General features: G+C 66.0%; 109 protein-coding genes and 2 pseudogenes (2 of these 111 cut by a window edge). 43 read left to right on the top strand and 68 right to left on the bottom strand.

Annotation, left to right across the window (positions count from 1 at the left end; translation table 11 throughout):
* The 3 genes from C1930_RS10750 to C1930_RS10740 all read right to left on the bottom strand — a co-directional run.
* Positions 1-162: the 5' portion of a DUF3649 domain-containing protein gene (locus tag C1930_RS10750; protein WP_108771707.1), read on the bottom strand. It extends 138 nt beyond the left edge of the window; only the first 162 of its 300 coding nucleotides appear in the window; its start codon is at positions 160-162; the stop codon falls past the left edge of the window.
* 50 nt (positions 163-212) lie between these two features.
* Positions 213-2,402: a TonB-dependent siderophore receptor gene (locus C1930_RS10745; RefSeq protein WP_108771706.1), complete on the bottom strand. Its 2,190-nt coding sequence runs from the start codon at positions 2,400-2,402 to the stop codon at positions 213-215.
* 187 nt (positions 2,403-2,589) lie between these two features.
* A complete protein-coding gene (locus tag C1930_RS10740) occupies positions 2,590-3,441 on the bottom strand; it encodes an SIP domain-containing protein (RefSeq protein ID WP_108756262.1) in 852 nt (283 codons plus the stop codon).
* Between the two features lie 153 nt (positions 3,442-3,594).
* Between C1930_RS10740 and C1930_RS10735 the strand changes: the two genes are divergently transcribed.
* The gene (locus tag C1930_RS10735; protein ID WP_108756263.1) at positions 3,595-4,203 is read left to right on the top strand and encodes a TetR family transcriptional regulator; all 609 of its coding nucleotides are present in this window, start codon (positions 3,595-3,597) and stop codon (positions 4,201-4,203) included.
* On the opposite strand, the gene C1930_RS10730 is transcribed toward C1930_RS10735, so the two are convergent.
* The 16 genes from C1930_RS10730 to C1930_RS10655 form a co-directional block, all read right to left on the bottom strand.
* Positions 4,200-5,870, bottom strand: coding sequence for a tyrosinase family protein (locus tag C1930_RS10730; protein ID WP_108771705.1), 1,671 nt, complete (start codon positions 5,868-5,870; stop codon positions 4,200-4,202). The two genes, C1930_RS10735 and C1930_RS10730, sit on opposite strands and share 4 nt — an antisense overlap.
* A gap of 213 nt (positions 5,871-6,083) precedes the next feature.
* Complete coding sequence (locus C1930_RS10725; protein ID WP_234412641.1) at positions 6,084-6,629, bottom strand: AprI/Inh family metalloprotease inhibitor; 546 nt, start codon at positions 6,627-6,629, stop codon at positions 6,084-6,086.
* A 75-nt stretch (positions 6,630-6,704) separates the two neighbouring features.
* On the bottom strand, positions 6,705-9,503 hold the full coding sequence (locus tag C1930_RS10720; RefSeq protein ID WP_234412640.1) for a PAS domain-containing protein: 2,799 nt from the start codon (positions 9,501-9,503) through the stop codon (positions 6,705-6,707).
* A gap of 74 nt (positions 9,504-9,577) precedes the next feature.
* Positions 9,578-9,865, bottom strand: coding sequence for a hypothetical protein (locus C1930_RS10715; protein WP_108749726.1), 288 nt, complete (start codon positions 9,863-9,865; stop codon positions 9,578-9,580).
* A complete protein-coding gene (locus C1930_RS10710; RefSeq protein WP_108756266.1) occupies positions 9,862-11,220 on the bottom strand; it encodes a hypothetical protein in 1,359 nt (452 codons plus the stop codon). Before C1930_RS10710 ends, C1930_RS10715 begins: the two co-directional genes overlap by 4 nt.
* A gap of 21 nt (positions 11,221-11,241) precedes the next feature.
* Positions 11,242-12,381, bottom strand: a complete 1,140-nt coding sequence (locus C1930_RS10705; protein ID WP_108749724.1) for an SPFH domain-containing protein — start codon at positions 12,379-12,381, stop codon at positions 11,242-11,244.
* Positions 12,382-12,467: 86 nt separating this feature from the next.
* Positions 12,468-12,731, bottom strand: a complete 264-nt coding sequence (locus tag C1930_RS10700) for a CD225/dispanin family protein (protein ID WP_108753195.1) — start codon at positions 12,729-12,731, stop codon at positions 12,468-12,470.
* 73 nt (positions 12,732-12,804) lie between these two features.
* Positions 12,805-13,338: a lipocalin family protein gene (locus C1930_RS10695; protein WP_108771704.1), complete on the bottom strand. Its 534-nt coding sequence runs from the start codon at positions 13,336-13,338 to the stop codon at positions 12,805-12,807.
* Positions 13,339-13,350: 12 nt separating this feature from the next.
* The gene (locus C1930_RS10690; protein WP_108771703.1) at positions 13,351-14,427 is read right to left on the bottom strand and encodes a class I SAM-dependent methyltransferase; all 1,077 of its coding nucleotides are present in this window, start codon (positions 14,425-14,427) and stop codon (positions 13,351-13,353) included.
* Positions 14,424-15,209: a DUF1295 domain-containing protein gene (locus C1930_RS10685; protein ID WP_108756268.1), complete on the bottom strand. Its 786-nt coding sequence runs from the start codon at positions 15,207-15,209 to the stop codon at positions 14,424-14,426. Before C1930_RS10685 ends, C1930_RS10690 begins: the two co-directional genes overlap by 4 nt.
* Entirely contained in the window at positions 15,206-15,754 is a 549-nt protein-coding gene (locus tag C1930_RS10680) for a DUF2878 domain-containing protein (RefSeq protein ID WP_108756269.1), read from the bottom strand. The genes C1930_RS10685 and C1930_RS10680 overlap by 4 nt, the downstream gene beginning before the upstream one ends.
* Position 15,755: 1 nt before the next feature.
* Positions 15,756-17,015 carry a cyclopropane-fatty-acyl-phospholipid synthase family protein gene (locus C1930_RS10675; RefSeq protein WP_108771702.1) on the bottom strand — a complete coding sequence of 420 codons (1,260 nt, stop codon included), beginning with the start codon at positions 17,013-17,015 and terminating at the stop codon, positions 15,756-15,758.
* Positions 17,012-17,779 (bottom strand): DUF1365 domain-containing protein, encoded by a 768-nt coding sequence (locus tag C1930_RS10670; RefSeq protein WP_108756271.1) that lies wholly within the window; start codon positions 17,777-17,779, stop codon positions 17,012-17,014. Before C1930_RS10670 ends, C1930_RS10675 begins: the two co-directional genes overlap by 4 nt.
* Positions 17,776-19,053, bottom strand: a complete 1,278-nt coding sequence (locus tag C1930_RS10665) for an FAD-dependent oxidoreductase (RefSeq protein ID WP_108756272.1) — start codon at positions 19,051-19,053, stop codon at positions 17,776-17,778. Before C1930_RS10665 ends, C1930_RS10670 begins: the two co-directional genes overlap by 4 nt.
* Before the next feature lies 1 nt (position 19,054).
* On the bottom strand, positions 19,055-20,008 hold the full coding sequence (locus tag C1930_RS10660) for an acyl-CoA desaturase (RefSeq protein ID WP_108771701.1): 954 nt from the start codon (positions 20,006-20,008) through the stop codon (positions 19,055-19,057).
* 84 nt (positions 20,009-20,092) lie between these two features.
* A complete protein-coding gene (locus tag C1930_RS10655; protein WP_108771700.1) occupies positions 20,093-20,863 on the bottom strand; it encodes a hypothetical protein in 771 nt (256 codons plus the stop codon).
* A 132-nt stretch (positions 20,864-20,995) separates the two neighbouring features.
* On the opposite strand from C1930_RS10655, the gene C1930_RS10650 reads away from it, so the two are divergent.
* From C1930_RS10650 to C1930_RS10640, 3 genes are read left to right on the top strand one after another with little or no spacing between them, the layout of a single operon-like run.
* A complete protein-coding gene (locus C1930_RS10650) occupies positions 20,996-21,619 on the top strand; it encodes a sigma-70 family RNA polymerase sigma factor (protein ID WP_108756275.1) in 624 nt (207 codons plus the stop codon).
* A complete protein-coding gene (locus tag C1930_RS10645) occupies positions 21,616-22,296 on the top strand; it encodes a ChrR family anti-sigma-E factor (RefSeq protein ID WP_108756276.1) in 681 nt (226 codons plus the stop codon). The genes C1930_RS10650 and C1930_RS10645 overlap by 4 nt, the downstream gene beginning before the upstream one ends.
* A 19-nt stretch (positions 22,297-22,315) precedes the next feature.
* On the top strand, positions 22,316-23,002 hold the full coding sequence (locus C1930_RS10640) for an oxidoreductase (RefSeq protein WP_108771699.1): 687 nt from the start codon (positions 22,316-22,318) through the stop codon (positions 23,000-23,002).
* A 283-nt stretch (positions 23,003-23,285) separates the two neighbouring features.
* Here C1930_RS10640 and C1930_RS10635 read toward each other — a convergent pair whose 3' ends face one another.
* The 4 genes from C1930_RS10635 to C1930_RS10620 all read right to left on the bottom strand — a co-directional run bounded on the left by C1930_RS10635 (position 23,286) and on the right by C1930_RS10620 (position 29,095).
* A complete protein-coding gene (locus C1930_RS10635; RefSeq protein WP_108756278.1) occupies positions 23,286-25,676 on the bottom strand; it encodes a response regulator in 2,391 nt (796 codons plus the stop codon).
* A complete protein-coding gene (locus C1930_RS10630; RefSeq protein WP_108756279.1) occupies positions 25,669-26,139 on the bottom strand; it encodes a response regulator in 471 nt (156 codons plus the stop codon). The genes C1930_RS10635 and C1930_RS10630 overlap by 8 nt, the downstream gene beginning before the upstream one ends.
* Positions 26,136-28,376, bottom strand: coding sequence for an ATP-binding protein (locus tag C1930_RS10625; RefSeq protein ID WP_108771698.1), 2,241 nt, complete (start codon positions 28,374-28,376; stop codon positions 26,136-26,138). Before C1930_RS10625 ends, C1930_RS10630 begins: the two co-directional genes overlap by 4 nt.
* A 101-nt stretch (positions 28,377-28,477) precedes the next feature.
* Positions 28,478-29,095 (bottom strand): biliverdin-producing heme oxygenase, encoded by a 618-nt coding sequence (locus C1930_RS10620; protein ID WP_234412639.1) that lies wholly within the window; start codon positions 29,093-29,095, stop codon positions 28,478-28,480.
* Positions 29,096-29,221: 126 nt separating this feature from the next.
* Here C1930_RS10620 and C1930_RS10615 point away from each other — a divergent pair, with 126 nt between their 5' ends.
* The gene (locus C1930_RS10615) at positions 29,222-29,512 is read left to right on the top strand and encodes a hypothetical protein (protein WP_108756282.1); all 291 of its coding nucleotides are present in this window, start codon (positions 29,222-29,224) and stop codon (positions 29,510-29,512) included.
* Between the two features lie 15 nt (positions 29,513-29,527).
* Here C1930_RS10615 and C1930_RS10610 read toward each other — a convergent pair whose 3' ends face one another.
* Positions 29,528-31,696, bottom strand: coding sequence for a hypothetical protein (locus C1930_RS10610; protein ID WP_108771696.1), 2,169 nt, complete (start codon positions 31,694-31,696; stop codon positions 29,528-29,530).
* 116 nt (positions 31,697-31,812) lie between these two features.
* Between C1930_RS10610 and C1930_RS10605 the strand changes: the two genes are divergently transcribed.
* Positions 31,813-33,666, top strand: a complete 1,854-nt coding sequence (locus C1930_RS10605; RefSeq protein ID WP_108771695.1) for an XVIPCD domain-containing protein — start codon at positions 31,813-31,815, stop codon at positions 33,664-33,666.
* A 38-nt stretch (positions 33,667-33,704) separates the two neighbouring features.
* Here the strand turns inward: C1930_RS10605 and C1930_RS10600 are convergent, their stop codons facing one another.
* The gene (locus C1930_RS10600) at positions 33,705-33,983 is read right to left on the bottom strand and encodes a hypothetical protein (protein WP_108753175.1); all 279 of its coding nucleotides are present in this window, start codon (positions 33,981-33,983) and stop codon (positions 33,705-33,707) included.
* A gap of 223 nt (positions 33,984-34,206) precedes the next feature.
* Between C1930_RS10600 and C1930_RS10595 the strand changes: the two genes are divergently transcribed.
* A complete protein-coding gene (locus tag C1930_RS10595; protein ID WP_108771694.1) occupies positions 34,207-36,435 on the top strand; it encodes a TonB-dependent siderophore receptor in 2,229 nt (742 codons plus the stop codon).
* 56 nt (positions 36,436-36,491) lie between these two features.
* Here the strand turns inward: C1930_RS10595 and C1930_RS10590 are convergent, their stop codons facing one another.
* The gene (locus C1930_RS10590; RefSeq protein ID WP_108771693.1) at positions 36,492-37,187 is read right to left on the bottom strand and encodes an HAD family phosphatase; all 696 of its coding nucleotides are present in this window, start codon (positions 37,185-37,187) and stop codon (positions 36,492-36,494) included.
* A 204-nt stretch (positions 37,188-37,391) separates the two neighbouring features.
* Between C1930_RS10590 and C1930_RS10585 the strand changes: the two genes are divergently transcribed.
* Positions 37,392-37,808 carry a hypothetical protein gene (locus C1930_RS10585; RefSeq protein WP_108771692.1) on the top strand — a complete coding sequence of 139 codons (417 nt, stop codon included), beginning with the start codon at positions 37,392-37,394 and terminating at the stop codon, positions 37,806-37,808.
* Between the two features lie 272 nt (positions 37,809-38,080).
* Here the strand turns inward: C1930_RS10585 and C1930_RS10580 are convergent, their stop codons facing one another.
* Positions 38,081-38,821, bottom strand: a complete 741-nt coding sequence (locus C1930_RS10580) for a DNA/RNA non-specific endonuclease (protein ID WP_108771691.1) — start codon at positions 38,819-38,821, stop codon at positions 38,081-38,083.
* A gap of 480 nt (positions 38,822-39,301) precedes the next feature.
* Here C1930_RS10580 and C1930_RS10575 point away from each other — a divergent pair, with 480 nt between their 5' ends.
* Together C1930_RS10575 and C1930_RS20240 are read left to right on the top strand one after the other, a co-directional pair.
* Positions 39,302-40,237, top strand: a complete 936-nt coding sequence (locus C1930_RS10575; RefSeq protein WP_108771690.1) for a sel1 repeat family protein — start codon at positions 39,302-39,304, stop codon at positions 40,235-40,237.
* Positions 40,218-40,751 (top strand): hypothetical protein, encoded by a 534-nt coding sequence (locus C1930_RS20240; RefSeq protein WP_159093592.1) that lies wholly within the window; start codon positions 40,218-40,220, stop codon positions 40,749-40,751. The genes C1930_RS10575 and C1930_RS20240 overlap by 20 nt, the downstream gene beginning before the upstream one ends.
* A gap of 40 nt (positions 40,752-40,791) precedes the next feature.
* Here C1930_RS20240 and C1930_RS10565 read toward each other — a convergent pair whose 3' ends face one another.
* Genes C1930_RS10565 through C1930_RS10555 form a run of 3 tightly spaced genes read right to left on the bottom strand, consistent with a single transcriptional unit; the run spans position 40,792 to position 44,630 of the window.
* Positions 40,792-42,111 (bottom strand): cytochrome c, encoded by a 1,320-nt coding sequence (locus C1930_RS10565; RefSeq protein ID WP_108771688.1) that lies wholly within the window; start codon positions 42,109-42,111, stop codon positions 40,792-40,794.
* Between the two features lie 10 nt (positions 42,112-42,121).
* Complete coding sequence (locus tag C1930_RS10560; protein WP_108756293.1) at positions 42,122-43,897, bottom strand: GMC family oxidoreductase; 1,776 nt, start codon at positions 43,895-43,897, stop codon at positions 42,122-42,124.
* 4 nt (positions 43,898-43,901) lie between these two features.
* The gene (locus C1930_RS10555; RefSeq protein WP_108771687.1) at positions 43,902-44,630 is read right to left on the bottom strand and encodes a gluconate 2-dehydrogenase subunit 3 family protein; all 729 of its coding nucleotides are present in this window, start codon (positions 44,628-44,630) and stop codon (positions 43,902-43,904) included.
* Between the two features lie 190 nt (positions 44,631-44,820).
* Between C1930_RS10555 and C1930_RS10550 the strand changes: the two genes are divergently transcribed.
* Positions 44,821-45,735 carry a LysR family transcriptional regulator gene (locus tag C1930_RS10550; RefSeq protein WP_108753166.1) on the top strand — a complete coding sequence of 305 codons (915 nt, stop codon included), beginning with the start codon at positions 44,821-44,823 and terminating at the stop codon, positions 45,733-45,735.
* Here C1930_RS10550 and C1930_RS10545 read toward each other — a convergent pair.
* The gene (locus C1930_RS10545) at positions 45,732-46,667 is read right to left on the bottom strand and encodes a GAF domain-containing protein (RefSeq protein ID WP_108756296.1); all 936 of its coding nucleotides are present in this window, start codon (positions 46,665-46,667) and stop codon (positions 45,732-45,734) included. The two genes, C1930_RS10550 and C1930_RS10545, sit on opposite strands and share 4 nt — an antisense overlap.
* A gap of 224 nt (positions 46,668-46,891) precedes the next feature.
* Here C1930_RS10545 and C1930_RS10540 point away from each other — a divergent pair, with 224 nt between their 5' ends.
* The 4 genes from C1930_RS10540 to C1930_RS10525 all read left to right on the top strand — a co-directional run bounded on the left by C1930_RS10540 (position 46,892) and on the right by C1930_RS10525 (position 52,666).
* A complete protein-coding gene (locus C1930_RS10540) occupies positions 46,892-47,683 on the top strand; it encodes a DUF4198 domain-containing protein (protein WP_108772582.1) in 792 nt (263 codons plus the stop codon).
* Between the two features lie 30 nt (positions 47,684-47,713).
* The gene (locus C1930_RS10535) at positions 47,714-48,619 is read left to right on the top strand and encodes an EF-hand domain-containing protein (protein ID WP_108771686.1); all 906 of its coding nucleotides are present in this window, start codon (positions 47,714-47,716) and stop codon (positions 48,617-48,619) included.
* 69 nt (positions 48,620-48,688) lie between these two features.
* Positions 48,689-50,149, top strand: a complete 1,461-nt coding sequence (locus C1930_RS10530) for a DUF2271 domain-containing protein (RefSeq protein WP_108771685.1) — start codon at positions 48,689-48,691, stop codon at positions 50,147-50,149.
* 147 nt (positions 50,150-50,296) lie between these two features.
* A complete protein-coding gene (locus C1930_RS10525) occupies positions 50,297-52,666 on the top strand; it encodes a TonB-dependent hemoglobin/transferrin/lactoferrin family receptor (protein ID WP_108771684.1) in 2,370 nt (789 codons plus the stop codon).
* 301 nt (positions 52,667-52,967) lie between these two features.
* Here the strand turns inward: C1930_RS10525 and C1930_RS10520 are convergent, their stop codons facing one another.
* Positions 52,968-53,651 (bottom strand): type 1 glutamine amidotransferase domain-containing protein, encoded by a 684-nt coding sequence (locus C1930_RS10520; protein WP_108771683.1) that lies wholly within the window; start codon positions 53,649-53,651, stop codon positions 52,968-52,970.
* 137 nt (positions 53,652-53,788) lie between these two features.
* On the opposite strand from C1930_RS10520, the gene C1930_RS10515 reads away from it, so the two are divergent.
* The 4 genes from C1930_RS10515 (at position 53,789) to C1930_RS10500 (ending at position 56,130) form a co-directional block, all read left to right on the top strand.
* Positions 53,789-54,328: a DUF998 domain-containing protein gene (locus tag C1930_RS10515; protein ID WP_108771682.1), complete on the top strand. Its 540-nt coding sequence runs from the start codon at positions 53,789-53,791 to the stop codon at positions 54,326-54,328.
* Positions 54,329-54,625: 297 nt separating this feature from the next.
* On the top strand, positions 54,626-54,895 hold the full coding sequence (locus tag C1930_RS10510; protein WP_108749682.1) for a hypothetical protein: 270 nt from the start codon (positions 54,626-54,628) through the stop codon (positions 54,893-54,895).
* Between the two features lie 158 nt (positions 54,896-55,053).
* The gene (locus tag C1930_RS10505; protein ID WP_108772581.1) at positions 55,054-55,737 is read left to right on the top strand and encodes a hypothetical protein; all 684 of its coding nucleotides are present in this window, start codon (positions 55,054-55,056) and stop codon (positions 55,735-55,737) included.
* Positions 55,738-55,833: 96 nt separating this feature from the next.
* On the top strand, positions 55,834-56,130 hold the full coding sequence (locus C1930_RS10500) for a hypothetical protein (protein ID WP_108756256.1): 297 nt from the start codon (positions 55,834-55,836) through the stop codon (positions 56,128-56,130).
* On the opposite strand, the gene C1930_RS10495 is transcribed toward C1930_RS10500, so the two are convergent.
* From C1930_RS10495 to C1930_RS10480, 4 genes are read right to left on the bottom strand one after another with little or no spacing between them, the layout of a single operon-like run.
* Positions 56,123-56,698, bottom strand: coding sequence for a GNAT family N-acetyltransferase (locus C1930_RS10495; RefSeq protein ID WP_108771681.1), 576 nt, complete (start codon positions 56,696-56,698; stop codon positions 56,123-56,125). The two genes, C1930_RS10500 and C1930_RS10495, sit on opposite strands and share 8 nt — an antisense overlap.
* A gap of 4 nt (positions 56,699-56,702) precedes the next feature.
* Positions 56,703-57,236: a tail fiber protein gene (locus C1930_RS10490; RefSeq protein WP_108771680.1), complete on the bottom strand. Its 534-nt coding sequence runs from the start codon at positions 57,234-57,236 to the stop codon at positions 56,703-56,705.
* 31 nt (positions 57,237-57,267) lie between these two features.
* Complete coding sequence (locus C1930_RS10485) at positions 57,268-57,798, bottom strand: tail fiber protein (protein WP_108771679.1); 531 nt, start codon at positions 57,796-57,798, stop codon at positions 57,268-57,270.
* Positions 57,799-57,828: 30 nt separating this feature from the next.
* Positions 57,829-58,353: a tail fiber protein gene (locus C1930_RS10480; RefSeq protein ID WP_108756252.1), complete on the bottom strand. Its 525-nt coding sequence runs from the start codon at positions 58,351-58,353 to the stop codon at positions 57,829-57,831.
* Positions 58,354-58,650: 297 nt separating this feature from the next.
* Between C1930_RS10480 and C1930_RS10475 the strand changes: the two genes are divergently transcribed.
* Complete coding sequence (locus tag C1930_RS10475; protein WP_159093591.1) at positions 58,651-63,708, top strand: putative Ig domain-containing protein; 5,058 nt, start codon at positions 58,651-58,653, stop codon at positions 63,706-63,708.
* Between the two features lie 55 nt (positions 63,709-63,763).
* On the opposite strand, the gene C1930_RS10470 is transcribed toward C1930_RS10475, so the two are convergent.
* Complete coding sequence (locus C1930_RS10470; protein WP_159093590.1) at positions 63,764-64,378, bottom strand: energy transducer TonB; 615 nt, start codon at positions 64,376-64,378, stop codon at positions 63,764-63,766.
* A gap of 112 nt (positions 64,379-64,490) precedes the next feature.
* Between C1930_RS10470 and C1930_RS10465 the strand changes: the two genes are divergently transcribed.
* From C1930_RS10465 to C1930_RS10450, 6 genes and pseudogenes are all read left to right on the top strand, one after another.
* Positions 64,491-65,141 carry an NAD(P)H-binding protein gene (locus tag C1930_RS10465; RefSeq protein WP_108771677.1) on the top strand — a complete coding sequence of 217 codons (651 nt, stop codon included), beginning with the start codon at positions 64,491-64,493 and terminating at the stop codon, positions 65,139-65,141.
* Positions 65,142-65,283: 142 nt separating this feature from the next.
* Positions 65,284-66,327, top strand: coding sequence for an alpha/beta hydrolase (locus C1930_RS10460; RefSeq protein WP_234412638.1), 1,044 nt, complete (start codon positions 65,284-65,286; stop codon positions 66,325-66,327).
* A pseudogene (locus C1930_RS20535) lies at positions 66,324-66,812 on the top strand (cupin domain-containing protein); the annotation flags it as partial. The gene C1930_RS10460 and the pseudogene C1930_RS20535, both read left to right, overlap by 4 nt.
* A gap of 3 nt (positions 66,813-66,815) precedes the next feature.
* Positions 66,816-67,019 (top strand): annotated as a pseudogene (locus C1930_RS20625) (carboxymuconolactone decarboxylase family protein); the annotation flags it as partial.
* 18 nt (positions 67,020-67,037) lie between these two features.
* The gene (locus C1930_RS20620; protein WP_325051541.1) at positions 67,038-67,478 is read left to right on the top strand and encodes a carboxymuconolactone decarboxylase family protein; all 441 of its coding nucleotides are present in this window, start codon (positions 67,038-67,040) and stop codon (positions 67,476-67,478) included.
* 22 nt (positions 67,479-67,500) lie between these two features.
* Positions 67,501-68,655, top strand: a complete 1,155-nt coding sequence (locus C1930_RS10450; protein ID WP_108771675.1) for an aldo/keto reductase — start codon at positions 67,501-67,503, stop codon at positions 68,653-68,655.
* A 3-nt stretch (positions 68,656-68,658) separates the two neighbouring features.
* Here C1930_RS10450 and C1930_RS10445 read toward each other — a convergent pair whose 3' ends face one another.
* Positions 68,659-69,552, bottom strand: a complete 894-nt coding sequence (locus tag C1930_RS10445) for a LysR family transcriptional regulator (protein WP_108771674.1) — start codon at positions 69,550-69,552, stop codon at positions 68,659-68,661.
* 74 nt (positions 69,553-69,626) lie between these two features.
* Between C1930_RS10445 and C1930_RS10440 the strand changes: the two genes are divergently transcribed.
* The 4 genes from C1930_RS10440 to C1930_RS20235 all read left to right on the top strand — a co-directional run bounded on the left by C1930_RS10440 (position 69,627) and on the right by C1930_RS20235 (position 72,418).
* On the top strand, positions 69,627-70,214 hold the full coding sequence (locus tag C1930_RS10440) for a flavodoxin (RefSeq protein WP_108771673.1): 588 nt from the start codon (positions 69,627-69,629) through the stop codon (positions 70,212-70,214).
* A 14-nt stretch (positions 70,215-70,228) separates the two neighbouring features.
* Positions 70,229-71,221: an aldo/keto reductase gene (locus C1930_RS10435; protein ID WP_108772580.1), complete on the top strand. Its 993-nt coding sequence runs from the start codon at positions 70,229-70,231 to the stop codon at positions 71,219-71,221.
* 86 nt (positions 71,222-71,307) lie between these two features.
* Positions 71,308-72,051, top strand: a complete 744-nt coding sequence (locus C1930_RS10430; protein WP_234412637.1) for a hypothetical protein — start codon at positions 71,308-71,310, stop codon at positions 72,049-72,051.
* 4 nt (positions 72,052-72,055) lie between these two features.
* A complete protein-coding gene (locus C1930_RS20235) occupies positions 72,056-72,418 on the top strand; it encodes a hypothetical protein (RefSeq protein ID WP_159093589.1) in 363 nt (120 codons plus the stop codon).
* A gap of 60 nt (positions 72,419-72,478) precedes the next feature.
* On the opposite strand, the gene C1930_RS10425 is transcribed toward C1930_RS20235, so the two are convergent.
* The 5 genes from C1930_RS10425 to C1930_RS10405 form a co-directional block, all read right to left on the bottom strand.
* The gene (locus C1930_RS10425) at positions 72,479-72,721 is read right to left on the bottom strand and encodes a hypothetical protein (RefSeq protein WP_108756248.1); all 243 of its coding nucleotides are present in this window, start codon (positions 72,719-72,721) and stop codon (positions 72,479-72,481) included.
* 16 nt (positions 72,722-72,737) lie between these two features.
* On the bottom strand, positions 72,738-73,016 hold the full coding sequence (locus tag C1930_RS10420; RefSeq protein WP_108771672.1) for a hypothetical protein: 279 nt from the start codon (positions 73,014-73,016) through the stop codon (positions 72,738-72,740).
* Positions 73,017-73,042: 26 nt separating this feature from the next.
* Positions 73,043-73,543 (bottom strand): hypothetical protein, encoded by a 501-nt coding sequence (locus tag C1930_RS10415; protein WP_108756246.1) that lies wholly within the window; start codon positions 73,541-73,543, stop codon positions 73,043-73,045.
* Between the two features lie 20 nt (positions 73,544-73,563).
* The gene (locus tag C1930_RS10410; RefSeq protein ID WP_108756245.1) at positions 73,564-74,226 is read right to left on the bottom strand and encodes a hypothetical protein; all 663 of its coding nucleotides are present in this window, start codon (positions 74,224-74,226) and stop codon (positions 73,564-73,566) included.
* 83 nt (positions 74,227-74,309) lie between these two features.
* On the bottom strand, positions 74,310-75,833 hold the full coding sequence (locus tag C1930_RS10405; protein ID WP_159093588.1) for an EAL domain-containing protein: 1,524 nt from the start codon (positions 75,831-75,833) through the stop codon (positions 74,310-74,312).
* A 163-nt stretch (positions 75,834-75,996) separates the two neighbouring features.
* Between C1930_RS10405 and C1930_RS20530 the strand changes: the two genes are divergently transcribed.
* On the top strand, positions 75,997-76,404 hold the full coding sequence (locus tag C1930_RS20530; RefSeq protein ID WP_234412636.1) for a hypothetical protein: 408 nt from the start codon (positions 75,997-75,999) through the stop codon (positions 76,402-76,404).
* Between the two features lie 34 nt (positions 76,405-76,438).
* Here the strand turns inward: C1930_RS20530 and C1930_RS10395 are convergent, their stop codons facing one another.
* Both C1930_RS10395 and C1930_RS10390 read right to left on the bottom strand, forming a co-directional pair.
* On the bottom strand, positions 76,439-76,879 hold the full coding sequence (locus C1930_RS10395) for a hypothetical protein (protein ID WP_108756243.1): 441 nt from the start codon (positions 76,877-76,879) through the stop codon (positions 76,439-76,441).
* Positions 76,880-76,930: 51 nt separating this feature from the next.
* On the bottom strand, positions 76,931-77,713 hold the full coding sequence (locus C1930_RS10390) for a helix-turn-helix transcriptional regulator (RefSeq protein ID WP_108756242.1): 783 nt from the start codon (positions 77,711-77,713) through the stop codon (positions 76,931-76,933).
* A gap of 97 nt (positions 77,714-77,810) precedes the next feature.
* Between C1930_RS10390 and C1930_RS10385 the strand changes: the two genes are divergently transcribed.
* On the top strand, positions 77,811-78,719 hold the full coding sequence (locus C1930_RS10385) for a DMT family transporter (protein ID WP_108756241.1): 909 nt from the start codon (positions 77,811-77,813) through the stop codon (positions 78,717-78,719).
* 26 nt (positions 78,720-78,745) lie between these two features.
* Here the strand turns inward: C1930_RS10385 and C1930_RS10380 are convergent, their stop codons facing one another.
* From C1930_RS10380 to C1930_RS10360, 5 genes are read right to left on the bottom strand one after another with little or no spacing between them, the layout of a single operon-like run.
* On the bottom strand, positions 78,746-79,906 hold the full coding sequence (locus tag C1930_RS10380) for an NADH-dependent flavin oxidoreductase (protein ID WP_108771670.1): 1,161 nt from the start codon (positions 79,904-79,906) through the stop codon (positions 78,746-78,748).
* A gap of 16 nt (positions 79,907-79,922) precedes the next feature.
* Positions 79,923-80,561 (bottom strand): SDR family oxidoreductase, encoded by a 639-nt coding sequence (locus C1930_RS10375; RefSeq protein WP_108771669.1) that lies wholly within the window; start codon positions 80,559-80,561, stop codon positions 79,923-79,925.
* 18 nt (positions 80,562-80,579) lie between these two features.
* Complete coding sequence (locus C1930_RS10370) at positions 80,580-81,353, bottom strand: SDR family NAD(P)-dependent oxidoreductase (protein ID WP_108756238.1); 774 nt, start codon at positions 81,351-81,353, stop codon at positions 80,580-80,582.
* Positions 81,354-81,401: 48 nt separating this feature from the next.
* Positions 81,402-82,337 carry an alpha/beta hydrolase gene (locus C1930_RS10365; RefSeq protein WP_108771668.1) on the bottom strand — a complete coding sequence of 312 codons (936 nt, stop codon included), beginning with the start codon at positions 82,335-82,337 and terminating at the stop codon, positions 81,402-81,404.
* A 25-nt stretch (positions 82,338-82,362) separates the two neighbouring features.
* The gene (locus tag C1930_RS10360; protein WP_108771667.1) at positions 82,363-83,280 is read right to left on the bottom strand and encodes an alpha/beta hydrolase; all 918 of its coding nucleotides are present in this window, start codon (positions 83,278-83,280) and stop codon (positions 82,363-82,365) included.
* Between the two features lie 121 nt (positions 83,281-83,401).
* On the opposite strand from C1930_RS10360, the gene C1930_RS10355 reads away from it, so the two are divergent.
* A complete protein-coding gene (locus tag C1930_RS10355) occupies positions 83,402-84,397 on the top strand; it encodes a LysR family transcriptional regulator (protein ID WP_108771666.1) in 996 nt (331 codons plus the stop codon).
* Between the two features lie 47 nt (positions 84,398-84,444).
* Here the strand turns inward: C1930_RS10355 and C1930_RS10350 are convergent, their stop codons facing one another.
* The 10 genes from C1930_RS10350 to C1930_RS10305 all read right to left on the bottom strand — a co-directional run bounded on the left by C1930_RS10350 (position 84,445) and on the right by C1930_RS10305 (position 95,128).
* Entirely contained in the window at positions 84,445-85,065 is a 621-nt protein-coding gene (locus tag C1930_RS10350; RefSeq protein ID WP_108771665.1) for a hypothetical protein, read from the bottom strand.
* 15 nt (positions 85,066-85,080) lie between these two features.
* Positions 85,081-87,183 (bottom strand): peptidase domain-containing ABC transporter, encoded by a 2,103-nt coding sequence (locus tag C1930_RS10345; protein ID WP_159093587.1) that lies wholly within the window; start codon positions 87,181-87,183, stop codon positions 85,081-85,083.
* Between the two features lie 36 nt (positions 87,184-87,219).
* A complete protein-coding gene (locus C1930_RS10340) occupies positions 87,220-87,705 on the bottom strand; it encodes a hypothetical protein (protein WP_108771663.1) in 486 nt (161 codons plus the stop codon).
* Positions 87,706-87,729: 24 nt separating this feature from the next.
* Entirely contained in the window at positions 87,730-88,935 is a 1,206-nt protein-coding gene (locus C1930_RS10335; RefSeq protein WP_108756231.1) for an HEXXH motif-containing putative peptide modification protein, read from the bottom strand.
* Between the two features lie 17 nt (positions 88,936-88,952).
* Positions 88,953-90,176, bottom strand: coding sequence for a radical SAM protein (locus C1930_RS10330; protein ID WP_108756230.1), 1,224 nt, complete (start codon positions 90,174-90,176; stop codon positions 88,953-88,955).
* Between the two features lie 120 nt (positions 90,177-90,296).
* Complete coding sequence (locus C1930_RS10325; RefSeq protein ID WP_108756229.1) at positions 90,297-90,509, bottom strand: hypothetical protein; 213 nt, start codon at positions 90,507-90,509, stop codon at positions 90,297-90,299.
* A 161-nt stretch (positions 90,510-90,670) separates the two neighbouring features.
* On the bottom strand, positions 90,671-91,903 hold the full coding sequence (locus C1930_RS10320; protein ID WP_108771662.1) for an FtsX-like permease family protein: 1,233 nt from the start codon (positions 91,901-91,903) through the stop codon (positions 90,671-90,673).
* 4 nt (positions 91,904-91,907) lie between these two features.
* Positions 91,908-93,218 carry an ABC transporter permease gene (locus C1930_RS10315; protein ID WP_108772579.1) on the bottom strand — a complete coding sequence of 437 codons (1,311 nt, stop codon included), beginning with the start codon at positions 93,216-93,218 and terminating at the stop codon, positions 91,908-91,910.
* Between the two features lie 23 nt (positions 93,219-93,241).
* Positions 93,242-93,955, bottom strand: a complete 714-nt coding sequence (locus C1930_RS10310) for an ABC transporter ATP-binding protein (protein ID WP_108771661.1) — start codon at positions 93,953-93,955, stop codon at positions 93,242-93,244.
* Positions 93,956-94,237: 282 nt separating this feature from the next.
* Positions 94,238-95,128 carry an EamA family transporter gene (locus C1930_RS10305; protein WP_108771660.1) on the bottom strand — a complete coding sequence of 297 codons (891 nt, stop codon included), beginning with the start codon at positions 95,126-95,128 and terminating at the stop codon, positions 94,238-94,240.
* Positions 95,129-95,227: 99 nt separating this feature from the next.
* Between C1930_RS10305 and C1930_RS10300 the strand changes: the two genes are divergently transcribed.
* Together C1930_RS10300 and C1930_RS10295 are read left to right on the top strand one after the other, a co-directional pair.
* Entirely contained in the window at positions 95,228-95,692 is a 465-nt protein-coding gene (locus C1930_RS10300; RefSeq protein ID WP_108771659.1) for an Lrp/AsnC family transcriptional regulator, read from the top strand.
* Positions 95,693-95,819: 127 nt separating this feature from the next.
* Positions 95,820-96,332, top strand: coding sequence for a nucleoside 2-deoxyribosyltransferase domain-containing protein (locus C1930_RS10295; RefSeq protein WP_199912423.1), 513 nt, complete (start codon positions 95,820-95,822; stop codon positions 96,330-96,332).
* A gap of 24 nt (positions 96,333-96,356) precedes the next feature.
* Here C1930_RS10295 and C1930_RS10290 read toward each other — a convergent pair whose 3' ends face one another.
* Together C1930_RS10290 and C1930_RS10285 are read right to left on the bottom strand one after the other, a co-directional pair.
* Positions 96,357-98,216, bottom strand: a complete 1,860-nt coding sequence (locus C1930_RS10290; protein WP_199912422.1) for a TonB-dependent receptor — start codon at positions 98,214-98,216, stop codon at positions 96,357-96,359.
* Between the two features lie 189 nt (positions 98,217-98,405).
* A complete protein-coding gene (locus C1930_RS10285; RefSeq protein WP_108756223.1) occupies positions 98,406-98,816 on the bottom strand; it encodes a helix-turn-helix domain-containing protein in 411 nt (136 codons plus the stop codon).
* 158 nt (positions 98,817-98,974) lie between these two features.
* Here C1930_RS10285 and C1930_RS10280 point away from each other — a divergent pair, with 158 nt between their 5' ends.
* Positions 98,975-99,526, top strand: a complete 552-nt coding sequence (locus C1930_RS10280) for a cation transporter (protein ID WP_234412767.1) — start codon at positions 98,975-98,977, stop codon at positions 99,524-99,526.
* Between the two features lie 58 nt (positions 99,527-99,584).
* On the opposite strand, the gene C1930_RS10275 is transcribed toward C1930_RS10280, so the two are convergent.
* Together C1930_RS10275 and C1930_RS10270 are read right to left on the bottom strand one after the other, a co-directional pair.
* Positions 99,585-100,085: a hypothetical protein gene (locus tag C1930_RS10275; RefSeq protein WP_108771655.1), complete on the bottom strand. Its 501-nt coding sequence runs from the start codon at positions 100,083-100,085 to the stop codon at positions 99,585-99,587.
* 292 nt (positions 100,086-100,377) lie between these two features.
* A complete protein-coding gene (locus C1930_RS10270) occupies positions 100,378-101,271 on the bottom strand; it encodes a LysR family transcriptional regulator (RefSeq protein ID WP_108771654.1) in 894 nt (297 codons plus the stop codon).
* Between the two features lie 110 nt (positions 101,272-101,381).
* On the opposite strand from C1930_RS10270, the gene C1930_RS10265 reads away from it, so the two are divergent.
* From C1930_RS10265 to C1930_RS10245, 5 genes are all read left to right on the top strand, one after another.
* Positions 101,382-102,440 (top strand): alpha/beta hydrolase, encoded by a 1,059-nt coding sequence (locus C1930_RS10265; RefSeq protein WP_108771653.1) that lies wholly within the window; start codon positions 101,382-101,384, stop codon positions 102,438-102,440.
* On the top strand, positions 102,437-103,648 hold the full coding sequence (locus C1930_RS10260) for an MFS transporter (protein WP_108771652.1): 1,212 nt from the start codon (positions 102,437-102,439) through the stop codon (positions 103,646-103,648). Before C1930_RS10265 ends, C1930_RS10260 begins: the two co-directional genes overlap by 4 nt.
* 35 nt (positions 103,649-103,683) lie before the next feature.
* Positions 103,684-104,031, top strand: coding sequence for a cyclophilin-like fold protein (locus tag C1930_RS10255; protein WP_108771651.1), 348 nt, complete (start codon positions 103,684-103,686; stop codon positions 104,029-104,031).
* 117 nt (positions 104,032-104,148) lie between these two features.
* Positions 104,149-104,640, top strand: coding sequence for a cupin domain-containing protein (locus tag C1930_RS10250; RefSeq protein ID WP_108771650.1), 492 nt, complete (start codon positions 104,149-104,151; stop codon positions 104,638-104,640).
* Positions 104,641-104,737: 97 nt separating this feature from the next.
* A complete protein-coding gene (locus tag C1930_RS10245) occupies positions 104,738-105,385 on the top strand; it encodes a carboxymuconolactone decarboxylase family protein (protein WP_108771649.1) in 648 nt (215 codons plus the stop codon).
* A 25-nt stretch (positions 105,386-105,410) separates the two neighbouring features.
* Here the strand turns inward: C1930_RS10245 and C1930_RS10240 are convergent, their stop codons facing one another.
* The 4 genes from C1930_RS10240 to C1930_RS10225 form a co-directional block, all read right to left on the bottom strand.
* Positions 105,411-106,412 (bottom strand): alpha/beta fold hydrolase, encoded by a 1,002-nt coding sequence (locus C1930_RS10240; protein ID WP_234412777.1) that lies wholly within the window; start codon positions 106,410-106,412, stop codon positions 105,411-105,413.
* A 98-nt stretch (positions 106,413-106,510) separates the two neighbouring features.
* Positions 106,511-107,335, bottom strand: coding sequence for an AraC family transcriptional regulator (locus C1930_RS10235; protein WP_108771647.1), 825 nt, complete (start codon positions 107,333-107,335; stop codon positions 106,511-106,513).
* Between the two features lie 87 nt (positions 107,336-107,422).
* Positions 107,423-107,848: a GNAT family N-acetyltransferase gene (locus C1930_RS10230; protein ID WP_108771646.1), complete on the bottom strand. Its 426-nt coding sequence runs from the start codon at positions 107,846-107,848 to the stop codon at positions 107,423-107,425.
* A 227-nt stretch (positions 107,849-108,075) separates the two neighbouring features.
* Positions 108,076-108,636: a fasciclin domain-containing protein gene (locus C1930_RS10225; protein WP_108771645.1), complete on the bottom strand. Its 561-nt coding sequence runs from the start codon at positions 108,634-108,636 to the stop codon at positions 108,076-108,078.
* A gap of 343 nt (positions 108,637-108,979) precedes the next feature.
* Here C1930_RS10225 and C1930_RS10215 point away from each other — a divergent pair, with 343 nt between their 5' ends.
* Together C1930_RS10215 and C1930_RS10210 are read left to right on the top strand one after the other, a co-directional pair.
* Positions 108,980-110,005, top strand: a complete 1,026-nt coding sequence (locus C1930_RS10215) for an efflux transporter outer membrane subunit (RefSeq protein ID WP_234412766.1) — start codon at positions 108,980-108,982, stop codon at positions 110,003-110,005.
* An 857-nt stretch (positions 110,006-110,862) separates the two neighbouring features.
* Positions 110,863-111,848, top strand: the start of a protein-coding gene (locus tag C1930_RS10210) for an RHS repeat-associated core domain-containing protein (RefSeq protein WP_108771644.1). 3,730 nt of this gene lie beyond the right edge of the window; the window shows 986 of its 4,716 coding nt (coding positions 1-986); the start codon lies at positions 110,863-110,865; the stop codon falls past the right edge of the window.

Raw genomic sequence — 111,848 nt, 5'->3', positions numbered from 1 at the left:
GGCCAGCATGCCGGTGAACACCGCCTGCTGCGGGTCGATGGGCAGCGACAGCGCGGCCACGCTGCACAGCGCGGCCAGCAGATAGCCACCCAGCAGGGCGGCGACAATACGTGACAGCAGCGGCAGCCATGCGGCCAGCGCTGCCCAGCGGGAATCAATCACCGGAACAACCTCCAGGGCGCCACGCCGCGCGGACGTGGCGCGGGCAGGGATCAGAAATCAACCGTGGCTGAAAGCACGGCGGTGCGCGGTGCGCCCAACCCGGAACCGAGGCTGCCGGCCCAGTACGCCTTGTTGGTCAGGTTCTGCACGCTGGCGCGCAGCACCAGCGGCTTGCCTGCGGCATGGGTGGCATAGCGCGCGCCCAGGTCGTATACCGTGCGGCCGGGCACCCATTGGCTGTTGTCGGCGTTGATATAGCCCTTGGACAGGCTGATGGCATTGCCGGTGACGGTCAGGCCCGGCAGGCCGGCCACGTCCCATTCCAGGCCCAGCTTGCCCTGCCACTGCGGGGTGGCCGTGGCCAGGCGGCCCTGGTTGATGCCGCCCTGGGTGCGGGTCAGCTTGGGCTGCAGCCAGCCGATGCCACCGACCACCCGCAGCTGTTCGGTGGCCTGGCCGAACACGCTCCATTCCACGCCACGGTTGCGCTGCTGGCCCCCAAACGAAAACACATTGCTGGCCGGGTCGGTGTAGGAGGCCGGCTTGTTGATCTCATACACGCTCAGCGAGCTGGCCATGCGCCCCAGGTCCAGCTTGGCGCCGGCTTCGCGCTGGCGCGTTTTGTAGGGCGGGAACACTTCGCCGGCATTGGCGGCGGTGACCGGTGCAGTGCTGCCCTGGCTGAGGCCTTCGATGTAGTTGGCGTACAGCGACAGTCGTCCGCTGGCCTTGAACAGCAGGGCGGCGGCCGGCGTGTTGGCGCTGGCGTCATAGCGCGCCGTGCGCTTGCCGCTGCTGCCATCCAGGGTATCGCTGAGCACGTTCTGGCGGCGGATGCCCAGGGTCAGCTGCACGCGTTCGTCGGCGAATGACAGGGTGTCGGCAATGCCGACCGTGGTGGTGCGCACTTCGCCGGTCTTGGGCAGCGCAGCGTTGCTGTAGCTGCGGTCGATGGCCGGACCCCAGTGGGTATCGTAGATATTGGTGACCCAGTCACTGGCCAGCATGTTGCGCAGGAAACCGAAGCGGTACTCGTGGTGGTACCAGGCCGCGCTGACGGCCACCGCGTGGTCGACCGCGCCGGTGCGGAAGCGCGCCGTCAGGCCGGCTTCGGCGGTGTCCTTGCTGTACTTGAAGCGCTGGTGGGCGAAGTTGTTGCGGAAGTCGCCGGCGGCGTTGGTGATGAGCGTGGTACCGCTGGCGATGGAGTCGAAATCGGTATTGCCATGGCCATAGGCGGCGTGCGCGGACAGGTGGTCGTTGATCTCCATTTCCCAGCGCAGTGCGGCGCCCCAGTCCTTGACGTTGCTGAAGGTCCAGTCCGGTGCGAACAGGGTGTCGGCCTTCGGCGGGCGCGGTACGGCCAGGCCGCTGGCCAGCGAGACGCCGCGGTTCAGGCCATCCACGTGGTCACGGCTGGCGAACACATCCATTGACACGCGGCTGCGCTCACCGCGCCAGTCCAGGCCCAGCGAGGCCAACTGCGCGCGATGCTGCTGGTTGTCGGTGGCGGTGTCGCCAGAGCGATGCACGGCGTTCAGGCGCACGCCGAACTGCTTGTCCGCGCCGAAGCGACGGCCGATATCCAGATGGCCGCCCAGCTGTGCATCGCTGCCATAGCTGGCGGTGAAGCGGGTCAACGGCACATCGTCGGCGCGCTTGGGCACCAGGTTGATCGCCCCACCCACCGAACCGCCGGGCGGCATGCCGTTCAACAGCGCGGACGGCCCCTTCAGCACTTCCACCCGTTCGGCCAGCTCGGGCGAGACGCGGTAGTAGGGAATCAGGCCGTACAGACCGCCGAAACCGATGTCCGAGGAAGCAACGCTGAAACCGCGGATGCTGAAGTAGTCGGTGATGCCGCCGGTGGAGCCGCCGTTGTAGACGCTGGGATCGGTGGCGGCGATCACCCGCACCAGGTCCGGTGCCTGCAGGTTCTGGATGTAATCGGCGGTGTAGCTGATCGTGTTGAACGGGGTGTCCATGAAGTCCAGTTCACCCAGCAGGCCAGCGCGGCTGCCGCGGGCGACCTGGCCGCCGGCATAGACGCCGCTGTCGTCTGCCTTGTCGGCGCGCACGTTCACCGAGGGCAGCTCGGTGGCAGGGTCGGCGGCGCCGCCGGTGGGGCCTGCTTCGGCGTGCGCGGTGGCGGCCAGCAGCAGCGAGGGCAGCAGCGCCAGGCGTGCGGCGCGCACCAGCGGGCGCAGCGATGGCAAGGGAGAAACGATGACGCGGGACATGGCAATACTCGTCGAGGGGAGGGAGTGGGTTCGGCCAGGGCTACGCCGTCGCGGGCCTGTGCACAGGGCGACGTAGACGGCAAGGTGGCTGGCAGAACGCACGCCGTTCCTGCGGCGGGCAGGGGCGCGGACTGTGGCTGGGTGCAACGGTTCCGTACCCTGCACGGGCACGGAGCTGGAACAGGGGTCAGATGTCGTCGGCGAGGTCGTCGACATCCTGCAGGCCACCGCCCTGGTCCAGCACACGCTGGTAGTTCAGGCGACGGCGCTGGTCGGTTTCGGTGGTGGTTTCGCCGCGCTTCCAATAGCCGGCCACGGCCACGGTCTCGCGCGGCAGGCCAGCGTGCTGCAGGAAATGACGGCGCAGCTCACGCATTTCCTCGCGCTCACCGGCGGCCCAGACCACGCTGCGGCGGCTGTCGGCCACGCAGGCCTGGGCGGTGCGCAGCAACGGGGTGGGGTCGGTCGGCGTGGGGGCGTCCAGGCGGTGTACGTGCACGCCCTCGATGGCCGGCAGTTCGTCTACCGCCTGCGCGTCGTCGCTGGCGATCCAGAGATCGGCCCGCAGTGCGGTTGGCCATTGCTGCAGCAGGGCAGACACGGCCGGCACGGCACTGGCATCGGCAAACAGCAGCGCATGGCCGCCGGCCGCTTCGGGCACCTGCAGGTGCGGGCGCGGTCCGGTCAGCGCGAACACATCCCCCGGCTGCAGGGCACGCACCCAGGCCAGCATGGGGCCGGGGGCGGCATGCAGCACCACGTCGAACACGAACTGGCGCTGTGCGGTATCCACGCTGCGCACGGTGTAGATGCGCGAGACATCGTCGAACGCGGCGCCCAGCTGGATGCGTACGGCGGTGTTGGCGCGCAGCCAGGGCGCCAGCGGCGCATGTGCCGGCAGGCGGCAGGTGACCCGCAGCAGGCTGGGCGTGGCGTGGCTGGTGTGGACCACGGTGACCTGCAGCGCCTGCAGGCCACGATCGTGGTCGGCGCCGCGCAGCGTGCCCTGGACGGGCGCGGCGGTGGGAAGAACAGACATCGGCAATCCAATCCGGGTACGAATGCGAATTAGTTACATCATAGTAAACTAAATTCGCGGTACTGCAACGCGGCCGCTACCGCGCGCATTGACCTGCGCCCGCGCGGTGACCACCATGGCCGGGTTCCTGTCCACCAGCCGCACCGGAGTTCCATGGCTGCACCCCACACACCTGCCGCGCGCGGCCGACCGCCGTCGATCACCCGCGAGCGGATCGCCGATGCCGGCATTGCGATGACCCTGCCGAAGCTGAGCATCGTGGGCGTGGCCGGGCTGCTGGGCGTCAGCCATATCGGGCTGTACAAGCATGTGGCCAACCTGGCCGCGCTGCGCAGCCTGGTGGCCGAGGTCATCTTCGAGCGCTGGCAGCCACCGGCCGTAGACGCAGGGCGGGGCAGTACGCTGCAGGCCGACCTGCTGGCGTTCCATCGTTCGCTGCGCGCCCTGGTGGACCAGAATCCGGGGCTGGCCCCGTTCCTGGCCACCCACGGTGCCAAGACCGAACAGATGGTGCTGCGCATCCAGCAGCACCAGGCCGCGTTCGCCGCTGCACATGGTCTGTCGGTTGCGCAGGCGGCGTGGCTGCTGTCCACCGTGGCCTACCACTGTGTTGCGCTGGCCGATACGGTGTACTCGCGCCACCTGCCCATCGACACCGACCGCCGCCCCTACGATGCGGCGGCGGCCGAAGCCGAGTTCGAACGGGGCATGCAGGCCTTGATCGACGGCGCGGTGGCCATGCTGTCGCAGGTGGAACGCTAGCGCAGCGGCGCCACCAGGATCGCCGCGTCCAACACCGGCAATGCCTGCGGCGCCTGCCCCGAGGAGGCGACCAGGCGGATTTCCAGCGTGGTGCTGCCGCCCGCGGCGGCCGAAAGCCCGCTGAAGGCCGCCAGCTTCTGCGGCAAGGGCACCGCGAACGTGGTCGGATGGCTGTGGTCCATGCCCGGCATGCTGGGACCGAAGAACGACACCGTGCCGGCATAGTACGGGCTGTCCGCATCCACGCTGCGCACGCCGGCCGGGGCGTTCACCAGCACGTCGAATTCGCGCGCATTCTGCAGGCCCTGCGGGCGCTCCAGAGTGACTTCGGCAATCAGCTGGCGCGGTTCGGTGGCGGCCAGGTGTGCACGCACGGCCGCGCGCGGTACGGCCACACGCACCGCGTCCTGCGCACGGGTGCCGCGCACCAGGGTTGCTTCGGCGGCACCAGGAACAGCAGCGGCCGCCGCGCTGGCCACCGCGTTGGCACCGGCACCGTACGCGTAGTCGTAGTCGTAGTCGAAGGCCTGGGTGGTGAAGAAATCGCGCGCCGTCTTGTTGCCCACCGGGCGGCCCTGGGCATCGACGAAGAAGCGGAAGGGTTCGCGCATGAACTGTTCGCGGGTGGCCGGATCGGTGGGCATGATCGGGCGGCCGAAGCGTTGCTGCTGCTTGGTCCAGACATCCCACAGGCGGTCCATGTTGGCGTGGTGCAGGTAGAAGATCGGATCCAGCGGTGACAGGAAGTTGGTCATGTTGCCGTAAGGGCCGGGATCGACCGCGCCGACGCCGCCAATGCAGTTGTGCACCTTGTTGTGCGGGAAGCCTTCCAGCACCGAGAATTTCGTGGCGCCGTCGGGTTGCAGCACGTGCGAGGCGGTGCGCGAACTGGTGAAACTGCGGCTGATGTCGGGGTTGTTGAAGTCCTGCGGTGACAGGCCGGCGCGGATGGTATCGGGCGATACCGCCGAGGCGGTCTTCGGGTCCAGTTGCGGGTGGTCGTTCCACAGGTAACGGGCGCCGCAGGTGACCGCGTAGGCGGCATTGCCGGAAATGCCGGTCTGTTCCTTGGCGTTGTAGCCGGTCACATCGTTCCAGACATCGTCCATGCTGTTGTAGCCGCGCAGCGACAACTGCTTGCGCTGGTCCGGGTCCAGGGTGGCCCAGTAGCGCTGCAGAGCCGGTTTGATGAAATCGGTGAACACCGCCAGGTTGCGGGTGTAGCGCGAATAGGCCGCGTCGGTGGGGGTCAGCACGCCCTCGAACATCGACGGTGGGATCTTCGGCAGTTCGGTCCAGTCCCAGTACGGCATGGCGAATTGCGGATCGCCGCTGAGGCTGCGGATGGTCTGTTCGAAGTAACCCACATAGCCGCGGTGCCAGACGAAGAACCACCAGTTGCCGTGCGGGCAGTCCATCAGGTGCACGAAGGCATTGCGGAACCAGTTGCGTGGATCGTCGGGCGGCAATGCCAGCATGGCGCGGATGCCGCGCGCATAGCTGGCCAGCATGCGCTGGCCCTGTGGGCTGGTGACGCTGTAGCGCTGGAAGCGCGCCGCGCCGGCTGCGGCGGCTGCAGGGGCATCGTCGGCCAGTGCCGCCGGCGCCAGCGAGGCCAGCGATGCGCTGGCGGTGGTTGCGAGGAAATCACGTCGTGTGAGGCGCATGGCATCCTTCCTGGTGTGTGGTGGAACCGCATGGGGTCGCACAGCACGGCAGGGGCCGGCGGCGTGGCCGCGGGCCCAACGGATACATCCCGTCCGTTGCCTGCCCGTGGCGGTCGCGCAGCGGCAACCGGGGGCAGGCGGCCGTAGTATAGGCACCGCCTGCGGCCCGGTTCTGGGCAGCAGGGCACACTCGGAAAGACGCTGCGCCGGTGGTCAGCGCGATCCCTGGGGGTTCAGGTAGAGGCGGGCGCCATCGGCGTCCCGGCGCCCTGACCAGCGGCCGCTGCCGCTCTGGCGGAAGCGCGCGATCACCGTGTTGTTGGTATCGGTCAGCAGCAGGTCGTTGCCCGACAGCAGCCAGCGGTTCACCGAGAACACGCCGTCGGGGCAACCGGCCGGCACCCAGGCGCCGTAGCCACCGAACCAGGTGCTGTCCTTCAGTTCAATGGTGCAGCTGTTGCCGCCTTCCTGGCCCAGGGTCCACTGCCCGAACAGATCGCGTTCGTCCACATCGTCGCGCCGGTGGCGTGCGCCATGGCCCCGGCTCTCACCCCAGTCGTCGTCAGCGCCGTCGTCGATGCTGATGTCGATCTCGCTGCGGCTGCTGCGTGTCTGGGTAGTCTCGCTGGAGGTGGTCTGCGTGGTGGTGCTCTGTTCGCCCACCGGTGGCGGGGCGTCCTGCGCGGTGGCGGGCAGGGGGCCTGCCAGGGCCAGGCTGGACGACATCAACAGCAGCACGGAACGGGTGCGGATGACCATGGTCGGTGCCTCGAGGGGAGCGGCGGAAGGGCGCGCGCGCCCAGCCTGGCCCCGGCCCTGCATCGGAGGCGTGAACTAGCCGGTCTGCGCCAGTGCAACCCGCACCCGGGTGGCCAGCTCGTCGATGGTGAAGGGCTTGCCGATCAGCTGCACCCGGGCATCGAGCACACCGTCGTCCACCAGCGCATTGCGGCTGTTGCCCGTTGCGTACAGCACCTTCAACCCGGGATGCCGGGCCAGCGCCTGCTCGGCCAGCTGGCGACCGTTGACTTCAGGCATCACCACGTCGGTGAACAGCAGAGCGACGTTCGGATGGGCATCGAGCAGGGGCAGGGCGCTGGCGGCGCCATCTGCGGACAGTACGTCGTAGCCCAGCTCGGTCAGCGCATCGACCGAGAAGCGGCGCACCGCCTCGTCATCGTCCACCACCAGGATGCGCTCGGCGCCCCCGTCCGGCGGCGTGGCGGGGCTGCGTGAGGGCGGCCGCGCCGACGGCGCCGCTTCACCCAGCAGGCGCGGCAGGTAGACGCGCACGCAGGTGCCGTTGCCGGGGCTGGAGTCCAGCGCCACATGGCCCGCCGACTGCTGCACGAAGCCATAGACCTGCGACAGCCCCAGGCCCGTGCCCTGGCCGACGTCCTTGGTGGTGAAGAACGGATCGAAGGCGCGCGCCTGCACGTCCGGCGCCATGCCGGTGCCGGTGTCGCTGACCGCGATCAGCACGTAGTCGCCTGCAGGAATGCCGGGATGGGACGCCGCGTTGCCGATGTCGATGCGGCAGTTGCCGGTCTCCACCTTCAGGCGACCGCCGCCGGGCATGGCATCGCGGGCATTCACGGCCAGGTTCAGGATCACGTTTTCCAGCTGGTTGGCGTCGGCGTGGGTCCACCACAGATCGCGGCCCAGTACGGTTTCCAGCATGATGCTGCTGCCCAGCGAATGCACCAGCAGATCGCTCATGCCGGCCAGCAGGTGATTGCTGTCCAGGGCGACCGGTTGCAGCGGCTGCTGCCGCGAGAACGCCAGCAGGCGCTGGGTCAGCTGCGCGGCGCGCTGGGCGCCATCGAGCGCCATTTCAATGTAACGGTGGGCGCGGCTGTCGCCACTGTCGATACGCAGTGCCAGCAGATCCAGCGGGCCGATCACCGTGGCCAGCATGTTGTTGAAGTCATGTGCGATGCCGCCGGTCAACTGGCCCACCGCTTCCATCTTGCGGCTCTGGCGCAGGGCATCTTCCACCCGCAGGCGTTCGGCCACTTCGGCGTGCACGCGTGCTTCCAGCTGCTCGTTCAGTTCCTGCAGGCGCGCATCGGCGGCTTTGCGGCGGGTGATATCGATGGCCACGCCCAGCATGCGCACGCACTGGCCATGCTCGAAGATGCCGCGCCCCTTGGCGGCCACCCAGCGCAAGATGCCGTCTTCCTTGCCGACGGTGCGGTATTCCACATCGTAGCTGGCACGCCGGGCCGGATCTGCGGCCGCATCCAGCGCGGCCAGGGTGGCGTCGCGGTCGTCGGGGTGCAGGCCGGCGCGGAAGTCGTCCATGGTTACGTGTGCACCGGCGGAGATGCCGAACATGGCCTTGGTACGGGCCGGCCAGATCAGCAGGTCGCGCACCAGGTCCACATCCCAGAAGCCCTGTTCACTGGCGTCGGTGGCCAGGCGCAGGCGCTCCTCACTATCGGCCAGCGCGGCTTCGGCGGCCTTGCGCGCGGACAGGTCCAGCATGGCACCGATCATGCGCAGCGGCTGACCCTGTGCATCGCGCAGCACCGCGCCGCGGTCCAGTACATCGGCATAGCTGCCATCGGCGCGGCGGAAGCGGTACTCGTCCATCCAGGCGCTGCCCTGTCCGTCGATCACGGCGTGGATGCTGGCATCCACCCGTGCGCGGTCGTCAGGATGGATGTGGTCCAGCCACCACTGCGCCGTGGAGGTCTTCACCGCGTGGCCGAACAAGTGGTTGACCGCTTCGTTCCAGATCACGTGGCCATCGACGATGCGCCAATCCCAGATGGCATCGTTGGTGGCCTGCGCGGCCAGCCGGTAGCGCTCCTCGATATCCAGGCGCTCGGCTTCGGCGGCCTTGCGGTCGGTAATGTCCAGCGAGGTGCCGACCAGCCCGATGACGGTGCCATCGGCATCACGCAGTGGCGCCTTGGTGGACAGCCACCAGGCCTGCCGGCCATCGGCGTAGCTGATCTTCTCTTCCAGCTGTTCGGTGCGGCCACTGGCCATGATGCGTTCGTCGGTGGCCATCACTGCCGCGGCCTGCGCGGGGTCGCCCAGCAGTTCGGCGTCGGTCCGGCCCACGTACTGCTGCGGCGGCAGGCCGATCAGTTCGGTGGCGCCATGGTTGCCCATCAGCAGGCGGCCCTGGCGGTCCTTGGCGTACATCACACCGGGCGCGGCTTCCATGAACGAGCGCAGCAGCGCCTGTGCCTGGTCGCGTTCGGCCTGCACGCGCAGGCGCTCGTCAATGTCGATCAGCACGCCGGGGAAGCCGGTCGCGCGGCCGCTGGCATCGCGCTCGATGCGGCCGATGCCTTCCAGCCAGTGGTACTGCCCGTCCTCGCCACGCGCACGGTAAGGGTGGGCGAAGCGGTCGCCTTCGCGCACGGCGGCGTCGATGGCGGCGGTCAGCCCGGGCAGGTCGTCGGGGTGGATGGCGCCCAGCACGTCGTGCAGCTGCAGCTTCTGCCCGGCCAGTGCCGGGTCCAGGCCGAAGGCGCGGGCCAGGTAGGCATCCACGGTCAGCTGGTCGTTGGTTACGTCCCAGAACCAGGTGCCGACGATGGCGCCGGCGGCCAAGGCCATGTTCACGCTGGCCGCAGCGCGTGCCGCAGGGAAATCGTTCGGGGGTGCAGCGTTCACGGCGGTCTCGGCAGCTAAAGAGTGGGCCCCGGCCGCCAGCGGCGGGGGCGCCAGTCTAGATCAGCCGGGTGTGGTCAGGGCGTGGTGCCCGGTGGCCCGTTGCGGTCGGGATCGGGCGCGACCCGTGCCACCCGCTTGCGGTAGTCATGCACGTTGTCACCGCGCACGCGCCGTTCCTGGGTGCCGGTAATGCTGTCCACCCGCCGGTCCGAGCCGGTGACCGGCTTGGCGTCGATCTCGGTTTCGTGCTCGAACCCGTGCGACTTGTCGGTGTTGCGGTAGTAGCGGTACAGCGCCCAGTACAGCGCCGTGGCGCCTGCCGGGCCTGCGGCCAGCAACCAGAGACCAGCGTCATCACTCATGTCGTTGCCACCAGGAAGGCGATTGCGAGAGCTTCGATGATCGTGCCGGTGGTGAGCGCGGCCAGCAGCAGCTTCCACTGCTGCACCGGCACGCTGCCCATGGTTTCACCGGTGCGGCCGTTCACCGCGATGTAGTGCAGCATGCCGCCGTTGCGGCCGGGCTGGTGGTAGGAATACAGCCAGACCGGCAGGTACATCGCCACCCAGCGGGTACCGTGCACCTGCAGTTGTTCCTGTTCCCAGCGCACACCGCGGTCGTAACGGTTCACGCTGCGCTCCACCTGCGCGCGGGCAATGGACAGCAGCTGGTCTTCCAGCCGCGGCCGCAGCTTTTCCACGTCCAGGTCGCGCTTTTCCGAGGTGAAGCCGGCCAGGTAGGAGGCGTTCCACTTCACCGCGTTCTTGGTATCGAACGGCAGGATGGTGTTGATGATGTTGTTGGTGTTGGCGCGGGTGTCCAGATTGCCGCGGTCGGCCGAGGATTCCAGCGGCAGATCGTCTACGGTGAAATCCACCTGGCGTTCCACCTGGTAGATGTCGGCATCGTAGTAGGTCTGCTTGTTCTTTTCCGTGCCGCGGGTGTACTCGCGGGTCTTGATCTCGCCCTTGCCGGCCACTGCCGCGCTCACATTGCCGTCCACGATCATGTAGGGCAGGTACACGCCCACCACGTTTTCCGGGGTGAACTGGTCCTTGAACGCCTTCAGCGCGAACATGCGCCGCTTGTCCACGAACTGGCGGATGCGGGCGACGGCGTCGTCCTTGCGGATATGGAACGGCAGCACCGCGTCGGGCACCGCGCCGTTGGCAATCTGCTCGTTCACCCCGAACACGTGCCGGCACCAGTGGCAGCGGGCGGTCATGGTGCTTTCGGTATTGACCGTCACCTCGGCGCCACAGCCGGTGCACTTGAAGGTCATCAGTGCCGACAGGTCGGCATCGATGTCGCGCGCGCCGCTGGCGATCACCGTGCCGCGAAGCTCGCCGATGGCCTCGCCCAGGCCGAAGGCTTCCTCCACGCGGGCGCCGTGCCATTCGTGGCGGCAGAACTGGCAGACCAGGATGTCGGTGCCCAACCGTGGCCGGATATCGGTGGCGCCACACTTGGGACAGCGGTTCAGGCCGTCCTTCAGTTCGCTGGCCGCGGTGTCGATGGCCAGCGGGTCGGGCGCCTCGATCTCATCGCGGATCGCCTGCGGAAGTTTCGAGGTGTCCAGCGGGAAGCTGCCGGGCGGCGGCGGTACATCCTGCGGCGAGCCGGGTCCATCCAGCGCCGCCCCGGGCAGGGGCGGCGGCGTGGGTGCAGCGGGCGGCACGGGGGGCAGGGGCGGCGGGCTGTTGCGTGGATCGGACATGGTGGTGGTCGGTCCTGCCGGTTACAGCCCCAGCGCCTTGGCCTTCAGCGCGTCGTAGTCGCTCTGCGTGATCAGGCCCAGGTCCAGCATTTCCTTGGCCTTTTTCAGCTTGGCCACCGGGTCTTCCGCCGCCGGGGCGGTGGGCTGCTGCAGGTTGCCGGCACCGAACATGCCCGAGGCCATGCCCACGCCCACCAGGCCGGCCGCGCCGCCGTTCTCGCCGGCCGACTGGATGCCCTGGGCCACGCTGGCCTGCAGGTTGGAATTGCCGCGCGCACCGGACAGAGCGTCGGCGCGCTGCACGGTCTTCAGCAGTTCGCGGGTGTTGGCGTCGTACTCGATGGAGACGATGGCCGTCTTGACGATGGCCAGGCCGCGATCGCTCTGCCACTGGTAGGCCTGTTCCACCGCGGCCGACAGGCTCTGCGCGAAGCCGATCGAATCCTGCTGCAGCTTGGTGATGCGGTTGCCCTTGGCCGGGTCGTTGCTGTACAGGCTGAAGGCCGGCGCCAGCGAACCCACCACTTCATTGAACAGCTGGGTGGCGGCGGCATTGTCCATGTCGGTGAAATCGAACACCTGGCCGGGCTGCAGGTAGCTGGCCGGCACGAAGTTCTTCACGAACAGGATCGGGTCAACGATCTTCAGCGTGTACGAGCCACGGGTGACCGCACCAACCTGGGTATTGAGGAAGGCATCGTCCCAGTAGATTTCCGACTGGGTGCCGAAACGGTTGTCCGGCAGTTCCTTCAGCGAGACAAAGAACGCTGCCTGCTGCGAACCGGGCTGGCCGCCGAACTTGAAGCGTTCCCAGCTCTGCTTGATGAAGGTGCTGACCAGCCCATCGCCGGCGAAGATCGATTGCGAGTTCAGATCGTCCGAGCGCCATTCATAGCCACCGGGCTCGGCCACGAAGGCGGTGATGGCACCGTCCTGGAACAGCAGCAGGCCATAGCCTTCGGGCACGACGATCTTCGAGCCGTTGCTGATGATGTTGGACGAACCGCTGGTGTTGGAGCCGCGCCCGGCATTGGTGCCACGCGGCACCGCCGCGAACAGCGCCGCCGTGGACGGCAGGCCCGTCGGCACGGTGTAGAAATCCTTCCACTGGTCGGCCAGAACACCGCCTACCGCACCCTTGACCGCCTGTACCAGACCCATGACCTGCTCCGTGTGGTTGTCTGGGCAGACTATATATCAGCGCGGGCAGGGCGCGTTGGGGGTGGAAACCACCCCCGCTGCGGCGGTTACATCATGGCCCGGTTGATCAGGCCCCAGCCGATCAGCACCACCAGCAGGGCCGGCAGGGTCACAAACGAGGCGATCATCCAGCGCAGGGCCTTGCGCGAGGTGACGGCGGCCGGACCCATCTGCCCGGTCGCCTTCAGCGACGAGGTCTTGTTGGCGTAGACGGTGGCCACGATGCCGAAGGGCCAGAAGCCGCAGAAGATGCTCAGGATCGCGGCGAACAGGTAATCCTTGGGCGGATTGGCCGGTGCTGCATTCTCCATGAAAACGTTTCCTCCATTTTGGAGGCGCGATTATGGGGCAGCCCATGGGCCTTTGGAACGGCACGTTGCGCTTCTAGCGCACGGATTGAGGCACCCGTCGCAACTTGCTGATGTCATAGCCCATCGCCTGGATGCGGGCGACCGCCTGCTGGTACTGGGCCTCGCTCACCTGCGGGGTGCGGGCCATGTACCAGACGTAGTCGCGCTTGCTGCGGCCGACGATGGTCTGGCCGTAGTCCGTATCGACCCAGGCGATGATGTATTCGGCCTGGATGGGCCAGACGAACTGCATGCCCCAGACCGCGCCGGCGCCTTCCGGTTCCACCCGGCCAATGGGGTGCATGGTTTTCAGCGGCGCCTGGAAGCTGCCCTTGCGGTAGGTAAAGGTGGTCTGGATGCGGCCATCGGGGCGCGGTGCGTAGCTTTCCACTGCATCGAAGGCTTCGCGTTCGGGCCAGGACGGAATATGGGCGATCACGTACCAGTCGCCCATGAAACGCGGCACATCCACCGCCGCCGGGCGCGGCAGGGGGCGGGTGTCCTGGCTGCTGCAGCCGGTGCCGATCAGGGCCACGGCCAGCAGGGAAAACAGCGGCGGCATGCGCATGGTGGGCCTCGCTCAGCGGGGGCGGAACAGGTAGTGGGCAACCAGCCACTGCTGGCCGTCGTCGTAGCCGAACAGCTCGGCGCAGGCCATCCAGAACATGCGCCAGCGCTGCCACCACACGCGTGCGGCGGCGTCGCTGCCATAGGTCTGGGCCAGCAAGGGCAGCAGTTCTTCGCGCGCTGCATCCTGGTTGGCCAGCCAATGGTTGGCCGTGCGCTGGTAGTGGGTACCGTCCAGCAGCCAGCGCTGCTGCAGCTGCAGGTCGTGTTGGAAATGCAGCAGGGTATCGGCGGCTGGCATCAGGCCGCCGGTGAAGAAGTGACGACCCATCCAGTTGTCATCGCCTTCGGTTTCGAACGGGTACATCAGCGTGCGGTGCGCGAAGATGTGCACGAACAGCGCGCCGTCCGGGCGCAGCCAGCCGGCGATGCGGCCCAGCAGCTGCGCGTAATTGCGCACGTGCTCGAACATTTCCACCGACACGCAGCGGTCGAAGGCGTGCGCGGGCAGCTCCAGCAGATTCACGTCACGGGTGAGCACCTGCACGTTGCGCAGGCCGCGCGCTTCGCACTGCGCCATGATGTGTGCGCGCTGGCTGTGCGAGTTGGACACGGCGGTGATGCGCGCCGTGGGGTAGCGCTCGGCCATCCACAGGGTCAGCGAGCCCCAGCCGCAACCCAGTTCCAGGATGTCCTGGCCATCGGCCAGGCCGGCGCGCTCGCCATACAGTGCCAGCATCGCATCCTCGGCCTGGTCCAGGGTTTCGTGACCGGTGCGGTAATAGCAGCTGCTGTACTTCAGGCGGTGGCCCAGGCACGCCTGGAAGAACGCGGCCGGCACTTCATAGTGCTGGCGGTTGGCCGCATCCACGTGCAGTGCCAGCGGGCTGCTGGACAGTTCCTGCAGGCGCTGCTGGAACCGTTGCGACTGCGCCTGCAGGCCGCCGGCCTGTTCTTCGGCCAGGCGTTGCGCACACATGCGGCGGATGCCCAGGCGCAGCGCGCCATCGGGCAGCCAGCCGCGTTCGGCCCAGCCGGTCAGTCCGGTTTCAACCAAGGTGGGTGGGGGGAGCGAAGTGACCGCATTCATGGCGAGGGATCCTTGGGCGAGCGGGGGAACCACGGGAAGAACATCGGGGTGCTGCGCTGGTACTGGCGGTAGTCCTCGCCACGGCTGCGCAGCGCCTGTTTTTCGGTGAACGGAACACCGCTGAGGTAGCGCAGGAACACGTACATCAGCAGCGGGCCGGCCCAGGCCAGCCACCACAGCGGCGAGCCCACGGCCAGCAGCACGTAGGCGAACCAGTGCAGCCATTCGAAGAAATAGTTGGGGTGCCGCGAGTAGCGCCAGAGGCCGTCGCGGCAGGTGCGGCCCTTGTTGGCCGGGTTGGCGCGGAAACGCGCCAGTTGGCGGTCGGCCAGGCTTTCACCGCCCACGCTGAGCAGCCAGACTGCCACCGCCGCGGCGATCCAGCCCCCCATCTGCGTGCTGGTATTGGCGGCCACCGCAACGAACGGCAGGGCGAACAGCACTACCAGCAGCGCCTGCGCCATGAAGAAGCCGAAGATCTTGCCTTGGTGGCCGTGCCAGTGTTCACGCAGGTAGCGGTAGCGACCGTCTTCGTCTTCGTGGCGCACGCGCTGCCACAGGTGCAGGGCCAGCCGGGTGCCCCACAGCCCGCCCAGCACCGCCAGCGCGATACGCGGTGCCGGCACCCCCTCACCCAACCAGGCCAGCAGCAGCGCAGCGGCCGCCACGCCCTTGGCCCACAGCACATCGACCACGCCGATGTTGTCGTGGCGGCGCTGCCAGGCCCAACCCCAGCTCATCACCAGCGCGGCGTACAGCAGCACCCACAGCAGGCCGCTCATGGTCGCGCCCTCTGCAGCAGGGGCCGGCGCGGTGCGCGGGCGCCATGGCGGGCCATTCCGACCAGCAGCGGCAGTGCCACCGCCCAGCCCAGGCCCAGCAGCGCCAGGCCCTGCCAACGGGGTTCAGCGAAGGCGACCGCATCGAAACCGCGTGCGGCCGACAGGTAGGCCAGCGGCGCCAGCAGCAGGCCGAACAGGATCGGCAGCAGCCAATGCCGCTGCAGGAAGGCCATCGATGCGGTCAGGGTCATGGCGAAGGCGGCCCACAGCGCACAGATCCACGGCGGTGGTGCCCAGCCGAATGGGGCGGCGGCATAGCGCACGCTGCCGGTGGCGGCCACCACGCCGTCCACCAGCCACGCGCAGGCCAGGGCCAGCGCCAGCAGTTTCAGGTCCAGTCGGGGCTGTGGCGAGGTCATCAACTGGCTGCCGATATAGATCGTCGCGGCCAGCAGGGCCGGCCACTGCCAGCCGCGTGCGGCACCGGCCACGGCGCACAGCCAGACTGCCTGGTTGCCGAGCAGATTGACCCAGGTGCGGCGCATCTCACACCGCCTGCCCGGCATTGCCGGCGGGGCGGAAGCCGGGGCGCGCCAGCAACAGGTGCGACACGCCGATCGAACGTTCCAGGAAGCCGCCCTCGCAGTAGGCCAGATAGAACTCCCACAGGCGGCAGAAGCGCGCGTCGAAGCCTTGTGCCTGCACGGCGCTGCGCTGGGCCAGGAAGCGCTGCCGCCAGGCGCGCAGGGTCAGGGCATAGGAGTGCCCGAAGTCGTGCTGGGCCACCAGCTGCAGGTCGCTGCTGCGGGTCTTGGCGGCCATGATCGCGTTGATGGAGGGAATGAAGCTGCCGGGAAACACGAAGCGCTTGATGTAGTCCACGCTGCGGCGCGCCTGCTCGTAGCGATGGTCTTCGATGGTGATTGCCTGCAGCAGGGCTACACCATCGGGCTTCAGCAGGCGCTGCAGGGTGGCCAGGTAAGTGTCCAGGTATTCGGCGCCAACGGCTTCGATCATCTCGATCGAGACCAGCTTGTCGAACGGCCCCTGCAGGTCGCGATAGTCCTGGGTAAGCAGGACGATGCGGTCCTGCAGGCCGGCCTCGCGCACGCGTTGCTGCGCCAGCGCGTGCTGTTCGGCGGAAATGGTGGTGGTGGTCACATGGCAGCCGTAGTGCCGTGTGGCATGCAGGGCGAAGCCGCCCCAGCCGGTGCCGATTTCCACCACGCGGTCGCCCGGCTGCAACTGCAGCTGCCGGCAGATGCGGTCCAGCTTGCGCTGAGATGCGGCTTCCAATGTTTCCTGTTCGTTGGCGAACAGTGCCGAGGAATACATCAGGTCCGGCGACAGGAACAGGCTGAAGAAGTCGTTGCCCAGGTCGTAGTGGGCGGCGATGTTGCGCCGGCTGCCGGCGCGGCTGTTGCGGCGCAGGCGGTTCCAGCCGCGCAGCAGCCAGCCGCCCACGCGCGCCGGGCCGCGCTCCATGCCGTCTAGCAGGTCGCGGTTGCGAACCAGCAGCTGCACCAGCGCCACCAGGTCCTCACAGCGCCAATCACCGTCGATATAGCTCTCGCCCGCACCCACGCTGCCCTGCGCGGCTACCTTGCGATAGAACGCCGGGTCTTCGATGGTCACCGTGGCGTGCAGCTCGCCGCCGGGTTCCCCCAGCCGTTGTTCGCCAAAGGCATCGCGCACCAGCAGGCTGCCTTCGCGCAGCGGTGCCAGCTGGTCCAGCAGGCGGCGGCGCAGGAAGGCGTCCAGCGCGCCGGGCGGGGCCAGGGACACCGAGGGAGTGAGTTCGTTCATCGCGGTTTCTCGGCAAGGGAAGGGTGGTCGTGCACAGGGTTGCGCTTCAGCCACAGGCGCAGGGCCTGCCAATGAATGGCGGCCACCACCTGCACGGTCATCAGGGGGTAGGCGGCCAGCACCCGGGCCAGGCCGGGCCCATCCAGCGGCCGGCGCTGCATGTTCTGGGTGGCATCGAACTGGCGCACACCGTCGCGCCAGACCTGCATGTGCACGCGCAGTTGCTCGCCGGGCAGGTTGAAGCGCCAGTCGTAGTGGCAATCCATGGCCATGAACGGCGATACATGGAAGGCCTTGTCGAACTGCCAGCGCAGATCCTGGTTGCCATGCAGGGCACGCGCAACCGGCAGCACGTAGGCGTGGCGCTCTTTCCAGGGCGTATTGGTGATCTCGGCCACGATGCAGTCCAGGGTCTGGCCATCGGCGCGATAGCAGTAGTAGAAGCTGACCGGATTGAACACATGGCCGCCAAAGCGCAGGTGGGTGAGCAGCCGCACCGGGCCCTGTGGGCGATAGCCCAGCTCGCGGGCCGCATGGTCGCGCACGGCATCGGCCAGCGGCTGGTCCGGATCGCCGAAATAATCGCTGCGGCGGAACTCGGCCACGTTGCGGCGGTTCACCGACCACAGCCAGCGCCCGGCAAACACGCTGTCCAGTTCGTTCAGATCCAGCAGCAGCTGCGCGATCGGGTAGCGGAACGCATGCGCGTGCGGCTGGTGACGGCGGTGCAGCACATGGCCGAAGTAGAGGGCGCTGCCGCTCATGCCGGCACTTCCACATCGAAGGTGCTGCTGGCCTGGGCGGTACGCTCGCGCAGCGCATCCACCACCCGGCGGGCGCTGCGGATGCCGTCCTCGTGGAAGCCCCAGCCCCAGTAGGCGCCAGCAAACCACGTGTGGTGGCGACCCTGCACTTCACCCCAGCGCTGCTGTGCGCGTACGGCAGCGTGGTCGTGCACCGGGTGCGCGTACTGCAGGCGGCGCAGCACCTTGTCCGGATCGATGGCATCGCTGCGGTTCAGGGTGACTACCAGTGGCGTATCGCCGGGCAGGCCCTGCAGCAGATTCATGCAGTAGCTGACCGTGCAGGCCGCATCGGGCGCGCGCGGCACATGGGCATTCCATGCGGCCCAGGCCTTGCGGTTGCGCGGCAGCAGGGAGGCATCGGTGTGCAGCACGGCTTCATTGGGCTGGTAGCGGATCGCGCCCAACACCGCGCGTTCCACTGGGTCCACCTGCTGCAGCAGGGCCAGGGCCTGGTCGCTGTGGCAGGCCAGGATGACTTCATCAAAGCCTTCCACGCCGGCGGCACTGTGGATGCGTACGCCCCACGGCAGGCGTTCCACCGCGTGTACCGGGCACTCCAGGCGTTCGCGTACCTGCCAGCGCGCGCGCAGGGCATCCACGTAGCGCACCGAACCGCCGCGTACCACCCGCCACGGCTGGCGCCCGGTTATCTGCAGCATCTGGTGGTTGGCCATGAACTGCACCAGGTAGCGCGCCGGGAAGTCCAGCACCGTGGCCGTGGGCGACGACCACAGCGCCGAGGCCATCGGCAGCAGGTGCTCATCGACGAAGGCCTGGCCGTAGCCGTGCTGCTGCAGGTATTGGCCCAGGGTGGGGCCGTGTTCTTCCTGCAGCAGGGCCGGCGCCTGGCGATAGAAGCGGCGCAGGTCGGCCAGCATGCCCCAGAAGCGCGGCGAGACCAGGTTGCGGCGCTGGCAGAACAAGCCATCAAGCGAAGTGGCGTTGTACTCCACGCCGCTGCGCTCGCTGTGCATGGAAAAGCTCATGGTGGTGGGCTGCGAGGCCACGCCCAGCTCGTTGAACAGCCCGGTGAGCAGCGGGTAGTGCTGCTCGTTGAAGACGATGAAGCCGGTATCGACGGCGAGCGGGCGCCCATCCACGGTGACGTCATGGGTGTGGGTATGCCCACCCAGATAATCGTTGGCCTCGAACAGCGTGACTTCATGTTCGCCGTCCAGCCACCAGGCACTGGCCAGCCCTGCAATGCCCGATCCGATGATTGCGATGCGCATGTCAGTGCCTCGCCTTGGCCAGCACCCAGTCGGGTATGGGTTTGAGTCCTTTCACCAGGCCGACCGCCGCCATCGCACGCAGGCCGTACCAGGTCAGGTCGACTTCCCACCAGCGGAAACCCTGGCGCACCGTGCCGGGGAAGAAGTGATGGTTGTTGTGCCAGCCCTCGCCGAAGGTGAGCAGGGCCAGCCACAGGTTGTTGCGGCTGTCATCGCGCGTATCGAAGCGGCGGCTGCCGAAGCGATGGGCCAGCGAATTGATGGTGACCGTGGCGTGGAACAGCACCACGGTGGAGATGAAGAAGCCCCAGACCAGCAGCTGCGGGCCGCTGGTGTGCAGGCCCGGCGCGGTGTGCTGCAGCAGTTCGCCCAGCCCGAACAGGGCCGCGGCCAACAGCACCGGCACGGCGATGTCGAAGCGATCCAGCCAGCGCAGCTCGGGGTAGCGGGCCAGGTCCGGCACGCGGCTGAGATCGGTGCTGAAGGCTTCGCGGGTCAGGAACCAGCCCATGTGGCTGCGCCAGAAGCCGACTTCGTTCGGTGAATGCGGATCCTGCGGCTGGTCGGCATGGCGGTGGTGATGGCGGTGGTGCGCGGCCCACCACAGCGGCCCGCGCTGCACGCTGGCGGCGCCGATCACCGCGAACGCGAACTGCACCAGGCGCGAGGTCTGGAAGGTGCGGTGGGAAAAATAGCGGTGGTAGAAACCGGTGATGGCGAACATGCGCACGGCGTACAGTGCGGCCGCCACCGCAACGGCGGTCCAGGACACGCCTACCCAGATCACCCCCAGGCAGGCCACGTGCAGCAGCACGAAGGGCACCGCGCGCAGCCAGTCGATGCGCCCGGCCTGCGCTGCCGGCACATCGTTCGCAGTGCTGCCGGTGTCGAACCAGCGGCGCAGGGTACGCAGCAGGCGGGCGCGTCGGCGGGGCAGGGGCGCAGCTGCAGACATGTTCGGTTTCCGGAAGGCGCGTGTGTAGGTGCCTACGTTGCAACAGCGCGATTGGATGCAGTGCATTCGCATCCGTGCCGTAATTCACCTGGACGTAACACCACACCCGTTGACCAGCGGAATCTCCTGCTCGCGTTGCCACTGGCTGCGGCTGGCGGGCACAGGGGGATTCCTGAAGGCCACGCGCACCTGCGGGTAGCGTCCTTTGCCGTCACGCAGATTGCTGGTGCCGTTGAACTCAAGCAGGCGACGGTCGGTGTTGGCATAGACCAGGCTCAGGCCGGGTGCCACTGCGCCGTACCAGGCATCCAGGCGCACGGCAAAGGACTGCGCCGGCTGGCCCTGCCATTGCAGCGCGCCGCGGTACTGCACCTTCAGCGGGTAGAAGCGCTGCCGCCCCGGCACCAGGAAGGACAGGGTGACCGGCTGCCCACGCAGCAGGCTGTCCCAGTGCTGGCGCACGGCGGCATCGAAGCCGGCATCGATCACCGCGTCTGCCGGCAGCGCGACCCGTGCCTGTACTGGCGCCGCGTCGCCGGCTTCCCGCCACTGCACCTGCACGGCCGTTGCGGAAACATCCAGCGTGGCGGCCTGGCCGCTGCGCCGGTCCTGCAGGCTGTAGCCGCGCGCGGCGGGGCGGCCGGTGGCGGGCAGTTGCTTGCGGGCGAAGGGCTGGCCCGTTCTGCAGCGGTATTCCACCCAGCGCTGCGACCCTTCGTCCGGGCCCTGCTGCCAGTGCACCTCGCGGTAGGCCACGCGCCCGTCCGCGGTGGTGGCCACGCCTTCGCTGCGCAGCAGGGCGGGTTCGGCATGGGCGCAGACAGGCAACAGCAGCAGGTAGGCACAGGTGCGCATGGGCGGCTTTCCGTCGGGTCTGCCAGTCCTACGCGGCGGCGGGGCCAATGGATGCACCGGCCGCTGCATCCAATCGCCGCCTGCCTGCGTAGAGGCACAGGAACCACCTTCACCTGATTGCCGCCCCTGCCCATGTACGTTGAACGCCGCCCGCCCCGCAGCCCTTTCGACGCCGCCCGTCTCGTGTCCAGTGCCCAGCAGCCCAGCAGTGAGCCCACCAACTGGACCGGTGACATGGACGGTGTGGCCCGGCTGCGTGACCGCGCCTGCTTCCTGCGCATCTACGACCATTTCATGCCGCGCCTGTGCGTGTATCTGCGTGGCCTGGGGGCAACGCCGGCAATTGCCGAGGAGCTGGCTCAGGAGGCGTTGCTGCGCCTGTGGCTGCGTGCGGCCGATTTCGATGCCGCGCAGGGCGCGCTGAGCACCTGGCTGTTCCGCATTGCACGCAACCTGCATATCGACCGCGTGCGCCATGAACGTGGCTGGCTGCAGGCGCAGGCCGCGGTGGCCGATGCCGCCAGCTTCGACGTGGTCGAGCGCAGCAGTGCCGAACAGTACGCCGACCAGGTACGGCTGCGCCAGCGCATCAATGAATTGCCGGCGGTGCAGGCACGGCTGGTGCGCATGTCCTACTTCGAGGCGCGCAGCCACGGCGAGATCGCCGCCGCGCTGGGCATGCCGCTGGGCACGGTGAAGTCGCACCTGCGCCGGGCCTTCCTGCAGTTGCAGTCGAAGGTGGGAGGTGGCCAATGAGCCCGCGCCACCACCTGCACGAATCGACCTTGATCAGCTATGCCTCCGGCGGCCTGCCGACGGCGTTGAGCGTGGTCGCAGCCGCGCACCTGGAACAGTGCCCGGCCTGTCGCCAGCGCCTGCGCGATGCCGAGGCGATCGGCGCCGTGCTGCTGGACCAGACCCAGCCGGCCGTTGACGAGGCGCGGCATGCGCAGCTGCGCATGGCCATGCTGGCGCAGATGGACCAGGCCGAGGGCGGACTGGCTGCGCCCTGCGGGGCGGCCCGCGCGGTACCGAGCGAGCGGCCACAGGCGAACCCGGATCATTTGCCCGCCGCCCTGCATCCGTACTTCGGTGCGTCGCTGTCGCAGCTGCGTTGGCGCTGGATCGCGCCGGGGGTGTACTGCATCCGTGCGGCGCAGATGCCGTCGCTGATCATGCTGAAGATCGCCCCGGGCAAGTGCCTGCCCATGCACAGCCATGGCCAGAGTGAGCTGACCCAGATTCTGCGGGGCAGCTACAACGATGCGCTGGGCCTGTTCGCGCCGGGCGATGTGGCGGATCTGGATGAGGACGTCGAGCACCAGCCGGTGACCGCGCCGGGTGTGCCGTGCATCTGCGTGTCCGCGCTGGATGCGCCGTTGGTGTTCAGCGGCTGGCTGGCGCGCAAGATCCAGCGTTTTGTGAAACTCTAGCGCGCCGCAGGAGCTGTGCATGAGCGCTGACAACACGCAATCCATGAAGATTCTTCTGGTCGGCAGCGGCGGTCTGGTCGGGCAGGGAGTCGCGCTGGCCTGCGCGGGCTCTGGCCGGGTGCAGCACGTCACCGCGCTGGTGCGTCGCGAAGGCGCGTCCCCTGCGGGGTTCCAGGAAATGGTGCTGCCCGACTTCCTGCAGGCCGCGCACGCCGATCTGCCGTGGGCGGGATTCGATGCGTGTTTCTATTGCGCAGGTGCGCCGCCACTGGGCACGCCGGAGGCCGAATACCGGCAGGTGACGGTGGACGCCACGCTGGCCGTCGCCCGCGCGTGGGCCGCTGCCAATCCGCAGGGCTGCTTCCTGTATGTATCCGGCGCACACGCCAACCCGGCCAGCCGCATCATGCCGCTGCGGGTGAAGGGTGAGATCGAGCAGGCGCTGGCGCGACTGCCGGTGCGCACGGTGATGTTGCGGCCGGCAGGCGTGCAGCCGGTGGCGGGTACCGGGACCCGGCACACCCTGATGAAGCCGTTCTACTGGGTGGCCGCGCCGTTGATGGGGTTGGCCGGAAGCGTGCTGCCGTCGCTGACCGTCAGCAACCGGGCGATTGGTGAGGCGATGATCGCGCTGGCCGGCATGGCGCAGCCACCCGGTGTGGTGGAATGCGCGCAGATCCACCGTTTCGCGAGGGCGGAACGGTAGGGGCCAACCTTGGTTGGCCCGGATTACCTCGCCTTGGTAGGGGCCAACCTTGGTTGGCCCGAATTACCCCGCGTTGGTAGGGGCCAACCTTGGTTGGCCCGAATTACCCCGCGTTGGTAGGGGCCAACCTTGGTTGGCCCGCAGGGTGTGCCGACCAAGGTCGGCACCTACCAGAGCGCGGGCGTGTGCCGACCAAGGTCGGCACCTACCAGAGCGCGGGCGTGTGCCGACCAAGGTCGGCACCTACCAGGGCGCGGGCGCGTGCCGACCAAGGCCTTGGCGCTCAGGGCGCCAGCGCGTTGCGGACCGACTGCGCCAGGTCGCTGCGGGTGAAGGGTTTGGACAGCAGCGGTGCGCCGCGCCCGGGGCTGCCCACGGTGTCGTGGTCACGCGGGTAGCCCGAGGTGAACAGGACGGCGACCGAGGGCCAGCGCTCGCGCACCTGTCGGCCCAGCTCCCAGCCGGACATGCCCGGCATCACGATGTCCGAGAACAACAGATCGATCTGGGTGTCGGGCCGCTCCAGCAGGCGCAGCGCGGACGGCCCATCGTGTGCTTCCAGCACGCGGTAGCCCAGTTGCCGCAGCGCATCGACGGTGTACGCGCGCACATCGTCGTTGTCCTCGGCCACCAGGACGGATTCCTCGCGCGCCTCGTAGCTGGCCCAACCGGTCTGCGTCGGCGCCGCCTGGCTGGGCAGGGGCAGGGGTGAGCGCGGGAACATCATGGTGATGCTGGTGCCACCGCCGGGCACCGAATCGACCAGGACGTGGCCGCCGGACTGTTTCACGAAGCCGTGCACCATCGACAGCCCCAGACCGGTGCCGCGACCCACCTGCTTGGTGGTGAAGAACGGTTCGAACACCTTGGCCAGCGTGTCTGCCGACATGCCATGGCCGTTGTCGCGCACCCGCAGCATCACGTATTCGCCGGGCGTTGCATCGGGGAACAGGGCGGCGTAGTCATTGTCCAAGTGACTGTTGTCGATCTCGATCACCAGCTGGCCGCCGTGGTCCATGGCATCGCGTGCATTCACGGCGAGATTCAGCACCGAGACTTCCAGCTGGCTGACATCCAGCTCCACACACCAGATGTCGTCCGTGGCCTGGATATCCAGCTGCACCAACTCGCCCAGGGCGCGCTGCAGCATGTCCTGCATGCCGTGCACGGCGTCATTCAGATTCACCGCCTGGCTGTGCAACGGTTGCCGGCGGGCGAAGGCCAGCAGGCGCTGGGTCAGGCTGGCAGCGCGGTTGACGCCCTTCAGGGCGTTGTCCAGCGCCCGCGCGGTCATGCCGGCCGGTTCGCCATTGCGCTGGTTCAACAGCATGGCGTGTTCCACGTTGCCGGCGATCACGGTCAGGATGTTGTTGAAATCGTGGGCGATGCCGCCGGTGAGCTGGCCAACGGCTTCGATCTTCTGCGATTGCCGCAGCGCGTGTTCGGCCTGCACGCGCGCAGTGGTTTCCACCGCTTCACAGACCACCGCCGCCACATGGCCATCGGGGCCCAGCAGCGGCCGCAGCGAGAAATCGAAGCTGCGCTTGCCGGTGGGCAGTTCCAGTTCGAACGCATGCAGCGACGGGGTGCCTGCGGCGGCGTGCTGCACCGCTTCGGTGACGGTGCGCGCGGCCTGCGGGGTCGCCGCAAACCAGGCGGTGCTGGAAAAATGCGCGCCCACGACGTCAGGCTTGCCGGCCAGCACCGCTGCCAGCGAGGCCACGTTGGCATCGATCACCCGGCCGTCCAGATCCAGCAGCACCTGGTGCTGGAAGCTGGATTCAAAGATGGCCTGCAGGCGCCGCTTGCTGGCCTGCAGCTCGGCGGTGCGCGCCTGCACCTGCTGTTCCAGCGACTGATTGTCCTGGCGCAGCGCCAGCTCGGCGCGCTTCAGCCCGGACACATCACTGCCCAGGCAGGTGTAGCCGGTCACCGTGCCGTCGGCAGCAAACTCGGGCACGCAGTCCATCTGAACGAAGCGGGCTTCGCCGCTGCGGTGGGTCAGGGTGATCTGGAAGCTGGCGCGCTCGCCGGCCAGTACCCGTTCCAGGCTGGGCAGGGCCTGCTGGAACGAGGCGCTGTTGCCGATGTCGGCCGGCTGCTTGCCCAGCAGGTCGTCCAGGGCAATGCCATGCCAGTCCAGGAAGGCCTTGTTGGCGAAGCGGTAACGGTGGTCGGCGCCCAGGTGCGCGATCAACGCGGGAATGGCATCGGTGATCTGCTGCAGTTGTGCCTGGCTGTGCTCCAGCGCCGTGCGCGCCTGGGCCAGCTGGTTGCGCTCGCGGGCTTCATCGCGGGCACGCCGGATCGCGTCCGGCAGCCGTTGCAGCCGCTGCTTGACCACATAATCGCGCGCGCCGCGGGTCAGCGCCTGCACGGCCAGCTCTTCGGTCAGCGTGCCCGAGACAAAGATGAAAGGGATCTGCGGCGCGTGCTCGCGCGCCAGAGCCAGTGCGGTATCGCCGTCGAACCCGGGCAGCACATGATCGGCCAGGATCACGTCGAACTGTGCCGAGGTGATGGCCGCCAGGAACGTGTCGTGCGCCCACACCCGGTGGGTGTCGAAGCGCAGGCCGGAGCGCTGCAGCTGGGCCGTGATCAGTTCGGCATCCAGCGCGCTGTCTTCCAGCATCAGGATCCGCAGGCGGCCGCCTGCAGGCGCGGGGTCATTCATGGGTGGGGGTGTTCCCGTTGCCGCCGCGGTGCGGAGGTGGCTGGTTGGTGATGCCCCAGAACATGCCAAGGCCCTGGATGGCGTCGAAGAATTCCTTGAAGTCCACCGGCTTGACGACGAAGGCATTGACGCCCAGCTGGTAACTGCGGACCAGATCCTGCTCTTCGCGCGATGATGTCAGCATGACGACCGGGGTGCTGCTCAGCTCCGGGTCCTCACGCACCTGCTGCAGCACTTCCAGGCCGTTGATCTTGGGCAGTTTCAGATCCAGCAGCACCACCACCGGGCCGCCGTGGTAGGCGCCGGCGAAGTTGCCTTCGCTGCGCAGGTAATCCAGTGCCTCGGCGCCATCGCGCACGTGCACCACCTCGTTGAGCAACTGGCAGCGCGCAAGCGCAGCCAGGGTCAGTTCGGCGTCCTTGGGGCTGTCCTCGACCAGGAGGATCGGCCGCAGATCCCTCATGGGTGTTCTCCGGTAGAAAAGGGAAGAGTGAAATACAGCGTGGCACCTTCACCCAGCGTGCCTTCGGCCCAGGTTCGCCCGCCATGGCGGCCGATGATGCGGCGCACGTTGGCCAGGCCGATGCCGGTGCCTTCGAATTCGTCTTCGTGGTGCAGGCGCTGGAACACGCCGAACAGTTTGTCCACATAGCGCATGTCGAAGCCGCAGCCGTTGTCGCGCACATGGAAGATGTCTTCGCTGGCGCTGCGCTGGTGGCCCACTTCAATCACGGCGTCGGCAACGTCGCGGGTGAACTTCACCGCGTTGGACAGCAGGTTCTGCCAGACCAGGCGCAGCATGGTGGGGTCGGCCTCGACCACAGGTAACGGGCCGATGCGCCAGTCGATGCTGCGGCCGGCATAGTCCAGCGCCAGGGTGCGGCGCACATCCTGCGCCAGTGCGCCCATGTCGATGTGCATGCGGCCCAGGGTCGAACGGCCCATCTGCGAGAAACTCAGCAGATCATCCACCAGGGTGCCGGCAGACTTGGCCGATTCCACGATGGTGTCCAGGAAGCGCCGTTCGTTCTCGCTCAGTCGCTCGGCCGCCGAGCTGCCCAGCAGTTCGGAATACCCCACGATATGCCGGAACGGGGCGCGCAGATCGTGGCTGACCGAGTACGAGAAGGCTTCCAGTTCCTTGTTGCTGCGCACCAGCTGTTCGTTCAGTTCGGCCATCTCTTCGGCCTTGCGCAGCACGATGTCGACGATGGCCGTGCGCATTTCGTGCGCGGCATCGGCGTCGGCGTCGGTCCAGGGCAGGCTGCGCTGCTGCACGGTTTCCTTCCAGGCTTCGAAGGAATGGCGCGGCGACAGCGCGGTTCCCGGATCGCTGGATTTGCGCGGATCGCCGCCCCAGCGCACGGTGCGCACCACTTCGGGGCGGAACCACATCAGGTAGCTGTCGTGCAGCTGCGAAATGGACACCGCCAGCACGCCGCTGGCGACGTCGCTCAGGCGCGCGGCCGACGGCCAGGCACCGGCCAGATGGTCGGTGTGGAACACTTCTTCGCCCGGGTGTTCGGCGGCCACCCAGTGCGCCAGGCGCAGGATGTCCTCGCGGGCGGGGCACTGGCCCACGCGCATGCAATCGCCCTTGTGCACGATCGCCGCGCCGGCCGCTTCGGTCAGTGCCAGCAGGCTGCCGTGGTCCTGGCGCAGCGCCGCCATGAAGTCTTCATCGCCGGCCATGCGGGCCAGCAGCTTGACCAGCAGCGAGCGCCGGATCACCCGCTCTTCCACCACCCGTCCGCGTTCTTTCAGCGCAATCTGCAGCGACAGGATCTGGCCCATGAATTCGCAGGCCGTGCGCACGGGGTAGGGCAGGCGGCGGGCATGGGCGGTGTGGCAGGACACCAACCCCCACAACCGGCCTTCGTGGATCAGCGAGACCGACATCGACGCGCCGGTGCCCATGTTGCGCATGTACTGCAGGTGCACCGGGGAAACACTGCGCAGGACCGCCAGACTGAGGTCGGTGGGCGCGGCATCGGCGGCTGCGGCATCGCGCACCAGCGGCACGGCGGTGTAGCCCGAATCGGCGATCAGGCGCACCCGGTTGCGCCGGTACAGTTCGCGCGCCTGCGCCGGAATGTCCGATTCGGGGAAGCGCAGGTCCAGGTAGGACGGCAGTACGCCGTTGCCATCTTCGGCCACCACGGTGCCATTCCAGGCGCTGTCGAACTGGTAGACCAGGGTGCGGTCGAAGCCGGTCATCGCGCGCATGTGCTGGGCGGCCAACTGGCACAGATCGGCCACGGTGGCAGCCGATTCGATCTCGGACATCAGGCGGCGGATGGCCGGGTAGAGCTCTTCCAGCGAACTGGGCTGGCCCGGCACCGGGCTTTCCAGTTCCACCAGCAGGTCGTGCTGCGAGCGGTGCACCAGCAACTGGTGGCGGCCATGGCCGTCCAGGTGCACGGCGCCCACGTGTACGCTGCTGTCGACCGCCGTGCGGCGCAGCTGTGGCAGGAACGGGGCCAGTACGCCGCCCAGCACCGCGTCCAGCGGCTGCCGGAGCGGGTCGCCAAACTGTTGCAGCAGGGAGTCCTGGCTGATCGCGCGCTCGCGTACCTGCAGCGTGACCGGATCGGCGACCAGCAGCACCCCGTAGGGCTGGATGGCGCCGGGTGTGTGGATCGGCTCGCGGGCACAGACGGACAGCGCCAGATCGTTCACGGCGTCAGTGGCGTTGGACATGAAGGCAGGAACCCGGAAGTAGTGAGGCGGCGCAAGCGTGCGCCTGGAACAAGGACAGCAAGAGGCGTCGCTCTACTATCGCATTGCTGTCAACGGCTGGATCAGGCATTTCTGAACACTTCATCCACGCGCCGTCCGACGAACTCAAAGGCAGCGCTGGCCGCGGTTGCGGCCTGTACGCGCTGCGCATCCGTCAGCGCGAGCGCATCCATCGCGGCCCGCACGCTGCGCCAGTGCGCGGCCACGCCTGCCGCGGCGGGCGCCAGATGGCGTGCGCCGAAGCCTTCGTGCAGGCCCAGGCGCGCCGCATGGTGCAGCAGTACCGCCGCGCCCATGCTGGAACCTTCGGCCACGTACCACCAACCCAGCGCCACCGGCAGCGGTGCCGTGGCCAGCGCCGGTGCGTCGGCGGTCGGCGCCGCAGGGTGTGCGCCCAGATCCTGCAGATCGGCCAGCACCTGCGTGTGCTTGCCCGGTTCTGCTGCAGCGATCGGCAGATCGTGCCGCCGGTACAGCGCTGCCACCGCGCCATGGAACTGCGCCTGCACCTGCAGGAAGCGCAGATAGTCGCGGCGATCATCGAAGATGCCCAGGGCCATCAGGCGTTGGTCCAGGCGCTCGTGGGTGCTGTGCGTGGCCGTCTTCAGCATCGCGCTGAGCGGCTCGTCGGGGACAGAAGAGGAGGCAGCGCGCTGCGCGCAGGGGGCGGGGACGGACATTGGGGCTACGCTAGCAGAAGCGGTGTAAACGCAGTGAAGATATTTCGCCCGGGTTGCACCGGCAGTCAACACCGGCTGCACGCGACCAACGCTACGGTGGGCGCCGACCTCCCCGTTGGCCATCCCGTGAACCTGCAGCCCACTCCCGCGCGTCTCTCCTTCCGGCACACCTTGCCCGACACCTGCCGGTTCGATCTGTTGCAGATCGATGCGTTGAAGGACCCTGGCAGCGGGCGCATCGTCCATCTGTATTCGCTGGTGGCGCGCTGCCATGGCTGCGCGCAGGTGTTCACCGCGCACGAAGGCGCCGGCTTCATCAGCACCACCGTGGCGCGCATCCTGCGGTGTCCGGAAGGCTGCGGTGAGCACGCCTTGAAGCCGCGGGTGCTGCGCGACTGGCAGCCGGCCGCGGCCTGAGCCCTGCCGGCGCCGTCAGGGTGCCGGCGCCAACAACGCCGGTCGGCCGTCGAACCAGTCGCGCGCGCCGGCCAGGTGCCACTGGCGGCGATCGCCATCCAGTTCGATGCCCGCGCCCAGCACGCCCCAGCGCAGGTACAGATCGCCCTTGCGGCGCTGCTGCAGCAGATCCAGCCGTGCACGCAGCGAGAAGCGGTCGTTCTCCGCCTGCAGGTCATCCAGCATCAGGTGCCCGGGCTGCCAGCGCAGCGCGGTCTTTGCCTCCACCCGACCGGAATCGAGCAGTTTCAGTACCCAGCCCGGGTAATCACCGCGTTCGGCAAACACCGCCAGCAGCGGGCCGGCATCGCTCATGGCCACCCGCGCCCATGCGTCCACCTGGAAGGGGGACTGGGCATCGATGCGGCCTTCGTCAATATCCAGGCGGCCCCGCCACCCCTGCGGTCCCGGCCGGCCATCAATCTGTACGTTGCGCAGTTCCACCGCGCTGCCGGTCAGGTCGAACCAGCGCTGGCGGAAGTCGCCGCGCTGCAGGGTGCCGTCCACACGGGTGTCGGCACGCAGGTCCAGGCCGGCAAGCTGCAGGCGCGCGCCCTGGCCGAGCAAACGCGCCGTGCCCTGGCCGATGCGGCCATCGGTATCCAGCCCGACGTCGCCACTCAGGCGCGCCGTGCCTGATACGAGGCGTACCTGCCCGTTGCCCAGGAAGCGGTTGTAGGCCGCCAGATCGGGAATGTCCGCATCGCTGAAGCGCAGCCGGGCACGTACGCCGCGGCGCAGCTCACGCAGCCGGCCATCACCGCTCAGCTGCAGTGACAGGTCGCGCCCCTCGAACAGGGTGGCCGCATCCTTGCCCTGGGTGCGTGCGGAGAAACGCGGCAGCCGCACATCCAGTTCGGCACGGGTGGGCGTACCGGCCTTCAACTCACCATGGGCACTGGCGGTGCCGGCCATGCGCACGCCTGCCACTTCGGCCACGGCTTCGGCCGCGGGCAGGTCCACGGTGCTGCCGGTCACCAGCTCACCGTCCTGCACACGCAGGTCTGCCTTCAGTACGCCGCCGCCGTCCAGCTGGAACCAGGGTTTGCGCACGAACAAGGCCGGGATCCAGTTGAGCGAAGTGAACGTCCATTCGCCCTGTACCTGGCCCGATGTGCGCTCCAGCAGGCTGGCCGGGTCGTCGAAAGGAATATCGTGACCGCGGATATGCAGGTCGGCATCCAGTGCCGCGCCGCGCTCGGGGCGTGGCGGCAGCCGCGCCTGCAACCGCATGTCCTGCGCCACATCCAGCTGCAGGGCCAGCACGCCGCGATCGGGGGCGCCATCGCCCAGCTGCAGCGGCACCCGCCAGATGGCACGGGTGCCCGGCATCAGCGCGCCGCGCTGCAGATCCACGTGTGCCTGCAGCTGGCCGGCCAGCGGTGAGCTGGCAATGGCCACCTGCTGGGCGTCGGTGTTCATGCGCAGGCCCTGGCTGCGCGCGGTGATGTCCAGCGTGCCTTCCACCAGGGTGAACTTGCGGATGCCCGGCGCCTGGTCGCGGTAGTGCCGCGGGTAGCGGAAGGTGGATTTCAACTGCATGCCCGACAGCAGCTGCACGCCGTCGTAGCTGGCGAAGGCATCGTTGAATTCGACCTGCGAATCCAGCAGCTGCGACGGACCGCCACGCAGCTGCTTGACGAAGCCGACGGTACCGCTGCCGTCGCCCTGCAGCAGCAGCTTGCCGAAACGTGCGCTGCGGATGCTGTCGCTGTGGATCGCGTCGAATCGCAGCGTCCAGCCCTGGTCGCCACGCGGCGGCGAGGGCACTACGTCCTGCACGCGCTCGATTTCCGCCGACACCCCCGTCGCCTGCAGGTGCGGTACGCGCACCTCGCGGCGGAACAGCGGCAGCACCGCCAGCCGTGCACTGGCGCGGTTGGCGTGCAGCACATACACGGTGTGGTTCACGTGGCCGCGCATATGCACGTTCCAGGCAATCACATGGCCGGGCAGCAGGGTAATGGCCGGCCCGGTGGACATCACGAACTTGTGCGCCTTGCGGTTGGTCACCGCATCGAACAGTGGCGTATTCAGGAAAATATTGCCGGCCAGCAGATACAGCGCCTGCAGGCCCAGCAGGCACCACGCCAGTAACCGCCAACCACGTGGCCAGGTTGAAAAGTGGAAGATGCGGCGGGGCATGCGGGCCTTCTCGATGGGACGTGGTTCACTATCTCGAACACTGCGGCGGTGTCGCGTGAACGCAACTGCGCGTCGGCTGCCATAATCAAGCGGTCTACGTTCAAGGAGCCCACGGCATGAATGCCACCACCCGCACGGAAGGCGCAGCCGCACAGGGCGCGCACGCGGCCACTGCCAGCGCGGCGTTCGATCCCACCTATGTGTCCAGCAATGGCGAAGCGCAGTTGAAGGGCGCCGGCCATGCCATCACCGTGAACGGCGAAGACCAGTCGGTGAAGCTGGCGCAGGAAAAGAAGGTGTCAGGCAGCGGTCCCGGCACGCAGTTCCGCGGCACGTCGGTGGCTGCTGCAGCCACGCCCACCCGCGACGGCGTGGATTATCTGGTAACGGTCGACAGTGTGGTGGGCAACCGCATGAAGGCCGGCGGATTCACCCAGGAAGACAGCACCGGCGCACGGGGTCGCTACCGCGTCAGCCTGCCGCACGGTGCGCTGGATACCGATCCCACCACGGTGAATCCCTTCGATCCGCAGACCATTCCCAAGCGCGGCAGCGTCACCCTGGATGGCCAGCATTTCACCGGAACGGCGCTGGAAGGACGCTTCCGCAACATCGCCATCCAGAGCCAGGTGACCGAGGCGCAGGGCGCCAGCTACCGCGTGGATCATCTGGACGATGGCCGCGTACGCGTCACCACCGGCCCCAACCAGGCGGTGGAAGCGTTCAACGGCGTTGGCTTCGCGGCAGGAAAGTTGACCGCCGTGGCCGGGCGCCAGGACGCGCTGGGACAATCCACGGTGCGCACCGCCACCTTCGATCTCGAGCAGGTGGATGGCCGCGCGGCGTACCAGCACTTCATCGATACCGGGGTGATGGATGCGCACACACCGGGCGTGCAGGACCTGGCCACCGCGGAACGGCTGGGCATGAGTTCGCAGACGCGCCTGAAGGTGGGCGTGGGCGATGCGTTCAACCTGGACATGGCTGGACCGCGCAACAGCGGCGATGTGGTGCGCGTACGCCACGAGGACGGCAGCTTCACCGAACAGCGCAGCGTGGAATACAGCGGCAACGTGCCGGTCAGCCGTTTCAGTGCCTACGGTGCCGATGGCCAGGAAGACATCGCCCAGCGCCGCTACCAGTTCCAGATCGATCTGCGCGACCACCCGCACGGCGAACAGATTGCCGGCATGGTGAATGCCGCGCTGACCGGCAACGCGGCCGGTGATCGTGGCCCGTTGCATGCCGGTGTGGAGAACACCCTGGTGCTGGATGAGCCGCAGATGCGCGCCCTGATGGAGCGCACCCAGGCCATGGTGAAAGACAACCCGATGCTCGGCCCCGACTGGCGCCTGCTGGCCGAAGACGGGCAGGGCAGGCCGCAGCAGGATGTGGATGCATTCGCCGCCGCGCTGGCACGCAACCAGGGCCATTCGGCGTATGGGCTGGGCGAGCGCCTGTTCCGCGTGGCGTCTGCCGAAGGCCGCGAACTTCAGCCGATCGCGGCCAGCGTGCAGTCGCAGGCCTTGCAGGACCTGCCGCCGCCTTCACCGTTGTTGCCGCAGCACGACCCGCGCAATGAAGCCAGCCCGCGCCACGGACTGTGGCTGCAGACCCAGGGCGCGGTGAACAGCCTGGACCAGGCCATGGGGCGCCAGCCCGACCAGGCCAGTGAGCGGCTGGGCATGGCGTTGCTGGTGGCCGCCACCCACAAGGGCATGGATCGGGTGGACCAGGCGGTGCTGAGTGACGATGGCCGCTACGCCTTCGCGGTGCAGGGCGAAGCGCATGCCGCCGACCGACAGATCGCCCGCGCCGATACCGCGCAGGCGGTGGCCACACCAGTGGCCGATCACGTGCGCGAGCTGCAGCAGGTGCCAGAGCGTGCCGCACCGGAAGCGCAGGTCGCGCAGCAGCGCGAGCAGGAGCAGGTGCAGCAGCAGGAGACAGCGCGCAGTCTGGCGCGCTGAGGTAGCGCCGGGCCATGCCCGGCGTTCCCTGCGGGTCCTTAACCGGGCAGTTCGCACTGCATCTTGCCGTCCACGTAGTACGGCTTGGGCACGTTCGGGTTCTCGCTGGTCTTCTCGAACACCACTTCAAACGTGTCGGTGGCCGGCGTGCCCTTGCGCTCGGTGCAGGCGTCCTGCAGCTTCTTCTTCACCGCGGTGATGCCGGCATCGCGGTTGGCGCCGTCGGCGCTGTTGGTCAGGTTCACCGTTTCGGCCCAGGCCAGCGGGCTCAGGGCCAGCAGGGCGGCCGTGGCGGCCAGGGTGTGCAGCTTGCTCATCCAATGTCCTCGTTGCGTTCCATGGGTGCGGCCCGGCGCGAACGCCCGGCGCTGGCCCAGTATCGAAAAGCGCGGTTAACGCGGTGTCGGCGCGGCCGACGGCCCGCCAGCAGGCCGCCTGAACTACGGACGTTAGTGCGAACCATTCGCATTTGATATGATTTCATGCGTCCTTAACAGTGCCGCGGCCTGCCGCTGGCGCCCCTTCCTGGCAGGTTCCCCCATGAATTCCCCAGTATTTCCCGTCCGCTCGCCGCTCAGCACGGCGCTGACCGTGGCCCTGGCCCTGTGCGCGCCGCTGGCCGCCCAGGCGCAGTCGCAGACTCCGGACGGCAGCAGCCCCACCGACCTGGATGCGGTGCATGTGAACGCCTATCGCACGCTGACCCACACCTCTGGCGCCACCAAGACCGACACCCCGGTTGCCGAGATGGCCAAGTCGGTGTCGGTGATCGCGCGCGAGGAACTGGATGCGCGCGGCGTGCAGACCTTGAACGAGGCCATGCGCTACGTGGCCGGTGTGTCGCTGGAAAGCAGCGGTATCGACAACCGCGTGGATGATTTCAGGATCCGTGGCTTCGATGCCGGCAGCTGGAGCAACAACGTCACCATCGACGGCATGCGCGCGCCGCAGGGCGGGCAGTGGAACCGCACCATGGTGGACAGCTGGAACCTGGACCGCGTGGAAGTGCTGAAGGGGCCGTCGGCGGCGATGTACGGCCAGGTGGCTCCGGGTGGCATGGTCAACCAGGTCAGCAAGACGCCCACACCGGACCAGCAGCAGATCGTGCAGCTGGGCGTGGATGGCAATGGCCAGTACAGCACCGCCTTCGATGTGGGCGCCGCATCGGGGGACAAGCAGCACCTGGGCCGTCTGGTGGGCCTGTACCGCGATGGCGACACCCAGATCAAGCACACCGAGCAGGAGCACTGGTTCCTGGCGCCCAGCTACACCTTCCAGATGGCCGAGCGCACGCGCCTGACCCTGCTGGGCCTGTACCAGCGCGACGATGGCGGCTCCACCTACCAGTTCCTGCCGATGGCCGGCACGCTGAACGCCACGCCCTATGGCCATATGAAGAACAGCACCTTCATTGGCGAACCGAACTGGAACACCTACGACCGCACCATCTGGTCGGCCGGCTGGATGTTCGAACACGCGTTCAATGAAAACTGGACGTTGAGCCAGAGCGCGCGCCGCCTGAACGTCGATTCCACTTTCCGCACCGTGGTGACCAATGGCGCGCTGAATGCCGACGGGCGCACGCAGAAGCGCCGCGCCACCTGGGGCGAAGGCGATTCGCGTGGCGATACCGCCGATACGCGCCTGACCGGCAAGTTCAGCACCGGCGCGGCACAGCACACCCTGCTGCTGGGCGTGGACTGGCAGAAGGCCGATTGGGATGCGGCGCGCGGTGCAATGGGCACGGCCACCGACACGCCCAATGCCATCGACATCTTCAACCCGGTCTACACCGGCTACATTCCGGCTACCACCTCGATCAGCTACTCCGGTGGCATCAACCGCCAGACCGGTGTGTACCTGCAGGACCAGATCGCGCTGGACAAGTGGCGCTTCACCGTCGGCGGCCGCTACGACTGGACCAAGGATGACACCTGGACCCAGGCCTACACCGTGGCCAGCAACCGTTTCGGCTCGCGCACCCCCAGCCGGATCAAGAACGAGGCCTTCAGTGGCAACGCGGGCATTCTGTTCGTGGCCGACAACGGCCTGACGCCGTACCTGAGCTACGCCGAATCGTTCCAGCCGGCCGGCAGCACCGCCACCCAATCGTTCGACCGCACGCCGTTCGATCCGATCACCGGCAAGCAGTGGGAGGCCGGCGTGAAGTACCAGCCGGCCAACTTCGACGGCCTGGTGACCCTGTCGGCCTACGATCTGCGCCAACAGAACGTGCTGACCGATGATCCGGACAGCAGCCACAACACCTGCGGCACCACCGGCACCAGCCAGTGCCAGGTGCAGGATGGCGAAGGCCGCGTGCGCGGTGTGGAACTGGAGGGCCGGGTGACCCCGCTGGCCGGCTTCAGCGTGATCGGTGCAGCGGCCTGGATGGATTCGGAAGTGACCCGCAGCAACAACGGCTACCGCGGCAAGCAGTTGGCAATGGTGCCGGACTGGACCGCCTCGCTGTGGGGCGACTACACCTTCCAGGGCGGTGCGCTGGAAGGCCTGAGCCTGGCCGCCGGCGTGCGCTACAACGGTAAGAGCTACGGCGACAGCGCCAACCTCTACCTGTTTCCGTCGTACACCCTGTGGGATGCCGCGATTCGCTACGACATCGGCCAGTACGGCAACGTCGGCACGCAGTTGTCGCTGAATGTCAGCAACCTGGCCGACAAGCGTTTCGTGTCGACCTGCACCGGCGTGTCCTCGTGCTACTACGGCACCGGCCGCACGGTGACCGCAACCGCGCGTTTCACCTGGTGATCCGCGCGGCTTGATGCTGTGCTACCGCCGCTCTCGCAGGAGGGCGGCGGTAGTGATCAGGCCGCCGTATGGCCGGTATACGCGGCCAGCACCGCCGGCAGGTCCTGCATGGATTCGAAGATGACATGCGCACCGGCCGCACGCAGCGCCTCGGGCGTGCTGTGGTACTGGCCGCCCGGGCTGTAGCCGAACACGGTGGCACCGGCGGCCACGCCGGCGGTCGCACCGGTCACAGTGTCTTCAATGACCGCGCAGCGCGCCGGGTCCACGCCCAGTGCAGCGGCGGCGGCCAGGTAGACATCGGGGTGCGGCTTGGTCCGCGGCTGGTCCTGGCCACTGAAGATCTGCCCGCCGAAGGCATCGAGGATTCCGATCTTGCCCAGCTGCAGGCGCACCTTCAGCAGATCGGCGCCGGACGCGCAGGCGATGCGGCCCTGGGTGAGGGTCTGCAGCGCACGCACGGCGGCAGGCGCACCGGGAATCTCGGTCAGATCGCGCTCCAGCGCCACGTTGCGCTGGCGGCGGAACTCATCGAGCCACGCTTCGGTGAATGGCTTGCCGGTGCGTTCCTCGATCAGACCGGCCAGGCTGGCGACCGATTTGCCCAGGAACACCTCGGCGGCCTGCTGCTGGGTGAGTGGCCAACCGCGTTCGGTCAGCATTTCCGAGAGCACGCGGGCGACCAACGGCTCGGAATCGACGAGGACGCCATCGCAGTCGAACAGCACGGCATCGAAGGGGAAGGGGGCCATGGGGAACTCCGGGCAAAACGAAGTGCGGAATTGTCGCACGCCGATGGCGCAGGCGCTTTGCCCTGATGGGCGCCGCTGCGCCGATCGCTCTGGTAGGTGCCCACCTTGGTGGGCACGCTTCTCGCCTAAGTGCCAACCAAGGTGGGCACCTACAACGGCCCGCGCGGGGTAGACTGCCCCGATGACGCACTGCCAGGAGGGCGAATGAAGGCGATCGCGATGGCACGCACGGCGGTCTTGCTGTTGGCAGTCGCTGCGGCAGGCTGCAGCACCTTCGCACGGCCGCCGTCGCCGAATCTGCGTCTGGTCACTTTGGTGCCGGCCGAAACGAGAGTTCTGCTGACCGCTGCGGCTAGCGGCACCATCGAGCCGATAGGCGAGTGCGTGTACTTTGTCAGCGCATCGGGACATCGCAGCCTGGCACTGTGGCCGGACTATTTTGAACTGGCCAGGCAGGATGGTGTCCCTATCGGCGTGCGCAGCACGTCCAGCAACACTGTCGTGGCGTTTGGGCAGACGCACACCTTTGGCGGCGGAGAATTATCCCCGTTGCCGCAGATGCTGACCCAGCCGTTGCCAGCAGGCTGCCGCGGTCCGGCGATGATGCTTTACTTCAATTAGGGCAGCGGGTGCTGCGGCTTTGGTGGGCGCGGTTTTCGCCTCGGCGCCTCTGCGCGGCAGTGCCAACCAAGGTTGGCACCTACCAGGGCAGTGCACCCCGACGCTTTGGTAGGTGCCCACCTTGGTGGGCACGCTTTGCGCCTCGGTGCCAACCAAGGTTGGCACCTACCAGGGCAATGCACCCCGACGCTTTGGTAGGTGCCCACCTTGGTGGGTACGCTTCGCGCTTCGGTGCCAACCAAGGTTGGCACCTACCGGGGTAGCAGTTGCGGTCAGCTCAGGTCGCAGCCGCTCGGCAGCGGCCAACTGGTCGCAGGCAGCATGTTCTTCAGCGAGGCCGGTGCGTTGATCGCCACGTAGCCGGCGCCCAGCAGCTCTTCCAGATCGGCGATGGTCACCAGGTAGTCATCCAGGCTGCCCAGGCCGGTTTCGTTGGGGAAGATCCAGCTGATCGCCTTGGCGGTACCGGTGTTGGGGTCGCGGGTGATGATGGTCTTCCAGAAGAATTCCGGTGTGGGAATGCCGTGGCTGCTCAGGAAGTAATCGTTGCTGGCATCGCCATAGACAACGCCGCCGTACACATCCACCGGCGCGATATCGCGGTAGCACTCGGCCACGTTTTCGGCCTTCACCCAGATGCCCTGGTTGAAGCCGGATACCTGCGGCACGATGTTGGTCATGTAGTTGGCGCGGCGGATGTACGTGCTGTCGTAGTCCATGTGGTTGGAGGTGACCAGGTGGCCGCGGTCAAAGCCGGATTTCACGCTGGCATAGGAGCCAGTGCTGGTCTGGCCCAGACAGCCTGCCGGCAGATCCGGGTCCTTGTAGAAGCTGGACGGGCGCGCGGCCGAACCGGTATCGGCCAGCAGCGTGTATTCGTAACGGGTGGCGCTGTGGATGCTGCAGTCGTAGGTCAGCACGAAGCCGCCCTTGTTCAGGGTGACGGTCTGGGCGTGTGCGGCGCCGGCAAAGGCGCTGATGACAAGGGCGAACAGGAACGTTGCAGAGCGCATTGGGTGATCTCCTTGAAGTTTCCAGGACGCAGCTGCCCGTGCCGGCGAAATCGCGTTTCGACGGAGGCGGGTGCTGCGACGGATGGGATGAAGCGGACTGCCGTTGAATCGGACTGACGTTGAAGCCCGGCCATGGCCGGCGGTGCTGCGGAATCGCAACCGCGTCCCCTGGGCCACGATGTGGCGCGCGGTGGCGTAAGCGTCAATTGCTGACGCTCTCAGGTCAACGCTGGATGTTCCAAGGTGTGACTTCGCGCAAGGAGTGCGCTGTGTTGCGGCGGATCGTGTCCGGCGGCTTTTCTGTTCAGGCCGTGACGTCGAGCGTGCATCTGGGCAAGTCGAAGTAGGAAGTTTCCTACAGCGCGATGGACAGAAAGCCTAGGGGCGCTTCCAGGCACGACTGTTACCATATGCGAATGATGCGCATTTACCCGAAGCCGGGTAGCGAGCAGTCACGCTCGGTCTCCGGCAATGATGGGAATGACGACTGCGGCAGCAAGGCTGAAGCGAGCTTTCATCACTGACCGCTTCCCGAGAAACGTAATGACTCAAAGAAAGAGATTCCTGTTCATATCTGCGTCGATCATCGTACTTGCAGCGATCGCGTGGTACGGCCTGTCCTCCGCGCCAGATCGCGCCAACCACGCTGAACGCTCCTCGATACCGGCGGGCGGCAACGAGGCCGCCTCGATGCAGGGCACATCTGCAATGTCTCGACCTGCCGACAGCTCGACGCCGGGCGATCCGGCCAACAGAGACCTTCGAATCCGGCAGCTGCCTGGCAGGGCGTTTGCCGTCACGGATTTTGGTCGGGTTCCCAGCGGAACAGTGGACCAGGTTATCGCAGGGCTTACCCCGCACGCCTTGGCAGGCGATGCGACGGCGTCGTATGGGATTTTCCTGAAGCTCAATGAGTGCCAGAACATCAACCGACGCGCATCCAGAGGCAGCGCGGTGCAGGCCAGTCCCGATGTGGTGTCTGCATGCCTGGATCTTTCGGCGGAAAACGAGATCAGCGCCAGTCGTTGGCTGACGCTTGCGGCAGAGCAGGGGAACATGGGTGCACGCCTTCTCTATGCCGCCGATTCCGAGTCAGCGCTTGGCGGGCCTGCCGCTTTGCTTCGCGATCCCGATCGCACCAAGGAGTACAAACAGAAAGCCACCGGCTACCTGCAGGACATGGTCGCCCAGGGAAGTGTGGATGCGCTGCTGCAACTGGGCAATGCCTACCACGCAGGCGTGCTGCTCGACGAAGATCTGGTCACAAGCAGGGCCTACTTCGAGGCGGCACGTCTTGCTGACCCTTCGGTGGTTCCGGTCCAGCAGATCAATACTCTGGACAAAGCGCTAAGTGCGCAACAGCTCTCCATAGCCCGACGAAAAGGAAGTCAAATCCATGATGCATGCTGTCGCTAGAAAACCATTTGCAATGTCGCGACGAAACGCAATATTGATCCTGATACTAGCGGCAGGATTGATATTCGGCGTAAGCACGTTTGCATTCGAGCGCGGGCCATACTTCTGCACTGATTGCGCCGTCGCGTCGCCGGTGCCGGATGCCAGAACCCTGGAGGTTCTCAAGGACTCACGCGCACCCGTGGACTACGTACCGCTCTTTGCATGGGCAACCGGAACCACCTATCAGATCTGCAACCCGACACACTGCACCGTCTATCACGAGAATTTCGAATCCAACTGGGTAGGTGAAGGCCAGACCCCGCGTGAGGGGGTGCTGCCAGAACCTGTTGATGAAGGCGGTAGCGGTGGCGGAGGTCAAGCAGGCGGCGGAGTGCCGATTGGCGGTGGCTGTTATGGCAACTGTGGCGGCGGTGGCCTCGTGACCGTCGGCCCATATCAACCCTGCCAGCAGGGCGCGGAGAGCAAGGGAGAACTTTGCATCGGCGAGGATGGGAGAGTGCGACCCGATTGACAGGGACAGGGCCGAGCACACGCTCGGCCCTGCACCCACGCTACGGTGCTTCCTGCCGCAGCTTCTTCGCCTGCGCCGCGTTCACCGCGCTGGCCTTGTTGCCGAAGTCCTGGCGGATGAAGGTTGCCAACTGCGCGATCTCTTCATCGCTCAACCGATCGGCGAACCCGGGCATGCCCAGGTTGGACGGCCGCTGCGCGGTGGAAGGCAACGCGCTGCCATGCAGCAGCAGGCGCACCAGCGTGGTCGGATCGTCGGCCAGCACCGTGGGGTTGCCGGCGATGGCCGGGAACACGTTGGTGTAGCCCTTGGCATCGGTGCGATGGCAGGCGGCGCAGTTGTCCACGTACAGTTCGGCGCCGCGGCTGTCATTCACCCCGGCCTGCAGCTTGCGCGCGGTGGCATCGTTCTGGGCGTATGCAGACGGATCGTTTGCACTCGCCGGCAAGCTCTTCAGATAGACCGCCATGGCCCGCAGGTCGGCATCGGTCAGGTGCTGGGTGCTGTGCTCCACCACGTCGGCCATCGGCGAACCCACCACCGCGCTGTGTGCATTACGCGCGGTGCGCAGGGTATCGACGATGTCCTGCGTGCTCCAGCGGCCCAGGCCATCGGCGTTGTTGCCGCGCAGGTTCACCGCATTCCAGCCATCGATGAGCTGCCCGCCGGCCAGGTACGCGCTGCCCGATTCATCCAGCGCCTGCTCCTGCAACGCCAGCCCGCGCGGGGTGTGGCAGCTGCCGCAGTGGCCCAGGCCCTGCACCAGGTAGGCGCCACGCGCCAGTTCGGCGCTGTCATAGCGGCTGGGGTCGAAGGCCACCGCGTCCGCATCGGGGGCGAAGGTCTTGCGCCAGATCGCCAGCGGCCAGCGCATCGACAACGGCCACGGAATGTCGGCGGCCTGGTTGGCCTCCTTCACCGGGGCGATGTCACCGTGCAGGAAGTAGGCATGCAGCGCCCGCACATCCTCATCGGTCAGGCGTGCATAGGACGGGTAGGGCATGGCCGGGTACAGGGTGCGGCCATCGGGGGTGATGCCGTGGCGCACGGCGCGGTCGAAATCATCCAGCGAGTAGCCGCCAATGCCGGTGTCGCGGTCCGGGGTGATGTTGGTGCTGTAGATGTTGCCCAGCGGCGAGGCCACCGCCAGGCCACCGGCGAACGGCTTGCCGCCGGGCCGGGTGTGGCAGGCGGTGCAGTCGCCGGCAGCGGCCAGGTAGCGACCGCGTTCGATCAGGGCGGCGTCGGCCGCCGGTGCATCGCCCAGTACCCGCGTGCGGGTCGGCACGAAGGCGTAGGCCAGGGCCAGCAACAGCAGCACCAGGGCAATCACCACGATCCACAGGAGAAGCTTCTTCATGGGCGTCTCCTCAGGCCTGTACCAGCGGGCCCGGATCGGGCAGGTACTTTTCGCGGATGGCCGTGGCCGCCCAGTACGCCAGCCCGCCGACCAGCCCGGTGGGGTTGTAGCCGTTGTTCTGCGGGAACGCGTTGGCGCCGATCACGAATACATTCGGCACGTCCCAGCTCTGCAGGTAGCGGTTCAGCGCCGAGGTCTTCGGGTCGGCGCCCATGATCGCGCCACCGCAGGTGTGGGTGCTCTGGTACTTGGTGATGTTGTAGTGCTCGCCGTCCTTCTTGGCATCACCGCTCATGGAAAGCGGATTCAGCACGCGGCTCATCTCCATGGCCTTGCCGACGAAGAACTGCGAGGCCTTGATCTCGTTGGGGTGCCAATCGAAGGTCATGCGCAGCAGGGGCCGGCCGAAGCTGTCGGTGTAGTTGGGGTCCAGGCTGAGGTAATGCTGGCGGTAGGCCATGCACGCGCCCTGTACTTCGTAATAGAAGTTGTGGCGGAAGTTGTCCGCGGCCGCCTTCTTCCATGCCGCGCCCCAGCTGGGCGTGCCCGATGGCACGTTGATGCCGCGCACCGGGCCGGCGCCGGGCTGGCGGGCCCAGACCAAGCCACCACCAACGAAACCGGCCTTGGCGTTGTCCAGCTGATTGCCGTTCAGATCGTCCATGGTGGTGCCCGCACCGCCAATGCCGATGAAGCCGTTGGCCTGCACGCTCTTGTCGAAGAACAGCACCACCCGGTTGAGGTTCTGGTAGGAGTAGTTGCGCCCCACCGTGCCGGTGTTCGATTCGGGGTCGTAGGGCGTGCCGATGCCGGACAGCAGCATCAGATGCACGTTGTAGAGCTGGAAGGCGCACAGCAGCACCAGGTCGGCCGGCTGCTGCACCTCACGGCCCTGGGCGTCCAGATAGGTCACGCCGGTGGCCTGCTTGCCGGTGCTGTCCAGGTCCACCTTCAGCACCTGCGAATGGGTGCGCAGCTCGAACTTCGGGCGCTGGCGCAGCACCGGCAGGATGCAGGCGTTGGGGCTGGCCTTGGAATAGTTCAGGCAGCCGTAATCGCTGCAGAAGCCGCAGGCATTGCACGGGCCCAGCTGGCAGCCGTAGGGGTTCACATACGGGCCGGAGGCATTCGAGGCCGGAATGGGATAGGGATGCCAGCCCATTTCCTTGGCCGCCTTGTAGAACAGTTCGCCGCCCAGGTAGTTGGGGTTGGGGCCCAGCGGATATTCGGCCGAGCGCGACCCTTCAAACGGGTTGCCGCCGGCCTGCACCACGCCATTGATCACACCGGCCTTGCCGGACGTGCCGCAGACCAGCTCGAACATGTGCAGGTGCGGTTCCAGTTCGGCGTAGGTCAGCGGGAAATCCTGGATGGTCATGTCATCGGGAATGAAGCGCTTGCCGTAGCGTTCTTCCACGTTGGTGCGCAGCTTCATGTCTTCCGGCAGCGGGCGGAAATGCGCGCCCGACCAGTGGCTGCCCGCACCGCCCACGCCGGTGCCGGGCTTGAACGAGCCCATCTGCCGGTACGGCACGGCGGTGTCGGCCGGGGTGTGGCGAATCGTGACGGTTTCCTGTGCCAGGCTCTGCAGGTAGCGGCGGTGTACCGAACCTTCCAGCTCGTCCACCACGTTTGGGTAGGCGAAATCAGGCTGGGTATCGCGGTCGCCGCCGCGCTCCAGCGCGACCACATGCAGGCCGGCATCGGTCAGTTCCTTGGCCAGGATCGCCCCGGTCCAGCCCATGCCGACGATCACGGCGTCCACTTTCGGTTTCGTGATGGCCATGCGCTCAGCCCCTCCGCCCAGCCAGGTCCACCGGCGGCAGCGGGTAGGCCTTGTCGCGCACCCCGATCCAGTCCAGGTAGTCGGCGCGCATGCCGGGGTAGCCGATCATCTTCCACGCGGCCATGCCCTTGTTGGCCCCGTACTTGGGGTCGGCGAAGTAGCCGTTCTTCACCTCGCCCAGCAGGTTGGAGAAGAACAGCTTGCTGGAGATGGCGTCCAGTTCCAGCTTGCCGCCCTCGGCCGCCTTCAGCAGGGTTTCCTGCTGGGCGTGGTCCAGCTGGGCGAAGGTCTTGCCCTGGAACTGTGCGCGGCAATGCGCATCGACGGCACCAATACCCACGCGCACGATCTCGCGCAGCGGCAGCTTGCCCTGGTAGCCGAATTCGCTGGGCGCTTCCAGGAACGGGCCCTGCATGTACCAGATGGCGCCGGCGGCATAGGGCGTCTGCATGTGCCGGTCGAGGAACTCGGGCACACCCGATTCCACCGCGCCTGGGCCGGTTTCGTCGGCGGGGATCAGCCGGTCGCAGGCCGCGACGATGAACGCCCATTCGGCGGCGTTGAAGAATTCGGGGCGGTACTCGGCGGCATCAGCGGCGGTTGCCTGCGCGTTCTGCGGGGGGGTACCGGGCGCACAGGCGGGCAGGGCGGCGGCCACGGGAATCAGGGTCAGGCCCTGGAAAAAGCGGCGGCGGCTCAGCGCCGGCGCCATCGGTTCGGCGTCATCGTTCATTGCGGGGTGGCTACCTGTGGGGTGGCTGGTGCACAGCTTCGCGCGCGTCCTGTCGCGGTGGCGTGCTCGACATCGGGCCCGGCGCCGACCGCTCCCCGGCCGACATGGATCGATCCATTGTGTTGCTGCGTGATGCTTTCCGGAATGGCAATATGGGAAAGGTGCTGTTGCCTGAAAGGAAAGAATCGCGGTGATCGAAGACCTGGGAGAGCTGCGCACCTTCGATCGCATCGTGCATGGCGGAAGCCTGTCGGCCGCCGCACGTGACCTGGGTGTGTCGCTGGCGGTGGTCAGCAAGCGGCTGTCAGCGCTGGAGCGGCGGTTGCAGGTGCGCTTGCTCAACCGCAGCACGCGCCGGGTCTCGCTGACCGACGAGGGCAGCCTGTTCCACCAGCATTGCCGCCAGGTGCTGCAGGCGGTGGAAGCGGCCGAAGCGGCGCTGGCGCAGCGCCAGGACCTGGTCGCCGGCGTGCTGCGGGTCACCGCCCCGAATGGTTTCGGGCGGCGCCACGTGGTGCCGGCGGTGCGGCGGTTCCAGATGGCACACCCCGGCGTGCGCGTGCATCTGTCGCTGCGCGACGAGATCGTGGATCTGGTGGGCGAGGGCATCGAGCTGGCCCTGCGCTATGGCACGCTGGATGATTCGCGCCTGGTCGCCCGGCAACTGGCGCCGAACCGGCGGGTGCTGTGCGCATCGCCGGACTACCTGCAACGGCGCGGCATGCCGCGCAGCATTGCCGATCTGCAGCAGCACGACTGCATTGCCTCGGGCAGCCCGCCGGTCAGCCACTGGCGCTTCGGCCAGGGCGATGCCGCGCTGGCACTGCCGCTGCAGGCCAGCACGCTGTGCGATGACGGCGAGGCCGCGCACCTGATGGCGCTGCAGGGCGCCGGCATAGCCCGCAAATCGATCTGGGACGTGGCCGAAGACCTGCAGGCCGGGCGCCTGGTGGAAGTGCTACCCGACCACGCCCTGGCAACATCTCCGTTGAGCGCGGTGCATGGCTCGGGAAAGCAGCTGGCCCCGCGCGTGCGTGTGTTCCTGGACCACCTGCTGCAGCACCTGCGCAGCACGGTGGCCTGGCGCTACGCCAACGCCGATTAGCCGCGCGCGTCCTTGGCGATGGCCAGCGCCTGATCAGCGCGCACGAACACCGCGGTGGTGTTCTCGTCGCGGGTGCCGGTGGCCGCGCCCAGCAGCAACGGGCGGCCGAGGCGGCTGGCGGCTTCATCGGCCACGCCCTGCAGCGCATGCAGGGTGGCATCGGCCTGGTCGGAGCCCAGCACGGCAATGAACTCGCCGCTGCCGGTAACCCGGTTGATGCTGTCGCCACGCTCGGCCTGCAGGCAACGCTCCAGCGCCGCATCCAACTGCTGCAACTGGCGGTCCAGGCCGCGCTCGCCCAGCTGTTCGGCCAGCGCGGCCAGATCCTGCAGTTCCAGGATCACGATGGTGTAGGGCGTGCCCGCCGCAGCGGTGTCAGTGCCGATGGGCTCGGCGGCGACCGTCTGTTCCAGCAGGGCCACCACTTCCTGTTCGCGTTCGCGGCTGCGCGCTTCCATCAAGTTCATGGTCAAGCGGGCGAGCGCCTGCAGGGCCTCGCGTTGCACCGGGGTAAGCGAGCGCGGTGACAAGTCGACCACGCACACACTGCCCACCGCCGCACCGCTGCCGGTCACCAAGGGCATGCCGGCGTAGAAGCGTGCGCCGATCTCCTTCAGCACCGGGTTGTCGGCAAAGCGCGCGTCCTGGCTTAGATCACCGACTTCCAGCAGCTGGCTGGGCTCGCGGATTGCATGGTCGCAGACCGCTACATCGCGGTCGGTCTGGCTGCCGTCCAGGCCGGTGCGGGCCTTGAACCACTGGCGGTCGCGATCAATCAGAGTGACCAGGGCCATCGGCGTGCCGCATACGGCGGCGGCCACTTTCACGATGTCATCGTAGGCCGGCTCGGGCAGGCTGCCGACAATGTGCAGGGCATCGAGCGCACGCTGGCGTTCGATTTCGTCCGTGGACGGGGTGAAGCGCTCGGTCATGGTGTTCCTGTAACTACCGGGGTCGGCCCATGCTAGAGCACCTGCGTTCGCGCGCCGTCAACGGCCATGCGCGCTCGAGCTGATACGCAACGATGCGCACCGAATGCAAGCGACGCACTTCACGTATTGATAACGATTCACATTTGCCATACGATGCCGTCCGCCAGCCCCGGACGTCCGTCTCGCCAGCGCCCACGCTCACTGACGAGACAGTTCCCATGAAGATGCGTTCCCTCGCCGCGTTCGCGGCGTTTGGACTGGCGTTTGTCCAGCCTGTTCTTGCCCACACGCCGTACCTGTCGCCGAGCACCTATGCACCGCGTGCGGGGCAGACGGTGGCGCTGGACGCCTCGTTCGCCGAAGTCTTCTTCGTGCCCGAAACCGCGTTCGACGATAGCCAGTTCAGCGTAACCGGCCCGGACGGCAGGACCACCGCGCTGCCTGCGCAGGTGATGAAGACCCGCACCGTGGCCGAGTACACGCTGCCGGCGGGCACGGGCACCTACCGGCTGAGCACCGGCCAACGCCTGGGCGCACTGTTCCGCACGTGGGAAATCAATGGCAAGCGCGAAAGCTCGCGCGATCCGGCGGTGAAGATTCCGGCCGGGGCCAAGGTCATTTCCGATTTCCAGTCGCGCACGCTGGCCGAGACGTACGTGACGGCCGGCAACCCCGACCGTGCCGCGCTGGCGCCGCACAACCAGGGCATCGAGCTGGTGCCGGTCACCCATCCCAATGATCTGTACGTGGGCGAGGCGTTCGAGTTCATCGCCCAATACGACGGCGCGCCGCTGGCCAACCAGAAGATCGAGATCACCGAGGCGGTCTGGGGCAGTGACCGCACACCGCAGGTGGTGACCGTCACCACCGACGCCAAGGGCCATGGAAGGTTCCCGCTGACAGCTGCCGGCACCTGGATTGCGCTGACCCGCCACCGCACGGCCGCGCCGGCCGGGGCCGCGGTGGCCGAGTACAGCAACAGCTACACGCTCAGCTTCCGCGTGTTGAACCCCTGATCCCTTCCATCGTTCGTTCCTGAGGTCACCATGAAGATCACCCTGCTTGCCAGTGCGTGCGTCTGCACGCTGCTGCTGTCGTCCGCTGTCCACGCGCAGTCCGCCCCGCGCCCGCTGGTCGGCGGCCATGGCAACAATGTCACCGCGTTCATCGCCGAACATGATGACAATGCCGACGGCAAGGTCACCTGGGCCGAGTTCGAGGCGTTCCGCCGCGCCCGTTTCGATGCCACCGACAGCAACAAGAACGGCACGGTGGACGAAGACGAGTATGTGGCCGAGTTCGACCAGCGCATGACCGCCGAGATCGAACGCGAGCGTGCCGGCCAGGTCGAACAGACCCGTGCCCGTTTCGCCGCACTGGACACCGACAAGGATGGCAGCGTGTCGCGCGCCGAGTTCGACGCCGCTGGCGAAAAGACCTGGCAGGGCGGGCAGAAGGCGCTGGCCAGCCGTGGCAAGGACAAGGCCGCGCCGGCCGCCGGTGGCACCGAAGCCCGCACCGCCGCTGGTGCGCAGCGCTTCGACAATCGCCGCAGCCGCTTGAACATGCCCACCAGCCACACCGCCGAAGGCTTCCTGGAGCTGTACGACGGCAATGGCGATGGCAAGGTGGACAAGGCCGAGTTCGACAAGGCCCGCGACGAGCAGTTCGCGCGCACCGATCGCAGTGGCGACGGCCGCCTTTCGCTGGATGAATACCTGGGCGAGTTTGAAGAGCGCCTGGACCGGCGCGCCGCCTCCCTTACCCAGGGCGATGATCGCCAGGTGCACGTGCGCTTCGGCGTGCTCGATGCCGACAAGAGCGGCGAAATGACCTTCGCCGAGTACCAGGTGTCGGGCAAGCGACTGTTCGATACCGCCGATCGCAACAAGGATGGCGTGGTCGATGCGACCGATGCGGCACTGCCGCCGCCGGCTGCGCCGCGCCGCTGAGTCCTGTGCGGGGCCCGTTGCCACGGGCCCCGTTGTTGCGGATTTCCGCGCACTCCCGAGTTGCTTCCCATGTTCCGTCGTACCTCCCGCCTGCTGCTGGCCCTGGCCGCGAGCTGGCTTGCCGTGCCCGCGGCCGTGGCCGCACCGCAGATCTTCCATCGCGACGATGTGCTGGGCACCTCGCTGGATATCAGCGTGGACGCCAGCGAGGCGCCTGCGCAGGCCGCGTTGCAGGCCGTGCTGGCCGAGACCGCGCGTCTGGACGGTGTGCTCAGCCGCTGGCGCGATGACAGTGAGTTGAGCCGGTTCAATACGCGCAGCGGCGCGCAGGCGGTGTCGCCCGATCTGCGTGCGGTGCTGCAGTTGTGCGAGCACTGGCGGCAGCGCAGCGAGGGCATCTTCAGTTGCCGGCTGGGCCGGGTGGCCGAGCGCTGGCGCCAGGCCGCGACCAGCGGCGTGCTGCCGCCGCGCGATGAACTGCGTGCATTGGCCTCGGCTGCCGCACAGGCCGAGTTCGAGCCGGCGCGCAGTGGTGCGCTGACCCGCCCCGAGGCGGTGGTGTTCGACGTGGACGGCGTGGCCAAGGGCTACATACTGGACCGGGCGATGGATGTGGCGCGCAAGGCCGCACCGGCAGCGCGTGCCATCAAGATCGATATCGGTGGCGATGCGCGCTACTGGCAGGCCGCCGGAGAAACCGCGCCGTGGCAGGTTGGGGTGGCCGATGCGCGCCGCCCGCGGGATAACGGCGCCACGCTGGCCACGCTGGCCCTGCGCGACGGCGCCATTGCCGGCAGTGGCCATGCCACGCGCGGCTACACCGTGGGCCGGCGCCACTACAGCCATATCCTGGACCCGTTCTCGGGCTGGCCCATGCAGTTCGCGCCCGCCGCGACCGTGGTGGCGCCCGATGCGGCCAGCGCCGACGTGCTGGCCACCGCGCTGTCGGTCATGCCGATCCGCGATGGGCTGGCCCTGGCCGATGCACTGCCGGACGTCGCCGCATTTGTGTTGAGTGATACCGGCATTCCGTTCGTGTCGCAGCGCTGGCCGGCATTGCTTGCCGACGAACCACCGCGCGCGGCGAACGAGGAGCGGCTGGTGGTGGACTACCAGATTCCGCAGATCGCGGCCGAGCGCTATTTCGCGCCGTACCTGGCGCTGTGGGTGACCACGACCGATGGCACGCCGGTGCGCCAGCTGCTGGTGCTGGGCACGCGCTCGCGGTACCTGCAGTCGCTGCCGCAATGGTGGCGGCGCTATGGCCGCGATGATCTGCCCGCGATCCAGGGCATCGCGCGGCCCACGCGCTTGCCCGGCGCGTATTCGCTGGCCTGGGATGGGCGCGACGACCGTGGCAGTACCGTCGCCGATGGCGAGTATCTGCTGCAGGTCGAAGCCGCGCGCCAGGCCGGTGGGCATGAGTTTCTGTCATTGCCGTTCACGCTGAAACAGGGCAGGGCGCTGGACAGCCAGCACCGCGGCCAGAGCGAGATCGGCACGCTCAGTCTGCACCTGACCGGGCGCTAGCCGCGGTCCTGCCTTGCCTCGAACGTTCAGTACCCCTTCCCAGCAACGCACGCAACGCCATCACCATGGCGCCCCGCAGCCAGGAAACCAACGCCGCTCCAACCGGAGCGACGGAACGCCCCTTTCCACCCCTCTGCGGAGTCATCCATGCACCTTTCACCTTCCCTGCTTGCGCTGGCGGTAGCTACCAGCCTCTCGCTTCCCGTTGTCTCCCGTGCGGCCAGCGCCGATGCGGACAGCACCCTGGATACCATCCAGGTGACCGAAACACGCAAGAAATCCGACAACCAGAACGTCACCACGCTCTCGGCCAAGACCCTGCAGCAGCAGGGTGCGCAGAGCATGGAAGACGCCATCCGTTACGTGCCGGGCGTGGAGATGGTCGATCTGGGCCGCGCCGGCTTCAATGGTTTCAACATCCGTGGCCTGGAATCGGACCGCGTGGCCATCACCCTGGACGGCCTCAGCTTCCCGCAGAGCATGGACCCGGGCACCTACCAGCCCTATGAATTCTTCCGTTCCGGTCGCGGCAGCGTCGACCTGGAAGCGGTGAAGAGCGTAGAAATCATCAAGGGTGCCGATGCGATCACCGCCGGCAGCGGCGCGCTCAGTGGTGCAGTCATGTTCACCACCAAGGACCCGTCCGACTTCCTGAAGGCCAGCGGCAACGATAGCTTTGGTTCGGTGAAGTACGGCTACACCGGTTCCAGCGACGAGAACATGGGTTCGTTGACCTTCGCCAACCGCACCGGCCGTTTCGAATCGCTGCTGGTGTACACCAAGCGCGATGGCCACGAAACCGAATCGTGGTACGACACCACCCGCGCCCAGCTGGGCCCGGACCGCCGCACGCCGGACCCGGTGGACCGCGAGAGCGACAACCTGCTGGCCAAGGTCAACTTCCTGGCCACCGACACGCAGACGCTGGGCATCGTCTACGAGCGCGCCCGCGCTACCAATGACGTGGACAACTGGACCCGCAGCGATGGCGTGGGTTCGTATTACTTCCGCAGCGCCGAAGACCGCAGCGACCGCGACCGCTACGGCCTGAAGTACACCTGGCGCGCCAACAACGCGCTGTTCGACAGTCTGGAAGCCACCGCCGACCACCAGAAGAACTACATCCAGGGCCAGACCAACGTGCTGGTGGCCAACGGCACGGCGGCCACCTATGGCACGCGCTGCTCGGTGGCCGCACCGTGTGCGCGCCAGGAAGACCGCTGGGATACGCAGAAGCGCAACCGCGTGGCGCTGGATTTCGACAAGAGCATCGAAGCCGGCGGCGTGCGCCATGACCTGGTGTACGGCGCAGCGTGGCAGCAGGCGAAGATCCACTGGAACTCGGTGGATACGCGCTGGGGCAACGATGGCGCGCTGTTCACCCGCGATACCGACCCGTCGCTGTGGCCGGACACCAAGGAAACCGACCTGACCGCCTACGTGCGCGACCGCGTGCGCCTGCTGGATGATCGCCTGAGCCTGACCGGTGGCCTGCGCTACGACAGCTACAAGTACACTCCCGAAACCTCGGCCGGTGGCAACGGTGATTCTGGCTATGTGGATGACGGCGGCAGCGTGGGCACCTCGAAGTTCGCGGCGCCGACCTGGAACCTGGGCGCCGAGTTCAAGTTCACCGATACCCAGTCGCTGTGGACCCAGGTGGGCCGTGGCTTCCGCGCACCCGGTGTGAACGACATGTACGGCACCTCGTCCACGACCGAAGTCACCCGGGTTTCCGACGGCGCCACGGTCACCGTGCCCGATGGCAAGAGCAACCCGGACCTGGACGCCGAGCGCAGCCTGAACCTGGAACTGGGCTGGCGCTACCAGAGTGATCGCCTGCGCCTGGGCGTGTCGCTGTTCCGTGACAAGTACAGCAACTTCATCGACACCGCCCAGTTCGTCGGCGATGCCGGCACCCAGTACAGCACCACCGTGCGCGGTGTCACCACGGTCACCAATGGCTATACCTACACCATGCCGATCAACCGCGGCGAAGTGGTGGTGAAGGGCGTGGAGGCCGAGGGCCTGTGGCTGCTGGCCGACGACTGGCTGGCGCGCATGGCCTATTCGTATAACGAAGGCACCGACAATGACGGCCGTCCGCTGGCCAGCATCATTCCGGCCAAGGCCGTGGCCGGGCTGACCTACAACGCCCCGTCGCGGCGCTGGAGCGTGACCGCCAATGTCACCCACCAGGACCGCAAGGACCCGTCCGATTACGGCCTGAGCGTGACCAACGCCAGCTACGGCGCCGAAGTGCTGCCGCTGTATGCCTACAAGGCGCGCGAATACACCCTGCTGGACGTGTTCGGCAGCTACAGCATCACCCCGCGCATCCACCTGACCGCCGGTGTCTACAACGTGTTCAACAAGGAATACTACCTGTGGAACCGCGTGCGCACCGCCGGTGGCGGCACCGCCATCTTCCAGGGTGCCACCAGCTACGAAGGTATCGGCCGCTGGTCGCAGCCGGGCCGTAACGTGCGCTTCACCCTCAGCTACGACTTCCTGTAAGCCGGGCAGGGGTCAGATCCCTTTCCGCGAGGAAAGGGCTCTGACCCCATGAATGGAAGCCATCCACGCATGGCGTGGATCTACTGGATGCGGCGGTTGTCGATCCACGCCATGCGAGGATGCCGATCGGCTCGCCGTCGTCGGTCCATCCCATGCATGGCTCCCTGGTAGATCCACGCCATGCGTGGATGGCATAGCCGCGGTAGATCCACGCCATGCGTGGATGGCATAGCCGCGGTAGATCCACGCCATGCGTGGATGCTTCTTGGCCGTCACGCATTGCAGTCGAGCAAGCGCGACTCTACCGGGCGGTGCCCAGGCGCAGCAGTTCCTTGGCCACCCATTCGGAACTGGCCGGGTTCTGCCCGGTCACCAGCAGGCCGTCGGTCACGCCATGCGGTGCCCAATCCGCGCCCTTTTCGTACGCAGCGCCCAGCGCGATCAGCTCGTCTTCCACCAGGAACGGCACGATATCGGTCAGCTCGACCGCCGCTTCCTCGCTGTTGGTGAAGCCCGTCACCTTGCGTCCCTTCACCAGGGGCGAACCGTCGGCCGCCTTTACATGGCGCAGCACGCCCGGCGCATGGCAGACGAACCCGACCGCCTTGCCCGCACGCTCGAACGCTTCGATCAGCGCAATGGATGCCTTCGACTCAGCCAGATCCCACAACGGCCCGTGGCCGCCGGGGTAGAACACCAGGTCGAAATCCTCCTGCTTCACACTGTCCAGCCTCACCGTGCTGGCCAGCGCCTGCTGCGCCTTCGCATCGCCCTTGAAGCGTTCGGTCAGTTCGGTCTGGAAGTCGGGCAGGTCGCTCTTCGGGTCCAGCGGTGGCTGGCCACCGGCGGGGGAGGCCAGGGTGATCTGCGCACCGGCATCGCTGAACACGTAGTACGGCGCAGCGAACTCCTCCAGCCAGAAGCCGGTCTTCTTGCCGGTGTCGCCCAGTCGATCATGCGACGTCAGAACCATCAGGACCTTCATGTAACGCTCCGCAGTGGGGTGGGGCAGCAGTATGCGCGCGACCGGGGATGCAGGGCGTCAACGGTGCGACGCTTTAAACCATCGGCAGGCCCGTTGCATCCAAGCCCACCACACCCCACCCGGTAGATGTCTGGTCCATGCCTACCGTTACCCTGCGGCACGTATCGTTCGTCCCCCTTCTTGCCATGGGGGTACTGGCTCTGGCGGGGCTGCTGGTACCGGGTTACAGCACGCTCAGCCAGCACATGAGCGAGCTGGGGCTGCTGCAGGGGTGGCCGAGGTGGGTGGAACGGTCGGCCGCCGTCATCAACGGCGCCGCGATCCTGGTCTTCAGCGTGGCCTTGTTGGCCCATGGCAGCCGCTTCGCCTGCTCCGCGCTTGCCTCGTTACTGTTTGCTGCCTGCATGATCAGCAACGGGGTTTTCACTACGGGCAGCCCACTGCACGGGCTCTATGGCATCGGCATGTTCTCGGTGCTTACACCCTTGTTGTTCATCAGCGAGTTCGGGCAGGGGGGGCGCGGCGTGGCTGCGTCTTGCCTCGCGCGGCATTTCGCTTATTGGCGTGCTGTACCTGTGGATGATGGTGTGCGGGTTCGACCCGGCCGCCTACCGTGGGCTGACCCAGCGGCTGGCGGCACTGCTCGCGTTCGCGTGGTACGCGCTGGCGGCAATTGAACTGCGCCGCGCGTAGGGTGCCGATGACCGACATGACGGCTGAATAGGGCAGACCTCGCCCCAACGTGCATGAAGGCAGAAGAAAACCGTTTGCGCTTTGGCTACAAGGAACGCTGGCTGCAGCAATAGCGGCCATTACAGCCGGCGTTTGAACAGCCTCTGGACCATGAACATTTACACGCCATTTCACATTTCTTCACGCCTCCTCCACCTCGTCCAACCGTAGCTGAAAGGCGCTCGGTCAACTGCCGAAAAGGTCGCTATATTCGGGCTTCCCCAGACGAAGGAGGGAGTGCAATGTTCCTGAACCAGCAACACAAGACCCTGGCCCGCACGCTCGGTGTAGCCATCCTCGCCGCCGCCGCTCTCAGTGGTTGCGCCACCTACAAGGACGAATTCGCAACCATCAATTCGCGTCTCGACGCGCTTGATGTGAAGGTGCAGGGCGCAGCCCAGAGCGCCGAGTCGGCCAACCAGTCGGCACAGCAGGCCAACCAGCGCCTGGATCAGATCGAAGGCCGCGTACAGCAGCTTGAATCGGCACCGCGCCGTACCCCGCGCGGGTGATCGCTCCCCCACGCAGTACCCGTACTGTTTGACCCGGACACCGGTGGCCTTCGCGGGCCACCGGTGTCCACCCCGTAGTACACGCAGCAAGGAGTCGTGCCATCCCTATGTTCCCCAACCCTGCAAACCGGCCGCTGCGCGCTGCGCTGGCCATGGCCCTGGCGTTGACGCTTGCCGGCACCGGTGTGGCGAGCGCGAAGAACGGCACGCCACCGGCACCGTCTTCGGCGGTTGATGAACTGCCCGAAGGGCAGATGGTGTCCGACACGGTGATTGAACTGGCCGGTTGGGTGGTGGCCAGCAAGGACAGCCAAGGCTATCCGTTTGCGATCATGGACAAGGCGGCCGCACAGATCCTGGTGTTTGGTGGCGATGGCAAGCTGCGAGGCGCAGCGCCGGCATTGTTCGGCTCGGCCAAGGGTGACCACATCGCCCCCGGCGTAGCGGGCCTGGCCCTGCGCGAGATTCCCGGCCGCGACCGCACCACGCCGGCGGGCCGTTTCATCGGCGGCTTCGGGCCGTCCATCGATGCCGGCCGCGTGCTGTGGGTCGATTACGAATCTGCGGTCTCGATCCATCCCATGCCCAAGGGCACGTCGAAGGAAAAGCGCGCTGAGCGCCTGGCGTCGGCTACGCCCGACGACAATCGCGTGACCCACGGCTGCATCAATGTCTCGCCGATGTTCTACGACGAGGTGGTGAAGTCCACCTTCGAAAAGGGCGGCGTGTTCTACGTGCTGCCGGACAAGGCATCCATTGCCGAAACCTTCCCCGAGTTCGCGCAGAGCCGCGGGAGTGCAGCGCAGAACGGCGAAGGCGAACGCCACGCCGGCGCCAAGTAAGCGGGCACGTCATCCGGTGGCAGGCGCGCCGCGCGGCGCGCTTGCATCCGGCGCTGGCGCAGCCCACCATGCAGGTCGGCCTTGGGGAACCCTGCAATGGAACTGCTGACGCTCGATCATTTCGCCCGCCACGTCGATCAGACCTTCTCGGCCGTCATCAATGACGGCGAAGTGCCGTTCGTGCTGGTGGAAGCCCGCGCCCTGGATGCATCGCGCGCGATGCCGGGCGCCGCACGTGCGCCATTCTCGCTGTTGTTCCGTAACGCGTCGGCGTTCCTGTTTCCGCAGCAGATCTACCCCATGCGCCACCCGGACGTAGGCGAGGTCGGTATCTTCCTGGTGCCCATCGCCCGTGAACAGGCCGGGTTCCTTTATCAGGCTGTATTCAACTGATCTTGCCGGTCTGCTGTGCGCAGGCGCGCTGCCAGCGCATCAGCAGATGCGTGCCTTGCTGCTCGACCCCAACGAAACCAAGACGCTGGTAGAGGCGCAGCGCGGCTGCATTGGCACCGTCCACGTGCAGTTGCATGTCGCTACCGCGCAGGCCGGCTTCGTGCTGGCTGTGCGCGATCAACGCCGTGGCAACACCGCGACGGCGCTCAGCGGGGAACAGGCTGATGTCCACGATCAGGTCGTGCGACGCCCCGCACTGCAGGTAGTAGCGCCCCACGGCGGCGCCATCGTGCTCGATGGCCAGAAAGTGCGAGTCGCCGAAGTGGGCCAGATAGTGCTGGTGCTGCAGCGCGAACTGGCTGTCCAGGAACAGGCGTTTGGCGCTGTCGGGCCAAGGCACCGGTGCCAGTTCCTCGGCGCGGGTGCTGGCATACAACTCGCGCAGCCACGGCAGATCATCGGCAACCAGCGGCCGCAGGCCATACCCGCGCTGCAGCAGCAGCGCGGGCAGGGTGGGGCAGGCATCGCGGCTTGGCGGAAACGCGGCGAGCGGTGCGGGCGCGGCCATCGGCTCAGTTGAAGCTGGGGAACACGCCCTGCAAGGCGATGCAGAAGTTGGTCGCCAGATAGGGCTGCCGGTTCTCATGGGGCTGCCCGCCACCGGAAGCGCCGATCATTCTCGGGCTGAACTGCGCATTGGCCGTGGCGTTGGTCACAAAGGGCATGCCTGTAGCAGGCACGCCGAGGTAATTACCCGCCTCGGGCGTCGCATTGCGTTTGCTGCTGTCGCGCTGGTTGTAGAGCGTCAGCGAATGGCTGTGCGCCGGAACGGTCTGTTGGGTCAGGGCCACAGCGTTGGTGCCGAAGGCCTCGCCAATGCTGTGCGGTGTCAGGCCCGGGCCCTGGCCCTGGCTGGTAGCCGCGCGATTGACGAAGTTGGGCAACTTGAATGTGTTTACGCCATCGCCGCCGTAGCTCGTTCCCAGCAGTGAAAACAGAGCAGTGTTCTGTCGGATGGGCAGCGTCGTGCCATTGCAGGTGGCCCAGTTCAGCGGGGCAAAGTTGAAGCCGAACAGCTGGATCTCGCCGAAGAAGGGTTCGGTCATGGTGAATTCCTTGTCGGATGCAAAGAGGGGTTCAGCCCTGCGTCGGGAAAACGCCCGCCCAGGCAATGCAGAACTGCACCGTCAGCGTGGGCATCTGGTTCTCGTGCGCTTGATTGCCACCCTGGCTGACAATCACATTGGGGGCCAGTACGGCCGCGTTGGCGCCGGTGATGTCTTTCACGAAGACGCTGTCGCCCGCCACCGTTGCCGGCAGCACGCCGTTTCCTACCGTGCCGGTAGTAGCAAGGGCGGTGGTGGCCATCAGTGGCGGCGCATGCGCAGGCATCTGCACGGGAAGCACGGTGACCTGCTCAGTGCCTGCCATCTGGCCCACCACGTAGCGGCTCAGTCCTGGGCCTTGTCCCTGGTGGATCGGTACCCGGCCGCGCAGATCGGGCACGCCGAAGGTGGTAATGCCATCGCCACCGTAGGTGGTGCCCAGCAGCGTGTACAGCACTTCATACTCGGCGATCGACTTCAGTGACCCATCGCATGTAAACCAACCGTTGGGCACGCGCTGAAAGCCGAACATGCGGATTTCTCCGGCGTAAGGGGTACTCATGTGAAGCTCCTTGAGCAGTCGTCGGCGCGGTCAGCTGCGCGAGGGGTAAATGCCCTGAATTGCGATAACGAAATTGATCGCCGTATAGGGCTGCAGGTTCGGGTGGGGCTGGCTGCCTCCCCCTGTGCCAACGCCTTGCAGAGGAACCAACGTGCCGTTGTCCGGGCCGAAGAGAAGTCCGCTGTCGTTGCCGTACAGACCGTTGGTGGGGTTGCGTACCGCACCCGCCGCGGTGGTGCCGTAGGCCTGCGCGGTGTGCGCGGGCACTTCGTTGCTGATCAGTGTCACGTTTTCCACGCCAGCCACGAGGCCTTGCTGATACGGCGGTGGATTCCAGCCCGGATCGGCCGACGGCCCGGCGCCGACCGGCGTCCGCGATTGCATGTTGGGCAACGCGAAGTTTGTCGTACCGTTCCCGCCGTACTGCGTGCCCAGCAGCGAAAACAGGGCCTGGTTCTGTGCAATCGAAAGCAATTGGCCGTTGCAGAGAGCAAAATCTTTGGGTGCAAACGAGAACCCCGTGAGCATTATCTGCCCGAGGAAGACTTCGGTCATGCCTTGATTCCCCCGATAGCGTGATGGCCGGACGTCATGTCCGGGCCGCATTTACTCTCGCTCAGTCAGCATGGGCGGTTCAAGTGAAATTTTTGTGCATGCGCAGCAATATCGAAAGCCGGGAAAGGGGGGCACTTCCCTTTACCCCTGGAATACTGTTTGAATATGGCGCAGCCGTTCTAAAGGGGTGCGGCCCGGGTCACCGACCTGGCGTCCGCGGACAGGGGTAGGGTCTCGCTGTACCGGCACGGACGCCTGGGAGTGTTCGCGCCTGTGCAGTGCCAACAGGGGCAGAACATGCAACTTTCTTCAGCGCACAGCGTGGGGGCGTCGCGTGCGCGTCCGCATGCCCTGGTTTCATGGTTCGGTTCCTGGCTGGCGATTGCACTGCTGTGCATCTGCGGCCTGTGGCCGCAGATGGCCGCCGCTGCACCGTCCACGTTCTGCCCAACGCTGAGCATGTCTGTGGCCCATAGCGGCTCGCAGACCATCGACATCGACCATTGCCACGGCGGTTTTGGTGTTTCTGCAGGTACAGCAACCACTACTCATGGCACCCGCACCGTGGGCCAGCAGACGGTCAATGCGCAGCCGCTGACCTACACCCATAACGGCGACAACGGCACCAGCGATACCTTCGTCATCCAGGATGACTCGGGTGGCGACATCGCCGTTACCGTCACCATCGGCCCGGCCGCGGCCATCACCCTGGATGCCAGCCCGGCCGTGAGCCTGCAGGCGGGCACCGCGTTCAGCAGCACCCTCAGTGCCAGCGGTGGCACAGCACCGTACACGTTCAGCCTCGATGCTGGCGCATTGCCCCCTGGTGTGGCCCTCGGCGGCAATACGCTCAGCGGCACCCCCACCCAGCGCGGCGCGTACTCCTTCACCCTGCGCGCAACGGACAACGCCGGCGTCAGTGGCACGCGTGCGTTCAGCGGCACCACTGCCAACCCGGTGCTGAGCCTTGCACCGGCCTCGCCGCCACCGGCCGGGCAGGGCGTGGCCTATTCGGTCAGCTTCACCCCCAGTGGTGGTGTGGCGCCCTACACCTTGGCCCATGAGGCCGCCAGCGGCGTACTGCCCCCGGGTCTGTCACTGAGTGGCAATACGCTCAGTGGCACGCCCACGGCACAAGGCACTTACACCTTCGGCATCCGCGTGACCGACAGCAGCAGCGGCCCCGGCTTCTATGCCGAGGTGGAGACGGTCACGTTGGTGGTGGCGGCGCCGCCCACCATTGTGGTCAACCCGGCCTCGTTGACCGTTGCCGCCATCGGGGTGGCGTACAACCAGACGCTCACCGGCAGTGGCGGTACCGCGCCGTACACCTTTGACCTCAGTGCTGGCACCTTGCCGCCCGGGCTGACCCTCAACACCACGACCGGCGCGGTGAGCGGCACGCCAACGTCGGGAGGCACCTTCAACTTCACCGCACGTGCCACCGATGCAAGCGGCTTCCAGGGCACGCGTGCGTACACGCTCACCGTGAACGTGCCGACGATTGCCGTCGACCCCAGCACGCTGCCCAACGGTACGGTTGGCGCCAGTTACAGCCAGGTCATCACGGCGACAGGGGGAACGCCCACGTACAGCTACGCGGTTACCTCTGGCTCCCTCCCTACCGGACTCAGCCTGGGCTCCAGCGGCACAATGTCGGGCACCCCTACGGCCGGAGGCACGTTCAATTTCACCCTCACCGCCACCGACAGCTCCGGCGGTACCGGTCCGTACACCGGCTCCCGTCCCTATTCGCTGACCATTGCGCCGCCCACGGTCAATCTTCCGGCTACCACCCTGGCCGATGCGACCCAGAACACGGCGTACAGTGCCGCGCTCAACCCCGCCAGCGGTGGCGTGGCGCCCTACACCTATTCAATCTCGGCTGGCGCGTTGCCTGCAGGTGTCACGCTTTCGGCGGGCGGCCAGCTTTCCGGCTCGCCTACCGCGGCAGGCACCTTCAACTTCGCGGTAATCGCAACGGACAGCGCCACCGGCAGCGGTCCGTACAACTCGGCACCGCGCGGTTACGTGCTGCAGGTCATCAGCAGTCCGCCGGTGACCAATCCTGTTTCGGCAGCCGTGGCGTACAACAGTGGCTCCAACCCGATCACGCTGAACCTCACCGGCGGCGCCGCCACTTCGGTGGCAATCGGCACCGCGCCCGCACACGGCACGGCCATTGCCAGCGGAACGACAGTGACCTACCAACCCAACGCCGGCTACGCCGGCCCGGACAGCTTCACCTATACCGCCACCAACAGTGCCGGAACTTCTGCACCGGCTACAGTGACGATCACCGTGGGCAACCCGACCATTACCGTCTCGGCCAATAGTCCGTTCAGCGCCACGGTCGGCTCTAGCTACAGCCAGACATTCACCTGGAATGGGGGCGCGGCGCCCTACAGCAACTACACGGTCACGGGCCTGCCGGCCGGGCTGAGCATCACCGGAACGACGGCAAACAGCGTTACGGTCAGCGGCACGCCTGCTGCGGCGGGACCCTTTACGCTCAATGCCAGCGCCACCGACAGCAGCACTGGCAACGGGCCGTTCACCGTTGTCCAGGGGTTTTCGCTCACGGTGGCTGCACCCACGCTCAACATGACGCCGGCGCCAGGCAACCTGCTCATGCCTTACGGGACCGCCAGCACCATCAACTTCGGCACGAGTGGCGGAACCGCGCCTTACAGCTATTCAGTGGTTACGGGTTCACTGCCGGTGGGCGTCAGTTTCAGTTCGGCAGGCGTTCTTTCCGGTACCCCGACGATGCCGGGGAGTTACAACGTCACGATCCGTTCGGCGGACTCCACCGTCGGTACCGGGGCCCCGTTCAACCTGCAACAGAACTACACCATCGTGGTGGCCGCACCGACGATCAGCGTTGATCCGCCCACGCTGCCCAACGGCACTGCGGCGCTCGCCTACGGCGCGCAGTTCACTGCCAGCGGCGGCACCGCACCGTACACCTATGCACTGCTGGCAGGCGCGCTGCCGCAAGGGCTGTCTCTCAGTTCCAGCGGTGCGGTGACCGGCATTCCGCGTTCGGATGGCAACTTCAGCATCACCGTGCGGGTGACCGATGGCAACGGGCAGACCGCTGACAGCGTCTACACCTTCTTGGTTGACCCGGCCACCGTGGTCATCGCCCCGGCCACGCTGCCGGGGGGTGTGGTCGCCACGGCCTACTCGCAGACTCTGACCAGCAGCGGCGGCATTGCGCCGTACACCTACGCAGTGGTTTCCGGCGCACTGCCACCCGGTCTCGCCTTAAGTTCGGCAGGCGTACTCAGTGGCACCCCCACCACCGCCGGCAGCTACACGTTCGTACTTCGCTCCACCGACGATGCCGGCTACAACGCCAGCCAGAGCTACACCCTCGTCATCAGCGAGGCGTTGCCGGTCGCCACCGACGATACGGCCACCACGATGGCGCAACAGGCGGTCACCATTCCGGTCACGGGCAATGACACGGGCGTGATCACGGCGATTGCCGTGGCCAGCGCGCCCGCGCACGGCACGGCCGTCGTCAGCGGTCTGAATGTGGTCTACACGCCAGCAGCCAACTACTTCGGCGCCGACAGTTTCACCTACATCGCCAGCGGGCCAGGTGGCAGTTCGGCCGCCGCGACCGTGGCCATTGCGGTCAATGCACTGCCGGTACCGGTGGGTCAGCCGCGCGCAGGCGTGGTCACACTGGCCGGCCAGGCCGTGCTGATCGATGCAGCCGTGGGCGCCAGCGGCGGGCCGTTCACCGGGGTCACCCTGGTGTCCGCACCGGCCACCGGCACCACCACGGTGGACGGCACGATCATCACCTACACGCCGCTGGCCACCACGTCTGGCCCGCAGAACATCGTCTACACCTTGAATAACAGCTTCGGTGCATCGGCGCCCATCACCACCACGGTGACGGTGAACGCGGTGCCGGTGGCGGCATCGCAGCGGCTCACCGCCAATGCGGGCGTGCCGGTCGTGGTGGAACTGACCAACGGCGCGACCGGTGGCCCGTTCACCGCGGCGACGCTGGTCTCGCTGTCGCCGGCGAATGCCGGCACCGCCACCATCGCGGCCTCGGGCAGCGGGGCCAATGCCGGCTACCGCCTGACGTTCACCCCGGCCGCGGCGTTCTCGGGCACCGCGACGGCAACGTTCACCCTGGCCAATGCGTTCACCACCTCGGCCCCGGCCACCGTCACCTTCGATGTGATCAGCCGGCCGGACCCGACCCAGGATGCCGAAGTGATGGGCCTGCTGGGCGCGCAGACGGCCACCGCGCGTCGCTTCGCCACCACCCAGATCGGCAACTTCCAGCGCCGCATGGAAGGGCTGCATCAGGGCGGGGAGGGCGCACGCTTCGAGAACGGGCTGAGCTTCGGCGTGGACCGCCGCTGCCAGGAAGACGGATGGCGTACGCCGGGCAGCGACTGCCGTCCGCTCGGCATGCCCGATGACACGGCAGCAGGTGCAGGCGCAACTGCAGGCAACGCAGCGGCGCCGCGCAACCGTGGCGGCGAAGGCGGCAGCTTGACGCTGTGGACGGGCGGTTCGATCAACAACGGTGATCGCGATGGTCGTTCCGGCAGTGCCGGCTTCGACTTCCAGACCAGCGGTGTCAGTGCCGGTGCCGATACCCGCCTGAGCAGCGATTTCGCCATCGGTGCGGGCATCGGCTACGGCCGCGATACCACCGATGTCGGCCACAACGATACCCGCAGCAAGGGCGAGAGCTACACCCTGGCCGTGTACAGCAGCTACCACCCGGGCGACCACTTCTTCGTGGACACCCTGCTGGGCTACCAGTTGCTGTCGTTCGATTCGCGCCGTTACGTGACGGCCAATGGCGCAATGGTGCAGGGCAAACGGGATGGCAGCCAGTGGCTGGCGTCACTTTCGGTGGGCGGAGACTACCGGCGCGACCGTCTGTCGCTGACCCCGTATGCGCGCCTGGATCTGGCCCGGGCCACGCTCGATGCCTACACCGAACAGGGCGACCCGATTCATGCGCTGCACTACCAGGACCAGGACGTGGACACCACCACGGCCAGCCTGGGCCTGCGCATGGACTACCGGGTACCGGTCAGCGTCGGCACGTTGACGCCGCAGCTGCGGCTGGAATACCAGCATGACTTCCAGGACGACAGTACGGTGATCATGAACTACGCCGATCTGCCGGGCGGGCCGTTCTATCGCAGCGCGATCGATGGCCTGAAGACCAACCGTTTCGTGTTCGGCCTGGGCGCGGTGCTGCAGACCGAGCGTGAGTTCAGCCTGCGGCTGGAATACCGCGGCCTGTTCGGCAGCAGCAGCGACACTGACCACGGCGTGCAGCTGAACCTGGAAAAGAAATACTGAGTACAGCGGGCAGGGCCGAGCACGCGCTCGGCCCTGCCACGTCGCGAACCTGCCGTCAGTTCAGCACGAAACGGATCGGTACTTCCTGCGCCGGCTCGGAGGCATCGAATCCTGTGCCGCAGGCAAACGTCCAGCGCTTGCCTGCGGCCAGCGCTGCATCGTCCAACAGCGGTGAACCGCTGCTCTGGGTCACGTAGGCCAGGCGCGCGGTCTTGCCATCGCCCTGCGGTTGCAGCGCCAGCAGCACGGTGCCCTGCACGTTGTCGCGGAATGCGGCGGGCGGATAGCGGGGCGGATTGTGTGCCTTGCTGGTCAGGTCCACCTTGCAGTGCTGGGCTGCAAGAGGAAGCACCCACTCGGCGGTGCCGCCCTGGTTACCTTCGCAGCGGTACCGCCACTGTTGTGCGCTACGACGCACCGGCTCCGCATCGTGCGGGCTTTCCACTGCCACTTCCTTGGCGGTGCCATCGGCGGCCACCTGCACGCGCAGCTTCGCCTCGTGGGCGGGTGCAAGGGCAGTGGCGGGATACTTCAGTTCGGCCACCGCTGCAGGATGGCGAGCCATCGAATCGGCAATCACTTCGCAGCGGGCTGAGGCCTGCGCTGCGGCCGGGAGCAGGCCAGCGATCATCAATGCAAACAGCGGCGTATGGCGATGGTACGTTCTCACTCGTGCTTCCTTGTCGGTGATGGATGGGTCAAGGCGCAGCATAGCGGTGATCACGCCTGGTTTCATTCTGGCATTGCACACTACGTGGCATTGCCTTCGCAGAGGACCTTCAATGAGCCGGATATTTGTGATTGGCGCGGCTGGAAAGGTCGGCCGCGCACTGGTGCAGCAGGCGGCGGCGCGTGGACACCGCGTGGTGGCCATGCATCGTTCTGCCGAACAGACGGCCGAGCTGTCCGCGTTGGGCGCACAGCCCGTGCAAGGCGACCTGCTGCAGCTGCAGGCCGATGCGCTGGCCACATTGATGCAGGGCAGTGACGTGGTGGTGTTCACGGCCGGCGCAGGCGGCAAGGGCGGCACGGCCATGACCGATGCCATCGACGGGCGCGGCCTGGAACTGGCCGTGGCCGCTGCAACCCTGGCACAGGTGCCGCGCTTCCTGCTGGTGTCGGCGTTCCCCGAAGCCGGTCGCGGCAAGCACTTGTCGGATACGTTCGAAAACTACATGGCGGTGAAGAAGGCGGCGGATGTGCACCTGGCCAGCAGCAGTCTGGACTGGGTGATCCTGCGGCCCGGCACGCTGACCGATGCGCCCGGTACGGGGCGGGTACATGCGGGCTTGGCCATTGCCTATGGCGAGGTTCCGCGTGCGGACGTGGCGGCCGCGCTGCTGGCGTTGGTGGAACAGCCACAGGTCAGCCGCCGCATCATTGAGCTGACCGAAGGCCAGACCCCGGTGTTCGAGGCCGTGCATCGTCTGTAGAGTCGAGCTTGCTCGACTGGACGTTGCCCAGGTGATTCATGCACTGAGGGTATGACTGATATCCAGCTGATGCCCTGTTTCCGCTGCGCCTCGACCGGTAGTTTTCCTGCACGAAGCAGGAGAACTACCGATGAGGCACGCAATGACGTCAATCGTTCTGTCGCTGGCCGCGTGTGCGGCTGGGGCTGTGTCCGCAGCAGACTACACACGCAACCCCTACACGCTCGTCTATGACGGCGCACTCACCGCCAATGTCGACGGTGCGGTCAACATCCATCCGGTGTCCTATCAGCTGGATGGCATCCGCATCGCCGCCAACGTCTATACGCCGGCCAACTACGATGCGGCCAAGGCATATCCGGTGGTGGTGGTGGCCCATCCCAACGGCGGGGTGAAAGAACAGGTGGCCGGGCTGTACGCGCAGCGGCTGGCCGAACAGGGCTACATCACCATCGCCGCCGATGCCGCCTACCAGGGCGCAAGCGGTGGCGAGCCGCGCAGCGTGGATATCCCGGCCCACCGCATCGAAGACATCCACGGCATGGCCGACTACATTGCGCGCTACCCGGGTGCGGATACTGCCCGCCTGGGCCTGCTGGGCATCTGTGGCGGCGGTGGCTACTCGCTGGCGGCCGCTCAGACCGACAAGCGCTTCAAGGCCGTTGCGACCATCAGCATGTTCAATTCCGGGCGGGTACGCCGCAACGGCTATGCCGACTCGCAACGGGACACGATCCAGCAGCGCCTGCAGCAGGCTTCGCAGGCACGCGCGCAGGAAGCCGCTGGCGGTGACGTGCAGTATTCCGGCGATGCCAACCTGAGTGACGCGCAGATCGCCAAGCTCCCGTTCGACCTGTACCGGCAGGGCTACCAGTATTACTGGAAAACCCACGCCCACCCCAATTCCACCTTCCGCTACACCACCAGCAGCTTGCTGGATCTGATGCGCTGGGATGCCACCAGTCAGATCGAACTGATCAACCAGCCGCTGTTGATGATCGCCGGCAGCAAGGCCGACAGCCTGTACATGACCCAGGACGCCTATGCCAAGGCGATCGGCACCCGCGACAAGCAGCTGGTGCTGCTGGACGGCGCCACTCATATCGAAACGTACTGGGTGCCGAAGTACGTGGATGCGGCCGTGGCGTCACTGACCACGTTCTATGTGCGGACGCTGGCACCATGAGCGGCCCGCGCACATCACCTGCGCGCACCGCGCTGCTGGGCGCCGCACTGAGCGTAGCGGCGCCCGCCGCCGGGGCAGCGGATGAAGCCATGCAGCAGATCACTCGCGCCGGCAGCCAGGCCTCGGTTGCCGGCCCGGCCGCGAACTTCGTCGGTACGGTGCGGGTCGATCCGCTGTTCGCGGCCGACGCCGCAGTGCCCGTCTCTTCTGCGTACGTCAGCTTCGAACCGGGCGCGCGCTCGGCCTGGCATACGCATCGGGCCGGGTAACGTCTGATCGTCACTTCCGGAGTGGGCCTGACCCAGGAATGGGGCAAGCCGGTGCGGCAGATCAACCCTGGCGACGTAGTGGTCTGCCCGGCCGGCGTGAAGCATTGGCACGGCGCTGCGCCGCACAGCGCCATGACCCATCTGGCGGTGACCGGGGTGGCCGAGGGCAAGGCCGTGGACTGGCTGGAACAGGTCAGCGATGCGCAGTACCAGCAGGCAGCCGCCAGCCTCGACGATGCCGTACCCGGCCTGCTGTCGCCGCGTCAGCAGGCGATACCATTGATCGCCGCCGCCATGGCCACCGGCAACATGTCCCAGCTCAGCCACGCGTTGCAGCGCGGGCTGGATGCAGGACTGACCGTGAGCGAGGCCAAGGAAGTGCTGGTCCAGCTGTATGCCTACGCTGGGTTCCCGAAGAGCCTCAACGCGCTGGGTGAACTGATGCGCGTGGTGCAGGCGCGTGAGGCGCAGGGCAGGGCAACCGCGCCCGGAAAGCCGCCCGCCGCAGCGGTGCCGGTGGGCGACGCGCTGCGCGAGGCGGGCATTGCCAACCAGACCCGCATCGCGGGCGCGCCGGTCGGCGGACCGTTGATGGACTTCGTGCCGATCATCAACCAGTTCCTGCAGACCCACCTGTTCGGGGACATCTTCGAACGTGACAGCCTGGACTGGCAGAGCCGCGAGCTGGCCACCGTGGGTGCGTTGGCGGCCCTGCCCGGGGTGGAATCGCAGCTGCGCTCGCACATGGCGGCCAGCCAGCGCGTTGGCCTGAGCCGCGCACAGCTGCAGCACGTGGCCGAACTGCTGGCACACAGCGGCGACGTCGCCGCCTCTGCCCGCGTGGCGCAGGCCCTCGAACAAACGCCGCCACCTTCGCCCTGACAGCACCCTTACGGAGACGACAATGAGCAACCTGCCCAGCAACGCGCAGCGGCGCACACTGCTGAAAGGCGCGGCCACGCTGGCGGCACTGCCGCTGGCCACTGCGATGACTTCTGCCACGGCAAACGCCGCCGCGGCACCGTCGCCGACAACGACGGAACCGAGAATGCACGGCCGCCGCATGCTGGGAGCGTTGCAGGTGTCCAGCCTGGGGCTGGGCGTGCAGAACATGAGCCGCACGTACCAGACCACGATTCCCAGCCGCCGCGAGATGCATCGCATCATCCGTAGCGCCTTCGATCACGGCCTCACCTTCTACGACGCTGCCGAAGCCTATGGCCCGCACGAAGTCGAGCGGATCCTGGGTGAAGGTGTTGCCCCGTTCCGCAACCAGGTGGTGATCGCAAGCAAGTTCGGCTGGAACATCGATCTGCAGACCGGCGCCCGTGGCCCCGGGCTGATCAGCCGCCCGGCGCATATCAAGCTGGCAGTGGAGGGCATGCTCAAGCGTCTGCGCACCGACCGCATCGACCTGCTGTACCAGCACCGGGTGGACCCAGCGGTGCCCATCGAAGACGTGGCCGGTGCCATCAGAGACATGATGGGCGAAGGCAAGGTGCTGCACTGGGGCCTGTGCGAAATGGGCCTGCAGACCCTGCGCCGGGCGCATGCGGCATTGCCGGTTGCCGCGGTGCAGAGTGAGTACTCGATGCTGTGGCGTGGACCGGAACAGGACGTGCTGGCGGTCTGCGCGGAGCTGGGCATCGGCTTCGTGCCCTGGAGCCCGTTGGGCGTCGGCTTCCTGACCGGTGCGATTGATGGCAGGACGCGCTTTGCCGACGGCGATATACGGGGCATCGAAACGCGCTTCAGTCCGCAGAACATCGAGCACAACCAGGCCTTGGTGAAGCTGCTGGTCAACTGGGCCGAGCGCAAGCAGGCGACGCCGGCGCAGATTGCGCTGGCCTGGCTGTTGGCCCAGTGGCCGTGGATCGTGCCCATTCCGGGCACCACGCAGATGGCCCACCTGCAGGAAAACCTGGGCGGCGCCGCCGTGGCATTTACTGCCAACGAACTGCAGGAACTGAACGCCGCCGTCGCTGCGGTTGCCGTCCAGGGCGAACGTCTGCCACCGGCGGTGCAGGCCTACAGCGGCGTGGAAGCACCGCTGCGCTGATACTCAGCCTTCGTAGCGCAGCGCCTCGCGCAGCAGGGTGAATGCTGGCGAGGACTGCCTGCGGCTGGGGTAGTACAGGTGGTAGCCGGGGAACGAGGGGCACCAGTCCTGCAGCACGTGAACCAGTGCGCCCGAGGCCACGTACGGGCGCACCAGGTCTTCGGGCATGTAAGCCAGGCCCAACCCTTCCAGTGCCGCGCCCAGGCGCAGTGCAATGTTGTTGAACACCAGTTGCCCCTCCACGCGCACCTTCAGTTCCTGGCCTTTCTTCTCGAACTCCCAGGCGAAGATGCCGCCATGGGTGGGCAGACGGATGGTGATGCAGTTGTGCCCGGTCAGGTCATGCGGCGACTTTGGCTTGGCATGGCCTTGGAAATACGCGGGCGAGCCCACCACGGCCATGCGCAGGTCGGGGCCGACGCGCACCGCAATCATGTCCTTGGCCACCTGTTCGCCCATGCGAATGCCGGCGTCGAAGCCCTCGGCCACGATATCGGTCAGACCGTAATCGACGATCACCTCGATGTTCAGATCCGGATGGTCAGGCAGCAATCGACCCAGCACCGGCGGCATGACGGTCAGCGCAGCGTGTTCGCCGGCGGTAATGCGCAGCCGGCCGGCCGGCTTGTCACGGAAGGCATTGAGCAGGGACAGCTCGGTGTCGATCTCTTCGAAGCGCGGGGCAATCACCCGCAGCAGTTGTTCCCCGGCTTCGGTGGGGGACACGCTGCGCGTAGTGCGGGCCAGCAGGCGCACGCCCAGGCGCTCTTCCAGTTGCCGCATGGAACGGCTCAACGCGGGCTGGGACATGCCGAGCTGGGCGGCCGCACGGGTGAAACTGCGCTCGCGCGCCACCAGGGCGAACATGGCCAGCTGGTCGTAATTCTCGATTCCCATTGATGCGCCCCGGGTATAAGCGATATTCGATTATGCCCCTGCAAACGGGGTAATGGGCGGCGTAGATTGGTCCCATGAAAACGCCAGCCCCCAATCAGCACCGCCGCGCGGTCGTCGCCGCGCTGGCCTCCCTGCCGCTGGGTTGTTCCGCTGCGGATTCCGGTTCGGCACCGGGGCCGTCGGGCCAACGCACTCTGGTGGCCTACTTTTCGCGCTCGGGCAATACCCGCGTGGTCGCGGGGCTGATCCATCGCAGTGTGCCCAGCGATCTGTTCGAGATCGTTCCGGCCACTCCCTACCCGGAGGAGTATCTGGCAACAGTAGAACAGGCGCGGCGCGAGCGTGACCAGGGTATCGAGCCGCCGCTCCAGGCGCACATCGCTACGCTGGACCGCTACGACACCGTGTATCTGGGGTTCCCGATCTGGGGTGAGACGGCCCCACCCGTGATCCGCTCGCTGCTTTCCCAGCAGCCCATGGCCGGCAAGACGCTGGTGCCGTTCATTACCCACGGCGGCTACGGCACAGGCAGCAGCCTGCGCGTGCTCGCTACCCACGCCCCCAACGCGCGTATCCAGAAGCCTTTCGTGATGCAGGCCGATCAGGAGCGCCGCACCATGGACAGCGTCAACGCCTGGCTGGGCGCTTTCCCCCGTACATGAACAAGGACTCCACCATGAAGATCCGTACACTTGGACAAGGCTTGAAGGTATCCGCACTGGGCCTGGGCTGCATGGGCATGAGCTCGGCCTATGGCCCAGCCGCAGACAAGGCGCAGATGATCGCGCTGATGCGCACGGCGGTGGAGCGGGGCATTACCCACTTCGATACCGCTGAGGCCTACGGCCCGTTCGCCAACGAAGCACTGGTGGGCGAAGCGCTTGCACCGGTCCGCGACCAGGTGGTGATCGCCACCAAGTTCGGTTTCGATATCGACCCGGTCAGCGGCGCGCGTGGGCTGGGCACCAACAGCCAGCCGGCGCACATCCGCGCGGCAGTGGAAGCCAGCCTGAAGCGCCTGCGCACCGAACGCATCGATCTGCTGTACCAGCACCGGGTAGATCCGGCAGTGGCGATCGAAGACGTGGCCGACACGGTCAAGGCATTGATCACGGAAGGCAAGGTGGGCCACTTCGGGTTGTCAGAAGCCGGCCTTGAAACCATCCGCCGCGCGCATGCCGTGCAGCCGCTCGCCGCCGTGCAGAGCGAGTACTCGCTGTTCTGGCGCGAACCGGAAACCGGTCTGTTGCCGCTGCTGGAAGAGCTGGGCATCGGCTTTGTGCCGTTCAGCCCGCTGGGCGCCGGTTTCCTGACCGGCAAGATCGACGAGCATACCCAGTTCGACGCCAGCGATTTCCGTAACGTCGTGCCGCGCTTCAGCGCCGAAGCACGCCGCGCCAACATGGCGTTGGTGCAGGTGGTGAAGGACGTTGCCGAAGACAAGGGCGCCACCCCGGCACAGGTCGCGCTGGCCTGGTTGCTGACGCAGCAGCCGTGGATTTCGCCCATTCCCGGTACGACCAAGCTGCATCGCCTGGAAGAGAATCTGGGCGCGGTGGAACTGGCGCTCAGCGCAGCAGACCTGGCCCGCATTGACTCGGGTCTGGCGCAGATCCAGGTGCAGGGCGCACGGCTGCCGGAGGCGGCGTTGAAAATGACCGGCAGGTAGAGAGCCCTCGTAGAATCGAGCTTGCTCGACTGAACCACCAGCACGCCCACCTGCGCTAGCATGCAGCTCCCCGCAAGGAGCACAGCATGGGCGATGCAATGGACACGCAGTACCTGGACGCCACACCGGCTGCTGCGCAAGCTCCCGGTGAAGGCCTCACTTTCCACGCACTCTACCGCCGCGTGCAGGGGCTGACGGGCCAGAGCATCTACCCCAAACCCAGTGCCGTTGAGCGCTGGTCGGTGCGGGTGGGCGCAGGTGCGGCGCTACTGGGGCTGACCACCGGGCTGCTGCTGGACCGCTGGGTGCCTGCCAATGTGCTGCTGCCGTTCCTGCTGGTCTGCCTGACCGTGGAGGTCGGTGGTTTTGTCATCAGCGGTGTGCTGATGGCGCGCAGGGAGTACCGCCAGTACATCCAGCCCCGGCTCTCGCACGCCAAGGAAATGGACAACGAGTTCGGGCATTGGCAGGCCGTCGTCGCCGAGCTCCAGCGCTTTCCGCGGCGTGAGCGCGAACAACGCCTGCGCTTTGTCACTGTGCTCCGCGCCAGCATGGGTGAGCGCATGGGCCTGCTCTACGGCGGTCTGCAGAAGCTGGGCCCGTTTCCGCTGCTGATTGCGCTCTACGTGCAGTACCGAAGCTGGAAGGCCAATGGCTGGCAAGGCGTGTTCGACGTGGGCTGGCCAGGTGGGGTCCTGATCTTTTCGATGGTGCTGCTGTACATCATCGGCTGGATGCTGATCATCCAGCGCGCCCGCCTGGACACTTACGTGAACCTGCTGGAAGCCTCCCTGCACCACGAACCCGTAGCGTCGAGCTTGCTCGACTGACGCCATGGCAACCGTGACGCGTACCATAGCCGCATGTGTGTTCCTGCTATTTCAGTCCGGATGCGCAACATTCGGGGGCGATCTGATCGTACGCGTCTCCGGAAGCGTGCCAGAACCGCATGGTGACGATGGCGGTCGACAGTGCCAGTTGAACATGCACGACGGCTCGGGCGACGCAGTGGCGGCGATGCCCGTTGGCAGCCATTTCTCGGTCCCGATGATGGTTGTTGCCGGGCCGGAACCCAAGCAGTATCGCTTCACGGTTGAATGCGCCGATGGCCGCCGCTTTGAATCCGCGGCAGTTCCGATCAGTAGTCGGCGCGTCTCCCCCAGGAAAATCGATCTGGGCGAACTTCAGTCCAGGTAGGTTGAAGAAGCAAGCAGCTCGGCGTGCGTCATCAGTCGTGCGCCGCGTTGAAAGCCGCAGCTACTTCCCCCAACGCCATCCAGGCGGCGCGCCTTTCAGCCAGCACACCAGCACCAGTACCAGCGAGACAGCCCACGTGTACAGCATGAAGGCCAGGGGGCGACTGAACGGCGAAAACAGGAACGGCCCCGCTACCAGCAATGCGAAGGCCACGCCGTAGACCACCCAACCTTGCCACGCGCAGGGCCAGCCCCAACCCCAGCCATAACGCTTCGGGGTAAACCAGTAGTTCTTCTCGGCCATATCCGTATCCGTTGTATTACGTGTGTGCTTCCCTGTGCCATGCGGCGCCTGATGCAGAGCGCACTGCGTTCATCCCCGGCAGCAGGTCCGCAACTGCTTCCACGTCCGGGTGCAGCCGCACGATGGATCCCATCGAAACCACGCGTGCCTGCGCGGGGTCAGCCTCCGCCCCGTCCAGGAAGGCCCATGAGTGGTCATCACTGTAGTGGGTCACTACCAGTACCGGGCTGCCATCCAGCACGGCCTGGCTGGTAATGCACGCCACGTTTGGAGCCTGGTCGAATTTCCATTCCATTGCGGTCTGTTCCATGTCCGGGCGGTTCAACGGTCCATCTGCTCGTCCAGCATCTTCGCCTGCTGCGCGTAGTAGCGGGCCGATGCCTCATTGTTTTGCGCCTTGAACACCGCGCTCGCGGCCTGCGCGGCCTTGCTGGCGGCAGTGAAGGCGTCCGTGTTGTCCTGCCAGACGCTGTCCTCACGGGTCGCCAGGTCGCCGTCCTTCCAGCGCCCGGCGATCAGCCCGCCCTGGTTTCCGCGGGCGGTGTCGATCACCCCGATCACCGGCACGCCATCCTTCAATTCGCCATAGAACACCTCGCCAGCGTCCGCGCCATCGCGACGGCGAAGCACGCCCAGGCCGTCGGCCTTTCCACTTGGGCAGGCGCCGATCCAGTAGGTGGGGCCCGAGGGAAGCGAACGAGGCGGCAGGAACTGGCAGCCGCTTGCCGGGTCCCTCGACCAACCGGCTTCCGGGGCGCCCGGGTTGGCGGCGTTCGCGGCGATGACCCACCCCAGCAGGGCGATGATAAGCGCAGGTTTCATGTCACAGCTCCTTTGGACATTCAGCGGCAGGGATCCTGGTCAGGCGCGGCATCGGGGTAGGGGCAGGGGAAGAAGCCCGTGTTGCCCAGTTCGGCAGCCGTGGCCTGCGCCACGCCAAGTGCAATCCGCCAGTGGCCATTCTCCAGCACGGCGCCCACTTCGGCCTGCTGCTCCTGGTCAATCAGGCGTGCCAGGAAGGGAAAAGCCGCGCGCATGTCACGGCGCTCGGTCCAGGCCGGGGCATCCACGATGCGGTAACGGTAGCGCACCACGCCATCTTCGCCTCGGGCAATGGCGGTGACCTGCCGCTCGCCAAAACACAGATAGGGTACGGTCGAGCCGCTGTTTCCCATTGAATCCAGTTGCAGAAACGGCTTGCCTGTTTCAGTTACTGAAACCCGCGCGCGAGGGGTCGCGTTGGCGCGATCCTCAATCGCCTCGCGGTGCACCAGGTCGGCGGCGATCAGGGCGTCAATTCCCGGGCGTGCCAGCAGCTCCGCGCTTTGTTCGATGGGCCATTGCGGGGCAATCAGCATCGCGCAGACCTTGGATCCGTCCAGCTGAGCGCGCAGATCTTCAGCCAGCGCCGCCGATCCATCGCCTGCGCTGCAGGCCGCCAGTGCCAGCGTGGCAGCCACCACGGCGGCAGAAAACGCGATACTGCGAATGCCCAGTTGCCTCATGCGGGGGATTCTCCTTGTGGAAATCCCATATTAGTTCGTGGCTGCAGCTGGCGTTTCGGACGCCCATCACGAAGTGAGCACCATCACTCCAGCATTTCCACAGCGTCGGCCGTCGGTAATGGATAACCGTAGTGCCAACCCTGGCCCACGGCATCGGCGGCCAGTTCACGCAGCAGGCTGGCCTGCTGTGGCGTTTCAATGCCTTCAATGATCACATCCATCCCCAGCTTGCGGGCAATCTGGTACATCCCCGGCAGCACCGAGCGCAGAGGTGAATCTTCGGTAATGGCGGTCACGAACATCCGGTCGATCTTCACGCCCTGGAACGGCGATTCGGCCAGGTGCGAGAAGTTCGCACTGCCGGTGCCGAAGTCATCGATCAGCAGCTTGTAACCCATCGCCTCCAGCTCGCCGATGTTGGCCTTGCCGACCGCGCAAAGTTGCTCCCGTTCGGTCACCTCAATGCGTATCTGTGAGGGGCGCAGGCCTGCCTCGTGCAGTAACGCATCCAGATAGCGCACTACATTGGGCTGGGCCAGATCATGGGGTTCTGCGTTCACGCTCACATACAGCTGCGGGTGGCGGCGCAGCGAAGGCCCCAGTTCCTGCAACGCCCGGGCCAGCACGTGGCGGAACAGCAGCGGCGTCAGGTTGAACTGCCGTGCAATGGGCACGAACACCGAAGGCGGAATGTCCTCGCCGGCGTCCGGATGCCAGCGGCTCAGGGCTTCGAAGCCGACCAGTTGCTGATCGCGTATACGACAAAGCGGCTGATACACCAGCTTTATCTCGCCCTGTTTTATGGCCTGGTCCAGACGCGCGTGGATCGAGCCATCCTGAGCATTGCGCCGGCGCGCCAGAACGTAGGCGCCGACCGCACCGGCGATCGCGCTCAGGCACAGCATCAGCGCCAGCACCCAGGCCGGCAGCCCGGCAACGGACCGGCGCGGGGTTTCCACCACCACGCAGACGGTGTTCTGCGTGCTGCAGGTGCGGCTGTGCACGGTGGCGACCTGCGCGGCGGCCCCGGCACCCGATTGCAGCTTTCTGATGGTGTAGCTGCGATTGCCCGCGACGATGCTGAGCGTGCTGGTACTGGTGGCCAACCCGTCTATGCCGTCGAATGCCGAGGTGGACGAGACACTGAAAATGCCGTCGCGGGCAATCAGCGTCGTGCCCTCATACTGGGTTCCCGCCAAGTCCTCGCTCAGCCAGACCCGCGAGTTTCCCAGGTGGAACGTAGGCGGTGGCAGCGGCCGTGCAGCCAGATCGCCCCAGGTGGCTGAGCAGGTCAAACGCCCTTCATCAAGCCGCCCCAGATCGGCAATGAAACTGGAGTGGAAGGTAAGGGCCTTGAAGCGATCCAACTCGTCGGCGGAGCAGGGCGTGCCCGGTACCCGCAGCGCCTCGTCCATCACATCGCGGCGCACGCGGGTAATGGTCTCCGAGCGGCCCAAGACTGCCTGGGCGATCCGCTCGGACGTGGCATTGTCTTCTGAATAGAGCACGGCCTGCGCCCCGGCCAGCAGGGCGGCGGCGGCCAGCGCGGCAATCACGATAGCCTCGGTAACAGCGCGGCGGCGGGCGGTTGCTCGAATCAGGCTCAAGTACGGCCCCCTGTACGACATGGCGTCTTGGGCTGGCCCCAGCATGGGGCCAAGGGGCGGTGGGGGCAAGGGGGAGGGGGGGCAGACGCAGGCGCCGTAGAGTCGAGCTTGCTCGACTAAACCCTCGATCCGCTACCATCCTCCCACACACCAGGGGGCTGGCATGGACGCAAGAATCGGTTTCTTCATCGCGCTGATAACGCTGGCGCCGTCGGCACACGCCCAGCAGATGCGCTCCGCCACCGGGCCCCAGCCCGCGCCGAAGCACACGCCATCCGTTCCGAAGGCGCACAACCCCGGTGCCCAGCCGATGAAATGCGATCAGTTCATCGACCCGCGCATGCGGCTGTACTGCGCGGACATCGAGCGTGGCTACGTACAGGGCGAGGCCCGGCGCCAAGGGCTGCCTACGCCATCCAGTGAAGTCGTCCGCCTGCCGGCCTATGGAACGGCTGAGTCCAAGCGGGTAGGGGCAGCCTGCTTGGGTGGCACGGCCATGCGGCGCCTGAGCAATGGTTGGGAGCAGCTACGCACTGCCAAGGGCGAATGGCTTCGCTGTCGGGAGCAGTGAGACAGGGGCAACGGATGGGTAGCAGGCGGGCCTGTCAGAACACTGTTGCGCTGTAGACAAGATCCATTTCCCTATCGTGCGTGACCCAATGGGTCGTCGCGCCTTCGGTGCACAGATAGAACGTGCCGTTGGAAGCCGATGCGCGCGACCGGGCATCACGGGCGAACAATGGGAACCGGCGCATTACGCGCTTGCCGGGCATTTCCGGCCGCGCCGCATTGCTGCAATTCTCGGGCAACACAAGTGCGCCAGATCGCAGGCGGAAGACCAGCCATGACGCATTCGTGTCGATGTCGTGGGTCTCGCGGATGTTGACCGCATCTGCAGGCAACCACGTGGGCAGCCACTTCGCTTCGCCGATGGCGTTTCTGTTCATGGCCTCATCGCGGTCGGCGTATTCAGCGCTCACCACTTCCATGCAGCCAGGCACGAAGAGTGCCAGGGCGAGTATCAGCAAGATCCGGAAAAGCTTCATGCGAACATCCCCTCTGCAGCAAACAATAGCGAACCCACAGCTTGCGTCGCGCTATACCCGTTGTAGCGCGGCGCCCCTTCGGTACTGATCAGGCGTCCGACCAGCATGGCGCTTGAACATCTCACTGAACGACGTTGAATTTGCGTACCCCAGATCTTCTGCAATCTGCGTAATCGACCGTTCCGACCCCAAGGCATCGATTGCCTTTAGAAAGCGAAGTCGATTGCGCCACTCTCCGAACCCCATGCCCAACTCCCGCTTGGCCAAGCGTTCGAGCGATCGGACACTGATATGGTGGTGCTGTGCGACCTGAAGTGCAGAAGGAGATTCCTGAAGGCAAGCCTCGGCATACCTCAGAATCCGCTTCAGCATCTCACCGCGGGCCAGCGGCAGAAAGCTGGCCATCACCGGCGCAGCCAGAATCAGATCAAGCGCCACCGCGCAAAGCCTCCGGTCTTCCGGCGTTACGGCTTCATCGATGCCCCGACGGGCGAGCTCATCCAGGACTTCTTTCAGCAAGGCGCTGACCGCCAACGCCGTTGGGGTGCCGGGCATCCTCACGGACGCCTCCGTGGAAAGATACGCGGAGCGATACATCACCGCGCTGCGATTGCGGGAGGAATGCACAACACCCGGCGGTATCCATATCGCATAGTGCGAAGGGGACACCATCCAGTCGTCTCCTGCCTGCAGCTCCATGACGCCCTGTGCGACGTAGTTGAACTGGCCCCAGGGATGTACATGGGCGTCCCAATCGGTAGGGGGCAATGTGCCTTGCCGGACGTAGATGTCGCCGGGAATGGAAGTGAACGAGGGGATGGGATCCAAGGCCATGTCGCATTCGCCAAGAAGATTGACGCAAATTATGGATGTAACGAAATTACGCCAAGTCTACGCTGGCGACCGTTGATTTCCAGTCGTCGAGATTGCCATGTACTACCTGCTGCCGCTTCTTGCCTGCCTGCTCTGGGGCGCCAACACCATCGTTACAAAGCTCGCCGCAGGATCCGTCGGCCCGGTGGACATCAGCTTCTGGCGCTGGCTTGCTGCTGCCATCATCCTGCTGCCCTTCGCGCTGCCACGGCTGAAGACCAATCTGGCGGTCATCAAGGCCAACTGGGCTCGATTCTTCGTGCTGGGGGCGTTGGGTGGCGTCATGTTCCAATGCTTGGCTTACTACGCCGCGCATTTCACGTCTGCCACCAACATGGGTGTCATCCAGGCGCTCATTCCGCTGATCGCGTTGGGGCTGTCACGCGTCTTCATGGGGAACGCGATCCGCGTCGGCGCGGTGATCGGCTCGATCATTTCCCTGGTTGGGGTGATTGCAGTGGTGTCTCACGGCGATTTTGAAGCGCTGGCATCCCATGGCATCAACAAGGGCGACGCATTGATGCTGCTCGGTGCGGTGGCGTTTGCTACCTACAACCTGCTGATGCACAAGTGGCGCATTGCCGTAACGCTGATCGAATCGCTCTTTCTCCAGGCCACGTCTGCAACGATCCTGTTGCTTCCGCTATGCCTTGCTGCAGGCAATGGCGTGCAGGGCGGGGCGGCCATTGGCTGCATCGCATTCGCTGCGGTCGGCGCCTCGATCATGGCACCGTTGGCCTGGATGACAGGCCTGCATCGACTGGGCGCCGCCCGCGTTGCCGGATTCTTCAACCTGGTTCCCATCGTCACCGCCTTGCTTGCCGTACTGGTGCTGGGCGAGGCATTGAACACCTGGGTTGTTGGCGGGGGCTTGATGGCCGTGTTCGGCGTGGTACTGGCCGAGTACGCCGCTCGCAGGAAGCCTGACGATGTCATGGTCGTGGATGACGCGTCGGCGTCACACTGACGTGAATCAAGCAATGTGGTCGCAGACTAGCCGCTTGCGTCCTCCAGCACCCCCACCGATCGCACAGGGAACCACCCCGGATTCGAACGGATCGCGTCCAGCAGCTTCTCTGGAACCTCCGCTTCCCCAGCGTCGGCGTCCATAGCCAGTGCGGTCACGATATCCCGATCGTGCGCCGCCTGCGCTTTCTGCACCCACTGTGGATCCATCACCAGGCCACGCCCGACCGCAGCAAGGGTCAACCCACCCTGCAGAGCGGCGCGCGCATTCTGGGGCAAACGCAGACCGCCTGCAGCCATCAACGGCAGGCGCCCTGCAACGCGCTCAATGAACAGCTCGGCGGTGGTTCTCTCATCCACTGCATCCGACGGCTTGCCGCCCAGGACGCTGTAAAGCGACGCGTGCAGATAGTCCAGGTTTCCCTCTGCAACCAGCGCGTCCACCAAGGCCAGGGCATCACCTACGCGCAGCGCGCCTTCGCCCGGTTCCTCAGGGGATATCCGGTAGCCCAGCAGGAAGGGCCGCCGGGCGCGAAGGGCAATCACACGGCGCACTTCACGTACCACCTCCAGCGGGAAGCGCATTCGCGCCTCCAGGGTGCCTCCCCAGTTGTCGGTTCGTTGGTTGAACAACGGCGACAGGAAGTTCTGGATCAGGAAACCATGCGCACCATGAAGCTCCACGCCGTCGAATCCCGCCTCGATCGCGCGGCGGGTGGCTTCGCCAAAGTCATGGATGACGGCCAGCACCTCGTCATCGTCAAGCGCACGACTCATGATCTCGCCACTATTGAACGGCCCCTTCGGTGCCGCCATGGCACTGGCGCTGACCAGTTCGCCTTCGGGTATCAGCGAGGGCACCGCCTTGTTGCCCGCATGAAAGATCTGCAGCACGGCAGGGGCGCCGCCGCTCTTTGCAGCCTGTGCCAGCTTGCGCAGACTGGGGATGAAACGATCATCATGGGAGGCGAACTCGTCGGTGAAGCCGACACCGTTGGCCTGCACCTGGGTGCAGCCGGTCAGCACCAGGCCCACACCCTGCACGCGGGCACGGTAGTAGGCCAGCTCGTCTGCGGAAACGGTCTGGTCCGGGTTGGACGACCAGGTGGTCATCGGTGCCATCACGATCCGGTTGCGCAGCACCGTGCCGTTGCTGAAGACATAGGGTTCAAACAGCGGGTCATTCATCGTCGATATCACGCGGTTACATGAAGAAGGGCTTGTCGCCGTCGGTGCCGGGTTTGTTCACGCCCAGGTCCGCCCCGACGAAGCGTGCCGGGTCAACGATGATCTGGCCGATCAGATCGCCGACGCTCCTGCGGGAAACGATGGTGCCCTTGAACGGCTGGCCCTTTTCAGTGGTCTGGTAGTCCACCTCGTCTTCGTCGGTCAACCAGGCCGGGCGCAGGATCGTATAGTCCAGCCCGGAAGCCTCGATGGCATCGGCCGCACGCCTGAAGGGTTTCAGGTCTTCGCCGATGATGTCGTTGTTCCAGTCGCCAAACGCGCCCGGCACCTCGTCGTAGATCCCCAGCGACAGAACGAAGACCAGGCGCTTCACGCCGGCGCTCTGCATCGCTGCAATGACCGCCTGCGCCTGCCTGTCCAGGTCGTCGCCGGTCAGGTTGGCGTAGACGATGTCCTGTCCTGCCACCGCATCCTTCAGCAGTTTCCTGTCCAGCACGTTGCCGATGACCACCTTCGCGTTGGCCGGCTCCTTGCCGGTCAGCTTCTTCGGGTCGCGCAGCAGCAGGGTCTGTTGGATGCCTGCCTCTGCGGCGAGCGAGCGGATCACCCACTGGGCGATCTGCCCGCTTGCGCCGAGGATAAGAACGTTCTTCATGTGTGTGATCCTGTGTTGTCAGGCGCCGATGTAGGCGCCGTTGTCGACTACCAGCACCCGTCCCGTAACTGCGCGTGCCATGTCGCTGGCCAGGTAGAGGATGGCGTTGGCCTGGTCCTCGGGCTGGGTGAAGGGCAGGGACTGGTCGGTGTGTTTTGTGATGTAGGGAACCATCGTCGATCCCCCGGTGAGTTTGCCGGCCGCCCAGTCACGGGCCATCGGCGTATCGGTGTTGCCCGGGGCCACCGCGTTGCAACGGATGCTGGTGCCCGAGAAACGCACGGCGATGTTGGTGGTCATCGCGTTCACCGCTGCCTTGGTGGACACGTACGCCAGTCCGCCCAGCGGCAGCGAGCCGTTCACCGAGGTCACGTTGACGATGGCGCCGGTGCCGCGCGGCATGAAGTGCGCGACGGCCTCGCGACAGAAGCGGAACACGCCGGCGTAGTTCACCTGCACCACTTCATCGAAGTGCTCGTCGGTGTATTCCTCGATGGACATCATGTCGCCATAGCCGGCGTTGTTCACCAGGATGTCCACCTGTCCGAACGCCTCGATGGCCTGGGCGAAGACACGCGCCGGTGCCGCAGGGTCGGCCGAGTTCGCAACGATGCCCAGCGCGTGGCCACCATCGGCCTGGATGTCTTGCACGACTGGATCAAGCTCGGCCTGGTCCAGGGCGGTCAGCACGACCTTGGCGCCGTGCTCGACAAACCGCTTCGCCGTGGCCAGACCGATGCCCTTGCTGGCACCGGTGATGATGGCGGTCTTTCCAGAGAGAAGAGGGTTCATGTGTACTTCCTTTGCGTATTGCGTGCTGCGTGGCGACCTGGCGGCCTGTCAGAGCGTTGCCTTGAAGAACGGAACCACCTGGGCCATCGCAATGGCGACCGGCCCCGGCTTGTCGTACAGGTCGTAGTGCGACCAGCCTTCAGCGACGACGATCTGCTTGTTCTCGGACGCTGCACGGCTGTAGATCTCCCAGCCGTCACGGTAGGCGCCGAAACCACCGGGCTTGTTACCAATCACCACCATCAGCGGCTGGGTCAACAGCACTTCCGCGTTGAGGAAGGCATCCCAGCCCATCGCCGCGCCGCTGAAGGACATCAGCTGGCTGGTGGCGCCATTGGGCTGCTGGCCGCGCGCCGTCTTGTAGTACTCGGTGGCTTCCAGCACGTCGATGTCCGTGATACCTGCCGCTTTGGCAGCATCCTCCGAGTCCGGTAGCAGGTTGGCGACATCACGCTCGGCACCCTGCGCCTGGGCCGTGCGCATGCCGGCGATGTTGGCGGCCAGTTCGCGCGGCTTGAACTGCGCAAAGCCCTCGCGGATCAAACGGCCGTAGTTCACGCCGGTGATGGACACCAGTGCCTTGATGCGGTGGTCGGTAATGCCAGCGTGGATGGTGTACGCACCGCCGCCGCAGACACCGATGGCACCAATGCGACCGGCATCGACATACGGCAGCGACTGCAGGTAATCCACGGCGAAACGGATATCCGAAACCCGGATCGACGGGTCTTCGATGAAGCGCGGCTCGCCGCCGCTGGCGCCCTGGAAGCTGGCATCGTGCACCAGCACCACGAAGCCTTGTTCGGCCAGGCCCTTGGCGTAGACATTGCCCGCGGTCTGTTCCTTGCAGCTGCCGATGGGATGGGTGCTGACGATGGCTGGATACTTCCTGCTTTCGTCGAAACCAGCCGGGAAGTAGATGTCGGCTGCAGTCTGCCAGCCCAGGTTCGCGTAGGTGACCGTCTTGATGGAAACGGTATTCATCGTGTTCTCCTGGTTGGACCGGGGTTTACTTCAGGCGGCTCTGGAAGAACGGCGCCAGCACCGAGACCGCTTCATCCACGAAGTTCGGTACGTCGTACAGCGACATGTGATTGGCGCCCTCAACCACATGCAGGGACTTGTCCTTGCTTGCGGCGCGGGCCAGCAGGTCATCGCTCATCCACTTGCTGCCGGCAACGCTGCCAGCCACGGCCAGGATGGGCTGGGTCAGGAACGCTTCGGCCTTGTTGTAGGCGTCGTAGGTGATGATCTGGTTGAGGTTGCGGGTCAGCGCGAAGCCCGGCGCGTTGGGGTGCTCGGCGCGTGGGGTGTGGTAGTACTCCCAGGCTTCGCGCAGCTCGGCATTGGGCGCGTCTTCTTCGCGCAGCGGTGCCAGTGGGATGGTGGCGAACTGGCCCGAGGCGATGTCGGTGGTGCGCGCATTTGAACCGAAGTCCAGGTAGCCCACGGCGTCGGCGTCCTTGACCGTGTTCTCCCAGCCGTTGCGGAACATCTGGCCAATGTTCACCGCACTGACCATGCCCAGCGCCTTGATGCGGCGATCGTTGATCGCAGCGTTGGCGCTGTACCCGGCACCGGCACAGATACCCATCGCGCCGATCCTGTCCGGGTCCACGTAGGGGAGGGTGGTCAGGTAGTCGATGACTGCACTCACATCCTCCGTGCTGACATAGGGGTTTTCCAGCTGCCGCGGTTCGCCGGTGCTGGCGCCCTGGTAGGAACGGTCGAAGGCGATGGTGACCAGGCCGGCTTCGGCCAGCTTCTTCGCGTACAGGCCGGCGGTCTGCTCCTTCACGCCGCCACCGGGGTGCGACACCACCACCGCGGGGTACTTCGCGGCATCATCAAAGCCTTCGGGGAAGTACAGCGTGGCCGCCGTGGTGACGCCCTGGCCGTTGAGATTCTTGAACGTGACGTTGCGCATCTGCGTGCTCCGGGGTGGGTATTCTGTGGCCGGCTCGAGTGCCGACGGTGCCCATGCTATTGACCGGATTGGGCGCGATAAATAGCCTTCCGGATACATGAGTCGTAAGAAGAGCTAAACAATGCCCCTCGAGCCTTCCCTGGTAACGGCCCTGACCTGGTTCGCCCATATCGCCCGGCACCGCAGCTTCACCAAGGCGGCGGCGGAGATGGAGATCACCCGGGCGGCACTGTCCCAGCACCTGAAGGCGCTGGAGGAGCGGCTGGATGTGCGCCTGCTGCATCGCACGACCCGCAACATGTCGCTTACCGAAGAGGGGCAGCAGCTGCTGGGCGTGCTGCAGCCGGCACTGGCGGCCATCGAGAGGGCCGTGGGTGAACTGGGCGAGGTCCACGCAGAGCCCTCGGGCGTGATCCGCATGAACTCCTCACGCATCGCCTCGCGATTGCTGCTGGAACCGCACATGGGCGAGTTCCTGGCGCGTTACCCCAAGCTTCGGCTGGAACTGATCATGGACGATGGCTTTTCCAATCTGGTTGCCAACGGTCTGGACGCCGGCATCCGCCTGGGCGAAAGCCTGGACGAGCACATGGTGGCGGTGCCCATCACGCCGCCACTGGAGATGGCCATCGTCGGGTCACCCGCCTACTTCGAGCGCCATGGGATCCCCGAGACTCCGGCAGACCTGATCGGTCACAACTGCCTGGCGTATCGGTTCACCTCCAGCGGCACGATCGACCACTGGACCTTCACCGCGCCGGGCGAGGACGGGCGGAAGCTGGTGTTCGAGCCGCAGGGCAACGCGGTGTTCAACGACGATGACAGCATGCTGCGAGCCGCCCTGCAGGGCGTAGGCCTGGTCCGCCACATCGATCTGTGCGTGCGCGAACAGCTGGCCAGTGGCGCACTGGTGCGCGTGCTGGCGCCGTGGTGTCGCCCCTTTCCCGGCTTCTTCCTGTACGTCCCATCACGCGCCCAGATGCCGGCTAAGGTGCGGGCACTGATGGATTTCCTGATCGAGCGGCGCGAGGCGCTGGCCTCGCCCCAGCGCAAGCGCGTGGCAACCGAAGACCGCCGCGTAAAGAAGCGGCACGGAAGCCGCCCCAAGCCCCTGTAGAGTCGAGCTTGCTCGACTACGGATGCCCCCAGACCCCTCGCCCAGCATCAGGCAATCGGTTGCTCGCTCTCCAACGCGGCAACCAGCTGCGCGGTCGCCATGTCCACGCCCGCGAAGTAGTCGTCCCAGTCCGCATCGGCGTGCTTGCTCAGATAGAGGTCGATGGTGGGATAGACGGCTTGCCCGTCATGCACCTCGTTCAGCATCAACGCCACCTCCACGGCAGGCGAGGCGGGCATGGCATTGAGTGTCCGGCCCACCGCCTCGAACACCGCGATCGCCCGGGCGCTCTCCTCGGCGCTGCGCGGGATCAGACCGACGTGGCGCTCGTCCGGGCGCCGGCCATCGGGCCGGTAGTCATGGCCTTCGCAGCTGGTATACGTCACCAGGTTGTGGTCCACGGCAATGGCCACCAGGAAGTCGCGCACACCGGGCTCCACCACGGCAAGGAAATCGGGATGGAAGCGAGAGGCCAGGCAACTGCTGGCGGGGTACGGTGCGCCTTCGTGATTCATGTTGCCGAAGATCGAGCGCTTCTGCGAAATGGGGGCATGCTCCCCGATGTGGCGCATCTGTGCATCATCCAGTGGCACGTCCCACAGGCGCATGAACAGATCGACCTGATCGGAGCGATTGTGCGCGCGCGGAGCAATACGTCGTAAGCCCATGAAACAACTCCTTGTTCAATGGATGGCGCAGGGGATCACGGGGGAGGGCGACGCCACAGCGCGTTGCTGCACCGTGCCTGCCTCCACGTGGTAAACACGATTGGCGCGCCGGATGGTTTCCGGGCGATGGGCAATGGAAACGCAGGTGATACCCAAGGCCACCAGGTTGTCGAGCAATCGCCGTTCCAACGCTTCGTCCAGATTGGCCGTGCCTTCATCCAGCAGCAGGATGCGGGGCTCGTGATAGAGCGCGCGGGCCAGCAGGATCCGCTGCTTCTGGCCGCCCGACAGCGCGGAACCCAGGTCACCGATGCGGCTGTTGAACTTCATTGGCATTGCATCGATGTCGTCCAGGATCAACGCCGTCTGTGCGCACTGGCGGGCCCGCGTTTCATCCGGGCTGGAGGTGAAGAATGCGATGTTGTCCAGGATGCTGCCGGTCAGCAGCATGTCCTCCTGCATCACCACGCCGAACAGGCGGCGGTACTGCTGCAGGTCGTAGCCTTGAATGTCCTCGCCGTTCAGGCGGATCTGCCCGGACTCCAGATCCAACAGGCCCAGCAATGCCTTGAACAACGTCGTCTTGCCACTGCCGGAAGGTCCGGTCAGGGCGATGAAGTCGCCGCGCTGTACCTTCAGCGAGACATCGCGCAGCACCAGCTTTTCCTGCGGCGCAAAGCGGGCGTTGATACCGTCCAGTTCGATGCGGAAATCGTACCGGGCAGCCTCGGGAACCCCACGGCTGTCGGCCGGGTCCTGCTCGATCGGCGAAACGGCGATCTCGGAAAGCCGGTCCATGTGCAGGCCGACCAGGCGCAGTTCCATCACCTGCTCTGCAAGTGCCATTGCCTTGGCGGCGAAGTGCGCCTTGTACACGAACAGCGCGAACAGCAAGCCCAGACTGATGCTGCCGTTGGCCACCAGAAGGGCGCCCACATACACACTGGCGGCCATGTCCAGCCCAAGCAGGGTGACCTTGGCGGCGCCCTGCGCGGACGCCATGATGCCTGCGCGCATGTCTGCATTCACCAACCGGCTGTAGTGGTTGGTCCATGCCCCCAGCCGTTCGTGCTCCTTGGCGAAGATCTTGATCGGCTGCATGCCACGCAGGGTTTCGATCACATGCGAGTTTTCCTCCGAGCGCGCCTTCACGGCATCCTCTGCAAACCGACGCGTGCGCTGGAACAGGCACAGTCTGGCGGTCAGATAGATCAGGAACGTGGCCAGTGCGATGCCGGCCATGGGCGGCGAGATCGCCGCGATGATGCCCAGCGCGGCCAGCGCGATGAGCCCGTCCAGAAGCACCCGCGGCAGGGCACCAGTCAACGTCTGCCGGATCGCATTCGTGGATTGGTACCTGTCGACCAGGTCACCAATGCAGCGCTTGCTGTAGAAGCCGAGTGGCAGACGCATCATGCGCTGGATGAGCGCGCCCATGAACTGGGCATTGAAGCGGGTGCCGAAGTGCAGCAGCACGTAGTCACGTGCCAACGCCACCATGCCATGCAGCAGTGCGACACCGGCAAAGCCCGCCGTGATTGCGGTGATGAAATCCATGTCCCGGTGCGCCAGCCCGGTGTCGATCACGGTCTTCAACAGCAACGGGCTGAGCAGGGCGAAGAGCTCAAGGAACAGCGTGATCCACAGAACCTGGCCGACGTAGCCGAATACCCCGCGGCTGGTGCGTAGCAGCGCCGCCAGCGTGAAGCGCTTGTCGACCCTTTGTACCGCAAAGGCAGGGCGGGGCGTGAGCTCCACGGCGATGCCGGTAAAGTGGTGCGAAACCTCGGCCAGCCGCAGGTGCTGCACGCCGTGGGCGGGATCGTGGATGATCGCCGTGTCACCACTGATGGCCACCAGCACCACGAAGTGCTCGAAATCCCAGTGCAGCAGCGCGGGCAGTTGCAGGCGCGGCAGATCAGCCATCTCGCAACGCAGTGAGCGCGCGGCCAGCTGCATTTTGTCGGCCAGTTCGACTACGTCGCGCAGGGTCGACCCCTTCAGCGAGATCGGGAAGCGCTCGCGCAATTCCAGCAGCGGAATGTCCATGCCATGGCTGGCGCCCACCATGGCCAGGCACGCCAGCGCGCATTCGCTGCTCTCTGCCTGGTAGATCATCGGAACGCTACGTGCGCGGAATTTCATATCGGACAGTCATACTCTGGATAGCAGATAGCGGCGCGGCGCGCCACGCACACTGGTGGGTAGCGGCGTGCCCGGTGCGATCGAGGCGTGGCTGCGCGCACGGATCTGCAGGCAATGGCCTCGCCCAGTGCCACTGGACCCGGTGGGGCAGACCATCGGCACGATGGCCTCGATCCGCGCCACGCCCTGTATCTGGTTGTCGCGCAGCAGTTCTATTTCGTCACCTGTGTGAAAGTACGGTGCCTTGTCCGAATCGATCACCAGATGCACGCCCGCCGTGCCCCCCCACGCCGCGGACCGCAGCTCCGCGCGGGGCACCAGCGTCAGCGACACCGCCGCCATGCCGGCCACGGCCAATGCGATCAGCGGCACCACGGCCAGCAGCCGCACCGGCAGTGGCCTGAACAGGGCAATGGCACCCAGGTGGCGGAAGCGCCGGTACGCCTCCGCCTCTGGCCGGAAGAACGGGCGGTTGTGCAGAGGATCAGGGCGCATCGGCCCGCTTCCTGTCGGGAGTACTCATGCGCGTTCAAGCACCGCGTCAGAAACAGCCCCGACCGTCGGGCGGGGACCGGGATATTCCAGCGTGGCCAACTGGGACCGCAGCGGATCGAACAAGGCTTGGCCCAGCTCACTCAGTTCCTCCCCATCGCGCAGCGGAACGGCGAGCTCGCGCAGATAACCCGACACCGTCTCCCAGCGCACCTGGATATCGGCCTGCAGGCCGTCGGCCGCCAGACGGTCGAACACCATCATCGCGTTGCCGAAGGCGTGGTACCCCAGCAGGATGCGGTCCAGGGGGCGATGGCAGCCCTTCAGGGGCGAATAGTACGAGCCGGCTTCGGGGACCACCGTCGGGCCCAGCCAACTGGCCATGTGGAAGTACTGGTGCGTGCACTCGTGCACCAGCATTTCGGCGGTCTCCAATGCATCGGCGGGCACGGCCAGATCGATGCCGCCCATGCGCAGTGCCGATGAATTGCTGGCGATCGTATTGGCTGCTGGCCGGCCAAGCGGCGTGATCTCCTTCAATACGCTGCACACCCAAGCGGCATGGGCCGGGGCCACGCGCTCAAGCAATGCCAGAGCCGATGCCACCTGGGGGGCCATCTCCGGCGTGGGTGCCTGCACTCTGAAGGTGTCACGGATCCACGGGCTTTCATGCCAGCCCGAGCCGGTCAGCCGGATAGCCGGCTGACCGCCAAGCATCACGAAGGTGTCGGGCGCACGTTCGTCGTTCCAGACGGGTGCTCCATCGCGCTCACCCACTGCGGACCAGTGCAGATGGCCGCCATCGGGCAGTCGCACGGTGATCCGTCGGCCCGCAGCGCGCACCGATAGCCGCCCCGGCAGGCTGCGCCCGCACAGCAGCAGTGGATCGTCCACGTCGAACTGCAGGCTCAGGTCATCCAGCACGCCTACGGCAATCCCGCTCAACAGCAGCTGGGCGCGCAGCCAGTCGTCGCTGGCGATATGTCCGGGCACCGCGCCGGGCGGTTTGATGCCCGCGAAGACCAGGCTGGCCTCCGGTGTCCAGTAGCCCAGCGACGGGGCCCGGGCACTGACCCGCGCCAACAGTTCGGCTGCCAGCGCTGCGTGATCACCGCCGCCCTTGCGGTCGATCACGCGCTTGCAGAACGCCGCGTAATGCAGCGTCGCCAACTCTGCGGCCAGCCAGCGGTGGTCTCCTTCCAACGGTGTCGATAAAGCGCGGAACACGTCCATCGAGTATCTCCGCAGAGTCAGGCGGTAACGATCGGGTTGAGGAAATCGCGCGCAGCGTGGCGTGGCGTGCCGCCCAGGATGCCGGCCATGGTTTCCAGTGCCCCCTCGCGCTGGGACAGAATGCTGGCCATTGCCGTGTGGATCGAATCGAGCGTCTCGCAGAACACCGATGCCTGGTCGAAGTGGGTGCCGGGCGCGTAGCGATTGAACAGTTCGCCCGAGCGGCAGGTGCGGTACCAGTCGCAGCTGGCGCACTTGGTTGGCGGGGTGTCGACGCTCTTGACCAGCGTCTGCCAGATCGGGCTGGCGAAGAACTGCGCCAGCGTGGTGTTGCGCACGGTCACATCGGTCAGGCAGAACGCTTTGTCCAGCGCCATGATGTTGTCGTCCGGCCCCAGGAATCCTTCTGCCGATACGGTAATGATGCCGTGGCGGTTGGCGCGCTGGTAGTCCAGGCCCTCGGCGTACTCCTCGGACATCAGCGCAAGCACGATTTCGGTCAACAGGTAGATCCGCACCGGCCGGGTACCGCGCGTGTGCAACCAGAAGTCGATCACTTCGTTGAAGTAGCGGATCCACTTGTCCTGCGACTGCAGGTAGGTGCTGTTGTGACCCTCGCGCGGCAGCAGCAGGTTCAGGCTGTGCACGTCCAGCTCTTCCACGAAGTGGCGGATCAGATCGCCGCCGTGCAGATCGGGATTGGCCACGCAGAGTACGCCGGTTGCCGGAATCCTTCGCGCCTTGGCCGCCTGCTGCAGCAGCTTCAAGCCGCGCACGCTGTTGTCATAGCTGCCGCGCCCTCGACGGTCCGGCCGCTGCCGATCATGCACCTCTTTGGGGCCGTCAATGCTCACGCCGACCATGACGTTGTGCTTCTCGAACAGATCGATCCACTCCGGGTCGATCAGGGTGCCGTTGGTCTGCATGCCGATATGGAGTTTGGTGGTACTACCAAGCTCTTCGCGGAAGATCGTGCACATGCGATCAAACCGCTTCTTGGGCAACAGGGTCGGCTCGCCGCCGTGCAGACCCAGGAAGATGTTTTCGATGCCCATCTCCTGGGCGCCCTGGCGCAGGAACCGGGCGGTGTCGATCACGGTCTGCTCTGGAATCAGCGCACGGCTGAGCTCGGAGATGTTGTTTTCCTGCTCGAAGTAGTAGCAGTAGGGACAGGCCAGGTTGCAGCGCTCGGCCAGCTTGAGCACCACGTCAAGACGGTTTCCTCTGAACAGTTCAGTCATTCGCGCACTTCCTGTGGCTGCGCTGTGGATCAGGCCGTCCGTACTGGCCTGTCATGAGCGCGCTGCGGGTGAGAGGGCACCGGCGAAACCGCCGGTGCCCAGACGTCAGACCAACTGAAATCAGCCCTTGATCTCCACCTCGCTGTCACCCGTGCCGGCCGAAGCATGGCCGGACTTGTGACCCGAGGTATGACCCGAGCCGTGGGCGGCGCTGACCAGGTCCAGATGGGCGTCGATCAGATCCGTCATGTCGCTGGCACCAACCAAGGGCGTTGCAGCACCGTCGATCCGGGACTTCAGACGATCGGCCAACCCTTTGAGCTTGCTATCCATGAAACCTCCATTGTCTTGACGTTGATTGGAACTTCTCATTCCTTCTACTTCCTTCGTGCCGGCTTATCCTGCGCCGACCTTTCGCAGCAACCGGGCAGATGCACCCGGTGCGTGCGCGTTGTCGCCACATGCCGCGGCTGCGGCACGGGCGGAATCCGAGTTCAGGCGCTGCGGGTGGCGGTGGCCGGTGCCACCCGCGTGGCCTTCAGGGCGGGGTGGAGAATGGCGAGCTGGCCCAGCGGCACCAGCACGGCAAGGCCCAGCAGCAGGTAGCCCAGCGGGAGCCGGGGAACCTCGTAGAACTGCATCAGCAGCAGGTTCAGCGCCACCGCCAGCATGGCGCCGGACAGCGAGCCCAGCAGCGTCAGCAGCAGGTTCTCGGTCTGGAAGTAGCGCAGGATCTGCAGCCGCGTTGCGCCCAGTGCGCGGCGGATACCGATCGACCGTGTGCGCTGCTGCACCCAGAAGCTGGCCAGCCCGATGATGCCCGTGGCGGTGATGGCCAGCAGCAGGACGCAGATCAGCGCCAACAGCCCCGCCATGGCCTTGTCATTGCGGTAGTAACGGTCGCGCAGGGCCTCGATCGTGCCGTTGTTCACCCCCAGGATGCGCGGCGGCCCGCTTTGGCGCAGTACTGCCGTCGCTTGCTCCAGCACGGTCTCGCGTTGCCCGGGCGCCACACGCAGCAGGTAGTTGGCGCCGCTGGTATAGGGAACTGCAACCGGGAACAGCATCGAGTAGTCCATGTCGCTGGGATCATCGGTTTCGCTGGGGCGGGTAAGCCGTTGCACGACCCCCACCACCCGCGTCGGCTCGCCACCCCAGCTGTAGAACTGCCTGCCCACCGCGCTTTCACCCGGGAACAAGCGCTCGGCCATGGCCTGGGTGATGATCGCCGCGGGAATATTCAGTTCCCCCGGGTTGGTGCCGGGCACCCAGTCGATGTAATCGTGGGCGGTGAAGTCCCGACCACCCACCAAGGTCAGCCCAAGCGTGGGCAGCGCATCGGGGCCGGCCAGATAGACCGATGCATCCAGGGTTGGCGTTTCCTGGTCCTGGCGCAGATTCACGCCGCTGTTCGAAGAAGAGTCGCCGAAGGGAATCTGGCTGATCACCGTTGCCGACTGAACGCCGGGGATCGCGCGCAACGCGGCCAGATCGGTGCGCGTCTGTGCAAGGGCGTCCTGATCGCCACGTTTGGCCGCACTGAGCTGCAGCCGCACCAGCATGTCATCGGCCATGCCCGAGGGGCGCTGCACGCGCTCGATGCGCTCGACGATCAGGAAGCCGGCATTGCAGATGACCGCACAGGTGAAGGCGATCTCAAGCACCACCAGGCACGCAATGATCTTGTGGCGGCGCAGTGCCGCAAGGATGGGGGCGATATCGGTCATGGGCTCACAGACTCTTCAACTGGCTGGCCGGTGCCACCAGGCACGCGCGCCAGGCGGGAAACACCGCCGCTGCAAGGCTGGCCAGCAGCGCCAGTGCCAACGTGCCAAGCAGGGTGCTGGCATCCATTCCTGCCAGCGCGGCATAGCCGGCGGCCTGCTGGCGCACCAGCCACAGGCCGCACCAGGCCAGCAGCAGTCCCAGCAACCCACCGCCCATGCCGATCAGGCCTGCCTCGACCAGGCACTGCTGGAACACAGCACTGCGCGGCGCACCCAGCGCCCGGCGCAGGCCGATCTCCGGCGACCGGCGCAGGAACTTGGCCAGCAACAGGCCAGTGGTGTTGAGCAGGCAGATGAACAGGAAGCCGAAAGCGAGCCAGGTCTGCAGCCGCACATCGCTGGGCACCACGCGCTTGTAGTCAAGCCACTGGGGGATGTTGTCCAGGCGGACATTGACCGGGCGCTCGAAACGACCACGCTGGCGCTGCTGGCTTGAGTAGTTTTCCAGATAGGTGCGGTAGTCGGCCGCGTCCTGCGCACTGGACAGCTCCACCCAGTACTGCACCCATGCGCAGGGGGCGTTCAGGCCGAGCTGCCCGGTGTCCTTGTCGATCGGACCCCAGCAGTCGAGATTGCCGGCGAAGCCCATCCGCAGCGCACGCGATGTGGCGAATGGCATGAACAGCTGTTCTTGTTCGGCGAACCCGCCGTCACGGTTGAGGTCGTAGAACGTGGGCCGGGGGTGCCACGGCGCCGCCACGCCGATCACGCTGAATTCCTGATCGTTGATGCGAAGGCGCTTGCCCACACTGTTGGCACCACCGAACAGGCGCTGGTTGAGCGCGCTGCCCAGTACCACCACGCGAGCCTCGGCCGCATCCTCGTTGGCGCTCCATGCCTGGCCATAGCGCATCGGCACCGCGAACATGGGGAAGAAATCAGCCGAGGTGTAACGGATGCGCTGCCGGAACGGCATGTCGGCCGCGGCGTCGCTCTGCACGACCGCATTGCCTGCGTACATCATGGCCTGCCGCACGCCACGCTTGTCCCGCAGCAGCTGCTCGGCGTCGTAGCGGGTCAGCAGGTCGTGCGGCTCTGCACCGGGCACGTAACCCGACATGCCCTGTGCATCCAGGCGCGGATGAAACACGCGCGCACTGCGATCCGGCAGTGGGTCGTTGCTGATGATCTTGAACACCGTAAGGGTGGTCATGGCCGCACCGATGCCCATGCCGATGGCGCCGATCATCAGTGCGGTCAACAGGATGTTGCGGCGAAGGCTGGCAAGTGCGGTGCGCAGGTAGTAGCCGAACAGGGCAGGGCGGAGCATCGGCATCGTCATGCCAGTTCGGACGGGGCGAGTGCGATATCGGCCGCATCGCCTGCGCGGATTTCGCTTGCGATGCCATCCAGAATGCGGATGTTGCGGTCTGCGCGCGCAGCCAGTGCGCGGTCATGGGTGATCAGCAGCACTGCAGTGCCCGCCTGGTTGATGCCTTCCAGCATGGCCATGATTTCCTCGCTCATCTGGCTGTCGAGATTGCCGGTCGGTTCATCGGCCAGCAGCACGCGCGGCGAACCGGCCAGCGCCCGGGCAATGGCGACGCGCTGTTGCTGGCCACCGGAAAGCTGCGAAGGAAGATGGCGCATCCGTGATGCAAGGCCGACGCGCTCCAGCGCATCCTCGATACGCGTACGCCGCTCGCGGGCGCTCATCGGGCGATAGCGCAACGGCATATCGCAGTTGTCGAACACCGACAGGTCCGGCAGCAGGTTGAATCCCTGGAATACGAAGCCGAATTTCTCGCTGCGCAGGTGCGAACGCTCGCGGTCCGAGAGCCGTTGCGACGGCACGCCATCGATCAGGTATTCGCCTGTACTGGGCAGTTCCAGCAGGCCCATGATGTTCAGCAGCGTGGATTTTCCCGAGCCAGACGGCCCGGTGACGCTGATGAAATCACCCGCGTGCACGTGCAGATTGAATGCACGTAGCGCAGTGGTTTCCACACCTCCCGTGCGATACAGCTTACTAACGTCGCGAAGCACTAGCATAGGAAACGCATCCCCAACGAGATTGGCTTGATCGGCTTACCTCAGGACTGCTGCACAGCACAACGACCACGCGATCAGGGCGTGGGCGCGATAAATCAGTAATTGGCGCTATGGAGTTGGCTGCGTGCTGCAGCTGGGAAGAACATCCGGTCTATCCGTGACTTCATCTGCGTTCCGATCCTTCGGTGCGAGTGAGTGTGATTAATACAGCATGAATCTCGATGGTGCAAGCAACCCAGTAGCGAGGCGCCCGCTCGACTAGACATCTCACGCCGCGCGCGGTCACTTCGTCGCCGCAACCCGCGCTCTGCTTCTGCGCGACCGCGTAAGCGCATGCCCTGCCATTGCAACCACAATCAGCCCCAGTGCCGCTGCTTGCATCGCACTCAGGCGCTGCCTCAGCAGCAACCAGCCCACCACCGCTGAAACGGCCGGCGCTGCCGACAGCACCACCCCAAGCGCAGAAACAGAAAGCCGCCGCATCGCCCACATTTCCAGCGCATACGGCAGCACGCCCGACAGGCAGGCCACAGCAAGCCCTGGAATGAGGAAGGCAGGGGAGGCAAAGCGGGTGTCGCCGCTGGTGATGGCAACGGGGACGGCGAGCATTGACGCCGCCACCATGCCCCAGGCGACCGTATTCACGCCCTGCAGGTGCGAAGCGCGCTTGCCGGCGAGGATGTACAGCCCCCAGGCAACGGCCGCGCCGATCGCGCACAGCACGCCAATCGGATCCAACGCGCCGTGCGCGGCCTGGCCGAGTGGCAGCAGCAGAAACAGGGCACCCAGTGCCAGCAGCGACCACAGCAGATCCATCAGCCGGCGGCCCGCCAGGGCGCCGACGGCCAACGGGCCCAGAACTTCGATTCCCACCGCCACGCCCATGGGAATTCGCGCGAACCCCTGATAGATCAGGGTGTTCATGGCCCCCAGCATCAGGCCGTACAACACTACTGCACCGAACTGGCCGCGACCTGGCAGATGGCGCCAGGCGCGCTGCAGGACCATGAGCACCAGCGCCGACAGGCCAATGCGCAGGGCGATGGTGCCCTCCACGCCAATGGCGCCGAACAGGTGCTTCGCGCAGGCCGCGCCGACATTCTGGCTGACTAGGGAGAGCGCGATGGCACCGATTCCGGCGGCCGCAGCTGCCTGGGCAAGGTCGTTCTTCATGGGAAGCCATGCTAGCCGCGCGCCCGCGGGTTGTTTCGCACATTTCACCAGGCAGCCCGAGTAAATTACTCTGCCAGATCCACTAAACGAGCGTGCGACATGAACAAGTTCGACCTCGCCATTCTTCAGATTCTGCAGCACGACAACCTGACGCCACAGCGCGTGATTGCGGAGCGGGTGAACCTGTCGCCCGCTGCGGTACAGCGCAGGGTCGCGGCGCTGATGAAATCCGGCGTGATCGAAAGGAACATCGCGGTGGTTGACCCGCGCGCGGTCGGGGCGCTGGTTACGGTCGTAGTAGAAGTGCACCTGGTCAGCGACCAGTCCAGCGTGGTGCGCACCGTCAAGGATGCTTTCCTGGCCGCACCCGAGATCCAGCAGTGCTACCACGTCACCGGCAACGGCGGGTTGATCCTCATCGCCTTGCTGCCTGACCTGGAAGCCTATGGACGCCTGGCCGAGCGGCTGTTCGCAGACAACGCGCTGGTGGAAAGCTATCGAAGCCTACCGGTGCTGGAACGCGTCAAGGTCGGGCTGGCCGTGTGCGGCCCGGGTAGCGAATAACCGGCAATTTCGATGCGGCAAAGGATGGGGCAGGGCGCCCGACCCGGTTCGGCTGTCATCAATAGATGCAACAATGCCGTCTGCCTGTCCGTACCGCCTACCCATGAAACTTCGACTTGCCTTTCTGTTGTCCCTGATCGTGCCCATGACCTGCTGGGCGTCGCCCTCGCAGACGGTGACTTCACCGGCGCCGCTCCCGCCATCGGATGGCCGCGTGACAGTGTTCCTGGCCGGCAGCATCGAGATGGGCAAGGCCGGCGATTGGCAGGCACAGGTGCAGCAGGCGCTGGCAGATGACGGCGTACTGATGCTCAACCCGCGGCGGGAAGACTGGAATCCGGCGTGGAAGCCGAGCGACAGCGACGCGAACTTCCGCCAACAGGTGCAGTGGGAGCTTGCCGCCCTGGAAAAGGCGGACATTGTTTTGATGTATTTCGCCCCGGGCACGCAGAGCCCGATCACCTTGCTGGAATTCGGGCTTTACGCGCGCTCCGGCAAGCTGCTGGTTGCCGCGCCGGAAGGGTTCTGGCGCAAGGGCAACCTGGACATCACCGGCGACCGCTATGGTGTGCCGCGCTACGACAACCTGGCCGAGCTGATCGAAGCCGTGCGAGCACGCATCCACCAGCCCCGCCCGTAGAGTCGAGCTTGCTCGACTGAAGGCCTAGAACTTCATCCTCACACCACCATTGACCACGAACCCTTCCAGCGGCGCCCATGCGTCCACCGTCCACTGGCCATCATTGGCGCGGCGAGGCCGCAGCATCGGGTTGTAGCCGCTCTGGCGTACGTTGAGGATGTTTTCCAGGTTGAGGAACAGGCTGATGTTTCCCAGCACAATCTCGCCCAGGGCACCCACTTCCAGATACGGCCGGCTGCGCCGACGCCAGGGATTGTCATCAAGCGCCTGGATGCCGGTGTAGTAGGCTTCCAGGCCCACACGGCCACGGCCATGCTGCTCCCACATGGCAACCAGCCCTGCGCTGTGCCGGGGGGTGAGTGAAACCAGGCGCCGGCGGGTGCCTGCTTCACCGGGCTCGCGCGCATCGGTGTAGACATAGCTTCCAGTAACCGTAACGTCCCGCCAGCGGTAGCGCAGCAGAAGTTCACTGCCACGGGTGCGGGTAACGCCGTCCACATTGACCAACTGCACGCGCTCACCTGGGGCGGTCGCAGCGTCCACCAGGCGTACCGCATGGTCGATGTTGGACGCGAACACGCTGAGGTTCAGTTCCCAGGGGCCATGCACGTACCCTGCATCGATGGACCCGGTCGTAGCAATCTCCGCGCGAAGTCCGGAGAGCGGCTCAAGCCGTGACAGGCCAGCTGCCTCGATCTGCTCGACGAAAGGCGTTGGTGCGTAGAAGCCCCTGCCAACCGAGGCGCGCAGAGTCCATGGGTCAGGGCGGAACAACAGCGACAGGCGGGGGCTGAAGTGCCCGCCATAGGCACTGTGGTCATCCCAGCGCGCACTGCCGGACAGCGTAAGGTCATCGCGCAGCGTGTGCTCGGCCTGCACGAACAGGGCAGGTACGGTGTATCGGTAATCAAACTGGGAATATCGGTCAGAACGGAACCGGTCCTGCTGGGCGGCGATGCCCGCCAGCCAACTGGTGGCGCCAACGCCGGACGCATAGCTCACTTCCGCAAAACCCGTCTGATGGGTGTCGCTGTCCTGCGAGGGGCCATACCCGTGGTCGTGATGGGTGGACATGGCCGATGCGCGCAGCTGCAGCCGGTCGCTCTCGCGCACTGGAACATCCACCACTGCCCCGGCGTCGTAGCGCTCCGTGCGCTGTGTCAGCGCGAAAGGCTGCCCGTCGGGCGCCAGGCGACCGGGCAGGGTTCCGCCCCAGCGGCTTTCGCGCGTTGCACCTGCTGTCACCATCGCACGCGCGCCATTTTCCGATTCCCAGAACAACCGCGGCCGGATCGTGGCACGCTCGTAGCCGGGAATGTCGGCCCAGCCGTCCCCGTCCAGATCCTGGCGGTCCTGGCGATGGTAACCCCCCACCACCGAGAGGCCCCAGTGGTCGGTCAGCGGCCCGCCGGCATAGCCCGTCACGTCCTGCCCACCACGGCTGGTGGCGTTGAGCAGCATTTCGGCCTCGGCGGTTTCCTTGGGTCGGCGCGATATCAGGTTCACCACGCCACCCAACGCTGCTGGGCCATACAAGGCCGATGCACTGCCCTTGATGATCTCGACACTGCCAAGGTCGGTCGGGGGAATCTGCAGCAGTCCGATGGACGATGACTGACCGCCGTACAGCGGCAATCCATCGGCCAGCAACTGCGTGTAGCGGCCACGCAGCCCCTGGATGCGGATGTTTGATCCACCCATGCCCGGCGAGGTGTTCTGCACCCGCACGCCCGCCGTTTCGGCCACCAGCATGGAGATGTTGCCGGGCGACATCAGCAGCTTTTCCTCGATCTCCTCCTGCGATACCACGTCTACCCGGATCGGCTCGTCGGAAACGCGACGCCCTGACCGGGTTGACTGCACCATCACCGCATCCAGCTCCACGGCCTCATCGTGGTGGTCGTCGTGCGCGGCGGGCGGTTCATGCGCATTGGCCGGGGCAAAGGTGGACAGCAGGGTAGCGCTCAGCGCCAGAGCAAGCGGGTGGGGCAGCAGGGTCATGGGTCGTCAGGGCGGCAAGGCCGCGCGGTGGCGAAGTGGCCCGGCGTTGTAAACCTTGATGCGGCTACAAGGTCAAGCGCGAGGTTGCGGCTGAAGGGCCTCCAGCACCCTGCAGTCAGCCACGCGGCCGCCCGGGCAGTTGCCGATCATCCGCTCAAGTTCGGCCTGAAGCGCCTGCAGGTCCTGGATCCGGCGACCGATCTCAGCGATATGCGCTTTCACCACATCGTCCACCGAACTGCATTCGTGCTCCCGCTGTTCACCAAAGGCAATCAATTCGCGGATCTGTTCGATCGAAAAGCCCAGTTCACGGGCGCGACGCACGAACGAAAGACGTCTCTGGTCCTGGCTGCCGTAGTAGCGGTAGTTGCCCTCCGACCGCAGCGGCGGCTGCAGCAGGCCTATCTTTTCGTAATAGCGGATGGTCTCGGCCTTGGTGCCGGTCTGGCGGGCCAGCTGACCGATGGTGAGGTGGGTGGGCATGGGCTTGACCTTGTAGGGGCTACAGGGTTAATAACGACTGTCCCACCGCTTTTCAAGCCCGGCTTACCGGGCGGGAGACACCCATGGACCACTGCTGCGGCCACAAGCGCCAGGAACTGGAAGCCTTGGCCCTCCACAGTGCGCAGCGGCGCGTACTGGTGGCGGTACTGATCATCAACCTGGCGATGTTCTTCATCGAGTTCGGTGCAGGCATCGTGGCGCGTTCCAGCGCTCTGCAGGCCGATGCAGTGGACATGCTGGGCGATGCGATCGTGTACGGCCTGAGCTTGTGGGCGGTAAACCGAGGGGCGCGCTGGGAGGCCGGTGCGGCCCTCGCCAAGGGGCTGCTGATCCTGGCGTTCTTTGCTTTCATCGTGGTGGAGGTGGTCAACAAGCTGGTCCACGGCGTGCCGCCTGCCAGCGGCTTGATGCTGGGGTTCGGCGCCATTGCGTTGGTGGCCAATCTGCTGTGCCTGGCGCTGCTGTGGCGGTTCCGCGCGCTCAACATCAACATGAAAAGCACCTTCGAGTGCTCCCGCAATGATGTCGCCGCCAACATCGGGGTACTGGTGGCTGCCGGTGGCGTTGCACTGACCGGAAAGGGTTGGCCGGACATCGCAGCAGGCGCGGTGATCGCCCTGTTGTTCCTGAAATCTGCACTTGGCGTGATTGGCGAGGCATGGCCCGCGATACGTGCACCTTCAAAGTAGCCACCCGCCCCACCCGCAGAGTCGAGCTTGCTCGACTGAATGTCCCGCCAATCCCCAATCAACCGCTTGCCTTGCCAGGCGCCCCAAAGAACAAACGCGCACAAGCCAATCCCGCAACGCCGCCGCAGGCGGCGAACAATGCAGCATCGCTCAATCCGCGCGCACTGCCCGCAGCAAGTGACGGAATCGATGAAAGCAGCGCCCCCATCGCGCTGCTCAATACCAAGGCCCGCCAGCCCCACAGCCAGGGCTTCAAGGCACCCATCAAGGCGCCCGTCGCCATCGCAGGAATGGCACCCAATGGGTAGGCAAACAACAGCAGGAACAGCACGGCCAAGGGGTTAAGCACGGTGCCCGCTTTCAGTGAGACGGCGAGAAAGGCAGCCAGTGTGCCCACCAGCGGACCCAACGCCAAGAAAAGGGCCCCGCCCTTGAATAGATCTACGGCGCAGTCCCACGCGGAGATCCGGGCGCTCCCATCCACACTCGCACTGGCCCAAATGCGGAACACCGCCGCAAGCACGGGAAAGATCAGAACCAGCACATAGCCTATGGGCATCTGAAGGGTGTATCCGCGTACGCCGGATCGGCGCCCATTTATACAGCACCACAGCGTAGCGTCGAGCTTGCTCGACTGAACTGCCTACCAAAGCGCAGCCTCAGACAGCACCCGAGCCTGTCGAATCGCGCCTGATGCGTTTCCGCCTTATCGGCCTCTACCTCGCACAGAGCGCCAACCCGAATACGCCCCAGTTCCGTGCATTCCGCCAGAAAGTCGTACTGACGGACCAAGGGCCACGCCTGCGCTCGCGTGTTGCCATTCTCATTGGCAACCTCGGTCGCGTCTGTCTCTACTGATCCAACCTCAGCCACGCCACCAGCGCCGCAAACGCAGGCGAGGGCTGCCGACGGTTAGGGTAGTACAGGTGGTAACCGGGGAAAGGAACGCACCACTTGTCCAGCACCGCCACCAGCCTTCCCTGCGCGATGTGCTCGGCCACCATCGGCTCTGGCGCGTACGCCAAGCCCAGCCCGTCCAGTGCGGCATTGATGACGTGGATCATGCTGTTGAAGACCAGGGGTCCGTCGCCGCGCACGGTGAACTCCTTGCCTTTCTCCTCGAACTCCCAGGCATAGATGGCACCGTTGGGTCGGTGCCGGATGTGCACACAGCGGTGCCGGGTGATGTCGGCAGGCTTGCGGGGCTGGGGATGTTTCCTGAAGTACTCAGGCGAACCGACCACCACCAGGCGCCAATCCGGCCCGACCCTGACAGCGATCATGTCCTTGCTGAGCGCCTCACCCAGCCGGATGCCGGCATCGAAGCGCTGCTCCACCACATTGGTGAAGCCGTAATCGACGTAGAACTCCAGCGTGATGTCCGGGTACTCGGCCAGGAACCCGGCAAGCCGCGGTCGGATGACGGTCTCCATGGAATCATCCGTACAGGAGATCCGCAGCGTTCCGGCCGGGCGATCGCGCAGATCGGCCAAGGCTTCCACGCTTGCACCGATGGCCTCGAAGTGCGGCGCAATGGAGCGCATCAGGCGCTCGCCGGCTTCGGTGGGGGACACGTTTCGCGTGGTCCGCGCCAGCAAGCGGATGCCCAGGCGCTCTTCCAGCAGCCGCATGGAATGGCTCAGCGCCGAGGGCGTGACCCCAAGGCGAACGGCCGCCTTGGTGAAGCTCTGCTCCTGCGCCACCACCAGGAACGCCTGCAGATCGTTGGTCTTCACGGTGCTCATGGGCCAATTGTGAGCTCAACTCAGCAATGCATCAACTTTCAGCCGGCTTATCGGCGTACCGGGTGCGGCCTATCGTGGCGACCTGAGATCCCGACCGAGGCCATACGCCCATGAAACGCACCACGCTGCTGCTGGCGCTGCTCGCCAGCCTCTCCCTTCCGGCTTCGGCCATGGCCGCTGATGCACCGACGGCCTCCCGTCCGCAGGGGGCCGACAACTTTTACCGCAGCCCCACGGTCAGGGGGGAGCGGGTCACCTTCCAGAACCAATACCAGATGGAAGTGGTGGGAACGCTCTACCGGCCGCAGGGCCTGCCTGAAGGCAGTCGCGCTCCCGCCGTGGTGGTGGGGCACCCCATGGGCGCGGTGAAAGAGCAGAGCTCGCAGCTGTACGCGCAGAAGCTGGCCGAGCAGGGCTTCGTGACGCTGGCGATCGATCTTTCCTTCTGGGGCGAAAGTGCCGGCACGCCGCGGCACCTGGTGGCGCCGGAAATCTATTCGGACGACATCAGTGCGGCCGTGGACTTCCTGAGCACGCAGACGTTCGTGGACCCGGATCGGATCGGCGGGCTGGGCATCTGCGGCAGCGGCAGTTTCGTGATCAGTGCCGCCAAGATCGACCCGCGCATCAAGGCCATTGCCACGGTCAGCATGTACGACATGGGGGCCGCCGCACGGCAGGGGCTGAACAACGGGCAATCGCTGGAACAGCGCAAGGCAGTCATCCAGTCCGCAACCGACCAGCGCCTGGTTGAATTCAAGGGCGGGGCCGCAGTGTACGTGCCGGGCACGGTGAACAAACTCGATGCTGACACGCCTGCCATCCAGCGCGAGTTCTTCGACTTCTACCGCACCCCGCGCGGCGCCTACACACCGAAGGGCGACACCGCGGAGCTGACCACCCAGCCGCTTTTCAGCAGCTTGGTCAAGTTCATGAACTTCTATCCGTTCAACGATATCGAGACCATCTCGCCCCGGCCGATGCTGTTCATCTCTGGCGACACCGCGCATTCCCGTGAATTCAGCGAGGACGCGTACCGCAAGGCCGGTCAGCCGAAGGAGCTGTACTGGGTGAAGGGTGCCGGTCACGTGGATCTGTACGACCGCACGAACCTGATTCCCTTCGAGAAACTGACGACGTTCTTCCAGCGTGGTCTTGCCGCGCAATGAGCCAGGCCGACAGCACGGCCGGTCGCGCCTACTGGGGCGGGGTGTTCGCGATGACGCTGTGCGTCTTCGCGTTGATCGCCTCCGAATTCATGCCGGTGAGCCTGCTTACTCCGCTGGCGGAAGATCTGGGGGTCAGCGAGGGCCTTGCGGGCTACGGGATTGCCATCTCGGGTGCGTTCGCAGTGCTCACCAGCCTGTCGATTTCGCGGTTGGCGGGCACCATCAACCGGCGAACGCTGCTGCTGTTCCTCACCGCATTGATGGCGGTGTCGGGCGTGGTGGTGGCGTTGGCCCCGAACTATCCGGTCTACATGGCCGGCCGTGCGCTGATTGGCGTGGTGATCGGCGGTTTCTGGTCCTTGTCTGCCGCAACGGCCATGCGCTTGGTGCCCGCGGCAAAGGTTCCGCGCGCTCTGGCGATGTTCAACAGTGGCAATGCGCTTGCAACCGTGGTTGCGGCGCCATTGGGCAGTTACCTGGGCAGTGTGATCGGGTGGCGCGGTGCATTCCTGTGCCTGGTGCCGGTCGCTGCGGTGGCCTTTGCGTGGCAATGGGTAGGCCTGCCATCCATGGCCGCAGAACGGCGGCGCGCACAAAGCGGGGTGTTTGCACTGCTGCGCAGGCGCGTGGTGGCCCTGGGCATGATGGCCTGCGGTGCCTTTTTCATGGGGCAGTTTGCCTTGTTTACCTACGTGCGGCCCTTCCTGGAACGCGTGACACATGCAGCAGACAGCGCTGTTCCGCTGGTGCTCTTGGCGATCGGTGCAAGTGGATTGCTCGGCACGTTTGCCATTGGAGCATTCATCAAGCGCGGTCTGTACCGCACGCTGGTGAGCATTCCGGCCGTGATGGCGCTGATTGCGTTGGCGTTGGTTCTGCTGGGGCCCCGGCTATGGCCGACGGCTGCACTGCTCTCGGCATGGGGGCTGCTGGCCACGGCCGCGCCGGTGGGCTGGTGGAGCTGGCTGGCCCGCACCTTCACCGACAACGCGGAGGCCGGCGGCGGCCTGATGGTCGCTGTCGTGCAGTGCTCCATCGCGCTGGGTGCCACCCTGGGTGGATTGCTGTTCGATGGCTTCGGCTTTGCCAGCACGTTCGTGGCCAGTGCCGGTCTGTTGTTGTTTGCCGCGCTGTTGGCTTATGTCACCGCCTGCGATGCCGCATCCACCTCGCGGCCGGCTATCGCCATGGGGGCGCAGGGCTCATGAGGCGATCTACATCGACCACTGCGGAGTCTCGCTCCATGAAAATCAAAATCATCATCAGCGATCAGGTGCTCACCGCCACCCTGGAAGACAGCATCCCCGCACGCGAGTTCATCGCCCAGCTACCGCTGACGCTGCAGCTTGAGGACTACGCGGCGACCGAAAAGATTGCACAGCTTCCGCGCCGTCTCAGCGTGACCGGCGAGCCGGAGGGCATCACGCCAATGGCAGGCGATATCGCCTTCTACGCGCCATGGGGAAACCTGGCGATCTTTCACAAGCCCTTCGGCTATTCAAAGGGCCTTATACGGCTGGGCCGCATCGACGGCGGGCTGCAGATCCTTCGTGCTGCGGGGCCGGTGAGGGCCCGCATTGAGGCTTTCTAGCAGTTGGCTGCACTCCTATCCACCACAGCGAGGTGAATCCCATGGATATCAATCACGCGGGCACCCAAGCATCCGTCAAAGGGCTGGAACCGGCTCACACCGTAGGAGGGAGCTGAGATGCTGTTGCGAACATCAGTGCGAGGCATCCTGGTCCTCTCATTGTGGGCCTTGCTCGGCCTTCCACACGCGGCCGGAGCCGCAGCGCCCGAACAGCAGATCACGGCGGCCGGGGATCAACCTTCCACGCAGGGCCCGTCGGAACACTTCACCGGCAACGTTCGCATCGACCCGGTCTGGCCTGCCGACGCCGGCATCACCGCCTCGGGCGGGCTGGTGACGTTCGAGCCGGGTGCACGTTCGGCGTGGCACACCCATCCCGCCGGCCAGCGCCTGCTGATCACCTCGGGCGTTGGGCGCGTGCAGGAGTGGGGCAAGCCCGTCCAGATCGTTCGTCCCGGCGATGTGGTGTGGTGCCCGCCATGGGTGAAGCACTGGCATGGCGCTGCCCCCGGTACCGCCATGACCCACCTTGCGGTTACCGGTGTGCGCGATGGCCAGAACGTAACCTGGATGGAGAAGGTGACCGATGCCCAGTACGAAGCAAAGTGACCGCACATCGCGAATCCGCCATCTCGCCACTCTGCTGGGGGCGGCGATGCTTGCTGCCGCCCCCGGCCAGATGGCGTTCGCAAACGAAGGAGCAGCCATGAACAGCAACGCAAACCACGCTTTCACAACTGAACTGGACGCGCGCCAGCAAGCCATCATTCCAATCGGCGCCTTTGCGGCGGCGGGCAACATCGATGGCCTTCGGCAGGCGTTGAACCAGGGCCTGGACGCCGGCCTCAGCGTGGCTGAAACGCGCGAGATCCTGCTGCAGGTCTACGCGTATGCCGGGTTTCCGCGCAGCTTGAACGCGTTGGGCGAGCTGATGAAGGTGGCCGATGCCCGCAGGCAGCAGGGTATCCAGGATGACCCCGGCCGCGAGCCGCGCAAGCCCATTCCCACGGGCGACGCCTTGCTCGCTGCAGGCACCGCAAACCAGACCACGTTGGCCGGTGGACCGGTCTCCGGGCCGCTGTTCGACTTTGCGCCGCAGGCAAATCAGTACCTGCGTACCCACCTGTTCGGCGACATCTTCGAGCGCGACAATCTGGACTGGCAGAGCCGCGAGCTGGCTACCGTCAGCATGCTGGCCGCCATGTCCGGGGTCGAGCCCCAATTGAAGTCCCACATCGGCATCAGCATGAACATTGGCCTGCGGCGTGAGCAGCTGTCCAAGCTGGCCGACGTCCTTGAAGGCCTCGTCAGCCGGGAGGCGGCCGAACGCGTTCGCGCCGCCGCCAATCCGTAGAGTCGAGCTTGCTCGACTGCACGACCTACCGAAGCGCACCCTCAAACAGCACCCGAGCCTCCTGAATCGCAGCCTGATGCGTTTCCACCTTGTCGGCCTTCACCTCGCACAACGTTCCTACGACTTTACGCCCCAGCTCCGTGCACTCCGCCAGAAAATCGTAGTGCCCCACCAAGGGCAGTACCTGCACTCTCGCATTGCCATACGCCTCGGCAATCACCTTACTGTTGGTGGCCGCCGAGGCAATCGCATCAGCCTCACCCACCACCACCGATATCGGCGCCTGCAGCCTCCCAAGCTCGCCCGGCTCGAACGCCTGCACGATTGCCGGCGCCATCAGGAATACCGCACGAACGTTTGGAATAGCCCGATCCTCTGCAGACTTGCCCACCCACGGCGCCAGTTCCGGCGTAGCGGCCGCCGCCATCCGCCGCTCAAAGGTCAGCCCCGGATTCTCCGCCTGCGGCAGGCAGACCCCATCCCTCGGCGATGCCTTGCAGAACGCGGCCAGCCTGGACATGTCTGGCCGTGCGCCGGCCGCCACCAGCGCGGTGAACCCGCCGGCCGAATAGCCCACCAGCCCCAGCCGGCCTGCATCCAGATGCGGCGCCAGTTCGGGGTCGGCCTGCACCGCCGCCCACGCCGCGGCAAGGTCATCGGCCCGGTTCCACATCAGGATGCTGCCGGCCTCGGTCATGGCGTCCACGCCGTTGTTGCCGGGGTGGTCAACCGCAACCACCACGTAGCCCGAGCGTGCCAGGGCCGTGCCGAACCAGCCCATCATGCGGGCACTGCCGCCATTGCCGTGCGACAGCAGCAGCACCGGCCAGCGGCCCGGCGCAGCGGGGGCATCAACCCCAGCAGCTCCTGCCACGAAAAGGGGCTCCCCCGGCGGCCCGATCGCCAGCGGCTGCTCTCCCACACCGGGCTGCGCCGGATACCACACCGTATACCGCACGGCGTCGCTGTGCCCGGCATCGCGCACCGCGGCGCTGGGGGTGTGCGCCACGCCATGGGTTTCGCCCACCGCGGGTGAGGGCCCCGCCGCCCAGGCCAGCGGGGCAAACAGGCAGGACAGCAGAATGCAGGCGTAGGGCAGGGCGCGCACGGAAAAAGCTCCTTGGTTCATGTCGGGTCGGACAGCGGCAGCCAGATTTCCACGCCGCCGTTGCCGGTGCGGTCGTCGAAACGGGCGTCGTAGCGTTCGAAGTCGGGGGCTTCGGCCAGGTTCAGGCCGGATCGGGGCAGGCAGTCGTTCAACAGCCAGTACCAGGTGGAGCGGATGGTCGAGATGTGGCCCGCATGCCACGCCACCAGATAGTCCCGGCCCGGAATGGAAACGGCCTGCCATGGCGAAGGCAGCGCGGCGGTCGCGCCGATTTCCATGCCGGCAATGTAATCGAACGCACCCTCGCCATCACGGTTGCAGCAGACCCCGAAGGCGATGTCCTTGCCCAGTTCGCGGGTCAGCGCCAACTGCTGCCATTGCGAGGGAATGGACGCCACAGTCGCGGCGGTATGGCGGGCGCAGATGCCGGCCACCCGCAACGGGCCCTGCCGGCGGCGTACCGGCTCCGCCGCACAGGGCAGGGGTGGGGCGTCGAGCTTGAGGGCATCCACCAGCGCCAGGCCGTGCAGACCCTTTCGGCGGACCTGTTCCGGCGGCAGCTTGAACTGTTCGGTGAAGGCGTTGGTAAAGGCAGCATGCGAGGCATAGCCAGCGGCCAGGGCGACATCAAGGATAGGCTCACTTCCTGCCGCCAGGGTGCGTGCCGCTTCGGTCAGGCGCCGCGCACGCAGGTAGCGCGCCATCGACGTACCTGTGCTGACCTGGAAAAGTCGGGACAGGTGGAACGGCGAAAGCTCGACCGCCTCGGCAATCTGCGCCAGCGAGGGGTTTTCGGCAAAGTGGCTTTCGATGTACCACAAGGCCTTGCGTGCCGCTCCCATGGCGCCTGTTCCGTGTCGGTGACTGGGTGGAAGCCTAGCGCAGGGCGGGGCAGGGCGTTTGCGGAATCTTGCTGTGGCTGCGGATGCTCAGGCCAACCGCTTGCTCATGAATACCCGCTCGTGCCCCGGCGGGTAATCTTCAAGCCGTGCATAGACAGCGTAGCCATGGCGCGCGTAGAACGTTTCGGCCTGCCAACTGAAGGTGTCCAAGCGCGCAGAGTGCGCGCCCAGCTCATGCGCCTGACGCTCGCACGCCTCCATCAATGCGGCACCTACTCCTGTGGATCGCTGGGCGGGGTCCACCCAGAGCACGTGGATCTCAAGCCAACCGAGCGCCACATCCGCCAGCACGCCACCCAGCAGGACGCCTTGTGCGTCGCGCGCGACCATTCTCAGCTCAGATTCCCGGCTGTCACCGGTGAAGGGGCGGTTGAACTGTTGTAGCGAAGTGCAGAGGGACTCGACGTCTTCTGGTGCCGCCGGCATCAGCACAATGCCTTCCTGGCTGGGCATAAGGTCTCCTTGGGCGTACGCGCCTGCTGGCACGTTACCGGCACAGGGGAGATATGACTACCTGCATCCGTAGGGTCGAGCTTGCTGGACTGCCCTGCGCAGCACCCCATCACCCGAATCGATCCCACCCCGTGACTTTTGATGTATCCAAAGGCCTTGCGTGGTTGCGCTGGGAAATGCGCGCGCAGGCGCGGCAGGAGGCTGTCCCGCCGCGCCGCGCAAACGGTTTACTTCGGCATCAGCACGGTATCCACCACGTGCACCACGCCGTTGGACTGCTTTACGTCTGCCGTAGTTACCGATGCCTTGCCGCCCTTGGCGTCGATAACCCACACCTTGCCGTCCTGCAGCTTCACGGTCAGCGGTTCGCCCTGTACCGTCTTCAGCGTGCTGCTGCCGCCGTTACCGCGCGCGGCCGCGGTCAGCTGCGCGGCCGTATAGGTGCCCGACACCACGTGATAGGTCAGCACCTTGGTCAGCTTGGCCTTGTTTTCCGGCTTCAGCAGCGTATCGACCGTTCCGGCAGGAAGCTTTTCAAACGCCTGGTTGGTGGGCGCGAATACGGTGAACGGCCCCTTGCCGCTGAGGGTTTCCACCAGGCCGGCGGCCTTCACCGCAGCTACCAGCGTGCTGAGGTCCTTGGCGGTGGACGCGTTTTCCACGATCGTCTTGTTCGCATACATCGGCACGCCTCCCACCATCGGGTTATCGGCGGCAAACGCGCTGGGTACCGCACAGGCAACTGCGATGCCGGCGGCAATGACAAGACGCTGAATCTGGGTACGCATGTGTGTGTCCTCGCTTGCGGAGGCCATCAGGCCTCTGGATGGGTGCAGGCAATCCTGCGGATCACGCTCCAGTGCGGGCGGCTCTGGCGCGCTGTCCACTTACCTACGTGCCGGTAGCCGAGGTTGGATGCGCCCAACATGAGCTATCTTCTGAATGGTTCAACCACATTGGGACGGTGTGACGAATGGGCGCCAGCCACTCCACGTAGAGTCGAGCTTGCTCGACTGTCGTACGCAGCACCGCTATCGAATCCCGGTCTGCTCTGCATACTCTCGGGAGATCACGTCCAGTCCCCCAATAGCAAACTGGTAGAGATGCTCTGCCGTCGCGTCAGGCGACATCTTGAAGACCTCCTGCAGCGGCCCCGGGAAACTGCGCCCGCCCACCACAAGCATCAGGCAGGGCGCGATCACGCTCAGCAGGCATCGGGTCAGCGCGGGGTCGCGCCTGAGCCTGGCCAGCGACCTGGTACGCAATTACATCGAATTACGCACCACGCAACGCCAGGTCCGCCTGATGCGCGAGGATATCGCCGCACTGCAGGACCGCGCCGCGCTGCTGCAGGCGCGCGTCGAAGGCGGGGTGCTGGACCATACCGACCTGCAGCGGCAACGCGCCGAGTTGGCTGCGTTGCGCGCGCAGTTGCCACCGCTGCTGGCGCAGGAAACGGCCAGCGCCAACCAGATTGCCCTGCTGACGGGTGAGCGTCCCGGCGCGCTGCAGGCCGAACTTGCGCCGCGCGATACCGATGCCGCCGTGGCGCTGCCTGATCTTGCGTTGGGGCTTCCCTCGGAGGTTGCCCAGCGCCGGCCCGACATCCGCGCCGCCGAAGCCCGACTGCGCAGCGCCAGCGCCAGCATCGGCATCGCCAAGGCCGACCTTTACCCCAGCATCCGGCTGGGCGCGAAGTTTGGCTACGAGTCCTACCTGAGCGGTGAATTCTCCGACTGGGGTAGCCGTGCCTGGTCCATCGGCCCCAGCCTGAACCTGCCGATCTTCGACCACGGCCGGCGCAAGGCCACCGTGCAGCTGCGCGAACTGCAGCAGCAGGAGGCAGCCATCAACTACCAGCAGGCTGTGCTGAGGGCCTGGCAGGAAATCGACGATGCGCTGTCCAGCTACGGCGCCGAGCAGCGGCAGGCAAACGAGCTGCAGACCCGCAGCGATGCCGCGGCCGATGCCTACCAGCTCGCAAAGGCACGCTATGACGGCGGCATCACCGATTTCACCTTGGTCCTGGATGCGCAGCGCAGCTACCTGCAGGCGCGCCGCGATCTGACCGCCAGCCAAGGCCGCTTGGGCACCCGGTACGTCGCCATAAACAAAGCGATCGGCAACGCCCCCGTAGAGTCGAGCTTGCTCGACTGAGCCGCCGGTGTCCCTCTAAGCGTCCGGCTTCCCCACAAGTGCCGGGTCGCTACTCAATGGCTGGCCGGGCGACCGCCGGTACGCATCGCCAGTAGTCAATGGAACGCATAGATGGCGGTCATGCCGCGGACAGTTCGCAGCGTCATCGCTGCAGCACGCGAGATGGCGCTCAGCACGGCTGAGCATCAGCTGCATGTACGTGATGGGGCGAGTGATGGGGCCTGGGATCTCAATCACCCAGCGGCCTGCTGCTCGATCCGGAAGGGAAGGGTTGCCCGGTACGGGTCCTGATCCATGGTCGGCGGCTCCAGTTGAAGGCTGGTGAAGTCTAGGGCTGGCGTGAAATGCCGGGCATCAGACTTTTCCCAAATTGGGTCGAGTATGGATCTGGCCGATCTGGCAGGGTCGCGCCTTAGTGGAGTCGAGCTTTCACAACTAAACCCCCGCCCCCCCATCATCAGAACCAATCCCAATCAACGCCCTCAACACCACAGCTGAGGCACGCCCCCCCCCCGACCCAGCCCGGCGACGGAAGCCAACGCAAAACCTGACCACTGGGTACAGCGGGCCTTGGTCCCCGCCACCGCCAGGCTTCTCCAATAGGAGCGCAGGCGACGTCAAGCGGGGAGACGAAATCTGAGGCCGACGCCGGCCGACGTTATCGCCCAAGCACCAATATGTGATGGACTGCCGAATATGCATCTTGCGTGCCGGAGCGGTTTGCTAGATAACACGCTCATGCGGTCCTGCCGCATTCCGGAACAGGGACGATCCGAAGTAAGGTGCGATGAAGCGGGAATCCGCTTTTGCGCCTTCGTCCCTCCCGGTGCGGTACTCGCCCAGGAAGGAGAACACGGATGTTCGGACGGAAATTGAAGCGGGTTTGTCTTGCGTTGATGATCGTCGCGCTGGGTTGCGCTGCCCCCATTGCTTCGCAGGCTCAGGAGAGCAAGACGACTTGGCGTATCTCCCAGCCAAGCGGAAATTCGACCCAATACAAGACTCAGCAAGCGGCGGTGCAAGCGATCAAAAGCCTGCCAGCGCCGAGTCCGTTCCCGCCTGAGTTCCAGTTCGGCTGGCAATCTGTCAACTCAATCAAATCGAAGGTCGTGGACTTGGAGGGTAATACCTCAATCACGTACTGGATGGGCAAGTCTCAACCATCCGACCCTGATTGGACGTATCTAAGCACCGCGCAGTTCCCGACTGAGGAGGCCATGGTTGCCTCCTATCTTGCTGATATCCAGGCGTTCAATCCCATTTGCCAAGGTGCTGCCGTCACGCCTACAAGCGAGTGGTACGCGCTTAGCCCTGATATGGAAGGAACCATCGAGACGCGCGATCTTGAAGTGATCTACATGACTGGCAACAACACGGCCGATTCGCCATGTATGCCCTATCCAAGCGAAGCCGTCATGACGCGGACCCGTCGCCTGAACTGCCCACTCCCCTTTACACAGTGGTCCAACAAGCATGAAGCCTGCGTAAGCGAAGAGTTCGTTGCGACAATTACCTCGAAGTCCAAGCAGTGCGACAAGGACGGCGGTAACGGCAGCTGCCCTGCCTCAGGCAGCGCTGCCATGAGCGGTTTGAGTCCGATCGCTTCAAACACATCACCATCGCAAGAACCTCCGTGCGACGGCACCGTAGGCAATCCCTGCGATGTGAAAACCGGCGAGAAGTACGAGATCGCGCAGGATTTCGATCTCGGCTGGATTGCACTCACGCGCTATTACCATTCGGGAATATCCACCTCGTCGGGAGGCTTTGGCTACGGTTGGACGCATTCGCTTGGCGCGCAGTTAGCACTGGATGGGGCGGGTGGTGCAGGCATTGTTGAAGC

The organism is Stenotrophomonas sp. SAU14A_NAIMI4_8, from assembly GCF_003086695.1.
GTDB lineage: Bacteria > Pseudomonadota > Gammaproteobacteria > Xanthomonadales > Xanthomonadaceae > Stenotrophomonas.
This window is presented reverse-complemented; position numbering and strand designations above follow the sequence as displayed.

Coding starts and splice junctions, on each gene's coding strand:
- C1930_RS10345 (WP_159093587.1), bottom strand. CDS start 87,183: ATGATCTACCAGGCAGAGAGCAGCGAATGCGCGCTGGCGTGCCTGGCC.
- C1930_RS10660 (WP_108771701.1), bottom strand. CDS start 20,008: ATGTCTGCAGCTGCGCCCCTGCCCCGCCGACGCGCCCGCCTGCTGCGT.
- C1930_RS10515 (WP_108771682.1), top strand. CDS start 53,789: ATGCCTACCGTTACCCTGCGGCACGTATCGTTCGTCCCCCTTCTTGCC.
- C1930_RS10325 (WP_108756229.1), bottom strand. CDS start 90,509: ATGGATAGCAAGCTCAAAGGGTTGGCCGATCGTCTGAAGTCCCGGATC.
- C1930_RS10360 (WP_108771667.1), bottom strand. CDS start 83,280: ATGCGCAACGTCACGTTCAAGAATCTCAACGGCCAGGGCGTCACCACG.
- C1930_RS10560 (WP_108756293.1), bottom strand. CDS start 43,897: ATGGCCATCACGAAACCGAAAGTGGACGCCGTGATCGTCGGCATGGGC.
- C1930_RS10655 (WP_108771700.1), bottom strand. CDS start 20,863: ATGCGCACCTGTGCCTACCTGCTGCTGTTGCCTGTCTGCGCCCATGCC.
- C1930_RS10575 (WP_108771690.1), top strand. CDS start 39,302: ATGACGACTGCGGCAGCAAGGCTGAAGCGAGCTTTCATCACTGACCGC.
- C1930_RS10485 (WP_108771679.1), bottom strand. CDS start 57,798: ATGAGTACCCCTTACGCCGGAGAAATCCGCATGTTCGGCTTTCAGCGC.
- C1930_RS10440 (WP_108771673.1), top strand. CDS start 69,627: ATGAAAACGCCAGCCCCCAATCAGCACCGCCGCGCGGTCGTCGCCGCG.
- C1930_RS10610 (WP_108771696.1), bottom strand. CDS start 31,696: ATGCCCCGCCGCATCTTCCACTTTTCAACCTGGCCACGTGGTTGGCGG.
- C1930_RS10695 (WP_108771704.1), bottom strand. CDS start 13,338: ATGCGCATGCCGCCGCTGTTTTCCCTGCTGGCCGTGGCCCTGATCGGC.
- C1930_RS10420 (WP_108771672.1), bottom strand. CDS start 73,016: ATGGAATGGAAATTCGACCAGGCTCCAAACGTGGCGTGCATTACCAGC.
- C1930_RS10255 (WP_108771651.1), top strand. CDS start 103,684: ATGAAAATCAAAATCATCATCAGCGATCAGGTGCTCACCGCCACCCTG.
- C1930_RS10355 (WP_108771666.1), top strand. CDS start 83,402: ATGCCCCTCGAGCCTTCCCTGGTAACGGCCCTGACCTGGTTCGCCCAT.
- C1930_RS20620 (WP_325051541.1), top strand. CDS start 67,038: ATGCGCGTGGTGCAGGCGCGTGAGGCGCAGGGCAGGGCAACCGCGCCC.
- C1930_RS10410 (WP_108756245.1), bottom strand. CDS start 74,226: ATGAGGCAACTGGGCATTCGCAGTATCGCGTTTTCTGCCGCCGTGGTG.
- C1930_RS10365 (WP_108771668.1), bottom strand. CDS start 82,337: ATGAATACCGTTTCCATCAAGACGGTCACCTACGCGAACCTGGGCTGG.
- C1930_RS10415 (WP_108756246.1), bottom strand. CDS start 73,543: ATGAAACCTGCGCTTATCATCGCCCTGCTGGGGTGGGTCATCGCCGCG.
- C1930_RS10675 (WP_108771702.1), bottom strand. CDS start 17,015: ATGAACGAACTCACTCCCTCGGTGTCCCTGGCCCCGCCCGGCGCGCTG.
- C1930_RS10465 (WP_108771677.1), top strand. CDS start 64,491: ATGAGCCGGATATTTGTGATTGGCGCGGCTGGAAAGGTCGGCCGCGCA.
- C1930_RS10600 (WP_108753175.1), bottom strand. CDS start 33,983: ATGAGCAAGCTGCACACCCTGGCCGCCACGGCCGCCCTGCTGGCCCTG.
- C1930_RS10480 (WP_108756252.1), bottom strand. CDS start 58,353: ATGACCGAAGTCTTCCTCGGGCAGATAATGCTCACGGGGTTCTCGTTT.
- C1930_RS10535 (WP_108771686.1), top strand. CDS start 47,714: ATGAAGATCACCCTGCTTGCCAGTGCGTGCGTCTGCACGCTGCTGCTG.
- C1930_RS10265 (WP_108771653.1), top strand. CDS start 101,382: ATGAAACGCACCACGCTGCTGCTGGCGCTGCTCGCCAGCCTCTCCCTT.
- C1930_RS10680 (WP_108756269.1), bottom strand. CDS start 15,754: ATGCGCCGCACCTGGGTCAATCTGCTCGGCAACCAGGCAGTCTGGCTG.
- C1930_RS20530 (WP_234412636.1), top strand. CDS start 75,997: ATGGACGCAAGAATCGGTTTCTTCATCGCGCTGATAACGCTGGCGCCG.
- C1930_RS10635 (WP_108756278.1), bottom strand. CDS start 25,676: ATGAATGACCCCGCGCCTGCAGGCGGCCGCCTGCGGATCCTGATGCTG.
- C1930_RS10260 (WP_108771652.1), top strand. CDS start 102,437: ATGAGCCAGGCCGACAGCACGGCCGGTCGCGCCTACTGGGGCGGGGTG.
- C1930_RS10590 (WP_108771693.1), bottom strand. CDS start 37,187: ATGGCCCCCTTCCCCTTCGATGCCGTGCTGTTCGACTGCGATGGCGTC.
- C1930_RS10520 (WP_108771683.1), bottom strand. CDS start 53,651: ATGAAGGTCCTGATGGTTCTGACGTCGCATGATCGACTGGGCGACACC.
- C1930_RS10735 (WP_108756263.1), top strand. CDS start 3,595: ATGGCTGCACCCCACACACCTGCCGCGCGCGGCCGACCGCCGTCGATC.
- C1930_RS10715 (WP_108749726.1), bottom strand. CDS start 9,865: ATGAGTGATGACGCTGGTCTCTGGTTGCTGGCCGCAGGCCCGGCAGGC.
- C1930_RS10475 (WP_159093591.1), top strand. CDS start 58,651: ATGCAACTTTCTTCAGCGCACAGCGTGGGGGCGTCGCGTGCGCGTCCG.
- C1930_RS10270 (WP_108771654.1), bottom strand. CDS start 101,271: ATGAGCACCGTGAAGACCAACGATCTGCAGGCGTTCCTGGTGGTGGCG.
- C1930_RS10310 (WP_108771661.1), bottom strand. CDS start 93,955: ATGCTAGTGCTTCGCGACGTTAGTAAGCTGTATCGCACGGGAGGTGTG.
- C1930_RS10335 (WP_108756231.1), bottom strand. CDS start 88,935: ATGGACGTGTTCCGCGCTTTATCGACACCGTTGGAAGGAGACCACCGC.
- C1930_RS10370 (WP_108756238.1), bottom strand. CDS start 81,353: ATGAACCCTCTTCTCTCTGGAAAGACCGCCATCATCACCGGTGCCAGC.
- C1930_RS10690 (WP_108771703.1), bottom strand. CDS start 14,427: ATGAATGCGGTCACTTCGCTCCCCCCACCCACCTTGGTTGAAACCGGA.
- C1930_RS10320 (WP_108771662.1), bottom strand. CDS start 91,903: ATGACCGATATCGCCCCCATCCTTGCGGCACTGCGCCGCCACAAGATC.
- C1930_RS10640 (WP_108771699.1), top strand. CDS start 22,316: ATGAGCGCTGACAACACGCAATCCATGAAGATTCTTCTGGTCGGCAGC.
- C1930_RS10700 (WP_108753195.1), bottom strand. CDS start 12,731: ATGGAGAATGCAGCACCGGCCAATCCGCCCAAGGATTACCTGTTCGCC.
- C1930_RS10670 (WP_108756271.1), bottom strand. CDS start 17,779: ATGAGCGGCAGCGCCCTCTACTTCGGCCATGTGCTGCACCGCCGTCAC.
- C1930_RS10705 (WP_108749724.1), bottom strand. CDS start 12,381: ATGGGTCTGGTACAGGCGGTCAAGGGTGCGGTAGGCGGTGTTCTGGCC.
- C1930_RS10450 (WP_108771675.1), top strand. CDS start 67,501: ATGAGCAACCTGCCCAGCAACGCGCAGCGGCGCACACTGCTGAAAGGC.
- C1930_RS10745 (WP_108771706.1), bottom strand. CDS start 2,402: ATGTCCCGCGTCATCGTTTCTCCCTTGCCATCGCTGCGCCCGCTGGTG.
- C1930_RS10585 (WP_108771692.1), top strand. CDS start 37,392: ATGAAGGCGATCGCGATGGCACGCACGGCGGTCTTGCTGTTGGCAGTC.
- C1930_RS10580 (WP_108771691.1), bottom strand. CDS start 38,821: ATGCGCTCTGCAACGTTCCTGTTCGCCCTTGTCATCAGCGCCTTTGCC.
- C1930_RS10495 (WP_108771681.1), bottom strand. CDS start 56,698: ATGGCCGCGCCCGCACCGCTCGCCGCGTTTCCGCCAAGCCGCGATGCC.
- C1930_RS10605 (WP_108771695.1), top strand. CDS start 31,813: ATGAATGCCACCACCCGCACGGAAGGCGCAGCCGCACAGGGCGCGCAC.
- C1930_RS10385 (WP_108756241.1), top strand. CDS start 77,811: ATGTACTACCTGCTGCCGCTTCTTGCCTGCCTGCTCTGGGGCGCCAAC.
- C1930_RS10710 (WP_108756266.1), bottom strand. CDS start 11,220: ATGTCCGATCCACGCAACAGCCCGCCGCCCCTGCCCCCCGTGCCGCCC.
- C1930_RS10380 (WP_108771670.1), bottom strand. CDS start 79,906: ATGAATGACCCGCTGTTTGAACCCTATGTCTTCAGCAACGGCACGGTG.
- C1930_RS10235 (WP_108771647.1), bottom strand. CDS start 107,335: ATGGGAGCGGCACGCAAGGCCTTGTGGTACATCGAAAGCCACTTTGCC.
- C1930_RS10545 (WP_108756296.1), bottom strand. CDS start 46,667: ATGACCGAGCGCTTCACCCCGTCCACGGACGAAATCGAACGCCAGCGT.
- C1930_RS10510 (WP_108749682.1), top strand. CDS start 54,626: ATGTTCCTGAACCAGCAACACAAGACCCTGGCCCGCACGCTCGGTGTA.
- C1930_RS10375 (WP_108771669.1), bottom strand. CDS start 80,561: ATGAAGAACGTTCTTATCCTCGGCGCAAGCGGGCAGATCGCCCAGTGG.
- C1930_RS10725 (WP_234412641.1), bottom strand. CDS start 6,629: ATGGTCATCCGCACCCGTTCCGTGCTGCTGTTGATGTCGTCCAGCCTG.
- C1930_RS10330 (WP_108756230.1), bottom strand. CDS start 90,176: ATGACTGAACTGTTCAGAGGAAACCGTCTTGACGTGGTGCTCAAGCTG.
- C1930_RS10275 (WP_108771655.1), bottom strand. CDS start 100,085: ATGCCCATAGGCTATGTGCTGGTTCTGATCTTTCCCGTGCTTGCGGCG.
- C1930_RS10430 (WP_234412637.1), top strand. CDS start 71,308: ATGGGCGATGCAATGGACACGCAGTACCTGGACGCCACACCGGCTGCT.
- C1930_RS10645 (WP_108756276.1), top strand. CDS start 21,616: ATGAGCCCGCGCCACCACCTGCACGAATCGACCTTGATCAGCTATGCC.
- C1930_RS10435 (WP_108772580.1), top strand. CDS start 70,229: ATGAAGATCCGTACACTTGGACAAGGCTTGAAGGTATCCGCACTGGGC.
- C1930_RS10425 (WP_108756248.1), bottom strand. CDS start 72,721: ATGGCCGAGAAGAACTACTGGTTTACCCCGAAGCGTTATGGCTGGGGT.
- C1930_RS10665 (WP_108756272.1), bottom strand. CDS start 19,053: ATGCGCATCGCAATCATCGGATCGGGCATTGCAGGGCTGGCCAGTGCC.
- C1930_RS10230 (WP_108771646.1), bottom strand. CDS start 107,848: ATGCCCAGCCAGGAAGGCATTGTGCTGATGCCGGCGGCACCAGAAGAC.
- C1930_RS10555 (WP_108771687.1), bottom strand. CDS start 44,630: ATGAACGATGACGCCGAACCGATGGCGCCGGCGCTGAGCCGCCGCCGC.
- C1930_RS20235 (WP_159093589.1), top strand. CDS start 72,056: ATGGCAACCGTGACGCGTACCATAGCCGCATGTGTGTTCCTGCTATTT.
- C1930_RS10650 (WP_108756275.1), top strand. CDS start 20,996: ATGTACGTTGAACGCCGCCCGCCCCGCAGCCCTTTCGACGCCGCCCGT.
- C1930_RS10250 (WP_108771650.1), top strand. CDS start 104,149: ATGCTGTTGCGAACATCAGTGCGAGGCATCCTGGTCCTCTCATTGTGG.
- C1930_RS10300 (WP_108771659.1), top strand. CDS start 95,228: ATGAACAAGTTCGACCTCGCCATTCTTCAGATTCTGCAGCACGACAAC.
- C1930_RS10540 (WP_108772582.1), top strand. CDS start 46,892: ATGCGTTCCCTCGCCGCGTTCGCGGCGTTTGGACTGGCGTTTGTCCAG.
- C1930_RS10285 (WP_108756223.1), bottom strand. CDS start 98,816: ATGCCCACCCACCTCACCATCGGTCAGCTGGCCCGCCAGACCGGCACC.
- C1930_RS10460 (WP_234412638.1), top strand. CDS start 65,284: ATGACGTCAATCGTTCTGTCGCTGGCCGCGTGTGCGGCTGGGGCTGTG.
- C1930_RS10340 (WP_108771663.1), bottom strand. CDS start 87,705: ATGCGCCCTGATCCTCTGCACAACCGCCCGTTCTTCCGGCCAGAGGCG.
- C1930_RS10500 (WP_108756256.1), top strand. CDS start 55,834: ATGGAACTGCTGACGCTCGATCATTTCGCCCGCCACGTCGATCAGACC.
- C1930_RS10395 (WP_108756243.1), bottom strand. CDS start 76,879: ATGAAGCTTTTCCGGATCTTGCTGATACTCGCCCTGGCACTCTTCGTG.
- C1930_RS10565 (WP_108771688.1), bottom strand. CDS start 42,111: ATGAAGAAGCTTCTCCTGTGGATCGTGGTGATTGCCCTGGTGCTGCTG.
- C1930_RS10525 (WP_108771684.1), top strand. CDS start 50,297: ATGCACCTTTCACCTTCCCTGCTTGCGCTGGCGGTAGCTACCAGCCTC.
- C1930_RS10390 (WP_108756242.1), bottom strand. CDS start 77,713: ATGGCCTTGGATCCCATCCCCTCGTTCACTTCCATTCCCGGCGACATC.
- C1930_RS10490 (WP_108771680.1), bottom strand. CDS start 57,236: ATGACCGAACCCTTCTTCGGCGAGATCCAGCTGTTCGGCTTCAACTTT.
- C1930_RS10350 (WP_108771665.1), bottom strand. CDS start 85,065: ATGGGCTTACGACGTATTGCTCCGCGCGCGCACAATCGCTCCGATCAG.
- C1930_RS10685 (WP_108756268.1), bottom strand. CDS start 15,209: ATGAGCGGCCTGCTGTGGGTGCTGCTGTACGCCGCGCTGGTGATGAGC.
- C1930_RS10445 (WP_108771674.1), bottom strand. CDS start 69,552: ATGGGAATCGAGAATTACGACCAGCTGGCCATGTTCGCCCTGGTGGCG.
- C1930_RS10305 (WP_108771660.1), bottom strand. CDS start 95,128: ATGAAGAACGACCTTGCCCAGGCAGCTGCGGCCGCCGGAATCGGTGCC.
- C1930_RS10625 (WP_108771698.1), bottom strand. CDS start 28,376: ATGTCCAACGCCACTGACGCCGTGAACGATCTGGCGCTGTCCGTCTGT.
- C1930_RS20240 (WP_159093592.1), top strand. CDS start 40,218: ATGATGCATGCTGTCGCTAGAAAACCATTTGCAATGTCGCGACGAAAC.
- C1930_RS10620 (WP_234412639.1), bottom strand. CDS start 29,095: ATGTCCGTCCCCGCCCCCTGCGCGCAGCGCGCTGCCTCCTCTTCTGTC.
- C1930_RS10730 (WP_108771705.1), bottom strand. CDS start 5,870: ATGCGCCTCACACGACGTGATTTCCTCGCAACCACCGCCAGCGCATCG.
- C1930_RS10630 (WP_108756279.1), bottom strand. CDS start 26,139: ATGAGGGATCTGCGGCCGATCCTCCTGGTCGAGGACAGCCCCAAGGAC.
- C1930_RS10245 (WP_108771649.1), top strand. CDS start 104,738: ATGAACAGCAACGCAAACCACGCTTTCACAACTGAACTGGACGCGCGC.
- C1930_RS10530 (WP_108771685.1), top strand. CDS start 48,689: ATGTTCCGTCGTACCTCCCGCCTGCTGCTGGCCCTGGCCGCGAGCTGG.
- C1930_RS10740 (WP_108756262.1), bottom strand. CDS start 3,441: ATGTCTGTTCTTCCCACCGCCGCGCCCGTCCAGGGCACGCTGCGCGGC.
- C1930_RS10595 (WP_108771694.1), top strand. CDS start 34,207: ATGAATTCCCCAGTATTTCCCGTCCGCTCGCCGCTCAGCACGGCGCTG.
- C1930_RS10225 (WP_108771645.1), bottom strand. CDS start 108,636: ATGCGTACCCAGATTCAGCGTCTTGTCATTGCCGCCGGCATCGCAGTT.